This is a genomic window from Larkinella harenae, assembly GCF_054780515.1.
Genome location: NZ_BAAGWE010000010.1, coordinates 1 through 115,343 on the forward strand (window position 1 = coordinate 1; position 115,343 = coordinate 115,343).

The window sequence follows — 115,343 nt, forward strand, 5'->3', positions numbered from 1 at the left end:
ATGTGAACGGGGACGGCTTGAACGATGTGATCAGTTCATCGGCGCACAAGTACGGCATCTGGTGGCACGAGCAGGGCAAGGACGCCGAAGGCAAGCCCACCTGGACGACGCACGAGATCTACAAAGGGTTTTCGCAAAGCCACGGGCTGGCGTTGGTGGATATGAACGAGGATAAGCAGCCGGACCTGGTGACGGGCAAGCGGTATTATGCCCACAACGGGAAGGCGGACCCGGCCGAGGATGATCCGGCGGTGTTGTACTGGTTTGAGTTCAAGCCGGGCAAGAGTCCCAGTTGGCTGCCCCACCAGATTGACAACGATTCGGGGGTGGGGCTGCACGTAACGGTCGAAGACATCAACGGTGACAAGTGGCCGGACATCATCGTCGGCAACAAAAAAGGCGTCCATGTATTCCTCCAGCAAAAATCGGGTACGAAATGATGGGCTTTGCTTTTTCCTTGCACAGAACGCTGACTTTGGCCCGAAAAAGCATGACGAATAATGTGGTTTTCGCCCTTTTCGCCATCTTCTGGTTTTTTGTGGGTCATATTCCAGGAAGGAGCCAGGTGTTGAATAGCCGGGATTTCAAGCCGTATGTGGACGCCTTTAACCGGAATGATGACGAACTGTACCGGCAGGAAATTCCAAACGCACAAGCCTGGGAATTCCTTTCGGCCAACATTCCCTTGTTCGAATGCCCGGATAAGCAGTTGGAGCAAACGTATTATTTTCGCTGGTGGACCTACCGGAAACACATCAAAGCCACACCCGACGGTTTCGTGATCACGGAGTTTTTGCCCGCCGTTCCCTGGGCGGGCAAGCACAACACGATCAGTTGTCCGGCGGCCCATCATTTTTACGAGGGGCGCTGGCTGCACGACAACCGCTATCTGAAAGACTACGCCCGGTTCTGGTTTCGGGGCGGGGGCAATCCCCTGTCCTATAGTTTCTGGGCCGCCGATGCCATCAGCCGATTTTGTGACGTGCATCCGGATACATCCTTTTTGGTGGACCTGCTGCCCGATCTGATTACGTATTTCCAGGAACGCGAAAAACTTCATCGGGATTCGACGGGCCTATACTGGCAGGTTGATGATCGAGACGGCATGGAAGTGTCGGTTTCGGGCGCGCTGGGGCGCAGCGGGCAGGGCTACCGGGCGACCATCAACAGTTACCAATACGGTGATGCGAAAGCCCTGGCGGACATTGCCCGGCTGGCTGGTCAGCAGGCAGTGTCGGAACGGTTTGCGCGAATCGCTGCGAGCATCCAGAAAGGCATTACCGAACGGCTTTGGGACAGTAAAGCGCAATTTTATAAAGTTATTCCCCGCGGTCGGCCGGGGGTTGACTTGTCCGACGCCCGCGAACTGCACGGGTTCACGCCCTGGTATTTTAACATCCCGCCCGCCCGGCACTCGGTAGCCTGGGCACAATTGATGGATCCGCAGGGTTTTGGGGCACCTTATGGCCCCACTTCCGTTGAGCAGCGCCATCCGGGATTTCAACTGTTCTACACCGGCCACGAATGCCAGTGGAACGGCCCAACCTGGCCTTTTGCGACTGCGGTGACCCTGACCGCCTTGGCCAATTATTTAAATAATTACCCCGTGGGTTTTTTGACCAAACGCGATTACTGGAATCTGGTCCTGACCTACAGCCGGTCGCACCAGCGTACCCGCGAAGACGGCGTTCGGGTGCCGTGGATGGATGAGAATCTGAATCCGTATACCGGCGACTGGATTTCCCGGACCCGCCTGAGCCGGTGGGATAACGGGTCGTGGTCGGCGGGAAAAGGAGGTGTAGAGCGGGGCAAGGATTACAACCATTCCACCTTTTGCGATCTGATCATTTCTGGTTTGATCGGGATACGAGCCCAGGAGGGGAAAAGGCTGACCATTAACCCCCTGGTGCCGGAAAGTGTCTGGGATTATTTCTGCCTTGACCATGTGCTGTATCATGGCCAAACGCTGACGGTACTCTACGACAAAACCGGCGAGAAGTATGGCAGGGGCAAAGGATTCCGGGTGTTGGTCAACCAGCGGGAGGTCTTCGCTTCGGACCGGATTCAGAAAACCGTTATCCCTATTCCGTAAACATGAAAATGCTAAAAATGAAGACTATACGAAAGGGGTGGATTCTCCTCTGGCTGGTCCTGCATGCATGGACCGTGATGGCCTGGGGGCAGCAGGATAACCGGCGCTACCTGGCCCTGGTGCTGGTGAATGAAAATGAAGAAGAAAACCTGAACTGGATTCAGGCTGCACATGACAACGGCTGCAATGCCGTTTCGATGGCGGTTCAGTGGGGAGCCATTCACGGTCTGCAAAGTCGGCAGGTGCCCGAGTCGCGCTGGGCGCAGTACGATCACCAGATTGCGAAAGCCCGGTCGCTGGGCATGAAAATCGGGCTGCGCATTGCCATCAACACCTCCTGCCAGAAACCGATGGACCCCGGACCGTCGCAATACACCTGCGATGGCTGGTTGCCAAATGAACGGATGTTTGGGGCGCAGCGCGATCCGAAAAAGCCCTTGCTGGTGTATCAGCTGCACGGTGGCCCTACCCGAACCAACCCAGACCTGATTGTGGACGCTCTCATGACCTCGCTGGCGGCTCAGTCCACGCTCGACCGGCTGGTTTCGTTTACCAAAGAAGTCATCCATCGGTACAAGTACCTGGCCGATAGCGGTGACTTGCTGTATGTCAATTTGATTTACAACCGGAGTGGCGAAGCTGGATACGATTTTCAGACGAGCAAAATCGGCATGGTGGAGGCTCTGTACGATTACTCGGATCCGATGGTCGACGGCTATCGGACCTGGTTGAAAGGGCAGTACCGGAATAAGATCAACCGACTGAACAAAAGCTGGAGTACCACCTACCGGTCTTTCCATGAAATTACACCCAAAAGGCCATTGGGGGCCTGGAAAACCGCGTTTCAGGGTCCGGATGGCCGCGATTGGTTCCGGTACCGGGCCGAGGTGTTCCGCACGGTTTCCACCACTTTTGCCCGCACGGTTCGTCAGCTGGATGCCCGCATCAAGGTTATTTCGGATTACGGATCGGTGTTCGACCGCCAGTCGATTACGCGGGGGTCGATGGATTTTCCGACCATTGACGCGGGCATGGACGGACTGAAAGTGAACGACGACCATTATTACGACCACCGGTTTGCGATGGACTTGCTCCGCAGTAACATGCCCGGTAAGCTGATCATGAACGAAGCGGGTTTTAATCCGGCGCATCCCGAGCTGGTTTTTCAGCAATTGCGGGAGTGTTACGATCACGGGGCCAACCTGGTAGCTATTTTTCAACTGGACAAAATGATTGAAGCCGGACACGGTCGGCAGCTCAGGCAGTTTTCTGATCAGTACATCAACGCGCCAGAGAGCACTGTGCCGGTGATCCGGCCAACCCATACGGCCAGCTTCACCCTCTCAAGCCTGATCGATCAGGGCGGTTGCGATACCACCAACCGGACGGATTATGCGGGCGATTGCGACGCGTATAAAAAATGGCGGACTGCTTACGAGAAGGCAGCAGGGCCGATTCGCTTAATCCTGTGCAACGATCTGACGGGACAACCTTGTGCTGCCCCTTAAGGCAAAGGGATGATAACCGCACAATCGGTGCCAAAATGAACGAATACAACCTGTAAACCGATACCGTCATGAAAGCTCAAGTCCTGAAACTGGACCGTTTTTCTGCCTTGTTTAGCGCGCCCGTCATTGTGGCCGCCCTGGGGTACTTTGTCGATATTTACGACCTGCTCTTGTTTGGCATCGTGCGCATCCCCAGTCTGGTGGCCCTGGGGCTTTCGGAAACTGCTATTTCGCGGGTAGGAGCCAGCATCCTGAACTGCCAGATGGCGGGGTTGTTGCTGGGGGGCATCCTGTGGGGTGTGCTGGCCGACAAACGGGGGCGGCTCTCGGTGCTGTTTGGTTCCATCCTGACGTATTCGCTGGCGAATATTGCCTGCGGCCTAGTGCAGGATACGGTGACGTATAAAGTATTGCGGTTTGTGGCCGGGGTGGGGCTGGCGGGCGAACTGGGCGCGGGAGTTACGCTGGTTTCCGAAATCGTGCCCGCCCGGCTGCGGACTTACGGAACCTCGCTGGTGGCCGGTATCGGCGTGTTGGGCGGGATTGTCGCGTATTTTACCGTTGAGTGGTTCGACTGGCGAACGGCTTATTTTATTGGTGGAGGGCTGGGTATTTCGCTGCTATTGCTGCGGGTCAGCGTGGTGGAGTCCGGTGTTTTTGAAAGCCAGAAAAATGACCAGGACCCGGTTCGGGGCAACTTTTTCGCCTTGTTTACGAACGCCGACCGGCTGCAACGCTACCTCAAATGCATCGGACTGGGCGTTCCGACCTGGTTTGTGATTGGGGTACTGGCCACCTTCAGCAACGAGTTCGGGCGGGCCCTGGGCATCGCCGAACCCATCAGTCCGGGTTTGTCGATCACCTGGGCGTACGTGGGCCTGTTTACGGGTGATCTGCTGAGCGGTTTTTTGAGTCAGTGGCTGCAATCGCGGAAGAAAGTGGTATTAACCTTCCTGGTTTTCGCCCTGATGGCCTGTTCCTACTATTTCTACGGGGGTATTCAAACCGCCACCCAGCTCTACGTGGTCACGACTTTGCTGGGGCTGGGCATCGGTTATTGGGCGTTGTTTGTCACCATTGGGGCCGAGCAGTTCGGCACCAATCTACGGGCCACGGCCGCTACCACCGTGCCCAACATGGTGCGTGGAACCGTTATTCTGATGATCACCTTGTTTACGGTTTTTAAAAATTCCTTTTCCGTCCTGAATGCGGGGGCGCTGGTGGCGGGGTTGTGTTTTCTGGTGGGCTTTTACTGCATCCTGACCATTCCAGAAACCCATAACCGGGACCTGGATTTCCTGGAAAAGTAGCCCATGAGGCAGCGGCTTTTTGCCAACTAATCAATTAAGTTATTTCATTAAAACGGTACGTATGAAAAAGATTAATCACCCGGACCGCGATCCGGCCTGGGTCAGCGCGGCCTATTCGGATGGTGTTGTGGTCGACGGCTTTCTGTTTGTCAGCGGACATGCTTCCTTTGATTTCAAAACCGCAACGGTGGTGCCGGGCACCATTGAGGAAGAAACCATCCGGACCCTTGACAACATCAAAGCCATTGTAGAAGCGGCTGGTGCCACCATGAGTAACATCGTGAAATGCACCGTCCACCTGGCCGACATCCTGGATTTTGACCGGTACAATGCGGTTTATGCCACCTACTTTCCGGGTGTCAAGCCTGCCCGAACCACGGTGCAGTCGGTTTTGGCGGGTTCGATTCGGGTCGAAATAGACTGCATTGTAAAACTTCCTTCCACTGTTTAATGGTATTCGGATGAGGATGAACGTTTTTATTACCCGCGTTATTCCCGCCCGGGGGGTACAGGTATTGGAGGAAGCCGGTATTTCGGTTTCCCAGTGGACGGAAAAACGCGACCTTTCGTCGGACGAACTCATTCAGTTTGCCCGCGAACACGATGCGCTGCTGTGCGCCGGTTTTGAAAAGCTGGATGCTGCATTACTCCAGGCGTGCCGCCATCTAAAAGTCATTTCCCTGTTTTCGGTCGGCTTCGATAACGTGGATCTGAAAACGGTGAACCAGCTTAAAATTCCCGTTGGCCATACTCCCGGTGTGTTGAGTGGGGCTACGGCGGATACGGCATTTCTGCTGATGCTGGCGGCTTCACGGAAAGCCTTTTACCTGCACCGGAAAATCGGCAACGGACAGTGGGGTTTTTACGATCCGGCAGTCGATCTGGGCATCGAGCTAACGGGAAAGACCCTGGGTATTCTTGGCTTGGGAAAAATTGGCCTGGAGATGGCCCGGCGGTGCGTCGGGGCTTACGCTATGAACGTGATCTACCACAACCGAAGCACCCATCCGGAAGCCGAAAAAGAGTTGAATGCCAGAAAGGTATCTTTCGACGAATTACTGGCCCAGAGTGATGTGCTATCGGTGCACACCTCCCTGACTCCGGAAACCAGAGGGTTGTTCAACAAGTCGGTTTTTCAAAAAATGAAGCAAACCGCTCTTTTTATCAATACCGCCCGTGGAGCGATTCATAACGAGAAAGACCTGACCGAAGCCCTGCAAAACGGCTTGATCTGGGGTGCCGGCCTGGATGTTACCAATCCCGAACCGATGGCCCCGGACAACCCGCTGCTGACCATGCCCAGCGTGGCCATTCTGCCGCATATAGGCTCCACCACGGTAGAAACCCGCGATGCTATGGCCATCATTGCCGCCCGGAATGTCATTGCCGGTCTGCAGGGAATCCGACTGCCGCACGTGGTCAATCCTGAAATCTACGTGTAAGAGGGCCGCGCACATAGCGCAAGCGACTTCTTACCGGTTCAGGGTGCTTGCTGCGCCCTGAACCGGTAGGCGGAATAAGTCCGTCGCTGTGATTTTACCACCTTGTTTTCATTGTTTACGATCGCCAACCTATCTTTATCAGCGCAAGCGTCACCAGATAATCGATCGAAAACAATAAGAATGTCTTACCTGTCTGCCTTACACGGAGAAAAGGAGGTTTTAGACCGCGTTGCGCAGGGAGACGAAAAAGCGTTTGCCGTCCTTTTTCACCATTACCACCAGCGGTTAGGGGTGCATATTTACCGGATTACCAAATCAGTTGAGCTAGCCGAAGAGATCGTCCACGATGTATTTTTGAAAATATGGCAGAATCGGGAGTTGCTCACCCAGATTGATAACTTTCCGGCCTATCTGTTCGTACTATCCAAAAACGCGGCTCTGAACGGCCTTAAAAAATTGGCGAATGAACAGGCCCGCACAACTGAACTGGACGACGATCAGTTGCAGATTGCCGAAACACCCGAGGAAGATTACCGGTATTTGCTCATTGATGAGGCCATTGATCGGCTTCCGTTTCAGCAGCGACAGGTTTATTTGTTGAGCCGTCATGAGCGGTTGTCGTACGCGGAAATTGCCGAACGCATGAACCTTTCCCGGGAAACCGTCAAAAAATACCTGCAACTTTCATCGGAGTTTATCGCTTCCTATATTCGTAAAAGGTTGATTAACAGTTTGCTACTTCTTCTTTGCTATTTTTTCTTAAAATAGCCGAAGTTCTATACCCCCTTTTCGTACCCCTGTGTTGTCATCTTATTGAAGGGCCTTTATTCCGGTTCCGGCAGGTATATGGACGAAACAGAGCGCAAGGTAGAAGACTGGTTTAACCGGTATTACAACGGTACCGCAACGCCGGAAGAACGGGATGCGCTGATGGCCTACATCCGGACGGCGAAAAATAACGAATTGATCGAGCAGTTTCTGAAAGAAAGTTGGACCAATGCGGCTATAGAAGATGCTGTATTTTCGGCGGAGAAAAGCCACGAGATGCTGCATTCCATCCTGGCTACGGCCCGCCAGAAGGAAGAACGTCGGCCAAATGTATTCCGAATGAACTGGCTGTACTACGCAGCCGCAGCGGCTTTGGTTGTGCTTGGCCTTGGCTTCTGGTGGCAGTTTCGGACCAACCCGCAAACCAGTGATCAACTGACGGCACAACAATCCCAGAAACCGAATGACGTCAGCCCCGGCGGTAACCGCGCCCGGCTGATGCTGGCCGACGGCTCGGCCATCGACCTCGACCGTGTAGGGAGCGGAATTCTGGCGCGGCAGGGGGCCGCTGAAATCCGTAAAACGGGCGATGGCATCATCGTTTACCATACCAAGCAGCAAACGGCCAGTACGGAGGGAGCCACCAATACCCTGACGACGCCCAAAGGCGGTCAATACGAGATATTCCTGCCGGATGGGAGCAAGGTTTGGCTGAATGCCTCTTCCTCCATTCGCTTTCCGTCCGTTTTCCCGGCATCCGAACGAAAGGTGGAAATAACGGGTGAAGCTTATTTCGAAGTGGCTAAAGATAAAACCAAACCGTTTCGCGTAAAATTCAACACCTCCGAAGTCCAGGTATTAGGAACTCAGTTTAATGTGATGGCCTACCCTGAAGAAGGCGCTTCCAAAACAACCCTCGTCGAAGGCTCCGTGCAGATCAGGTACCGGCAACAGCATGCGGAACTCCGGCCGGGCCAACAGGCGGTTGTTGCCGCCAACGGACAGATTAATACGAAATATGCTTCTGTTGATCAGGTAATTGCGTGGCGAAAGGGCTTGTTTTACTTCAAAGATGCCGGGATTGAAGAAGTGATGCGGCAACTAGCCCGGTGGTATGATGTTGATATTCAGTTTGAAGGGAAAGTTCCGGTCCGGCAGTTTACTGGAAAAATCGCGCGGAATGTCAATCTGTCCGAAGTAACCCAAATGCTACGCTACGCCGGAGTCAACTGTCGAATTGAAGGCAAAAAGATAGTTGTAGATTCCTGACGTATACGTTAAATCGTTCCCCTGTTTCACCTAAACCCTATCGTATGACACCAAACTACCCACTCAGACCTTGACTCTCTGTCCCCATTTAGTTGGAAGAAGGGGAAAATGTTGGCGCATTTTCCCCCGAATCGTCAAGGGGGCCAGTCCAACTCGCTCAAAAGTCAATCTGTAATCCTCAACTTTTACAAAGGTATGAAATTTAACTTCTTGCCCGGGCAACCCCGGGCGAAACAGACACGCTTATGTGCCAAATTAGGAGTTGCCATGACACGGATCCTATTTTTGCTGATTGCTACGTTTACGCAGGTTGCGGCCGACGGTTTCAGCCAGAAAATTAATCTGAACGCGAAGAATGCTCCGCTCGAAACGGTACTGACCAGCATCGAAAAACAATCCGCTTACCTCTTTCTGTACGATAAGCTGGATTTACCGGAAGCACAGAAAGTATCGGTTCGGGTCAAAAATGCGACGATTGACCAGGCGCTGACGGCGGTTTTTCAAAATCTTCCGTTATCGTACCGGATTTTTAACCAGACCATTGTGCTCAAAAAGGTGAGCCGGGCCTTTGCACCGGAGCGCCTGCTGCCGCTAAAGCTGCCTGAAATCAATATTATCAATTCCGTTTCGAAAACCGTCGAGGAGATTCCCCAGCGGGTCAATCGGCCCATCCGGGGGAAGGTGACTGACGAAAACGGCAATGCATTTCCGGGGGTCAGTATTGTGGTGAAGAATTCGCAGATGGGAACCACAACGGACAATGCCGGTGAATACCGACTGAACATACCGGATGCCGTGACGCAATCCGGCGAACTGACGCTGGTGGCCAGTTTCGTTGGATATAAAAGCCAGGAAATCCGGGTCGGAAACCGACAGGAAGTTAATTTCGGGATGGTGGTGGATACCAAAACCCTGAACGATGTGGTGGTGGTCGGCTACGGCACCCAGGCCAAAAGCAGCATCACGGGTTCCGTAGCCTCCGTGCCTATGAAAAGCATTGCCAATCAGCCGTTGAGCAGTCTCGATCAGGCTATGGCTGGGCAGATCGCTGGCGTGAATGTGGCCCAGACCAAGGGCGCTCCGGGGGGCGGGGTGTCGGTTCGGGTTCGCGGAACGGGTTCCATCGGTGCCGGTAACGAGCCATTGTATGTGATCGACGGTTTTCCGGTCGGCAGTGATTACAACAGCACCCTCAATCCACTTGCCACCATCAACCCCAACGACATCGAATCCATTGAAATTCTAAAGGATGCATCGGCTGCGGCCATTTACGGGTCGCGCGGTAGCAATGGGGTCGTGTTGGTGACCACGAAACACGGTAAGTCGGGAAAATCAACCGTCCAGTTCGATACCTACTACGGCTTGCAGCAGGTAGCTAACAAAATTGAGATGCTCAACGCCCGGGAATATGCCGAGTACAATACCGAGGCTCGCAACAACGCCTGGGTCGATCGGGGCGGCAAGGTCACGGACCCCAACAGCGCACGTCCGGCCAATTTGCAGATTCCGGAGATGTTCATGAATCCCGAATCGCTCGGCAAGGGAACCGACTGGCAGGATGAAGTTTTCCGGACGGCACCCATCCAGAACCACCAGTTGTCCGTATCCGGCGGAACCGACAAAACTCAGTTTTTCGTTTCCGGTGCGTATTTCAAACAGGATGGTATTGTGATGAACACGGGTTTTGATCGCTATTCGGCCCGGATTAACCTAGACCATCAGGTGTCGGACCGGGTAAAAATTGGGTTGAACCTGGCGCCGTCTTTTTCGTCCAACAAACTGCTGCCCGTCGAAGATCAGGTGTTTACCGGCGGGATTCTGGGCTCGGCTCTTTCCCTGCCGCCCACGGTGCCGGTGTATAATCCGGATGGATCGTTCACGACACTGCTGGGGCCTTCGCCGTATAACATCGGGGTGATCGACAATCCGGTGGCCATTGCCAGCAAGATTCAGGACCGTAAGACCTTTTTCCGTACGCTGGGCAACGCCTACGCCGAAATCCGTATCCTCGAAGGATTGAAGTTCCGCACTTCGTTTGGATTGGATTACGCCGATTCCCGCCAGAGCGCTTATTATCCGTCCGACCTCGGGAGAGATGGCGTGCCGCCCCCGGTTCAGGCGCGGGCATCCGCCAACACCGCCCGGGATTTGAGCTGGCTGAACGAAAATATCCTCAGCTACAAAAAAACCTTCGACGGCAAGCACGAACTGGACGTGTTGGCCGGTTTTACGGCCCAGAAAGCCCGTTCGGAATACGCATCGCTGGCGGCCACCAACTTCCCGACCGATCTGGTTACGACGCTGAATGCTGGTCAGGTAACTGCGGGCGGCACGGGCATTTCGGAATGGTCGCTGCTGTCGTACCTGGGTCGGGTGAACTATACCTACGCCAGCAAATACCTGTTTTCGGCCACTATGCGCCGGGACGGTTCGTCGCGGTTTGGTGCCAGCAACAAATGGGGGACGTTTCCGTCGGCATCCGTGGGCTGGTCTATTTCCGAAGAAGAATTTTTCAAGAATCAGCCGGTGGTGACTGACCTGAAAATTCGGGCCAGCTACGGATTGGCCGGAAACAACACCATTGGCAATTACAGCCAGATTGGCCTGTTGGGCAACCGCCGGTACAGCCTGGGTGCCGGTACCGGAACCGTCGTCTACGGTCTTTATCCGTCGTCCATCACCAACGACCAGCTTGGCTGGGAGATGATGCGACAAATGGACATCGGGCTGGATTTCGGGGTACTGCGCAACCGGGTTATGTTCACGGTGGATTATTACAACAAAAACACGACCGACCTGCTGCTGAACGTTCCGGTGCCCGGATCGACCGGCTACGAAACCGCCCTGCAAAACATCGGGAAAGTAAACAACCGGGGTTGGGAGTTTAGCGTCAATTCGAAGAATTTCACGGGCGGTTTTTTTAAGTGGTCGACCAACTTTAACATTTCCTTTAACCGGAACAACGTACGGGCGCTGGGTCCGGAAGGCAACCCGATCATCTCCAAAAGCCCTTCCTTTAGCCCGAATACGCACATCACCCGCATCGGTTCGCCCATCGGCAGCTTCTGGGGGTACGAGGTGATTGGCATTTACCAAACGCAGGAAGAGATAAATAATAGTCCGGCGGTCAAAGGAAGCACCGGATCGCGGCCGGGGGATTTGAAATTTCGGGATATCGACGGCGACGGTACCATCACGCCCAACGACGTAACGATTATTGGTGACAATTATCCGGATTTCTTTTACGGCATTACCAACAACTTCAGCATTGGCCGCTTCGATCTCAGCATCCTGGGCGACGGGGTGCAGGGCTTGCAACTGCTGAACGGTTCGCGCCGGAACATCGGGTTGGTCAATGGCAGCTACAGCCGCAAGGATGTGCTGGGCCGGTGGCAATCGCCCGAAAAACCGGGGGATGGCCGGACGCCACGAGCCAATGTGGCACCAACGGGCGGCAACGTGAGCTACGTATCGAGCCTGCTGGTCGAAGATGCATCGTTCTTCCGGATTCGGAATGTCAACCTGCGGTATGCGCTGCCCGAAACCGCCTGCAAAGCCCTGTTCATCCGGAATGCCAGCGTGAATCTGTCGGTGCAAAACGCCTTGACGATCACCAAGTACCGGGGCTATAACCCCGAGCAGAGCCTGAACGGAAGCAGTTCGCTGACACCCGGTGTGGATTTCAACGGATATCCGCTGGCCCGAACCTATACCCTTGGTTTAAACGTGACTTTCTAAACCCCTGACCTTAAATTGTTTGATTATGAAACGTCTAGTAGTCATCGGTGCGCTCTGCCTGGGGCTGGCTGGTTGTTCGGATTTTCTGGAACTAGCCCCCAAAGACGCGATGAACGTCAAGAATTTTTACCGGAATGCCGCTGATATGCAGGCTGCCGTCAATGCAGCCTACGGAATGCTGACCAGTGCGGGCGAATACGGCTATGCGTATTACAATGTGGGCGAAGTTCGGTCCGACAATACGATGAACTGGGAGGGAGGAGGCAATCTGCCCGATGCCGAACTCGATCAGTTCAAGATGGCCTCTACCAACGAAATCATCCGGCTCATGTGGCTGGATACGTACCGGGGCATTCTGGCCTGCAACGCGGTTCTGGATCACATTGGTGGGGCTGCGATGGACCAGGCGCTGCGGGATCGGTTCATTGGAGAAGCTAAATTTCTGCGGGCTCTGAAGTATTTTAACCTGGTCCGAACATTCGGGGATGTGCCGCTGGTCGTTTCCGAAACCAAGTCGGTTGCCGAGGGATATGCCCAGTCGAGACGCCCCGCGTCGGAAGTGTACAGCCAGATCATCGCCGACCTGACCGACGCCGAGCGAAAATTACCGGTTTCGTACACGGGCAGCGACATTGGACGAGCCACAAAGGGGGCAGCCCGGTCCCTGCTTGGTAAGGTCTATCTGACCACCGGCGATTTTGCCAAAGCGAAGGATAAGCTAAAAGAAGTCATCGATCAGGGCACGTACAAACTGCTGGACGATTACAAGGCTTTGTGGCCGGCAGCGAATGCCAACCATCAGGAGTCCATTTTTGAAGTACAGTTTAAGAAGGGCGGCACGGGCACCGGAAGCAATTTTTACAACAACTTTGCTCCCCGGAATTCGGGAACGTCGGTCATTAAAGTGGGCTTCCCGAGCGGCCGCAATATTCCGACGGCGGATCTGCTGGCGGCTTACGAAACTGGTGATGTTCGTAAGGACGCTTCCCTGGCCGTCGGATATACGGATGTGGTCACGGGCAAGTTTGTGGCGGATCCATACACCTTGAAATTCCAGGATACCCCGTTTGCGGAAGGTGATGCCGACAACAACTGGCCGGTGCTCCGGTATGCGGATGTGCTGCTGATGTATGCCGAAGCCCTCAATCAAGCCAATGGCAGTCCAACGTCGGAAGCACTGGACGCGGTCAATGCGGTTCGGCAACGGGCCAAGTTGGCTCCATTGCTTACTGGAATGGGCAAGGCGGCTTTTGCACTGGCCATCGAACACGAGCGGCAGGTTGAGCTGGCATGCGAAGGCCACCGCTGGTTTGATCTGGTGCGAACGGGGCGGGCGGTTCCGGTGATGAATGGGCATTTCAAAGGGCCAGTGGTGGAAGAGTTCAATACGGTTTTCCCAATTCCGCAGACCCAGATTGACGTTAACCCGCAGGGCATTACGCAAAATCCCGGTTATACCTTCTAGCATAGCCATCTATTTTTCACAAAGAGTGACCCGCCCCGGCTGTCTGAATTTCTTTCTGCTTTTTCGGTCCGGGTCGCTCTTTTTTCTTAACATGCACTTGAAGATGAACTACAGAAACTATCTGCGGCCGTTGGCATTGTCCGTGTATGGGTTGGCCACCGCTTTGGGGATGGCGCGGGCTGATGCGTCCGGGCTTACCTTCCACCAACCTTCAATGTCCATTGACACGGTATCCGCTTCGACGGTTTTTGTCCATACCGGTTTTGAGAACGCGTCTCCGATGAACTGGGAGGTGGATGCCGAGGGACGGGTGGTCGCCAGGCTGGTGTATGACCACGAACGGTTTTCGATCAACCGGGCGGTCAATCATTTCCATTTCCGGGTCGAAGCGCCGGTTGGTAAAGAGGTAACGATTATCCTGCAAAACTTCGACAACATCTGGAACCGTACCCCGGCTAGCTCTATTTCCAAACGGACTCCCATCGTTGTTTCCTTTGACAACAAAACCTGGGAGAGCCGCCCCACTGAGTTGATTTCGGGCAATCGGTTGCAGTTCACGCTGAAAATGACCGGCTCCAGTGCCTACATCGCCAGCCTGGAGCCCTACCGAATCAGTGATCTGGACCGGTTTCTGGCCAAAATCCGAACACATAAACTGATTACCATCACACCCATCGGGCATACCGCCGAGGGGAAGTCGCTGGAAATCATTAAAGTGGGCAACGAAAAAGCGCCAAAGCGGCTGTTTATCCGGGCGCGGGCGCATTCCTTCGAAACGGGCGGCAACTGGACGGTCGAAGGGCTGGTCAATCGGTTGCTGAAGGACGATGCTGAGTCGAAGCGGTACCTGAACACCTACTGTGTGTACATTCTTCCCATGGCCAACAAGGACGGGGTAGCCCGGGGCCGTACCCGGTTCAACGCCAATGGCTACGACCTGAACCGCAAGTGGGATAGGGCTGCGGATTCGCTGGTGGCCCCTGAGAACTACTTTCTGGAAAAATGGCTGCAAAAGATGATTCGGGAAAACAGGAAACCAGACCTGGCCATCGACCTGCACAACGACCCCGGCGGCTACCTGCACATCAGCCGACCCGCCGGAGACATCACGGCGTATCTGGCCAACATGAAAAGACTCGAAACGCTTTTGCGGAAATATACCTGGTTTACGGAGGGTTCTACCAACCCCCAGTTCCGCAACCCCGGCTCGCTGGGCGAGGGCTTCATGGAACGCTTTGGCATCCAGGCGCTGGTGTATGAGCTGAATTACGAGTGGATTGAAGGCCTGAAAAAAGCCCCGCTGGCTCAGGATTGGGTCCTATTGGGCAGCAAGCTGCCAGAAGTGTTTTACCATTACTTCCAAAACCCGTAACTGGATGCCGAAGCGCGTGCCTTTGCCGACCGTCTGGGTCGGCCCCATTCTGTTTTTGATTGCTTCTGTCAGCTTTCGCGTGCCGGAAATGCTGAATGTGAGGGTGGAACCCGCCGAAAGCTACGCCCTGGATTCGACCCGGCTGGATGTTAAAACCGTAGCGTCCAACCTGAACGTTCCCTGGGATATGGTCTGGGGGCCCGACAACTGGATCTGGTTTACCGAACAGGATGGAAAAGTTCGGCGGCTCAACCCGGAGACGGGGCAAATCGTCGACCTGCTGCAAATTGGCGACTATTACCGGAAGCGGCTGGGGCTGGCGAGCATGGTTTTGCACCCGGACTGGAAAAACCATCCGCAGGTGTTTATCAATTACACCCATCGGCAAGCAGATTCCTCCATTGTTTCCAAGCTAATCCGGTATACTTACAACGGAAAAACCTTAGCCAATCCCGTGCTGCTGTACCAGATTCCGGGGTATGTGGGGCATAACGGTTCGCGGCTGGTCATCAGTAAAGACCGAAAACTTCTGTGGGCTACCGGCGATCTCAAGCAGCACGAAACCATTTTAGATCCGAACTATACCAACGGCAAGGTGCTGCGCCTGAACCTCGATGGCACTATTCCCGCCGACAATCCCTTTCCGGGTAGCCCGGTGTGGGCGCTGGGATTTCGGGTGCCGCAGGGGCTGGTGTATACGGACACGGGTAATCTGTTTATCGCCGAACACGGGGATGCCACCGACGACGAAGTGAACCGGGTGGTGAGGGGAGCTAGTTACGGGTGGCCCCGCATCGCCGGTTTAAGTGATCATCCCGACGAAGAACGGTATGCCGCTGAGCATCCCAGCGTATTTCCGGTCAAAGCTTGGACACCCACCATTGCCCCGGCCGGAATGGACTATTACAACGGCAATATTCCGGAATGGAAAAATGCGCTGCTGCTCAGTACGTTGAAAGATCAAAGCTTGCGGGTTTTCCGGCTGGATGCCAAAAGGGAGAAGATTATCGACGAGCAGATTCACTTCTCAAAGCAGTTTGGCCGTCTGCGCGATGTGTGTGTATCGCCCTCGGGCGCGGTCTATGTTTCTACCAGCAACCGCGACTGGAACCCACCTGCCAATTTTCCGCTTCTCACCGACGACCGCATTATCCGCATCAGCCGTGCGGGCGTTATTCCGAAAGCCAAACGGGTTGCGAACATTCAAAAGAATACGCAAACCGAACCGGCGGCTTTGTTGTACGCGAGTTACTGCGCATCCTGCCACAAACCGGATGGGCGCGGGGTACCGGGCTCGTTTCCGTCCCTGCTCACATCGGCCCGGCTGAAAGGCGACAAAAAGGCGCTGATTCAATTCATTCTGAACGGTTCCCAGGCTGCATCTGGCGAAGGAATGCCATCGTTTCGGTTTATGACCGACACCCAATTGGCGGACGTTCTTTCGTACGCCCGGTTGAAATTGGCGATGGGACCATCTGCGGTTTCTGCGGACGATGTAAGGCAGGAACGGGCGGTTGTTAAATGAGTATTTTGTGACGGACGTTGTACTACGTCGTTCATTCAGAGGTTGGTGTGGCCCTGGAGTTGTGTCTGAGCGATTCGGTTTCGTTTCCCCTTTTTTCGGCGGTTCCAGAAGATCAAAAAACCCGTAACGGGCAGGCTCGTACAAATTAAACTAGCCACAAAAGCGAGCACTTTACCAGGCAAGTTGAGGACAGAGCCGGTGTGTACATCAAAATTGATGGCCCGCAGCTTTTCGCCCCGATTCAACAGGTCGGTCTGCTCTTGCCGGAGTAGCGTTCCGTCGTGCTGGTTGTAATAGGCCCGCCGGAACAGGAACGTGCGCGAGGGCTTTAGCCGGGCGGTAATATCGAGCACTCCATCGGATTTCTCCGGAAAACGAACCGAAAATAAATCCGCATCCCGGTTGGCGTTCCAGGCTTGTTGAAAGGCCCGGTCCAGGGGCTGGGCAACGGGTCTTTCAACCGCCACAGAGCGTAGCTTTTCCTTTTTGACCGGTTGCTGACCGCCCATAACGAGCCGGTAAAAGGACTGATCGACCCAGTCGAATGAAAAAACTAAGCCAGTGAGTGCCAGAGCTAAAGCGGGCAATAGTGTGTAAAAGCCCAGCACATTGTGCAGGTCGTAGTTGAGCCGTTTAAACGACGCCTTAAACTTGATCCGAAAATTTCCCTGCCGGGCCGCCCGCGTCCACTGGCGGGGCCACCAGATAAACAGGCCACTCAGGAGCAATACTACGAAGATCAGGACAGAATAGGCCACGAGCGGGTGGCCGTATTTCTGTCCGAGTAATAACCGCATGTGCATTCCCAAAACCAGTTGAAAAAACTCGTTGCGGCTGTCCTCAACATGCAGCACCTGCCCGGTATAGGGATTCAGGTAAACGCGGTAATAGTACGGATAGTAATCCCAGTGGGTCAAACCTTCCGGATTCAGATCAATAGCCCGAAACACCCAGCTACGGTCCGGGGCGGAATAAATATCGGCCCTGCTGATGGGAAAGCCGTTGCCCAGTGCTTGTTCGGCATTCTGCTTTAAAATCGAGAGGGGCTGTAGTGGCCGGTCGGCCGGTAGCACGTACGTCCGCTCGCGGTACATCCAATTTTTGAGCTCATCGGTAAATACATAGATACAGCCCGACAGACTGACAAGGAAAACGACCAGGCCTGTCAGCAGGCCCAGCCATTTATGAAACCACAGGATGATGTTTCGTCCCATTACGAATTAAAAGTTGTACTGCAGACTGAGGGTTAGGCGGGCCCCGTTGCCCCGAACATATTCGGCGTCAAACGCCCGGTACTGACTGACGGGCGGATAGTACGCGGTGTTTAGCAGATTTTCGACACCCAGCCCAGCCTGAAATGCGGATGAAATTTTATAGGATCCATTCAGGTTCAGTAGCGTCACCGGCTGAATAGGGCCTTCGCTATTGGCGTATTTGCCGTTGGGCCGGGGCTCAAACCGCTGGCGTTTGCCGGTGTGTACCATAAACAGTTGCAGATTCAGTTTCGGAAAAGGGGTGTAGTACACGTAAGCCGTTGCCTTGGGTGGGGCAATCCGCAATCCCGTAAGGTAGGTCCAGGTTCCATCCTCCTGCTCGGCTTTGCCTTCCACATAGGCGTAGGAACCGCCCAGGCTGAGGCTGGGGGTCAGGCGCGCATCGGCGGTTAATTCATACCCGTACACTTTTTCGGGATCACGCTCCGGAATCATGGCACCGTTGACATCAACGAGGTTGGCCCCGAGTTTCGACGTGCTGATGAAATAGGCCGCCGTCACATTCAAAACGCCAATTCGGCTGCTGAAGCCGGCTTCGTAATTGTTGGTAATAATCGGGTCGGTTTGCAACTGACCCAGCGTATTTTCGGTTGCTGTCCGCAAAATTCGGCCTAATTCATTAATGGCAAACCCTTGCGAAAAGCTGACAAAAGGGTTGAATAGATCAAATTTGGTGTACCGCAAACCGGCGTTGAACATAAGAGCGTGGTACGGAATGCTGCCACCCGACACGCGAATGCTGCCTTCCGTACCCGGTCCGGTGGGTAGCGTATTGTAATCCTTCACCTTCACGGTTGCGTTTTCGTACCGCGCTCCACCTTTCAGGATGAGATGCTTCCATAAATCGACCTTCACCTGAGCGTAAGGGGCCAGGTTAACCATGTTCATGTCGGGAATGTACACCCGGCCATCCGTCAGCACCTGATTCGTGACATCGTTGAGCAGATCCAGGCCATAGGTTACTTCGCCGGCGGTATTTTTTACTTTCCAGGGGGTGTTCAGATTGAGCCGCAAGCCTTTTTTAGCCGATTGAATCTGGGTTTGTCCGGCCCCGTAAAAGCCGCTACTGCTGGCTACCCAACGGTTCATGGATTCAAACCGATGATGATAGAGCGAAGCCTCCAGCGACGTATTGGCCGGCAGGTTCGTCAGTCGATACGTCAGATAAGCATTGTGATTGTGGGGTGTTCCGGCCGGTTCGCCCAGGCTTTCGCCCCGCACACCAATGGCGGGTGATTGGCCGTACACGCCCGCTTTATTGACGTAATCACTGTATTGCTGGCTGCTGAACAGGCTGTAGGACAGTGTTAATTCACTGTGCTCCGTTGGTTTGTAACCCACTTTGGCGTAAAGGTTGTAGGCTTTGGTTTGCCCCAGGCCATCATCTTGTCCAATGACCTCACCCTTCGCGTCTTTGAGCACGCCAATCTGATTGTAGGTTCCATTAACCACGTAAGTGAATTTTTTGTAGGTACCATGCAGCGTTTGCGACACCCGCAGACCGGGCGTGTTGGCGGTGTGAAACAGATTGCCTGTTCCGGCCACCACGGTCTGGCCATTGATCGGTTTGTAACTGCCCGGCGATTTGGTAATGAAGTTGATAATACCACCTCCCGAGCCGTTGCCGTAAATGGAGGTAGCCCCTTTGATAACCTCCACGCGTTCGATGATGGCCGGGTCCAGCGTTCGCATATCCCGGGCGCCGTTCATCAGCGGAGTTGATTGGGGAATGCCGTCGATCAGAATCAGCACGTTCCGGCCCCGCAACGTTTGCCCGGAGTTGGTGGCTTTGTTTGTGGCCGTTCCCAGACCGGGGATGGTATTCCCCAGGATGGCGGAAATGGAACTGTTGACCGCCGTTTGCTCGGTAATTTGGCGGGCATTCAGGATAAATACCGAAGAGGGTACTTCGTTGATACTCTCCGCTTTCCGACTCGCGGTAACGATCACTTCATCCAGTTGGGTTTCACTTTTGGTCAACTGAACGGTTTCGATAGCAACGGTTTCACCGGCCTGGATGCGCACGGTTTTTTCCGTTTTACCGAAGCCGACCCCCTGAAATACCACCGTTTGGAGTCCTTCCGGCAGGTCGTTGATCAGATAAGCTCCCCTTTCGTCAGTGACCGTTCCTTTGCCGGTGCCTTTGACCGTGACCGTCACAAAGGATGCGGCCTGGCCTTCGGGAGTTTGCACCGAGCCTTTCAGCGAACCCCGTCCCACACTTTGCACCGCCACATCCGTACCGTTCAGGGTGATTTTCAGGCTGGTTTGAGCTGAAATCTGGGAAAAAAGGTTGCGGATGCTGGTGGCAGCCGGATTGAGTGTAATGGTTTTGGAAATGTCTTTGTCGGAAGAACTGTAGATAAAGTTGAGACCGGCTTTTTGTTCCAGCTGCTGAAATAATTGCTGAACCGTCAGGGTTACGGGATTGATGGTGACGGTTTTATCGCTGATTGGCTGGGCTGATGCTGCGCACTTCAACAGAAGATAAAGACCTATTAGGAACGGAACGGTGAGCTTGTTAAAACTTAATTTCATACTTTTAAGAGCTTGTAAATGATCATTGATGGTAACGGATCGATGATAGACAAGTGCTACCGGCGTGTTCGCAGCACGACCGGTAGTTTTGTGTCCACCGGATAGGTTATGGACTTCGGTTCATGGCGGTATGGTTAATGCGATGATTCGATATGGATGGTCGACCCCTGCTGGCGGAACGCGTATCCCGTGCTGTTTGCCAGCAGCCGCAGCACATGCGCAAGCGGTTTTCGTTCAAACTTTCCGGTCAACAGACGCGACAGATCAACACCCGGACCGGCTTGGAATGGAACGCCGTAATAATTCTCCAGGTCAACCACGACATCGCGCAGGGGCGTTTCGCGAAACCACAACAGTCGGCGGGTCCAGGCAGTGGCGTAATTGGGGTCAACCGTTTGCAGTCGGCTGATGACCGAGTTTGCTTTATCGTACTGTAATTGCTGGCCTGGTGTCAGCACCTGAACGACTTTTTTACCCGTCAGGAATTGAACACTTCCCTCCGTCAGCGTCACTCTTAAATCCCGGCTTCGGTTTGTGACGACAAACTTGGTGCCCAGCACCCGCAATTGACTGTCGGCCGAATGGACAATGAACGGGCGGTTGGTGTGGTGTACAACCTCAAAAAAAGCCTGCCCTTCTACGAGCGTTACCGAACGAATTGAAGCTGGAAATTTCTTTGGATAGCGAATCGTAGTTCCGCCCTGCAGCCAGACAACGCTCTGGTCGGGCAAACGCACCACCAGCAGTTCGCCCGCCGGGGCCTGAACGGTTTGCTGGGGCTGTTCGGTGAGAATTGGCTGAGTTTTCGGAACCGTTCGTTGCCGATTATACCACAAACCGCCCAGGATAATCAGGCCGAGCACACAAGCGGCTACCAGTTGGAAAGGCCCGGTGGTCAGCCTGGAGGGTGGTTCGTCCGGAATACCGGCCCAAATTTCTGCCCGCAGGGATTCATCTTCAGCCGGGAGCGGATACTCGATTTCTTCAAACGGGTCTTCCTGCTGCTCCAGCCACCGCTCAACGGTCCGGCGTTCTTCGGACGAGCAATGACCCTGGGCGTAGCGTTGCAGGAGTTCGGGGGTAATCTTGGGGTTCATACACTCTTATATAGGAGAAGCGACCCCGTACCCTAACGAAAAAGTAAAATTTTTTCAAAAAGTCAGTTTTCGAGCAATTTTCGAAACACTTTCAGGGCCCGGCTGATGTGAAACTCAACGGTTTTGATGGAGATATTCTGTAAATGGGCGATTTGCTGGTAGGTTAGCGCCTGCTCCCGGTTGAGGTGAAAAATGGTGCGGGAAGGCTCCGGCAGCGAGTGAAGAATTAAGGCGGTGCGATCGGCCAGTTCGCGGTCGAGAAATAACTGTTCCGGGGTGCAGGTAAAAGCCTCCACGGGGGGAACTTTACGATCGTTTTGTTGCGACCGCCAGTACTGAATACATTGATATTTAGCGGCCTTGGCTAAATACCGCTCTGCCGATGCCGAATCCGGAAAGTGCACTTTCCGCTGCCAGATGGAGGTGAAAATATTCTGCGTCAGGTCCTTGGCTACATCCTCGTTCTGGCAATAACGAAGGCAAAGCTGATACACCTTATTCCAGAACTTCCGGAATAGCTGATTAAAATCTTCGTTTTCGCTTTTGGTCCCTCTCATTATTTAGACTTCTTCTAAACAATGCAAAAGTGAAAAAAATATAATTGAATGCCAAAAAATCGCTTCGTAAATCATTCAAATTTCCCCCAAAAGAGTGAAGGATCAATTGGTATTTCCCTCAGAATCTAGTCGGTACGAGTGGCGGCTTTTTTGATTTAAAAGAGGTAGTAAACGAAGGTGAAGAAAAGCGAATGGGATCAAGGAGACAGGCTCATTGTTTACAAGGCGGCATGTTCAGGGCAATCCAGACGGAGCAGGTCTGCTTCCAGGGGTATTTGCAGCAGGCCGCAGTAATGAATCTGTCCATCATACTGGTAATGCATACAGGTCTTGCACATCCGCTGCACCGCGATCAGCCCACGTTGGTGCAATCCGTGGATGAGCGCAAACAAACTTTCATAAAGTGCGGTTTTTTGCCCACCCTCCAACTGCCCGACCAATTGGCTCAGCACATGGGCAAAACCACCGGTTTGATCGACGATACGTTGTCCCGCTGGAGTTAATCGCAAACTATGACTGCGGCTGTCAACGGGATCTGTCATCCGTTCGAGGAGGTCTTTCTGGACCAGGATTTTAACGGCATCGCTAATGGTCGGTTTGGTCAGGTTGAACTCGCTGGCCAGATAACCTACCTTCCCCTTGGTGGCGTCATGAGAGGCCAGAAAAAGAAGCAATTGAATCTGAATCGGGCTAAGCCCGGTCTCCCGACTTTGCTGCCAGAGCAGTACCCGGAATACCTCGCCAACCCGTTCCAGACCGGCTACAATCTTGGCATCGACCGAGTTGTTTTGGTGACCGAGATCAAATACAGAATCATTCATTCAACTATCGCAGGTTTCACAGTACGGCGCGTACGCTTCATACTGGGGGGCAAACCGCTCGCCAACGCTAACCAGTTTGGAGAGGGGGATTTGCTCACCCGATGAAAGAACCACCACCGAGTCATGGCCCCTGGAATCAAGGCCAGCAAGGAGCGCATTGACGGTAATGAGTTCGTGAAGTTCGCTAAAATATTGGACTTTTACGTAGTAGCGATGCTGGACGAGATCGGTCAGAAAGGTGGTGTATTCAGATTTCATCAGGACGTGTTCGTTTCTTTGTTCCATTAGCCGGTTCAAACATAAGCTGAATCAGGCCATTAAATCATGGCCTGATTCGGTCGGAAACGGTTTATTTTTTGGTGATTGTATAAGGCAATGACAACGAGCCGGACAAAACGCCGTACACGGCGTACACCCCAAGCATCGGTTTATCGGTTGCTTCATGATGGGATTCCGTATTCCCGTGGGAGGAATGATGCATCTCCAGGTAGCAGGTTACGGCATCAAAACGAAAATCGGTGCGGTGATTGATCCGGTAGGCCGGAATCATTACCCGAATAGACTGACCGGAGGTAACGACTCCGTAACCCGGGGAATCAAAATAAATGGGTACACCCGGCGCCGTCTTGGGAAGAACCACGGTCTTGTCGTCCCGGCGGAAAGCTTTCACGCTGAGCCCACCCGGTACGCGTTTATCCTCCTGAAGCACGACCCAGTGGGGGTGCCAGACCACCCCGTCGTTGTCAAAGTTACCATCGTTGTTTTCATCCCAAAGTGGCGTGTCGTCCATATCGGGGTGAGAGGTCAGGCCCAGCGCTACGATACCCTCGGTAGCCGAAAAACCGACATCCTGCGGTTTGAGCGTGGTTGGAAACACATAGGCCAGTACCGGTGCTCCGTTGGTGCTTCCTACCGGTTTTGGGGTGGTCCGTCCCGCCTGGCCACTAACCTGCATGGATAGCACAATCATATCCAGATCAGATTGATAGGTGGCCTGCGTTGAGGTCACTTTGAAGTCAGCGTTGTTGTAGGACGCCCCCGGCTTTCCGGGTTGAGCCAGCGCCAGGCCAGCCGATACCACGAGCGTGGTAAGAGTTAAACTAAATGCACGGTTCATAATGGTGTACTGATTAGGTAGTGAATTGTTGATCGACTTATAGCGTTACTGGCACCCCTGCATTTCCAGGATGTGAAAGCCCTGACTGGCAATACTTTCCAGGATAGGTTCGGAGGCTTGTTCAATGTGGCAGAAACGGCATTCTTTAGCGCTCAGGGGTTGCCCGGCCTGGCCTTTCGTTGCCAGATAGGTCTGGCCGTATTGATGAATCGTTGCTTCGTTAGTCACGGTGGTCGGGACCAGAATATCGAAGTGCATCACCGACCCATCGGTGCGGGTTACGTAGGTGTCATAAACGGAGACTTGCATGAGTTTGAACGTGTTAGTAAGGTTAAAATTCAGTTGAATGTACGTAAGGGTGACTCCACAAAGCCGCCGTCAGCGTGACGGCTTTGAACCAAGCCGCCTGCATTCCGGCCACCGTATCGGCGTCGTGTCCTCTGGCTGCCAGAAAGTCTTTCATGGTGAGCGTCAGGGGGACAATAAAAGACAGGATGTACCGCAGGTGAATAATCGGTTCAGCCTTGGCATGATCAATCCGGTTTTTTCTGGCCGAGTGGTGCCGCAGGGCTATTTCGTGCTGATAAGCGAGCCAATCGGTGTCGTAAGGGCGGGTGCAGGTGTCCAGAATCCACTGACCAAATCGCTTCCGAACGGCTGCCAGATAATGGGCGTCGGGCTGTCCGTGTTGGCTGAAATAACGGAGCAGGTGCGGGTGGCTGCCCACAAAACTGTACCAGACATCCAGAACTGCTTCAGTCTGGTCGGCCAGTACTTCGCCGGCCAGCTTAAGCAGCCGCTCGTCTTCTTTACCAAACAAAACCGTTTGTTTCAAGAGTGTTAAATCTTCCACCGTAAGGGGTGATGGAAATGTCTGCTGCCTGTAGGTGTAGCCCGGTAAGGCTTGTTGTTCATTCATCATGTATCAGTTTATAGCCACCACAAATATAGTTAGGATTCCTAACCAAAAATGAAATGCGCTTATATTCTTTATCAATGAGGTATTGATAAAATCGATCAATACATTAGAAACGGTCGACGGTTTTGCGTAGGGCCTTGATTCCCTCGTCCATTTCCTCGGCGGTTAGCGAAGCAAACCCAAGTCGTAAAGCGTGGAGCGGTTGGCTATCGAACGAAAAACGGGAGGTGTCGATGATGCTGACACCCTGGAAGGCTAGTTGCTGTTGAACAGTCGCTACAGGAACGGGTTTTCGAAAAGGCACCCAGTAAGCCAAGCCTCCCTCGGGCGGTCGAACAATGACATGCTCCGCTAAGTGCTGGCGCAGCAGTTCGGCCATGACCTGGTGGCGCTGCCGGTAGATGGACAAGGCCCGCCGGGCGTGTTTCTGGATTTCGCCCGTTTCCATCAATCCCGCCACCGCCTGTTCCAACACCACATCCCCCTGACGATCGATAAAAGAACGCAACCGGGCTACGGAGCGAATCAACGCGGGTGGCCCGGTCATGAAGCCAATGCGTACGGCGGGCGCAATCAGTTTACTCAGCGAACCGATGTAGACCGCAGCCTCGGTCGCCGGATAACTGGCCAGCGGCAGGGGGCTTTTGGTACCGTAATGAAAATCGTGATCGTAGTCATCTTCAATGAGTGTAAACCCATGCCGCTCCCGAAGCTCCAGCAAAGCCAGCCGACGGTCCGCTTTTAACGTAACCGTGGTAGGAAACTGATGCTGTGGAGTAACGAGTAAAGCCTTAACCCGCTCCTGCGCACAGATCGCTTCCACGCGCTCAACCACAATGCCGGCCTCATCGACGGGCACCGGAATGAGCCGTGCCCCCGCCTGCTGAAATGCGTCCCAGGCCGGTGCGTAGCCAGGATTTTCCACCAGGACTACATCGCCGGGTTTGAGCAACGTCATCGCCGTTAGATAAAGCGCCATCTGGCTGCCCCGGGTTATGAGCAACTCATCCGGAGCGATGCGGATGCCCCGGTGTAGAGCCAGCATCGTAGCAATGCTCTGCCGGAGTCGTTCGTCTCCCTGCTCACTGCCGTAGCCCATAAGCCGCCAGCGGGCTTTCTGGTTGAAGATTCGGCGGTACGCCTGAGCCAGTTGGTCGAGTGGGGCCAGCCGCACGTCGGGGATGCCATCCGTAAAAATAATCCGGGGTGCTAATCCCGACGACGGTGTGGGCGTGGGGAGGTCCGCTGGACCCGGAAAGGAAGGTATAGCATGCGGGGCGGCCTTATCGGGTAAGACGAGTGGCTGGGGCAGCTGCTCGGAGACGAACGTGCCGCTCTTGTCGCGGCTGACAATCCAGCCTTCCGCCAGAAGCTGTTCATACGCCATGACAACGGTTTTCCGATTAACCTTCAGTTGTCCGGCCAGACCACGACTCCCCGGTAAGGCATGTCCCGGTAAAAGCCTGCCTTTTCGAATTTCGTCACGCAGGGAATTCGCAATCTGCAGATAAATCGGTTGAGAACCCTGCCCATCTAAGGAGAGATTCAACGTCCAAGGTCGTAACTGGCCCATGTGTATTTGATAAAACTGGATGCTAATGCTGGTCCAAAGATACGCCAATTTTGTCCGGTCATTCAACGAAACGAATGAACCACTGACAAAACAAGCCATGCATATGGACCAACAACATGCTCCCGTAAAGGACGAAAAATTCTCGTCCGGCGATTTTCACAAAACGTACGCCCGGCCCCAGTATCGGAGGCCCGAAAAGCTGGTGCACCGCAATGTTGAACAGGCCGGCGAACATAGCCAGTTTTCAAATGAGCGGAAACACCCGGTTTTCTTTGTGGACCTGCCCACCCAAAATGTCAGCATGACCATCGGCGGACTGCTGCCCGACCAACTCACCAACCGGCACCGGCATACGTACGAAACGGTGCTGTATGTGCTGGAAGGCCGGGGCTGGACCGAAATTGAAGGAGAACGAATTGAGTGGCAGGCGGGCGATGCCGTCTACATTCCGTCCTGGGCCTGGCACCGGCATCAGAACACCAGTTCTTCCGAGCCCGCCAGGTACCTGGCCTGCGAAAACGCACCCCAGCTGCAAAACTTAGGGGTCGCCTTGCGCGAAGAAGAAGGCCGTGATTTGTAAACCCACCCGACCGGGGTGCGCAAGCCCCGGTTTTACTGAACTTACTCATGACTAATGTACCGTTTCATGGCGTTATCGCCTACCCGATTACCCCGTTTGACCAGGCGGGTAACGTAGATCTTGGTCTGTTTAAGTCGCTGGTAGAGCGATTAATGGGTTCTGGCTGCCACGCTATTGCCCCACTGGGCAGCACGGGCGTGTTGCCTTACCTGACGGATACCGAAAAAGAAGCCCTGACGGAAGCAACACTTCAGCAGGTGGGAGGCCGGGTACCGGTGCTGGTGGGTGTATCCAACCTGACGACCGAGCGGACGGTTTACCACGCCCGGTTCGCCGAGCGGGCCGGTGCGAACGCTGTCATGATTATTCCCATGAGTTACTGGCGGCTGACGGATGATGAAATTGTGACCCATTACGATACGGTTGCCAAAGCCATATCGATTCCTATCATGGCCTACAACAACCCGGCTACCAGTGGCGTAGATATGTCGCCCGCGCTGCTAAAGCGGCTCCTGCGCATTCCGAACGTCACGATGGTCAAGGAAAGTACCGGGGATATACAGCGGATGCATTCCCTGCGTCGGCAATTGGGGGACGAGGTTGCCTTTTTCAACGGCTCTAACCCGCTCGCGCTGGCTGCTTTTGCGGCTGGGGCTCAGGGGTGGTGTACAGCCGCGCCCAACCTGGTACCTGAGCTGAACCTCCAGCTTTACGAGGCCTTTCGGGATGGACAGTGGGGCGAAGCCCAAGTGGCTTTCTATCAGCAGTTCGACTTGCTTCAGTTCATTGTGCAGAAAGGGCTACCCCGGGCTATCCAGGCGGGTTTGGAACTTCAGGGCGTCAACGGAGGTGAATTAAGAGCGCCGTTGGCGAAACTGACCATCGAGGAGAAGGCCCAGTTGAATGCGATTCTGACAGCTTGTGCCTAGCTTCTATTCAGCGTCAGGTATGAAAAGCCTGGCGCTGCTTTAAAACCGTTTATTCGCATCCGCTTTAAAAGATCTACTACCAAATGGTTCCGGATACGCAGAAGCTATTTTGCGGCTGGCGGCAGCAACGTTATTCGTCCTGTTCACCCACTCCGCATAGAGAGTGATTCTGGCACCAGTTCCGTTTTATGGTTTAGCTACGAACCTGGCAGGTTTCGGCTCACAGACAGCCGAAACCGTCAAGCTTTTTACCGGAAAAAACGCTCAGTATCTGTCCTCGATTCCTCATCTGGGAAGCACCATTCATACGAATAGCAACTTTTCAGAGGAAGGGACCCATTGCCTCATTTCCTCAATAGATACCGGTATTAAGTTGTTACCATCTATGAGCAGCTCCCTACCGCTGCCGCACCAACCAAACGGTTCATTTTTGAGTTTATAATTATAGCAATACTAATTTGATTATTTCCAATACGTTGTTCGCCTGATAATCAACGACTTCTCCCGGTTGAATTATCTGATGGAAGGAACGACCACTACTTCATGTTTTATGAAAAAACGCTATTTACCCTTGTCCATTCTGATTCTGGGGTTAAGCCTGCCATCGATGGGACAACGGCTCGCGCGAGTCGCTGCGCCCGCATTTTCTACATCATTACGATCGGAAGGATTGCTCCGGAATGAAGCGCTTCAAAAAACGTCGAAAAAAGGCATTACGGCCAAACAGGTTGTGGTAAAACGCATAACCGGCCAGGTCGTTGATGAAACCAATGCCCCTTTGCCGGGGGCATCGATTGTTGAGAAGGGAACCCAAAACGGGACGACCACGGATGCGGACGGGAATTTTGTTTTAAACGTGGCCGACGATGCCTCTACTCTTACGGTATCCAGTGTGGGTTATGTGACGCAGGATGTGGCCATTGCCAATCAGGCAACCGTTACAGTTAAACTGGTGCCGGATAACCTCACGCTGAACGAAGTGGTGGTGATTGGTTATCAGGCCGTTCGGAAACGGGATGTGACCGGAGCCAACGATGTCATTAGTGCGGATCAGGCCAACCGGGTGACCGCAAATTCCCTGGCCGAATCCATTCAGGGGCTATCGCCGGGGGTGACTGTTCGGAATACGGGAGTTCCCGGCCAGCAGGCCTCCATCCAGATTCGGGGGGTAGCCAGCTTTCTTAACACCGATCCGTTGTACGTCATCGATGGGATGATTGCCGACGCGAACGTTACCATCAACAACGACGATATCGAGTCTATTCAGGTACTCAAGGATGCTTCGGCGGCTGCTATCTATGGTTCCCGGGCGGCCAACGGCGTCATCATCATCACCACCAAGCAAGGCAAAGAAGGCCCAACCCGGGTGTCGTTCTCGGCCAAGTATGGAGTACAAAATGTCTACAGACGCTGGGATGTCATGGATGCGTCGGGGTTTGCGGCCTTGCAGCGGCAGCAGTACGAAAACTCCGGTCAAACGCCCCCGGCCAGTGTCGCAACCGGTACATTTAATCCCAACATCAATACCAATTGGCAGGACGAAGTATTGCGCACGGGTAGTTTGCAGGATTATAACCTGACGCTGTCGGGAGGAACTAAAACCGGATCATACCTGGTTTCGGGGAGCTACTTTAAAAATGCCGGTTATGTCACGGGCAGTGATTTTGATCGGGCCAGTCTGCGCATCAACACCCGCAGTGAATTGGGGCGCTTTACGGTTGGGGAAAACCTCGTGCTGACCAACTCGAACATTCAGAACTTCCCGGCGGGCAATCCCATTTACGACATGGCCCAGATGCTGCCGGTTATTCCGGTGCAGGACCCGCGCTACAGCAACGCCAGCAATCCGATGGGGTACGGCATCGGGACTTTTCCGGACGCCGTGACCTATGCCTTTAACCCGGTGGCCGCCCGTAATCTGGCGAGCAACCGCAGCAATTTTGCCAAAGCCGTAGGGAATGCGTACCTGGATTTCAAATTTGCCGACTGGCTGAGTTACCGTTTCAATGCCGGGCTCGAAGTAAGTTTCGACTACAACCAGAACCTGCGCCGAATCGGGGTGTATCAGTTTAATGCTGCCGTTGTGCCTAGTTCCATTGTGGAGGACCGCTCGCGGTATTATAGCCTGCTGTTTGAGCACACGCTGAACTTCAACAAAACTTTCGGCAAGCACAGCGTTAACGGGGTGGTGGGCATCAGTCAGCAAACTGCCCGGCGTGATAACACGGGCGGTTCGCGGACCAACCTGGCTACCTCAGGGGGGCAGTATTTTTCGACCATTGATGCCGCTACGGGCATTTCGAACTCGGCGGGCGGCACCCCTACGTATTATAAAATTCTGGGCTACCTCGGGCGGGTCAATTACGCGTACAATGACACCTATCTGTTGACACTGACTGGCCGCGTTGATCAGGATTCACGGTTTGGGTCTAATTACCGCACCGGTTTTTTCCCCTCGGTGGCCGGAGCCTGGCGCATCAGTCAGGAGAAATTTTTCAATGTGCCCTGGGTTTCGGACCTGAAAGTGAGCGCGTCCTACGGGAAGCTGGGTATTGTAGTGCCGACCCTGGGTTCGTTTCCCTACACGGCGTTCATCAACAACAACCCTCGCGCTATTTTCGGGCCCGATCAAACGCCCAGTGTGGGCGCTTATCAGGCCCAGCTTGCCAACCCCGATCTGCGATGGGAAGAGCGGTTATCGCAGAATTATGGCGCAACGGCCAGCTTCCTCAACAACCGCATTACGGCAGAGGTCAACTACTACAATGCGCTTTCGTCGGATGCTCTGCTGAACCTGCCGGTGCCGGGCTACCTGGGCAACCTCCAGGGTAATCCGTTTGTGAATACCGCTTCCATCCGCAACCAGGGCGTTGAGCTGGCCATAACATACCGTAACAATGAACATCCTCTGAAGTGGGATGTGTCGGGAAACCTGACAACCATCAAAAACCGGGTTGAAAATGTTGGGAATCAGGGCCAGAATATCAACTACATCCAGAGTGGCAATACCCGTTCGCAGGTAGGACGGCCGGTCGGCCAGTGGTATGTTCTTAAAACAGATGGAATCTTCCAGACCCAGGAGGAGGTAAACAACCACCGCGGGCCAAATGGGAACCTGATTCAGCCGGATGCCAAGCCCGGCGATATCCGGTATGTCGATACCAACGGCGACGGACAGATCACTCAGAACGATGACCGGCAGTTTGTGAGCTCGCCCTGGCCGAAACTTCAGGCCGGTGCTCAGTTGAACGCCAGTTATAACCAATTTAGCCTGAACATGCAGTTTGTGGGTGTGTTTGGCTATACGGTTTATAACGACGTTCGCCGGGCGCTCGACAGCTACCAGAATACCAACTTCCGGGCGGATGTAAACCCGTGGTCGCCGACAAACACGAACACCGATGATCCGCGCATTGCCCTGGAGGCTACGCCGAATCCAAACATTTATAATCCGCAGGGGATCATCTCCAACAACTTTGGCTACACCGACCGCTGGCTGGAGAATGCGTCGTACATGCGCCTGCGGAATGTGGAAGTGGGTTACACCTTGCCCCAAACACTGCTTTCCCGCGTCAAGGTACGGAACGCCCGCGTATACGTTAGCGGCCAGAATATTTTTACCGTCACGGGTTATTCGGGCATGGACCCGGACATTACGGGAGCCAACATTCAGGAGCGGGGCGTCGACAATGGGCACTGGCCCTCACCCCGCGTGATTTCTGTGGGCCTCACGGGTGATTTTTAACCAAAACGCATTCTTCATTATGAAAAATATACTCATCTGTTTAGGGCTGGCGGCTGCTTCACTGCTGACGGCCTGCGACCGGGAATTGGATATTGTTAACCCCAATCAGTTAACCACCGAATCATTCTGGAAAACCGAAGCCGATGCGCTGGCGGGTGTTAACGCCGTTTACAGTACCCTGCACCGGGGCGGTATTTCGCGCTGGATGCCGTTTTATTACATTATTCGCTCCGACGAAGGACGCAGCCAGAGTCCGGCCACCGACATCGTCAACAACATGGACCAGTTTCTGATCACGGATTACAATTACGGCAATGCGGTGGGGGTCTGGCAGGACAATTACATTGGTGTCAACCGGGCCAACCAGGTCATCAACAATGTGCCGGCTATTCCGATGGACGAAGCGCTGAAGCAGCGCTATGTTGGCGAAGCGAAGTTTTTTCGAGGTTTGTTCTATTACCACCTCGTTACCCTGTTTGGCAATGTACCCCTGGTTCTGGAAACGGCGGTGGTGGGGGAAAGGCCCGCTTCAGCCACAATACCACAGGTTTGGGCCCAGATTGAGAAAGATCTGTCGGAAGCGGCTGTCGCGTTACCCACTACCTATACCGGGGCACAACTGGGGCGCATTACCAAAGGGGCGGCTTATGCCTTACTGGCCAAATCCCAGATGCAGCAGCAAAAATACACCGAAGCCCTGACACCGTTACAGTGGCTGGTGGAAGGCGAGGGAAGAACCGTTTATTCACTCATGCCCAACTACCGCGACAACTTTTTGACGACGACCGAAAACAACCGGGAATCGGTGTTTGAGTGGCAGTTTGCCATCAATGAGGCTGAATATACGGATGACGACAGTGAGACGCCGAATCAGAACTACGGTACTTCCCTGGCCCAGTTTTTCGGTCCTCCCGGCATTGGCTGGTCGGACGGCGAAGCACAGCGCTGGCCAATCTATGAATTTAATGAACGAACAACCACGGGCGCACGGGACCCCCGGCTGGAGGCTTCATTCCTGTTTGACTCGACCGATGTGCGTGGCCCGGCGTTCACCCAGATCTACGGCCAGACATTCCTGCAACGGTACGGCGCTGACAACAAACGGGTGTGGTTCCGTAAATTTCAGAACGATCACTGGAGAAACAACGAAGACTACCGGTCACCCAACAACTGGCGGTATATCCGGTATGCGGACGTGCTGCTGCTGTACGCTGAAGCCCTGAATGCGACCGGCAAAACCGCCCAGGCGTATCCTTTTGTGGACCGGGTTCGGCAGCGGGCCGGTTTGCCCACGCTGACGGCCACAAAACCCGGTTTGACGCAGGTCCAGTTCCTCGGGCAGCTCAAGCACGAGCGTGTTACGGAGTTGTCGGGCGAGGGGCACCGTTGGAACGATCTGGCCCGTTGGGGTGATCTTGGCCCGCAACTGGCCACGCGTGATCCGGCGTTTTCTACCTTTGTGAAGGGAAAAAGCGAGTTGCTGCCTATTCCACAGCTTGACCGCGATCTCAACCCCAACCTGACGCAGAACCCGAACTATTAAAACGTATTTTCGATGACGCCAACGGAAGCGACCGCTTCCGTTGGCGTTTCCATTCTTATGAAAAATGGCTTGATTATTCTCTCACTAGTAGCCTTGATTGGCTGTAACTCCACGGAGAATCCGTCCACGCCCCCCCCGACAGGTACACCAGTCGATACGGTGGGTAAATTCAAAAATCCCATTTTGTCGCCCGCCCCCGATCCGTGGGTAGCCCAGAAGGACGGTTTTTATTACGTGATGCACACGACCGGCAACAGCCTGCGGATTTACAAAACCCGCAGCATCAGCCGACTGAGTGCCGCCACGCCGGTTACGGTTTGGTCGTCACCCGCTACCGGTCCAAACAACCGGGACATCTGGGCTCCGGAACTTCACCACATCGATGAGAAGTGGTACATCTATTACGCAGCCAGTAACAACGGGGTTGATGCGACTCGCCGTATGTTTGTGCTCGAAAATGAGTCCCCTGATCCTACTGTCGGCACCTGGATCGACCGGGGACAATTAAACTTGCCCGACAACAAATGGGCCATTGATGGAACGGTGGTGCGGCTCAATGGCCAGTTGGTTTATGCCTGGTCGGGCTGGGAAAACGATTTGGGGGGATCGCAAAATATATACATTTGCAAACTAACCAATCCGTATACGGCGGAAGGGCCGCGGATCCGGGTGTCCACGCCCGAGTTGGCTTGGGAAAAACAGGGATTTGGCGTCAATGAAGGTCCCCAATTTCTGGTTCATGGCGCCAAGGTTTTTATCATCTATTCGGCGAGTTTCTGCGGCACCGATCAATACGCGCTCGGACAGCTTTCAGCGGATACCAGCGCCAACCTGGTTGCCCAGCCCACCTGGACCAAATCGCCGAGTCCGGTTTTTGGACCCTACGCCAGCGGAACCGCCTACGGCGTAGGACACAACAGTTTTTTTACCACGCCGGCGAGCGCCGGAGCAGTAGAATACTGGCTGGTTTACCATGCCAATCCGGCTCCGGGGCAGGGGTGTGGCGATATGCGCTCCGCCCGGATGCAGCCCTTTGGCTGGAAACCCGACGGTGGCCCCGACTTCGGTACGCCGGTTAGTTTGAATGATTACCTTAAACGGCCTTCGGGCGACTAGATTACGTGCCTGCTTATGAAACAAGTTCGCGTTGCTTTTCGTGTACTGCTTACCTACTTATCCATTCTCTCCGCCTGGGCGCAACCCGCCGTGATGCCGGGTGACTACGCCGATCCATCCGTTACCAAAGTGGGAGATACGTATTGGGCATCGGCCACTACCTCCAACTGGTTCCCAGCTTACCCGCTGTTAAAATCCAGCGATCTGGTGAACTGGCAAACCGTCGGCAACATCTTTACGAAGGTACCCGACTGGGCCGACTATTACTTCTGGGCACCCGAAATCAGCGAGGAGAAAGGTCGGGTGTATGTCTATTATACCGCCCACAAAAAGGGGGGTAACCTGTGCGTTGCCGTTGCCAGTGCCGACCGACCCGAGGGTCCCTACCGCGATCACGGCCCGCTGGTGGGGCAGCCCGACGGATCGATTGATGGTTTCCCGATGCGTGATGAAAACGGCCAGCTCTACCTGATTTGGAAGGAAGACGGTAATAGCGTGAAACAGCCTACACCCATCTGGGCGCAGCCGATGAACGAAGAGCGCACGGCCCTGACCGGTGAAAAGAAAGAGCTTTTTCGGAACGACACCCCTTGGGAAAACAACCTGGTGGAGGGAGTGGCGATGGTGAAACACGGCGGCTATTTCTACGCGATTTATGCCGGAGCGGGCTGCTGCGGTACAGGCTGCACGTACGCGACAGGTATTGCGCGGGCCAAAAGTTTGCTTGGCCCCTGGGAAAAATATGCTCAGAACCCGGTATTGACCGACGAGGGTTCCTGGCGCTGCCCCGGTCACGGAACGGCCATCGAAAAAGACGGCAAGTATTACTTTCTTTACCACGCCTACGATAAACAGACGAACGTGTATACGGGTCGGCAGGCTGTTTTGAAAGAATTCACCTTTACGGAGGATGGCTGGATTAAATTTATGCCCGAAACGGCCCTGTTAGCGAAAGCAAAACCCGCTCCGGCCACCATCACGGATTCGTTTGCGGGCAAAATCTTGTCCAATCAATGGCAGTGGTCTATTTTTAAGCAACCCACCTTTCGGGTCAACAAAGGAGCTTTAACGCTGAATGCCCAACCAACTAAGTTGGGGAGTGCGGTGGCCCGCCGGACCCTGGCGGGCGACTATACCGTCACAACCACGGTGGATCGGAAACGCTCGACGGGCCAAGCCGGGTTAGCCGCCATCGGGGACGATGATAATGCGCTGGGTGTTTCGGCCAATGAACGGGAGCTGACGGTTTGGAAAATCCAGCGGGGCCAAAAAACCGTACTTTCCACCCACCCGTTTACGGCGAAAAAATATGTTTACCTGCGCCTGCAGGCGCAACAGGGTCATCGGTTTTTACTGGGGTATTCAACGGACGGCAAAAACTACCAAACCCTGACAAGCCAGCCCATTGATGGAGCTTACCTTCCTCCCTGGGACCGTGCGGTGCGGGTGGGAATGACGGCCGATGGTGCCTCGGATCAGCAAGCCGTTTTTACTGATTTCGTGCTGCAAACGACGCCTTAAGCCAGCCCAGTTAGCCGCTGTCGGAAGCTGAACATGCCTTGTAGTGGGGTTATCGACCACCATGCTGTTGTAATACAAAATCCCGCACCTATGGCGGGATTTTGTGTTACGGTTTTGGCTGTGTTACCGAAAAGGGGATAAACTCGAAGCGGTTTTTCGGACAACCTGGTGGGTCAATTGTACCGGGAGCGCCAGAAGAATTCTTGAATCTTCGAGGGACCTTTGGTGCACAGTCCGTGGTTTTCAGTTATTTGGCCGGCTTTTTAAAGATAGCCTCATCAACGGGTGCGTTGAGGGTGATTTTTTTGGTAATAAATACCATATTTCCGGCCTGCTCATTGGCCATTTCGGCTGTGTTGGCGAACGGGATGCCCTCCACAGGTTTGTAGTCGGATAGATTCATCTCGCCCTGCTGACCATTCAGAGTCATTTTAATCTTATTAACTAAATACGTCGAAGCGTCCAGGTACTCTTCCACCGACTGCCCATCTTTTGTGAGCACCTTCAAATGGTATGAATCTTTGCCGTTGACTTTTTCTTTGCCTATTAATTCAACTTTGTGGCCGTTTTCTTTGTACCCTACCAGTGGCCCGAAGGGCTGGAGTTGGCCTATCTGCTGTTTGACCACCTCAGCCGGTAGGTCTTCCGGTTGCCCGGAGCCTCCCATCGACGCGGGACGAATCATCCAGCCCGAGGTACCATCAATGACTTGAACAAAGGCATTTCCCATAATCGCCGATTCGGTCCGCAGGGCTTTTCCAACCAACACCGTTGATTTGCTAGGAATATCCATGCCCTGAATCGAAAGCGACCGTTCGGTATAGATGCTTTTCACCCCTTTCAATTTGTCCATTCCGCCCAGCGCCTGAACGTGTTTATCAACGATCTCGTCCACGGTTTGAGCACCAACCGTAAAGGAAAGAAAAACCGCGGCTGCCGCGGCCAGAAGGGTGTTTGGTTTCATGGGTATTTGGTTTAACGCGCGATTAAATTAATAGACCGTATCAGGCCAGTTTTATAAGTAAACGTCAGACAGACACTCTGGTTATATACTATAGACCTCATTAAGTTACCGGAACGGGTCAGAGTTCAACTAGGCGTGGACGTTTCGCCTATCGAAAAAGAAAAAATCTTCAAAAATAAATTAGGGCGACTTTAAGCCGATTTAGGTAAAATTTTATGCGCCGAAATATCCAATAGGATGACGTTATGTTATCCGTTACCCGTAACCGTGGTAAGCGCTTTCAATGGGCAAACCGTTACCCCCGCCCGGTGAGGAGTGAACATTTCAATTCCGGGCGTGTTCATGACAGGCAGTTAGGTCTAAGTGATGTTACCACATTGTCTTAGGCACTAAACTGTATAGTTATCATTTATCACTTTTCTACCATCTCTAATTATGGAATTTACTTCACCTTATCAGGACCGGCAATCCGTTGCCCGAACAAATTTTGTCAAACGAATTTCCTGGAGCGCGGTATTAGCCGGAGTTTTAGTCGCCATCGTCACCCAATTGTTATTATCCCTACTCGGATTGGGCGTTGGCTTAGGAAGCATCGACGCCCTTGAAGAACAGAATCCAACCGCGGGGCTGGGCATTGGCACGGCCGTTTGGTATATGCTTAGCAGCCTGTTGGCCCTTTTTCTGGGGGGCTGGGTTGCTGGCCGGCTGGCCAGCGCTCCTCGTATGTTGGATGGCATTCTTCACGGCGTATTAACCTGGTGTATCGTCACGCTACTGACCATCTATTTTCTGACAACATCCATTGGACGCCTGCTGGGGGGCGCTAGTCGCTTGGTCGGCGGGGTGGTTCGCACGGCCGGTTCTGCGGTGTCTTCGGCCGCGCCTGGTTTGGGCAACGCTCTCCAGGAACAGCTACAGCAAAATGGCATCGATATCAACGACCTGGATCTCACGGATCTGCGCCGGGAGGTCAATACCCTGCTGCGGCAGACCGGCGACCCGAGCCTGAAACCTGAAGTGCTGGAAAACAAGGTGGAAGGAGCAAAAGAACAGTCGGAGCGGGCCGCCAACCGGGCCGGTTCGAATCCGCAAGCCGCCGACGATATTGCGACCAATTTAGTAAATCGGCTTTTTCGACAAGGAAAGGAAACCATCAGTCAGGTCGATCGGGAAGATGCCGTGAATGTAGTGATGAAGCGCACGGGGAAAAGCCGAGTGGATGCCGAGCAGACGGTTGACAACTGGATTAAGGCCTACCAACAAGCCCGGGTAAAGTTTGAGCAAACCAAACAGCAGGCCGAGTTGAAAGCGCGGCAAGTGGCGGATGACGCGGCTGGGGCGGCTTCAAAAGCAGCGATTTACGGTTTTTTTGGGTTACTTATTGGCGTTGCAGCGGCCGGTTATGGTGCCAAAACGGGAACGGATTCAAAAGAGCCACTGAATCCCGTAGACCGTCCGGTGGGAGCTAGCCGCTAACCCAGGGTGGGGCGACCGAATGAGAAAGGGGCGGTTTATTTGAAAACCGCCCCTTTATTTTTACCCCACAACCACGGAGGTTCGCTAAATTGCCATCCTTCTTCCCCTGCCAATATTAAATATCCTTTAAATTACAGGAAAAGTTAAAATTATTTGGTTTAATAAAAACTTCTTTATAAGATTGCGTCAGTTCAACACAAATATTGTGTCAACTGGACGCAATACCGAAATTTCTGAATGAAAGCGTACCAAAAAAGCAGTAAAATACTGGTTGCTCTTGATTGTATCATTTTTGGCTTCGATGGCGAAACGCTAAAGTTATTACTAATCAAGCGAAACTTTGAACCTGAGTTCGGGAATTGGTCGTTGATGGGCGGTTTTGTGGAGGAAAATGAAGATCTTCAGGATGCTGCCACGCGTGTGTTGTACACATTAACGGGCTTACAAAACAATTACCTTGAGCAGCTTCACACGTTTGGTACAGTCAATCGGGACCCCGTTGAACGAACGATTTCGGTAGTTTATTACGCATTGGTTAATATTGCTGATCAGGACCCCAGCACATTACGGGAGCACAATGCTTCCTGGATCGAACTGAAACGAGTGCCGAAGCTTATTTTCGATCACGACGAAATGGTGGATCTGGCGCTCAAGCGATTGCGCTACAAGGCAGCGTTATATCCAATTGGTTTTGAGCTGTTACCCGAAAAGTTTACCATCCCGCAGCTGCAGAAACTCTATGAAGCTATCTATGACGTGCAGCTTGATCGGCGAAACTTCCGGCGCAAGATACTGGCTACTGACCTGCTGGTGGAAACCGGTGAAAAGGATTTAACGTCAGTTACTAAAAAAGGACAGCTTTATTCATTGAACGTAGCGAAATATCCAGATTATCAGAAGTACCTGAACGGATTTTACGCCTTTCTTCCTGAGCTTACGGCTTTCGTACCAGCTTGAGGGAGTTTGGAAAAGCATACGACCGAATAAGAGATAAAGAGACGAGTTCATGGGACAAACGCATTATCGGATGGCATTTGTTTACCCGCTTATCGTTGAAGGTTACCTTTAGAAGTTACATGGGGAACATTGTAACCTCCTAATACTAAATGCATCATTTCATATAGAATGGCGTTGGTTCGAACCCCTTCGGTTGGAATCGTTGCCTGATTGCGCTTTCATTTATTAAATGTCAAAATGACACCTTATTCTCATTCACTCCTTTCCAATACCCTTAGTGTATGCTAAACGATCAATACGTTATTGGCGTTGATTTTGGCACGGATTCGGTGCGTGCCCTGCTCGTCAATGCGGCAACGGGTCAGGCCGTCAGTACGCAAGTGCACGAGTACACCCGCTGGAAGCAGAGTTTGTTCTGCGACCCGGCCCGTTCACAGTTCCGCCAGCACCCGCAGGATTACCTGGAAGGACTGCAAGCAACCATCACCGGTGCTCTTGATCAGGTTTCCGACGAAGTTCGCCGAAAAGTAGTTGGCATCTCCGTTGATACCACGGGCTCGACACCCTGTGCGGTGGATGAGCAGGGACAACCGCTGGCCCTGCGGCCTGATTTTGCCGAAAATCCCAACGGCATGTTCATTCTCTGGAAAGACCATACCGCCAATGCCGAAGCCGAAGAAATCAACGCCCTGGCCCATCATTGGGACACGGATTATACCAAATATGTCGGTGGTATTTACTCATCCGAGTGGTTCTGGGCCAAGATCCTTCGAACGCTGCGGGTCGATGAAGGCGTGCGGAAACACGCTTTTTCCTGGATTGAACACTGCGACTGGATTTCGGCCGTTCTCACCGGTGAAACAAACCCACTTACGCTGCGACGGTCACGTTGCGCAGCCGGCCACAAAGCCTTATGGCACAGTGAGTTTGATGGGTTGCCATCTGAGGAGTTTTTAAGCCGTCTTGACCCGTTACTGGGTGGCCTGCGCGATCGGCTTTTCACCGATACTTACACCGCTGATCAGGCTATGGGCACGCTTTCGGCCGAATGGGCTCAAAAACTGGGCCTTTCAACGGATGTAGTGGTTGGTGTCGGAGCTTTCGACGCCCATATGGGAGCCATTGGAGCCCAAATCGAGCCCTATGCATTCGTGCGGATCATCGGTACCTCCACCTGCGACATTCTGATGGCACCCAATGAGGAGATTGGGCACCGCCTGATTCGGGGCATTTGTGGGCAGGTGGATGGGTCCGTAGCCCCGGGCATGCTCGGCCTGGAAGCCGGGCAATCGGCCTTTGGTGATGTCTATGCCTGGTTCTCCCAACTTATCATCAAACCCGTTCGTGACCTGTTGGGAGCCGAAGCGGGTTCCTTATTGCAGCAGCAACTCATCCCATACCTGGCCGAGCAGGCAACCCACCTTCCGGTGACACCTGATGATGTGGTGGCGCTGGACTGGGTAAATGGCCGCCGAACTCCCGATGCGAATCATACGTTGAAAGCCGCCCTGACCGGATTAAACCTGGGCACGGATGCACCGCGCATCTTCAAGGCGCTGGTGGAAGCTACGGCTTTTGGGTCCCGCAGCATCGTAGACCGATTTATCGAGGAAGGTGTTCCGATCAAAAAAGTCATTGCCATCGGCGGGGTGGCCAAAAAGTCGCCATTCGTGATGCAAACACTGGCCGATGTGTTGAACAAACCCATTCAGGTGGCAGCTGCCGATCAGGCCTGTGCGCTGGGTGCGGCCATGTGTGCAGCTGTTGCGGCTGGTGTTCACCCCACCATGGAAGCCGCTCAATTGGCAATGGGGTCGGGTTTTGACGCCGAATACCAACCCCGGCCGGATCGGGTCAGGATCTACGAAACGCTTTACCAGCGCTACAGACAACTGGGCGCTTTTATCGAAACCAACCAAAAAAGCATTTTATAATAACACCCTATGCCTGATCAAAAACAGCTGGAAGTCTGGTTTATTACCGGAAGCCAGCATCTCTATGGCGAAGAAACGCTTCAGCAGGTCGATTCGCATTCTACCCTCATCGCAGATTTCTTCGACCAGGCACCGCAACTTCCCGTCAGGGTCGTGTTTAAACCCGTGGTGAAAACGCCGGATGAAATCTATGCCCTTTGTCAGGACGCTAACGTTTCCAAAACCTGCGTGGGTATGATCACCTGGATGCACACCTTTTCGCCCGCTAAAATGTGGATTCGGGGCCTTTCGATCCTGAAAAAACCGCTGCTGCACCTGCATACCCAATTTAACCGGGACATTCCCTGGGGCGACATCGACATGGATTTTATGAATCTGAACCAGTCGGCGCACGGAGACCGTGAGTTTGGATTTATGCTCTCCCGGATGCGGCTGAACCGGAAAATCGTAGTCGGTTTCTGGCAGGATCAGGCCGTGGTTCAGAAGATTGCCGACTGGGCACGGGTAGCCCTGGGCGCTCACGAGCTGAAAACGCTGAAGGTGTGCCGGTTTGGCGACAACATGCGCCAGGTCGCTGTCACAGACGGCGACAAAGTAGCCGCCGAAATGACTTTCGGAATGTCGGTCAACACCTGGGGTATTGGCGATCTGGTTGCGGTGATTAACCAGATGACGGATGCCGATGTGGATCGACTGGTGCAGGAATACGCCGACAGCTATACCCTGATGGACACGCTGCAAAAAGGCGGAGCCAGGCACGGGGCATTGCGCGATGCCGCCCGAATAGAACTCGGGATGCGGGCGTTTTTGCAGGACGGTGGATTCGGTGCGTTCAGTGATACATTTGAAGATTTGCACGGGATGGCCCAGTTGCCCGGAATTGCGTCGCAGCGCCTGATGGCCGACGGCTACGGTTTTGCGGGGGAAGGTGATTGGAAAACGGCGGCTATGGTCCGGGTCATGAAGGTAATGGCGAAGGGATTACCCGGCGGCAATTCGTTTATGGAAGATTACACCTACCATTTTGACCCGCTCAATCCGTTGGTGTTAGGCTCTCACATGCTTGAGATTTGCCCGTCAATTGCGGCCGGACAACCCTCCTGTGAGGTCCATCCATTGGGGATTGGCGGGAAAGCTGACCCGGTGCGGCTGGTCTTCAACGCGCCGGCGGGTCCGGCTCTCAATGTTTCCCTGATCGATCTGGGGAATCGGTTTCGGCTGCTGGTCAATGAGGTGGAAGCCGTCGAAGTGACCGAAGCGCTACCCAAATTACCCGTGGCCCGGGCGCTCTGGAAGCCCATGCCCGATATGGCTACCGGGTGTGCGGCCTGGATACTGGCCGGAGGGGCGCACCATACGGTTTACAGCCAAAACCTGACGGTGGAACAGATCGACGATTTTGCCGACATCTTCGGGATTGAACTGGTCGTAATTGACCGGTCTACCAACTTGCGTCAATTGAAAAATGAGCTTCGTTGGAGCGAGGCTGCTTACCGCTAGACAACCATGAAAAAATTCTATATGATGCTGCTCTGTTTGGGCAGTGTATGGTCGGCAATCGCCCAAAACCGCGTGGTGATCAAGGAAGACGATGCCAAAATTGTCATTAATCGGCATATCTACGGCCATTTTGCCGAACACCTCGGTCGCTGCATTTACGACGGTTTTTACGTGGGCGAGGGCAATACGAAGATTCCGAATAAAAACGGCGTGCGTCTCGACATAGTCGAAGCCCTGAAAAAAATGAAGATTCCCAACCTGCGCTGGCCGGGCGGTTGTTTTGCCGACACCTACCACTGGAAGGACGGGATTGGCCCCAAAGCGCAACGCCCTAAGATTGTAAACACCTGGTGGGGGGGCGTCACGGAGGACAACAGCTTTGGAACCCACGATTTTCTGAACATGTGCGAACTGCTGGGCACCGAGCCGTACCTGGCCGGTAACGTTGGGAGCGGTACGGTGCAGGAGTTAAGCGATTGGGTGCAGTACGTAAACTTTCCCAAGAATAGTCCCATGTCGAGCCTGCGGCAGAAAAACGGTCGCCCGGAAGCCTGGAACGTACGGTTTTGGGGAGTGGGCAACGAAGCCTGGGGTTGCGGGGGAAACATGACCCCTGATTATTACGCCAACATTTACCGCCAGTATGCGACGTTCATGAATCAGTCGGTGGGTAAAGAACGCATTTTTCGGATTGCTTCCGGGGCCAATTCCACGGACCTGAACTGGACGGAAACCCTCATGAAAAACATTCCGCTGACCATGATGGAAGGCGTGGCCCTGCACCATTACTCGGTGCACAGCTGGGATGAGGGCAAAAAAGGCTCAGCCGCCGATTTTACGGAGGCTGATTACGTCAAGACCATGAAGCAGGCCCTGAAAATGGATGAAGTGATCGAGCAGCACGCGGCCATTATGGACAAGTACGATCCGCAGAAGAAGGTAGCTTTGGTAGTTGACGAGTGGGGCGGCTGGTACAATGTCGAACCCGGTACCAATCCGGGCTTTCTGTACCAGCAGAACACCATGCGGGATGCCGTTCTCGCCGGTGCGACGCTGAACATTTTTCATAAATACGCAGAACGGGTACGGATGGCTAATCTAGCGCAGGCCGTGAATGTGCTCCAGGCGGTTATTTTAACCGAAGGTACCAAAATGCTGCTAACGCCGACTTACCACGTACTGGAAATGTACAACGTTCACCAGGATGCCACGCTATTGCCCATTGACATTACCACCGGCGACTACAGCTTCGAGAAAGAAAAATTACCGGCGGTGTCAGTTTCTGCCTCCCGGGACAAAGCGGGCAAGACGCATCTTTCGCTGGTCAATATCCACGCGAGTCAGCCCCAGACTATTACGGTTAGTCTGAAAAAAATGAAGGCTACCGGCGTGAGTGGCCGTATTCTGACGACACCCAAGGTACAGGACCACAATACGTTCGATCAGCCAACCAAGGTAAAACCGGTTGCTTTCTCCGGGGCCAAGCTTGCCGGGGATGAGCTGACGGTGACTTTACCGCCCGTTTCGGTGGTGGTGCTGGAACTTCAGTAAGCCGTAGCCGCGTGAATTTTTAACCCCTCTTTCTCAATCGATTTCTTATGTACACCTCGTTACGCCAGGAATGTTACGAAGCCAACATGCAGCTACCGAAGCTGGGGCTGGTGTTGTTTACCTTTGGCAACGTCAGCGCGGTAGACCGAGACAGGGCCGTATTTGCCATTAAACCAAGCGGAGTTCCGTACGAGCTGCTGAAACCGGAAGACATCGTCATCATGGATTACGATGCCCGGGTGGTGGATGGGGGAATGCGTCCATCTTCCGACACCAAAACGCACGCCTTGCTCTATAAAACCTGGGACGACATTGGCGGTATCACGCACACCCACAGCACGTACGCCGTTGCCTGGGCGCAGGCCGGAATGGATATTCCTATTTTTGGGACGACCCACGCCGACCACACTCACCAGGATATTCCCTGCGCTCCGGCCTTGACCGACGCCATGATTGAAGGGGATTACGAACACGAAACCGGGAATCAGATTTTTGACGTGTTCCGGCAGAAAGGGTTGTCGCACCAGGAAGTTGAAATGGTGTTGCTGCAAAATCATGGCCCTTTTACCTGGGGGAAAACCGCCGAAAAATCGGTGTATAATGCGGCTGTGCTGGAAGAAGTGGCCCGCATGGCTTACCTGACATTACAGATTAATCCCGACACCCCACGCATCAAAGACACCCTGCGCCGGAAACACTATGAGCGCAAACACGGCCAGAATGCCTATTACGGACAAGGGTGTTGACCTTGCGCTGGCCACTTGTTCCACTTAAATTTTCAATTAACCGGGTTTTTAACCCACCTAACGCGATGAAATTTTTTATCGACACGGCAAACCTTGCCGAAATTCAGGAGGCCAAAGACTTGGGTATCCTTGATGGTGTCACCACAAATCCTTCCCTGATGGCGAAGGAAGGCATTACCGGCCACGAAAATGTCATCAATCATTACAAAGCCATCTGTGACATTGTGGACGGTCCCATTTCGGCCGAGGTCATTGCCACCGACTTTGCGGGAATTATCGCCGAAGGCGAAACCCTGGCGGCCCTGCACCCGAATATCGTTGTTAAAGTGCCGATGATCCGGGATGGTATAAAAGCCATCAAGTATTTCACCGGAAAAGGCATTAAAACCAATTGTACGCTGATTTTTTCAGCAGGACAGGCGCTGCTGGCCGCCAAAGCGGGGGCAACTTACGTCTCGCCGTTTGTGGGTCGATTGGACGATATTTCGACCGATGGTCTGGAGCTGATTGCCCAAATCCGGCTGATTTTCGATAATTACAGCTACGAAACCGAAATCCTGGCGGCCTCCGTCCGCCATCCGATGCACATCCTGAAGTGCGCCGAAATTGGCTCCGATGTAATGACCGGCCCCCTGAGCGCGATCACGGCCCTGCTGAACCATCCGCTAACCGACAGCGGACTTGCTAAATTCCTCGCTGACCACCAAAAAGCCGCTAAAACCGTATGATTCAGGTAACGACTCCTCCCAAAGACCGGGTGACGGTGGCTTCGCAGGTTCGCCGGGATATCCTGCGGATGGTTCATGCCGTGGCATCCGGGCACCCCGGCGGTTCGCTGGGCTGCGCCGATCTGCTCGTGACTCTATTTTTTGAAGAAATGCACTTGAAAACGGACGCCGATGGACAGGTAGTGTTCGACATGAGCGGCATTGATGAAGACTTATTTTTTCTGTCCAACGGGCATATTTCTCCCCTCTTGTACTCCGTTCTGGCGCGTCGTGGCTACTTTCCGGTTGAGGAATTGGCTACCTTCCGGAAGTTGGACTCCCGGTTGCAGGGGCACCCCGCAACGGCTGAACACCTGCCGGGAATTCGGATTGCGTCAGGCTCTCTGGGCCAGGGGCTCTCGGTAGCCGCTGGGGCCGCATTTGGCAAGAAGATCCGCAAAGATCCGACGCTGGTATACGTTCTGATGGGTGATGGCGAGCAACAGGAAGGCCAGATTTGGGAAGCTGCGATGTTTGCTCCCCACAACAAGCTGGATAACCTGATTGCCATTATTGACTTCAACGGCCAGCAAATCGATGGCCCAACTACTCAGGTTCTGGATAACCTGGATCTGGGCGCGAAATACCGGGCTTTTGGCTGGCATGTGCTGCACATGAATGGGAATGACCAGGACGACCTCAAGCGTGGATTGACTGAAGCGCGGCAGGCCAGCGGTAACGGAAAACCCGTTTGCATCGTCATGAAAACCGAAATGGGGCAGGGGGTTGATTTCATGATGCACACGCACAAATGGCATGGAGCGGCTCCCAACAACGAGCAGCTCGCCAATGCCCTGAGTCAATTGCCGGAAACACTGGGCGATTATTAACGGAAGTGGGTGCGAATGGCGCTACTTCTTCCTATTTTCTCTGTTCTCTTTTTCACTATCCAATTAGTTCTCTGTCCTTTTTTTGCTCTTTTCTCACATTTCTTCTTTTACGACCTTGAAAAAATTCACGTATACTGAAAAGAAAGATACCCGCTCTGGCTTTGGCGCGGGCATGGCCGAACTAGGCCGGACAAATCCCGCTGTGGTAGCCCTGTGTGCTGATCTGGTGGCTTCCCTCAAACTCGACACATTCATCAAAGAAAACCCGGAGCGGTTTATCCAGTGCGGTATTGCCGAGGCCAATATGATTGGCGTATCGGCGGGCTTAACGCTGAATGGGTTGGTGCCTTTTGCCAGCACGTTTGCCAACTTTGGCTCGGGCCGGGTGTACGATCAAATCCGGCAGTCGGTGGCTTACTCGAATAAAAATGTTAAAATCTGTGTTTCGCACGCCGGATTAACCTTGGGCGAAGATGGCGCCACCCACCAGATTCTGGAGGATTTGGGTATGATGAAAACCCTACCGAACATGACCGTCATCAACCCCTGCGATTACAACCAGACCAAAGCCGCCACAATTGCCATTGCCGACCACGAAGGCCCCGTCTACTTACGCTTTGGTCGACCGGTGATTCCGGTTTTTACCGATGCCGACCAGCCCTTTGAAATTGGCAAAGCCTGGCTGATCAGCGAAGGCACGGATGTAAGCATTTTTGCCACCGGGCACCTCGTTTGGGAAGCCATTCAGGCGGCTGAAACCCTGGAAGCCGAAGGAATTTCGGCTGAGGTAATCAACATTCATACCATCAAACCACTCGACGAAGAGGCCATTTTGCGGTCGGTTCGGAAAACCGGCTGTGTTGTTACGGCCGAAGAACACATGGAAAACAGTGGGCTGGGGGATTCGGTTGCGCAGGTGCTGGCCAAGCAGTTTCCGGCACCGATTGAATACGTGGCCGTGAAAGACACGTTCGGCGAATCGGGAACGCCTGCCCAGTTGATGGAGAAGTATGGTCTGAACGCAACCCACATTGTGGCGGCTGCCAAGCGAGCCATGCAACGTAAACCCCGCCAAGCCTAAACCAGCGTCTCATGAAACTCGGCCTTGAACCCCTTGACTATTTAATTTTCTTTGTCTACTTCATGATCGTTGCTTCCTACGGTTTCTGGGTGTACCGGAACAAAGGCAAGCAAACGTCTGATAGCAAAGATTTCTTTCTGGCCGAAGGGTCGCTGACCTGGTGGGCCATTGGTTCGTCCATTATTGCCTCCAACATCTCCGCCGAACAGTTTATCGGCATGAGCGGGCAGGCGTTTCAGTTGGGGCTGGCCATCTCCGTTTATGAATTGGTCGGCGGGCTGTCGCTGATTATCATTGCGATCTACTTCCTGCCTATTTACATCCGGAATAAGATTTATACCATGCCGCAGTTTCTGGAGCTGCGCTATGACAAGCGTCTGGCCACGATCATGGCGGTGTTTTGGCTGTTTCTGTATATTCTGGTCAACCTCACCTCCATCATTTACCTGGGCGCTCTGAGTCTGGAGAAAATGACCGGTTTTGATTTTATGGCCTGCGCGGTGTTCCTGACGGTCTTTGCTATTTTCATCACCCTCGGCGGCATGAAAGTAATCGGGTATACCGATGTTATCCAGGTGGTGTGTCTGGTTGTTGGCGGGTTGGCAACAACTTACCTCGCACTCCAGTTGCTTTCCACGAAAGTGGGTACCGGTGCGGGTATTCTGGAAGGCCTGTCGCTTATTAAGCAAAAAGCGGACAGCCACATGCACCTGATGTTCAGTCCGGGCGAATTCCAGGTCCACGACGGGCGGGGCGGTTATATCGACGCCTACCAGCAACTTCCGGGCCTGATGATGTTTGTCATTGGGGGCCAGTGGATTGTGAATTTCAATTATTTCGGTTGCAATCAATACATGACCCAACGTGCCCTCGGAGCCAGCCTGCCGACCGCCCGCAACGGGGTGTTGTTTGCCGCATTTCTGAAAATCCTGATGCCGTTTATTGTCGTTTTACCGGGTCTGGCCGCGTACGTCCTTTTTCAGGAAAACGCCGATCAGGCGATTGTGAACGGTATTTCCGACAACGGAATCGTAAAACCGGACAATGCGTATCCCGTCCTGCTGAATATCCTGCCTGTTGGCCTGAAAGGGCTGGCTTTTGCCGCCCTGACTGCCGCTATTGTTGCTTCTTTGGCTGGTAAAGCCAACTCCATTTCCACCATTTACATGCTGGACATTCACAAGAAGTTTTTCAATCCGAACCTGAACGAGAAACAAACCGTCCGGCTGGGGCGGGTCGCCATCGTTGTATCCTTTGTGATTGCACTGGCTATCAGTCCGTTCCTGAAAAACTTCGGACAGGGGTTTGAATACATTCAGGAGTACACCGGATTTATCTCACCGGGCATTCTCTCCATTTTTCTGCTCGGGTTTTTCTGGAAAAAAGCGACAACGCAGGGAGCCCTGGTGGCCGCTGTTCTGAGTATTCCGCTCTCAACGTTGTTTAAGTTTCAGGTTCCCGACATGCCTTTCCTGAACCGGATGGGGGTGGTTTTCTGGTTGTGTACCCTTGCGCACATTCTGATCAGCCTAGCAGTATCTCGGGGCAAAACGAATCCCAAAGCCCTGTTTATTGACCGCAATTGGTTTCGTACCAACGCGTCATTCCGGGTGGGGGCGGTGGCCTTGTGTAGTATTCTTGCGGTTATTTATGTTCTTTTCTGGTAAGGAAAACCGCTACCCCATTGGGCCGTCCGAAAACGAGTTTTCCCGTTCCGGACGGCCTTTGTTTGCAATACTCCACGGATTTTGGGTTCTTTCTCAGGGGATTCCGTCTATCTTTCGGCTTTATTAGTACATTCGCTGCGCCAAATGGGCATTTGAGACCTTGCAGAATCAATTATGTTAGATCAATACAAACAACAGCAACCTTACCTGGTGGCGCTGGATTCCATTATTTTCGGTTTCGATGGGGAAAGTCTGAAAGTGCTCCTGGTAAAACGGGGCGTGGAAGAAAAGACCTGGTCATTGATGGGAGGGTGGTTACAACCCGATGAAAGTCTGGAGCAGGCGGCCAACCGGATTTTGTTTGATCTGACCGGATTGACGAATGTGTATCTGGAGCAATTGCATGCGTTTGGTAACCCGGACCGAGACCCCATTGTCCGGACAGTTTCTGTCGCCTATTTTTCGTTGGTCAAGATTGCGGATTATGAATCCAAAATCTCGGGCGCTTTTCAGGCCCGCTGGTTTTCAATTTATGACCTGCCCCCCCTGCTGTTCGACCACGGCGATATGGTGGACCTGGCCATCAAGCGGCTTCGGTACAAAGCGGCTCAGCATCCGATCGGTTTTGAACTCCTGAACGAGAAATTTACGCTGCCCCAGCTTAAGAAACTATACGATGCCATCTACAATACCGAGTTTGATAAGCGCAACTTCAGCCGTAAAATTTTGTCCACCAATTTACTCATCAAACTGGCCGAAAAACAGAAAGGATTTTCGAAGCGGGGTGCTTTCTACTACCAAATCGACTCCGAAAAGTACAAACAGGTAGCAGATGCATTTTTAAATTTTATCCCCAATTAATTAAACTATACCAAGATTAGTTCGCGGTTTAATCCTATTAATTTTTAGGAAAAGAAAAAAATTTGAATATTTTTTTAAATGTCTTGTTGACAATTAAAAAATAAATGTCAATTTTACAATTATAAATCGTGTCTTTTCAACGCAATTGATTTTTTCGGTGCGTTCATCTCGGTTCGAGTCTGGTTACAGTCTATTTTGAATGGTAACCGATTAATCTCCAGCTGAATGGTTGCACTCCTAAGAAACGGCCTACGCAGGCAGCACACGATCACAATCATCCTAATTTGGTATGGGCGCTTTTTTAATAGGTTATGACATTGGGAGTTCATCCGTGAAAGCCTCCCTGGTGGATGCTCAGTCCGGTCGGTTGCTCGCGTCGTCCAGCAGTCCGGATCATGAAATGGGCATCCAGGCCCCCCAACCGGGTTGGGGAGAACAGCATCCCGAAACCTGGTGGCAGGAGGTGATTCGGGCTACGCATCAATTAAAACAAGTTTATCCGTTTGAGCCAGCTGATGTCGTAGCCATCGGCATTGCGTATCAGATGCACGGATTAATTCTGGTGAATAAGGCGGGGGAAGTGCTGCGGCCTGCCATCATCTGGTGCGACAGCCGGGCCGTTGCCATTGGCCAGCAGGCTTTGCGGGACTTGGGCGAGAGCTATTGCTTAGGAAATTTGCTGAATTCGCCGGGCAACTTTACAGCCTCCAAACTTCGGTGGGTTCAGGAAAATGAACCGGCCACTTACGAAAAGATTCACAAAATCATGCTGCCGGGCGATTACATTGCCTTTCGGTTGACCGGTGAAATCCAGACGACGGCTTCTGGGCTTTCTGAGGGAATTTTGTGGGATTACAAAACCCACCAGGCTGCCAGCACTTTGTTGGATTATTACGGAATCGATGAATCGTTGCTAGCCCAGCAGGTTCCTACGTTTGGGGTTCAGGCAGAGCTCAGTCAGCAAGCGGCTGGACAGCTGGGCCTGAAAGCGGGAACCCCCGTCACGTACCGGGCCGGTGATCAGCCCAACAATGCATTTTCCCTGAATGTCATGCGTACCGGTGAGGTTGCGGCCACAGCCGGAACCTCGGGCGTCATATACGGGATTACGCAGGAAACGGCCTACGATCCGCAGGGACGTATAAACACCTTCGTTCACGTAAATAACCAGCCAGACGATCCGCATTTAGGGGTGCTGGCCTGTATCAATGGAACCGGTATTTTAAACAGCTGGTTGCGCCGGCTCGTCGGTACTATGCCGTACGAGGAGTTGAATCGGCTGGCGGCCCAGGCTCCCATTGGGGCAGAGAACCTCCGGTTTTTTCCGTTTGGTAATGGTGCTGAACGGATATTGAATAATGAGAACCCCGGCGCTACGCTGAAAAATCTGCGGTTCAACACCCACCAGCTGGAGCACATGCTGCGGGCTGCCCAGGAAGGTATTGTTTTCGCCCTGTCGATGGGATTGGAAATCATGCAGTCCGTGGGCGTATCGGCTCAGATTGTACGCGCCGGCCAGGCCAATATGTTTCTTAGTCCGGTCTTTAGGGAAGCCTTTGTAAACACCACGGGAGCAACCCTTGAACTTTACAACACCGATGGCGCTCAGGGTGCCGCCCGGGGGGCGGGGCTGGGTGCCGGGATATACGCCACTCCCGAGGACGCATTTGCGGACTTAAAGGTGGTAGGAACAACCGAGCCAACCGCGGCCCTCCAGGATGCCTACCGCGAAGTGTTTGACGACTGGAAATCCGCCATGAAAGAACAAGAATTCATAACTGCATAACCACGTATACGTATGACAACCATTTCTTTAGGAGAAAAAAAATATTTTAAAGGGATTGACGCCATTTCCTACGAAGGCCCCAAATCCAGAAATCCACTGGCATTCAAATGGTACAATCCCGAACAGGTGGTGGCTGGCAAAACGCTCCAGGAACAACTGCGGTTTGCTGTTAGTTACTGGCACACCTTCACCGGTGCGGGAGGGGATCCTTTTGGTCCCGGTACGCGCCTTTTTGCCTGGGATCAGCACGAGGATGCCAATGTTCGGGCGCAAATGCGCATGGATGCTGCTTTTGAGTTTATTACCAAACTGGGCGTTCCTTACTATTGCTTTCACGACATTGATCTGGTCGACGAAGGATCGAGTGTGCAGGAATATGAGAAGCGTTTGCAAACCATTGTGGAGTACGCGCAGCAGAAACAAAAAGAAAGCGGTGTAAAGCTTTTGTGGGGCACGGCCAACGTTTTTTCTAATCCGCGTTATATGAATGGGGCGGCTACGAATCCTGATTTTGCCGTGCTGGCCTACGCCGGTACCCAGGTTAAGAACGCCATTGATGCTACTATTGCACTGGACGGTGAAAATTACGTTTTCTGGGGTGGTCGGGAAGGCTATATGTCGCTGTTGAATACCAACATGAAGCGGGAAATAGAGAACTTGGCTCAGTTTCTGACCGTTGCCCGGGATTATGCCCGCAAGCAAGGTTTTAAAGGGACGTTCTTCATCGAGCCCAAACCCATGGAGCCGACCAAACACCAATACGATTACGATGCGGCTACGGTCATAGGCTTTCTTCGGCAGTATGGGCTGGATAAAGATTTTAAATTGAATATCGAAGTGAATCACGCGACGCTGGCGGGCCACACCTTCGATCATGAATTACAGGTGGCGGTTGATGCCGGAATGCTGGGTAGCATTGACGCCAACCGGGGAGACTACCAGAATGGCTGGGATACCGATCAGTTTCCCATCAACCTTTATGAGCTAACCGAGGCCGCTCTGGTCATTCTGCAGGCTGGCGGGATCACACCGGGTGGAATTAACTTCGACGCCAAAGTCCGTAGGACGTCAACTGATGTAGACGATCTGTTCATTGCGCACATCAGTGGGATGGATGCCTTTGCGCGGGCGTTTATTGTAGCTGACACGGTTCTGCGGGATTCGGATTACCTTAAATTCAGGGCGAATCGGTACGCATCGTTCGACGAAGGACCGGGGAAAGCCTTCCGGGATGGCCAGCTGACGCTGGAAGACCTGCGGAATTACACCCACGAAAAGGGAGAACCGCAGGTTCGGAGCGGCAAACAGGAATGGTTAGAAAGTCTGATCAATCAGTATATCTAGCGTAGGAATGGACCTGGTTCTGCGGCTGACCCAACACTGGGTCAGCCGCAGAACCAGGTCCCCTGCTTGGATTGCCACGCACCGCTGTGGTTTTATGATTCGTTAGTGACACGGAAGGCAGGCGTGAAAAAAACGACATGAAAACCGTCTCGCATTCAGCTTCCTGTTTCCGGGAGTAAGTACCTTGAGTCCGGCGCTTCAACTACCTTTTTGGGTGCCGGAATTTTCCGTCTGGAACCCAACGGTTTGATTTGAAGAATACACCATTTCATCGCTTTTACCCGTCACTATTCCTGCGAGCTTTATGACTTCCCAAACCCAAGATCAAGCGTTATGGCTATCCTTTCGTGAAGGAGATAAAAAGGCATTAGGTCAATTGGTTGAACGCTATTACCGCGTGCTGAAGCATTACGGACTAAAATTTATGGTGGATGAAACGGTGGTTGAGGACTGTATCCAGGAGTTATTCCTCCAACTTTGGCAGAACCGCTTGCAGATCAATGAAACGGATTCGGTCAAGCATTATTTGCTGAAAGCATTACGGCACCACATCCTTCAGTACGTCCGGTCACAAAAACGGTTGGCCTTTGATGAACTCGATTGGGATACATCCCTCGCGAAAGAAGTAGATTCCGAGACGTTACTAATTCATCAGGAATCCCTGGCCAGTATGACGAAAGCCATACAAAGTCAGTTGGCGTTGCTGCCAGCACGCGAACGGGAAGCCTTGTACCTGCGCTATTACGAAAATTTGTCGATCGTGGAGATTGCGGAAGTGATGCATGTCAATCGACAGTCAGTTTCCAATTTTTTGCAGAAAGCTCTCAGTAAGCTCCGTAGTCGCTGGCTCGTTCCCCTGTCCGCTCTAATTTGTATTATTTTTTAAAAAAATTTCCTTCCGGAAGGGTATGCCAGGGTCAAATCTTCATACTATCAATGAAAATAGATAAAAAGTACCAATGGGCCTTCCAAGAGAAGAACTTTCAACGGTTGAGGATTTCTTAGGAAATAACGCGTTCCGGACTTGGGTTACGGACCGGCGACCGGAGGATCAGGTCTACTGGCAGGCTTGGTTGGTGCTCAATCCCGATAAAAAAGAAATTTATGAGGAAGCGGTTGCTACCTTTTTGGTGCTTCAGGGGAGGGCATTGACCATTTCTGACGCACAGCTAAAAGCGAAAACCGAAGAAGTGCTGGATCAGCTGCCTCGTTCGTCTTCTCCCATTACATTCTCATTTCGGGGGCGTTGGGGCCGGTGGTTATCCGCGGCAGCAGTGGTGAGTTTGTTGGTCTGGTGGCAGCTCGGCAATCCTGTTTCGCAACGGGTAGATCGTGCTAAAAAGATCAGCGATCAGCAGGTGACTGATAAAAACTGGAAGTTGGTAAAAAATGAAACCGGTCAGGATCAGGTCGTGATTCTACCCGACAATTCTTCGGTTCTGCTGTCGACAGGGAGTCAGTTGCGATTTCAAAAACGGATGAACACGGCCGTTCGGGAGGTATTCCTGGAAGGAGAAGGTTTTTTTGAAGTGACCAAAAATCCCGCCCGACCCTTTATTGTTAACACCGCAAACCTGACCACCAAAGTACTGGGTACCAGTTTTCAGGTTCGTTCTTTTGAAGGCGACCCCACGGCATATGTGAAAGTGAAAACGGGTAAAGTGGCTGTTTCGACGGCTAAATCACCCGAAAAAACCGTCCTGCTGACCGTCAATGAGGAACTTAACTTATCGGATTCCAAAGCATTCGTTAAGCGGGCCAATTTTTCAACGGAAGCGACCGCGTCGGCACCCATAGCCCAGCAATTTGCCTTTCATTATACGCCCGTTTCTGAAGTTTTTGAAAACCTGCAGGTGAGCTATCACATGCCTATCCATTACAACCAGGAATTGCTAAAACATTGCACGTTTACGGGGCAACTCAATGATGTCCCTTTTTTGGAAAAAGTCCGATTAATTTGTTTAACCATTGAATCAACTTACGAAGTGGTTGATAATCAGGTGGTCATTCACAGCCGGAGCTGTAATTAATTGTTTATTCAATCCTAAACTATCCTGTCCCTATGATCAAGAAACTACCTCTCTATTAATACAAAAGCGGTAGTGTGCCTACACTACCGCTTTTATCGCCCCCTAAATGTGTATTTATGACACATTCTCCCTTCTGCCACGAAGGGCCGGGATTTATGTTGCAATTTTTTTCTAAAAAGAACAAAAAACGCATATTATCGATGCACTATTCTTCGACCAACCGCAATGTTTGGATCAGGATGATGAAAATGTCAAGCCTGCAAATCTTACTTGCGCTCTCCATTATCAACGTAAGCTTTGCCATCAGCAGCAAGGCGCAGGAATTGCTCAACCGGCGGGTTAGCCTCTCCATTCAGAATCAGGATGTGGAGGTGGTGATTAAGCAACTAGAGGCACAAGCCAACGTTCAATTTTTATTTAGCCGGGAGATGATCCAATCCAAGCGTAAAATTTCCTTCCAGGCAAAAAACGAGCAGTTGCATCAGGTGCTTACCCAGATTTTAACGCCACTTAACCTGGGTTATGAAGTCGTCAATCAGCAAATCGTCATTAAAAGGAATACCCCTCCATCAACACTTCCCCTGAATAAACTATCCGGTGAGGTGATGACCGAAACTGCGCAGGACGTACAAATTACGGGGCGCGTTACTGCGGAGAATGGAGAAGGACTACCCGGTGTAACGATTCAGATCAAGTCGGTCACCCGGGGCACCACGACCGACGGGAATGGTGATTACCGGCTATCTGTACCCGCTGGTGGTGGGACCGTTCTCGTTTTTTCCTTTATCGGTTATGCAACCAAAGAAGTACCGGTCGGCAACCAAACCGTCGTTAATGTCTCGATGGATGCAGACAACAAAACACTGGATGAAGTAGTGGTGGTAGGATACGGTGTGCAACGGAAACGTGACGTCACCGGATCGGTGGTTTCCGTTAATGAAACAACGTTGAAAGAAGTACCGGCCCCCAACCTGGTGAATCAATTGAAAGGCCGGGCAGCGGGGGTAACCATCGTCAGCAACGGTTCTACGCCGGGTGCGCAGGGCCAAATCCGGATTCGGGGAAATCGTACCCTGACGACCAGTTCGGGAGGCAGTGATGGGCTGGATGGTCCGTTGGTTGTTGTCGATGGAATACCCTACGGAGGGCTTAACGACATTAACCCGGACGACATCGTCAACCTGGAAATTCTGAAAGATGCTTCGGCCACGGCTATTTATGGTTCACGCGGATCTGGCGGGGTAATCCTGGTTACCACCAAACGCGGTAAAGTAGGAAAGCCCGTTTTGAGCTACGATGGCTATCATGGTGTTACGAACAGCATGGGGAAATTCAATGTCATGAATGGCACGGAGTACGCGCAGTTTAAAGCCGATGCGGCCAAATACAACCGTACCAGCCCCGGTACAACTGCTTATCCGCTCACCCAGAAGGAGCAGGAAGCATTGGCAGCCGGTATCTCGACCGACTGGCAGGATCTGATTTATAAGCCCGGCTTCAACTCCAATCATCAGTTGGGGTTAACCGGCGGAGTCGAGAATACGCAGTACTCGCTGGGTCTGGGTTATTTCAACGAAACGGGAATTATTCCCAGCCAGAAATTCGAACGGTATACGCTTCGGGCTACGATTGATCAGCGCCTGGGCAAGCATGTCAAAATTGGTCTGAATACGCTGAACACCCTGACGTATACCAATACACCGGGCGGTGGTGGTGTTCCGGGGGGCCTTGTTCGCTTGACACCATTGGCCTCGCCGTACAATGCCGATGGGTCGGTCAACCTGTTCCCGGCGGAAGGCTCCATTGATGCCGCCATTGTCAGTCCTCTGACGATTATTACCAAAAAGAACTCCTATTTGGGTCGCACCCGGGCAATCCGGACCTTCAACAGCTTATACGCGGAAGTAAACATCCTGCCCGGGCTGCGTTACCGGATGAATGCCGGGTTGAACTTCAGCCAGTCGAACTACAACGGCTACGGAGGGCCACTTACCTATTTTAACAACGCCACGGTTCAGTCTTCGTCCAACGCTGAAATTAGCAACACCGAATACTGGGACATCAACCTGCAGCACCTGCTGTATTACGACAAGACGATCGGAAAACATAAATTCGGCGTTACCGGGCTGTACGAAATTACCAAAAACCACTCACTGGGCAGCCGGTTTACAATCACGGGGGTGCCGGCCGATTACATCAAGACGTCCAATTTCTCGCTGGCTTCCGGAACACCGGTTGCGAATGCAGACTTTGGAAACTCGTTTTCCGAACTCGGGCTGCTTTCGTACATGGGTCGTGTGAACTATAGTTACAATGATCGCTACCTGCTGACCCTGACAATGCGTCGGGATGGCTCCTCGACACTGTCGCCGGGTAACCAGTACTTCAACTACCCGGCCATTGGGGTAGGCTGGAACGCCATTGAAGAGGGATTCATGAAAGGCGTGCCTTTCATTTCCAATCTGAAACTACGGGGTAGCTGGGGGATTTCTGGTAACCGGAATGTGGGTGCTTATGCCACCCTTGGTGCGTTATCTGCCGGTTACTACAACTTCGGTACGGGTACGGCTGGTCAGCAGTTGGCTTACACCGTTACCAGCCTCCCGGCGACGGATCTAAGCTGGCAATCCACTTCGCAGGTGGATCTGGGGATCGATTTTGGCTTCCTCAACAACCGCATCACGGGTTCGGTGGACTGGTATCACCAAAAAACAAAAGACATCCTACTGTCAGTACCGCTTCCGCCGAGCAACGGTGCCGGGTCGACGCTTAAAAACCTGGGCCGGACGGAAGGAAAAGGGCTCGAAACGGCGGTGACGTTCGATATTTTCCGGAATCCGAAAGGATTTAACTGGAGTGCCGATGTGACGTATTTCTTTAACCGGGAGAAAATCACGCAGCTAACAACTCCCACAGAGTTAGCCAACCTTGGGGCCGGTTGGTTTGTCGGGCAACCCCTGTCGGTTATTTACGACTACCGGAAAATTGGTCTCTGGCAAACTGCCGACAAAGAAAACGGCACCTTGGCCAAACAGACCTCCCCCGTTCAGGCTCCCGGCCAAATCCGGGTGGAAGACCTGAACAACGACGGAAAGATCGATGCAAACGATCGCCAGATTCTGGGCAATTTCCAGCCAAAATGGGAAGGGGGCTTTACGAACCGTTTCAGCTACAAGAACTTTGATCTGTCGATTGTTACCTTCGCGCGGATGGGTATGAAAGTGATTGTACCTTATTTGACGGGTAACTCAACGGGGTCGGGCGGTTTTGCCTTCTTCAACCAGGGCCGGGTCAACCAAGTGAAAACGGATTACTGGACCGAAACGAACCCAACCAATGCCTTCCCGGCTCCGGATGCGGCCAGCGCAGTTGCCTATTTTGGCTCTACCCTGGGCTATTACGACGGATCATTCATCAAATGCCGGAGTATCAACCTGGGTTATACGTTTAGCAGCCAGATGATTCGGAAAATCGGGATGAATTCGGCGCGGGTGTATTTCAACGCCACCAATCCTTTTATCATCTACTCGCCCCTGGTGAGCCAGAATCTGGCCATCGATCCGGAAGGAAACAGCTACGCCAGTGGGCAATCGACGCTGAACCCGCAGGGGGCCAGCGACCGCGGAACGCCGGAGCGCCAGATCGCCGTCAACCTGAACAACCCACCTTTGCGGCAATTCACCCTGGGTGTCAATCTTAAATTTTAATCGCCGATACGATCATGAAACATATAAAAGTCTGGGCCATCCTGAGTCTGACCGCGCTGTTCAGCACCGGATGCGAAAAAATCCTGGAAGAGCAACCGCAATCTCAAATTGTTCCTTCCTACTTCAATAGTCCTTCCGGTGTGCTGGGTGGTATTGCGGGGGTCTACAACGACATCCGGGGCCAGTGGGGCACCGAAGGCTTTACCGTCGAGATGCAGGCTGGTACCGATGAGTTTTTGCAAGGAGCTAGCGCCGGTACGCCGATCCCCTATACCTATAATGGCCTAAACAGCAGTAACTTCGGGGCGGCCTGGGGCGCTGCTTTTCAGGATATCAACACGATCAACGGGGTGCTGCAATACGGTCAGACCATTGATCTGCCGGAGGCTACCCGGAAGCAATATCTGGCGCAGGCCAAATTCCTGCGGGGCTTCTGGTATTTTTATCTGGTGCAGACCTGGGGTGATGTACCTTTGCATACCGAATTCATCACAGTCCCCTCGCAGGCCGCTTCCCGTCAGCCGGCTGCCCAGGTCTATGAGCTGATCATCAAGGACCTGACCGAAGCCGCTGCGGATCTGCCCAATACGCCAACAGCGCCATTCCTGGGGAAAGCGGCCACCAAGCCCGTCGCGCAGTTGCTGCTGGCGAAGGCCTACCTGACCCGCGGCTGGCTCAATAATACCGCTGCCGATTTTACGCAGGCGGCTACCCTTTGTGCGGACATCATTGCGAACAAATCAGCCTACGGGCTGGATCTGTGGCAGGACTACGGCGATGCATTCGTGCCCGCCAACGACTACGGCAAAGAAACGATGTTCGTCAGTGATCACGTTCTTGATCCCAAATACGGCTATTACCAGGTGGGAGCAGCCGCTGGTGGTGGATTTGCCCAAAATCTGAGTCCCTGGTTTACCAACTGGAACTACCCAAACAACAGTGGGATCAATTCCTACAAAAGTGCCGCGGGTGCTTATGTGAACAACGGGACTTCCCTGATGATCCGGGACTCGCAATACGGGCGGCCTTATGTTCGGATGCGTCCGAACAGCTACAAGTGGCCTTCGGGTACCAACGCGGGCAAAAATTACTTTCTGGATCAGGCTTTTACGAAGCGGGATGTTGACTCCCGGTTTATGAATTCTTTTTACACGGTTTATATTGCCAATACGGCCGTTACCAACAGTGCTACGGCGGCCAACAACACCCGTGGAATCAGCTATACAACCGTAGTAGGGCAGGATACGGCCGTTTGGTTACCTGACTATGAAGTAGCCGGTGCACCGCAATTTGTGGGTTCAAGACCTTTCAAGGGGCTGGTTGTTCCGCCCAGTTTGTGGGACAACGGCATTTTCCCGGCGCTGAAGAAATACATGGATCCCAGCCGGGGTGCCAACTTCAATGACCCGTCGACCCGCCCCTGTGTGTTGTACCGCTTCTCGGATGTGTATATGACCGGCGCGGAAGCCTCCTTCAAGGCGGGCGATGCCACCAAAGCGGCTGCACTGCTCAATGTTGTACGGCAACGGGCGGCTTACCGCAAGACCAATACACCCGCCCAGAATGCTGCCGGTGTAACCGCCATGACCATTACACCGGCGGACGTGACACTGGACTTTATTCTGGACGAGCGGAGCCGCGAATTTTTTGGCGAATGGCAGCGGTGGCATGATCTGGTCCGCACCCGTTCGCTGGTCCGCCGGGTTAAGGCCTGGAATCCGGAAGCGGCCCCGTATATCCAGGATTACCATATGCTACGACCCATTCCGCAATCCCAGATTGACCGGGTAGTGGAAGGTCCTAAGTTTCCGCAAAATCCGGGGTATTGAGTAGAATAGGTTAGATTGGTAGAATGCCATAGACGTAGGAGGCTTGTGTCCTCTTACGTCTATTTATTCTCATTTCACACATTGCTGTAGGGTTGTCAATGAAACCGTTCTGTTACCTCTTCTTGTTCATGCTGTCAACGGGTTGTTTCGCACAGTCACAACCGGTGCTAAAGCTTTGGTACCGTCAACCCGCCGGAAAGACCTGGGAAAATGCCCTGCCCATTGGCAATGGTCGATTGGGGGCTATGGTGTACGGAAATGTGCCAAAGGAAACCGTCCAATTGAATGAGCACACCGTCTGGTCGGGCAGTCCCAACCGGAACGACAATCCCGCTACGTTGGCCTCGCTGCCCGAAATTCGGCAGCTTATTTTTGATGGAAAACAAAAAGAGGCCGAGCGACTAGCCAACCAAACCATTATCACCAAAAAGTCGCACGGGCAGATGTTTCAACCCGTGGGAAACCTTCAGCTTACGTTCGAAGGGCACGAAAACTATTCCAACTATTACCGGGAGCTGGACCTTGAAAAGGCTGTTGCCCGAACCACGTATCAGGTAGATGGCGTGACGTATACCCGTGAAATCCTGGCCTCGTTTCCGGACCGGGTTATTGTCATGCAATTGACCGCGAGTAAGCCGGGGCGGCTCTCGTTTACTGCCTCTTTTGCCACGCTCCAGACACAAGCGATTATCAAAACCACCCCTTCCCGGGAACTGACCCTGGCTGGCACCACCTCCGATCATGAAGGCGTGCAGGGTATGGTGAGGTTCAAAGGTATTGCGAAAATCAAAACGCAGGGCGGCAGCCTTACCGCTACCGATTCAACCCTAACCGTAAAAGGAGCCAATACCGCCACTATTTACGTTTCCATCGCCACCAATTTCAACAGTTATAAAGACCTGAACGGGGACGAAAATGCCCGCGCTTCGGTGTACCTCAACAAAGCCTTTCCAAAACCGTATGCGGCTATAGTTGCCCCTCACAAGGCCGCCTATCAGAACTATTTCAACCGGGTGAAGCTCAATCTAGGAACGATAGAAGCCGCCACGCTTCCAACCGATGAACGGCTTAAAAACTTTCGCACAGCCAACGATCCGCAGTTTGTGGCGCTTTACTACCAATACGGACGGTACCTGCTGATTTCTTCCTCACAACCCGGCCGCGACGGCGAGCAGGGGCAGCCGGCTAACCTCCAGGGCATCTGGAACCACCGAATGCGTCCGCCCTGGGACAGTAAATATACCATCAACATCAACGCCCAGATGAACTACTGGCCCGCTGAGAAAACAGCTCTGGCCGAATTGCACGAACCGTTCCTGAAAATGGTGCAGGAATTGGCGGAAACCGGTCAGGAAACAGCGCGGACCATGTACGGCGCCCGGGGCTGGATGGCCCACCACAACACCGATATCTGGCGGGCGACTGGTGCCATCGACGGGGCATTCTGGGGCATGTGGACCGGCGGGGGCGGCTGGCTGAGCCAGCACCTCTGGGAACACTACCTGTACAATGGCGACAAAGTTTACCTGGCCTCTATTTATCCCGTTCTGAAAGGCGCTGCGCAGTTTTATGCGGACTTCCTGATCGAGCACCCCAAATACCACTGGCTGGTGGTCAATCCGGGAAGCTCACCCGAAAACGCCCCCAAGGCCCACGACGGTTCTTCGCTGGATGCGGGGACTACGATGGACAACCAGATTGTATTCGACGCGTTCAGTACAGCGATCCGGGCGGCTGAAATTCTGGGAAAAGATGCGGCTTTTGTGGATACCCTGAAACAAAAACGCAACCGGCTGGCCCCCATGCACGTCGGGAAATTTGGCCAGTTGCAGGAATGGCTTGATGATGTTGATGCCCCCAACGATCACCACCGGCATGTATCCCACCTGTACGGCCTGTTTCCGTCCACCCAAATTTCGGCGTACCGCACACCGGAGCTATTCAATGCTTCCCGCACGACCCTGATCCATCGTGGTGATGTTTCAACCGGCTGGAGCATGGGCTGGAAAGTCAACTGGTGGGCCCGGTTGCAGGACGGTAACCACGCCTTCACCCTGATTCAGAATCAACTTTCGCCGTTGGGAGCCAACCCGGAAGGCGGGGGGACCTACAATAACCTGTTCGATGCGCACCCGCCGTTCCAGATTGACGGGAATTTTGGCTGTACATCCGGTATTACAGAAATGCTCATGCAAAGTGCTGATGGAGCTATTCATTTGCTGCCCGCCCTGCCTGATGTCTGGCCGGAGGGCAGTATCAGTGGGTTGCGCGCCATTGGCGGTTTTGAGGTGGTGAATGTGCAGTGGAAAGCGGGCAAACTGACGAGCGTGCAAATCCGGTCAAATCTGGGGGGCAATCTTCGCCTGCGGGTGCCCAACGCGCTGCGGGGAAACAAGGGATTGGTCGTGAAAACCGCTTCCGGTCAGAATCCTAATCCGTTTTATCAGACCGAAGAAACGCCAGCACCCCAGATTGCATCTGGCACGAGTTCAGCTGCTCCAGCGCTGAAGGAAACAATACTGTATGATATTCCTACGCAGGCAGGAAAAGTGTATACGCTGGTGGGCCAGTAGCCTGCGAATTGATTATAACCGTTTGATGAAGATGATAAAACGTTTTTGCTCGGCTGTTTTAACAGCTTGTTATTTAATCCTGAGCCAACCCGTCTCTGCTCAGACTACGTTGGTTAACCCAATTCTGACCGGATTTTACCCTGATCCGAGCATCGTTCAGGTGGGTACCGACTACTACCTGGTAAACTCTACCTTTTCTTATTTTCCGGGAATTCCGGTTTTTCACAGCAAGGATCTGAAAAACTGGAAACAGATTGGGAATGTGATTGACCGCCCTTCCCAAATGGATTTTATGGGCGAACCGCTAACGCGCGGTTTATTTGCTCCAGCAATCAGCTATTACAAAGGCACTTATTACCTTACTTGCACCGACATCGACCATGATGGCAACTTTGTGGTAACAGCCAAAAATCCTGCCGGTCCGTGGAGCGATCCGGTGAAAGTCCCGCAGGTAAAAGGAATTGACCCATCCATCTATTTTGACGAAGAAGCCGACAAAGCGTATATACTCTACAACAGCGACGCGCCCGACCGGAAGCCGCTGTATTCGGGCCACCGGACCATTCGGATGTACGAATTTGATTATAAAACCCTGAAAGTAACCGGGGAGGAAAAGCAATTAGTAAATGGTGGGGTAGACCTCAGCAAAAAGCCCGTCTGGATCGAAGCACCGCATATCATGAAACGCAATGGCTGGTATTACCTCTACGCGGCTGAAGGAGGAACCTCGGTGAATCATTCAGAGGTCATCCTGCGGAGCAAAGATGTCTGGGGACCTTACGTTCCTTTTGAGGGCAACCCGATTCTGACGCAGCGCGACTTACCCGCCGACCGCAAAGACGCCATTACATCGGCAGGTCACGGTCAGTTCGTCATGGGACCCGATGGCAAGATGTATTGCATCTTCCTGGCGGTAAGACCCTATGAAGGCGATTATTACAATACTGGTCGTGAAACGTTTATTGCCCCCGTTACCTGGAAAGACGATTGGCCGATGATCGAACACGGCGAAAAGGCTATCTCGTATACCTATCCAGTGGACTACAAAGAAGTTAAGCCAAAAAATGCCCTGCCGCAAACGGGAAATTTTGACTACACGCTGACCTTTGATAAAGAGATAGACCCGGCGCTGCTATTCATGCGCACGCTGGATAAAAGCTGGTTTTCACTTTCGAAAAAGCAGGGCCTAACGATGAAGCTAAAGCCCGAAACGGTTATGGATTTTAGCAATCCGGCTTTCATTGGAAAACGCCAGCAGCACCTGTTCAGCACGGCTGAGACGGAACTGGATTTTACGCCAAAATCAGAGAAAGAAAAAGCGGGCTTAATCATTTTTCAGAACGAAGGACATTTCTACTGGCTGTGCAAATCAAAATCGCAGGACAAGGATGTGCTTCAACTCTATAAAAGTGTTCCCCGACAGAAAACGATGGAATTGGTTACCGAAGTGCCCTTGACCGGAAAAGCTGGCAAGGTGGGATTGCGCATCAGCTCAGAAGGCGACACGTATAACTTTCTTTATTCTACGGATGCTAAGAACTGGAACCTCCTGAAAGACAAAGTGGACGCCAAGTTTCTAAGCACCAAAGTAGCGGGTGGATTCATTGGTTGCCTGTATGGGATGTATGCCACCTCATCCGGAGAGGCATCGTCAAATTCAGCCTCTTTTCAATACCTGAAATACAAGGGTAACGACCCGGTGTTTAAAAAATAACAGAATGTCGCTGAAAACGAACGTACTTACCAGTGCCTTTTTGCTCTTCTTTAGTGGCTCTGCCTGGGCACAGATGCAATCATTTCCGTTGCAGGACGTGAGGCTAACGGGCGGCATGTTCAAGAATGCGCAGGATGTGGATCTCAAGTACATCCTGGCGCTTGATGCGGACAAACTATTAGCCCCGTACCGGATTGACGCGGGCATACCCCTAAAAACCCAGCGGTACGGAAACTGGGAAAGCTCCGGTTTGGACGGTCACATTGGAGGGCACTATCTGTCCGCGCTGGCCATGATGTACGCATCTACGGGCAATCCTGAGTTAAAAAAACGCCTGGACTACATGGTTACCGAACTGGCCCTTTGCCAGACTAAAAATGGCAACGGCTACGTAGGCGGCATTCCGCAGGGAAAGGTGTTCTGGGAGCGCATTCGCAAAAGCGATATTGACGGCAGTAGCTTCGGCTTGAACAACACGTGGGTGCCGCTTTACAACATCCACAAGCTATTTGCTGGGTTGCGAGACGCCTACGAATACGCGGGGAATCAGCAGGCAAAGCAAGTGTTGATCGGTCTGGGCGATTGGTTTATTGAACTCATCAAGCCGCTTTCTGACGAACAGATTCAGCAGGTTTTACGGACGGAGCACGGCGGTATCAATGAAACGTTTGCTGACCTCTATATACTAACCAAAGACAGAAAATACCTTGAAACCGCGCAGCGGGTTTCGCATCGGTCCATCCTGAATCCGCTGCTGGAAAAACAGGATAAGCTCACGGGACTTCATGCCAACACGCAGATCCCCAAAGTGATTGGCTTCGAGAAAATAGCCACCCTAATGGACAATAAGGACTGGTCGGATGCGGCACAGTTTTTCTGGCAAACCGTTACCCAGACGCGCAGCGTTGCGTTCGGCGGGAACAGCGTGCGGGAGCATTTCAACCCGACAAACGATTTCAGTTCGGTGCTCAAGTCGAACCAGGGCCCCGAAACCTGCAATTCGTACAACATGCTGCGGCTGAGTAAAGCCTTGTTTCTGGACAAGGCCGATCCGGCTTATCTGGATTTTTACGAACGGACGCTTTTCAATCACATTCTGTCGAGCCAGCACCCCGATAAAGGCGGATTTGTTTATTTCACGCCCATTCGGCCCAACCATTATCGGGTGTATTCGCAGCCCGAAACGAGCATGTGGTGCTGTGTTGGTTCGGGATTGGAAAACCATACAAAATACGGCGAACTTATCTACAGCCATTCCGCGAACGACCTGTTTGTCAACCTATTTGTTCCTTCCACCTTAAACTGGAAAGATAAAAAGATCCAGCTGACCCAGACGACGGATTTTCCGTATAAAAACGAAACGGAGCTGACCCTAAAGCTGGCTAAACCGCAGGCCTTTTCGCTGCAAATTCGCGCGCCGAAATGGGCTGACAATTTTGAGATTCTGGTCAACAACAAGCCTCAAAATTTGGATACTAAGTCGTCCAGCTACGCAGCGATTAATCGCACCTGGAAAACGGGGGATAAAATAACGGTGCGTTTTGCTACGTCGACCCGGCTGGAATATTTGCCCGACAATTCGAATTGGGGGGCTTTTGTCCATGGCCCCGTTGTGTTGGCTGCCAAAACGTCAACGAACGATTTAACGGGACTTTTTGCCGACGACAGCCGTATGGGCCACGAAGCCAAAGGCAAGCTCTATCCGATCGACAAAGCGTACATGCTGGTCGGTGAGGCTGGGACTTACAACGCTAAGGTTAAACCGGTTAGTAAGCTGAAATTCAGTCTGGATTCGTTGACCTTGCTGCCTTTCTACGAAATCCACGATGCGCGCTATCAGATGTATTTTCAGACTGTTACGCCAGCGGCTCTTGAAGAACAGAAAGCTAAATTGAAACAACAGGAAGCGGAAGCCTTAGCGCTGGAAGCTAAAACGCTGGATAAGGTTAGCTTCGGAGAACAGCAACCTGAAGTGGATCATCAGTATAAAGGGGAGAAGAGCGAATCCGGATCGGATGACGATGGCCGTTTCTGGCGCAATACGCGTTCCTACATTTCCTATCAATTACAGAACAAAAATCGGGAAGGTAATCGGATAGAAATTAGTCTATTGGATAATTATAAGCCGGATAACGTGAGTATTCTTATCAATGAGAAGCCCGCGGAATTTATGGCGTCGGAGGGAAAATCCATTGTCCTGAAAGTAGGGGATAGCGAGTCTGTCGCCATACGTATTCAGGCCAATAATGGCAGGCCAACGCCCCGGTTTCACCAGATACGAATTTTGAAAAATTAAGCAGGATTGGTTTCAATTGGTCAAAAGACGATTGCCCTAAATTGTGTCAAAAAAACACAAACGAATGGGGCGGCTTGCGGATAAGTGGAACTTGGATCAATGATTTTGCAACTCTTAGAAAAATATAGTCTTTATTATCAGTCTCATCAGGTATGAATAAATCAATTCAAAAAATAGGGCTTTTGGCCATTGCTATTCTGCTGCATTTTACCGCTTCGGCGCAGTCAAACTTTAGCAGCAAGGTCATCGGGGTGGGGGTTGTGGTTACTGACCTCCAGCGTTCACTGGATTTTTACGTAAATGGAATTGGCATGGTCAAGACGGGCAGCTTCACGATAAACGAAGATTTCGGGAAACGATCCGGTCTAACCAACGGCATTGCGGTGAATGTCACCATCCTGAAACTGGAAAATAGCCCCGAAGCCACCGACTGGAAGTTGATGAGTTTCGACAAAAAAGCTACGCAGCCCAAAGCAAAATCCACTTACATTCAGGACGACACAGGGATGCAGTACATCACGCTTCAGGTAAAAGCCCTGAAACCCATCATCGACCGGCTGACGCAAATGAAAGTGCCCTTTCTGGGGAGTACGCCCACGCCACTGAATGGGAAATCGCACTTTGTCTTTGTGCAGGACCCCGACGGCACTTTCATCGAGCTAATTGGACCCCTGGAATAACCTTGAAAAGACCTTTATGATAAAACTTTTTACGCAGTCGGTTTTGCTGGCTGTAATACTCCTGGCTAACGTAGGTGCGCTGAAAGCACAAACCGCCCAGAACCCCATTATTTTTGCCGACGTGCCGGATGTGGCCATAATCCGCGTGGGGAAGACGTATTACATGAGCAGCACCACCATGCACATGAGTCCGGGGCTGCCAATTATGAAATCAACGGATCTGGTTAATTGGCAACTAGTTAGCTATGCTTATGACACCCTGGCTACCATGCCAGAACTTGATTTAACCAATGGGAAAAGCACCTACGGACGGGGTTCGTGGGCCAGTAGTTTGCGCTACCATAACGGCACTTACTACGTCACTACCTTCGCCCAGACAACGGGTAAAACGCACATCTATACGACAAAAGACATCGAAAAAGGACCTTGGAAAGCGGTGTCGTTCAAACCGTCCTACCACGATCATACGCTGTTTTTCGACGATGATGGTCGGGTATATATGATTTATGGCGCAGGGAAACTTCGCCTGGTTGAACTCACCGCCGACGCTTCTGCCGTAAAACCCGGCACTACCGAACAGGTCATCATCGAAAATGCCAGTACGCCGTCGGGTACGGGAGGGGGCCTGCCCGCCGAAGGTTCGCAACTGCTCAAAGTGAACGGAAAATATTACCTGTTCAACATCACCTGGCCCCGGGGGGGAATGCGGACGGTGGTCATTCACCGGGCCGACAAGATTACGGGGCCGTGGGAAGGCCGCATTGGTTTGCAGGATCTGGGAGTCGCGCAGGGTGGCCTGATTGATACGCCCGACGGGAAATGGTATTCCTACCTGTTCCGCGACTTCGGGGGCGTTGGTCGCATTCCGTATCTGGTTCCGGTAAAATGGGAAGACGGTTGGCCCGTACTGGGTGTGAACGGCAAAGTACCCGAAACACTGGACCTGCCCGCCAGCAAAGGACTGATTCCGGGAATTGTCAACTCCGACGAGTTCACCCGCAAGAAAGGAGATCGGGCGTTGCCGTTAGTCTGGCAGTGGAATCACAATCCAGATAATAGTCTCTGGTCCATCAACGACCGGAAAGGCTATCTGCGCTTGAAAACGGGCCGGACCGACACGTCTTTTGTACAGGCCAGAAACATCCTGACGCAGCGCACCATTGGTCCAGAAAGCACCGGTTCCACTTCGCTCGATGTATCGAACCTGAAAGATGGCGATTTTGCCGGCTTAAGCCTGTTACAGAAAAACTACGGGCTGGTGGGTATAAAGCGGGAAAATGGGCAAAATTTCGTGGTTATGGTGAGTGCTTCTTCCGGCAAGCCTGTTGAAGTCCAGCGCGTGTCGTTGACGCAGAAAACCGTCTTCTTAAAAGCGGAATGCAACTTTAAAAACCGGGCCGACCTCGCTCATTTCTTTTATAGCCTGGACGGAAAATCGTGGCAGTCCATCGGTGAACCGCTGAAGATGCCTTATACGATTCCGCATTTCATGGGCTATCGGTTTGGGCTGTTCAACTACGCAACCGCCAACACGGGCGGCTATGCCGACTTTGATTACTTCCGCATCACGGATTCGATTGTGAAAGAATAAACGTATCGCTAGCTTCTTTACCCTTACTCATGACCATTTTTAGTAACTTAATAAATAGCAATTTACTACCCATCATTCTAGGATCGATGTTGGTTTTTCGGGCTAATGCGCAACGTGAACCTGGCACCGTAACCAGCCCCGACAAAAACATCGTGGTCACTTGCGATATACAAAAGGCTGAATACCAGATTGCTTTCAAAGGGGAGACCGTGCTGCGAAACTCTAAATTGGGGGTAAAAAGAGAAGATGAGGACTTTACCCAGAATTTAAGTCTGGTCAAGCTGTCGGCACCGACGACCGTGAAGGATCAGTACAAAACTACAAATGCGAAGAAAAGCGCCATTTCGTACACGGCAATTGAGCGTATTTGGGAGGCCAAAACAGCTTCGGGCAAGCGGATGAATATTGTGTTTCGGGTATCCAACGATGGGGTTGCTTTTCGGTATATTTTCCCGGAAACCTCAACCGATATCAAAAAGATTGCCTCCGAAGCGACCAGCTTTCACTTCCCGGCGGACTCTCGGGCGTGGCTGCAACCCAAAACGGAAGCCCAATCGGGGTTTGAGCACACCAATCCGTCCTACGAAGCGCATTACAGCATGGATATTGCCACGGGCACACCAGCACCCGGCAAAAATGGCTGGATTTACCCGGCACTTTTCAAGACGAACAATACCTGGGTAATGCTGACGGAGGCCGATTTGGGCCGAACCTACTGCGGAACGGCCTTGCAGCAAAACTCGCCGGACAGTGAGTACAAAATCAACTTTCCCCAGGCTCCCGAAGTATTTACGGACGGAAAGCCAACCCTGAATCCGGAATCCGTACTGCCCTGGAAAACGCCCTGGCGCATTCTGGTCATCGGTAGTTTGAAAACCGTACAGGAATCAACACTCGGAACCGACCTGGCATTGCCCGCCAAAAAGATGGATGCATCGTTTATCAAACCCGGCAAGTCGTCGTGGAGCTGGGTGATTGAAAAAGATGGTGCGACGATTTATCCGGTGCAGAAAAAATACGTGGACTTTGCCGCCGACATGAAATGGCAGTACTGCCTGATCGATGCAGGCTGGGATAAAAGCATTGGGTACGATTCCGTGAAAGTGCTGGCGGATTACGCCAAAACGAAAAACGTGGGCGTGCTGCTTTGGTACAATTCCGCCGGAAGTTGGAACACGGTCAAGTTCACGCCTAAAGATAAATTGCTCACGCACGAAAGCCGCGTGGAGGAGTTTTCGAAGCTACAGAAAATGGGCATCAAAGGCATCAAGGTCGATTTTTTCGGGGGCGATGGTCAATCCATGATCAATTATTACGAAGATATTCTGCAAGATGCAGCGGCTCACCAGATACTGGTCAATTTTCATGGGGCTACGTTGCCCAGGGGACTGCAACGCACGTACCCAAATTTCATGACTACTGAAGCCGTTTTTGGGTACGAAATGATTACGTTTGGGCAGGATGCTGCCAACAAAGCGCCCGCGCATTCGGTGATGTGCGCGATGGTGCGGAACGCGTTTGACCCGATGGACTTTACGCCCATGAATCTGTACAAAATTCCGCGTATCAAACGGGCCACGACCTCGGCTTTCGAGCTGGCGACTTCTGTAACTTTTCTGTCGGGAATTCAACATTTCGCGGAAACCCCGGCGGGTATGACCCACGTGCCGGACTACGTGAAAGACTTTTTGCGCCAGTTGCCCAATCACTGGGACGATGTTAAATTCATCGATGGCTATCCCGGAAAACTATATGTAGTCGCCAGAAAAACCGGCAAAAAATGGTACGTAGCAGGCATCAACGGCGAGAAAACCGACAAGTCGCTGGAATTGGATCTGGGCTTTCTGAAAGGCAAAAAAGCCGACCTGATCGCTACCGGAGCCGACGCCAGCGACGGCGAACCATCTTTTGAACAGAAAAAACTAACGCTTCCCCAAAGTGGAAAAATGACCATTTCGCTAAAAGGAAACGACGGTTTTGTCGCAGTCTTTGAGGAATAGAACTGTCAACCGGATCATGAAGACACTCGCTCTGGTCATAAGCCTTTGGTTACTAGCTGCTCAGGTGGGTATTGCGCAGGAGATCGTGAACCTGTATCCAGGCACCATTCCGAACGCAAAGGCGACGAACATACAGGAAACGTACACGTCGGGGATGTACAAAAACGTGGTAAAACCCACGCTGGAAGTGTATTTGCCCGCCAAAGAGATAGCGTCGGGCGCTGCCGTTGTGATCATTCCGGGTGGTGGCTATGGCGTTGTGGTGTATCAGGGAGAAGGGGTCAGTACGGCCAAAGAATTGGCTAAAAACGGCGTCGCGGCTTTCGTCCTGAAATACCGGTTGCCAAACGATTCGATTCTGGTAGACAAAACCATTGGCCCGTTGCAGGATGCCCAACAAGCCGTCAAACTGGTGCGCGATAATGCCGCTGAGTGGGGTGTCGACGCCGGTAAAGTAGGCATCATGGGCTTCTCGGCGGGAGGGCATCTGGCCTCTACCGAAGCGACGCATTTCGAGAAAGCATTGATCGAGAATAAGAGCAATACCAGTCTACGACCCGATTTTCAGATTCTGGTATACCCGGTTATCAGCATGCAGGACAGCCTGACGCACCGGGATTCGCGCCAGAATCTACTGGGCAAAAATCCGTCGAAGGCCCTGATCGATCTGTATTCCAACGAGCGGCAAATTACAAAAAACACCCCACCGGCCTACCTGACCCACGCGGCAGACGACAAACTAGTGGATGTCGATAACAGCATTGCCTACTTCGAACGGCTGAGGCACCAAAACATCGATGTCGAAATGCACATCTATCCCAAAGGCGGGCACGGATTCATTTTTCGACAAAAAGGGTGGATGGACCCGCTGTTCGATTGGATGAAACGAAATAACTGGATCAACTAGTCACGCACTTTACTCTACATCGATTATGCCCCTAAAAAATAGTGTCATTCTGATGTGTTTTCTGCTACTGGGAGTCGGCCCCGCTCGCGCCCAGCAGCCCACCCCCGTCAGCGTCGAAGGCGGGCGCGTTCAGGGAACGGTTGAAGAGGGTTTGGCGGTTTACCGGGGTATTCCCTTTGCGGCTCCACCCGTCGGGGATCTGCGCTGGAAAGCACCTCAGCCGGTAGTCAAATGGGAGGGTGTACGCGAAACGAAAAAATTTGCGCCTGCGCCCATGCAGGGAGGGAATCCGCCGTCGGGCAAAAGCGAAGATTGCCTCTACCTGAACGTATGGAGTCCGGCAAAATCGGCCAGGGACCGTTTGCCAGTGCTGGTCTGGATTTACGGGGGCGGGTTTAGCTTCGGCTCTACCTCGGAACCGGTTTATAATGGCGAAAAACTGGCGAAGAAAGGCGTCATACTGGTCAGCATTGCCTATCGGGTTGGACCGCTTGGCTTTCTGGCCCACCCGGAACTAAGCAACGAAAATGCGCAGCGTGTTTCGGGAAACTACGGTTTGCTCGACATGATTGCCGGTCTCAAGTGGATTCAGAATAACATTGCCGCATTCGGTGGCGATCCGGGTAAAGTGACCATTTTTGGCGAATCGGCGGGGGGGATTGCTGTCAGTATGCTGTGTGCGTCTCCGCTGGCGAAAGGGCTATTTCACGGAGCGATCTCGCAAAGTGGAGGCTCGTTCGGCCCTTCCCGACCTACGACGTATCCCGGCGAGAATATGAAGCGCCTTCGTCAGGCCGAAAAGGAGGGAGAAGCCTACGCCCAGAAAGCCGGAGCGTCGTCGCTGGCCGAGTTGCGTAAGATGGATGCCGACAAACTGCCGGGCGGCTGGGGCGTTGGCTCGGCCTGGCCGATTGTCGATGGCTACGTCGTCCCAGACGATCAGTACAAACTCTACGAAGCCGGAAAATACAATCACGTACCGGTGCTGGTTGGCTATAATTCTGACGAAGGAGCCAGCTTCAGCCCGCCGAAAACCCCGCAGGAGTATATCGAGAGTACCAAAAAACGGTACGGGAAATTTGCCGATGAGCTACTAAAAGCCTATCCGGTTGGGGCCAACAACGTGCCGAAAACCGCGCGGGATTTGATGCGGGACGCGGCTTTTGGCTGGCATACCTGGAGTTGGGCAAGGCTTCAGGCCAAGACCAGCAAATCGAAAGTGTTCTATTATTATTTTGACCAGCACCCCGACTATCCCGCCGATTCACCCAAAGCGGGGTCAGGTTCGGGACATGGGCAGGAGGTAGCCTACGTGTTCGAGAACCTCAATCCGTCGAACCCGCAAACGACCAAAACCGATCTGGCCATTTCGGATGCGATGGGCACCTATTGGACTAATTTCGCTAAATACGGCGATCCTAACGGCAAAGGCGTTCCCCAATGGCCGGTCTTCAACGAGACCAAGCCCACAGTGATGTATTTTAGTCAGACACCGAAACCCGGCCCGGTTCCCGATGCCGCGGCACTAGAGTCTCTAAACAAGTATTTTGAGTGGCGTCGCACCCCCGAAGGCGAAGCCTGGGCCCAGTAATCACGAAGCAATCCTAAACTCATGTTGAACCAACTCTTTTCCTCAAACCGCTTTCGGCTTCTCTGGTGGGGCCTGATTTGCCTGTCCAGTGTCGTTTTGGCCCAGCCACCGCGTGGGCCGCTGGTGGTGTCGCCCCAGGTGAATGCCGACAAAACCGTTACGTTTCGCTATCTGGCACCGGCTGCCAAGGAGGTGAAGCTGAGCGGGCAGTTTGGGAAAGGACCCGTACCCATGACCAAAGGCGAGCAGGGAATCTGGAGCGTAACGGTCGGTCCGATCAAGCCCGATGTCTACCCGTACAGTTTCCAGGTTGATGGCGTAACAGTTATGGACCCTGCCAATGTGGCGTTTTTCCCCAACGAGCGGTTCAAGGCCAGTCTGGTCGATGTACCGGGTGATACGCCCTTGGTACACGCCATGAAGCCCGTGCCGCACGGGTCGGTCAACTACGAATATTACCCCGCACTGGAAGGGACAACCGGCTCGCTGGTGGTGTACACGCCACCGGGCTACGACCAGAATCCGACCAAAAAATACCCGGTTTACTACCTCATCAGCGGCACGACGGACACGGAAGAAACTTTCTTCAAAGTGGGCCGAACCAACCTGATCCTGGATAATCTGATTGCGGAAGGCAAAGCCAAACCCATGATCATCGTCATGCCGAACGGTAACGTGGCGGCCCGGGTTGCCGAGCAAAAAGGAGGGACCAAACCCGCCGATCCGACCGTGCGGGACGGGGCCGACGCGGTGAAACGGGCCAACGATTTCACCACGGATCTGGTGAGCCACGTTATTCCATACATCGAGAAAAGCTACCGCACGCTGAACAACCGGGAAAATCGGGCCATTGGCGGCTTCTCGCGCGGGGGCGGTCAGACGCTTCGCACGGCGTTTGGCAACATGGACAAGTTTGCCTGGGTGTGCGCTTACAGTTCGTACCTCTCCCCAGAAGAAATGGAACGCAGCTATAAGTCCATTGCCGCGAACCCCAACAACACGAACAAGCAACTGAAACTGCTGTGGGTGAGCGTCGGTAGCGACGATTTTCTGTACAAAGGGACCGTCGAATTTATGGATTACCTGAAGGCAAAGAACGTAAACTACAAGAGCCGGATCACCGACGGTGGTCATACCTGGATGAATGTCAAGACGTACGTTGCCGAAACCACCCCTTTACTCTTTCAATAAGCCATGAAACGTATTTTTTATCTATTAACGCTCTGTCTGGCAGGCGGTATGGCAGAGGCCCAGCGTCCACCCGCCATCAGCTCGCCCGACGTGCATCCCGATCACAGCGTTACGTTCCGGTATTTTTCGCGCAACGCCCAGAAGGTGACCCTAAACGGCGAATTTCTAAAAACCCCGGTCGCCCTGACGAAAGATACATCCGGCATCTGGAGCGTTACGGTGCCGCCCGTCAAACCCGATATTTATCCGTACAGCTTTCGGGTGGATGACGTGGAAGTGGCCGATCCGAGCAACACATATATCTTCGCCAACGAACGCTTCAAACGGAGCATTGTCGATGTGCCCGGCGACCAGCCGCTGATTCATTCGCTCCAGAACGTACCGCACGGCAAAATCAGCTACCGGACGTACCAATCCTCGACGCTGGGCCGACCCCGTAACGTACTGATCTATACGCCACCCGGTTTCAACCCGAACGACAAAACCAAATACCCCGTGCTTTACCTGATTCACGGCGGTTCGGACACGGAAGAAACCTGGACCAAAGTGGGGCGCGCCAACCTGATTGCCGATAATCTGATTGCGCAGGGGAAAGCCAAACCCATGCTGATTGTGATGCCCTATGGCAACGTGCGTCCAAGCCCGATGGCTGATTTTACCCAAGATATGGTGAAGGATATTGTGCCGTTCGTGGAGGCCAACTATCCCGTATTGAACGACAGCAAAAACCGGGCGGTGGCGGGTTTCTCGGTGGGTGGTGGCCAGACGCTGAACATCGGCCTGACCAACCCCGACAAGTTCGCCTACGTGTGTTCTTACGCGCCTTACACAGCCACCGACGAGTTTAAAAAGAACTTCGCCGACTGGTCGCCCAATGCTGACCAGATGAACAAGCAATTGAAGCTCTTTACGATCAGCGTCGGAACTGAGGATTTTCTGTACGAGCCGGTGAAGCAAAACATCGCCATGTTCAAGGAAAAAGGCCTGAAACCCGACGCGCAGATCGTACCGGGCGGCCATACCTGGATGAACTGCAAACTTTATCTGGCCACGACCTTACCGCAGCTTTTTAAATAAATGTAAATTCAGAAAGTGTTGATCTTAAAGATCTTAACTCCTTAATGGTTAAACCCCAAACCCTTACTAAAATGACCAATAAAACTATAGCTGCATTTGTTGTAGCCGCTTTAACCAGCGTAACCGGTTTTGCCCAGACAAATCAAACTGTGGCGGAGGATTTCAAACCCTCCGTGCTCAACCAGCCAGGACAGGAGTACCCGCAGGTAAACTCGCAGGGCTACGCCCGCTTCCGCATCAAGGCCCCCAAAGCCGATAGCGTGCGCGTGAGCTTGGGGCTGGGCGGACGCGGGGGCACGATCCTGACCAAGGGCGACGACGGTTTCTGGACGGGTACGACGGCTGGTCCGATGGATGAAGGGTTTCATTATTATAACGTAACCATCGATGGTGGGAAGTTTAACGACCCCGGTGCTATGAATTACTACGGCTCCGTTCGGTGGGAAAGCGGCATCGAGATTCCGGCGCACGACCAGGATTTTTACGCGCTGAAGGACGTACCGCACGGCCATGTTCAGCAGGTGCTCTTCCCGTCGAAAAGCACGAATACGTCCCGCCGGGCTTTTGTATACACGCCACCGGGTTACGAGAAAGATAAGTCCAAAAAATATCCGGTGTTGTACCTGCAACACGGCTGGGGTGAAGACGAAACCGCTTGGAGCAATCAGGGCCACGCCAATTTGATTATGGATAACCTGATTGCGGAAGGGAAAATAAAGCCTTTCATCATTGTGATGACCTACGGCATGACCAACGAAGTGAAATTCGGCGGTATCCGGAGTTTTAAGATCGAACCTTTTCAGACGGTGCTGGTCGATGAGTTGGTTCCGTACGTAGATGCTAATTTCCGCACGCTTAACAACCGCGATAACCGAGCGATGGCGGGACTGTCGATGGGCGGTATGGAAACCCGCCAGATTACGCTCAACAAACCGGAAACCTTTGGGTATTACGGCCTGCTGAGCGGTGGTGTTTACACCCCAGAAGATATTAAAGACAAGCCCAAAGCCAAACTCATTTTCTTGAGTTGCGGCAGTAAAGAAAACCCGGACCGGGTTAACAAAGCGGCTGCGGACCTGAAAGCAGCTGGCTACAACGCGGTTTCGTACGTTTCTGACAAGACCGCCCACGAGTTCCTGACCTGGCGTCGGAGCTTGCACGAGATGGCTCCGTTGCTGTTTAAATAGTCAAAAATGGCTTAAAAACTCCCCTCGATTATGAAACGTAACCTCTTGATAAAAAAGGTTTGTCTGGCCGCCACCCTGGCGATTACTGGCTTGATTGGTCCCGCTACCTACGCGCAAACGATTGACAAAGAAATGCCGAAAGGCTTCGATCAGGTGCGGACGGGCATTCCAACCGGAAAACTTGACTCGGTTCAGTACGAGTCGAAAACGGTGGGTGCCAAACGCAAAGCGCTGATTTATACGCCACCGGGTTATTCGAAAAAGAAGAAATATCCGGTGCTGTACCTGCTGCACGGCATAGGGGGCGACGAAAAAGAATGGCTCCGGGGCGGCAATCCCCAGATCATTCTGGATAATCTGTACGCGGACAAGAAACTGGAACCGATGATCGTGGTCATGCCCAACGGTCGGGCCATGAAAGACGATCGCGCCACCGGAAATATCATGGCTCCTGACAAGGTGCAAGCCTTCGCGACGTTTGAAAAAGACCTGTTAAATGACCTGATTCCGTACGTTGAGAAAACCTACTCGACGCTGAAAGATCGCGAACACCGGGCCATCGCCGGGTTGTCGATGGGCGGGGGGCAATCCCTAAATTTTGGGCTGGGTAATCTGGATAAGTTTGCCTGGGTGGGAGGCTTTTCGTCGGCCCCGAATACCAAACGACCGGAAGAACTGGTTCCCAACCCGGAAGAAGCCAAAAAGAAGCTGAAACTGCTTTGGATTTCGTGTGGCGACAACGACGGATTGATTACCTTCAGCAAACGGACGCACGATTACCTGTACCAGCAGAATGTGCCCCACGTGTATTACATCGAACCGGGAGTCCACGACTTCAAAGTCTGGAAAAACGGTCTGTACATGTATTCTCAATTTCTCTTCAAACCTGTTGATACGGGCTCGCTGACCAAATATACGATTCTGGGGACACCGGCTTCCACGAATGTGCGGAATGCCAAATACCCCCAGATTCTGCCCGATAACCGGGTTGTGTTTCGAACGAAAGCGCCTAACGCCCAGAAAGTGCAGGTCGATCTGGGTAAAAAATACGACATGGTCAAAGACACCGCCGGATTCTGGACCGTCACAACCGATTCGATCAGCCGGGGAATTCATTACTACTCCCTTGTAATCGACGACGTAGCGGTAGCCGATCCGGCCAGCGAGACCTTTTACGGAATGAGCCGCATGGCCAGCGGTATCGAAATCCCAGACAAAGAAGGGGGCTATTACGCCATGAAAGACGTACCTCACGGCGATATTCGAATCAAACGCTACCAGTCGAAGGGGCCGAACGGCTGGCGCGAAATGTACGTATACACGCCACCGGGTTACGATCAATCCAGCGAGAAATATCCGGTTCTGTACCTCTTGCACGGGGGCGGAGAAGACCAGCGGGGTTGGGCCACGCAGGGTAAAACCGATCTGATTCTGGACAACCTGATTGCCGAAAAGAAAGCAAAACCGATGCTGGTGGTGATGTTGGATGGCAACATGGGTAATACGGGTGGACCGGCTGGCTTCAACGAAAACGCCCTGCGCGCGTTTGAAAACGAGCTGAAACAGGGCGCGATTCCTTTTGTGGAAAGCAATTTCCGGGTTGAGACCGATGCGAAAAACCGAGCATTGGCGGGGCTCTCGATGGGTGGCTTACAGACCTTGTACGCCGGGATCAAAAACACCAATCTGTTTTCGTCGCTGGGGGTGTTTAGTTCGGGCTGGTGGGCCAACAACCCCAAGCTGTCTGACCCGCAGTATGCTTTCATGAAAGACAACGCCAGCACGATCAACAGCAACCTGAAAACCTTCTGGATTTCGCAGGGTGGCAAAGAAGACATTGCCCATCAGAACTGCCAGATTATGATGAAAAAGTTTGACGACCTGGGCGTTAAATACCAATACAGCGAATACGCTGGCGGACATACCTGGCCAGTTTGGCGGCATGATCTGTTGGGCTTTTCGCAATTACTTTTTAAATAAATGTTAAACCAAAACCCAATTTTTTACTATGAAAACGTTGTTTTTTTCTTTGCTCTTATCAATTGTTAGCCTGGTTGCATTGGCTCAAAACCCAATCGATGGCAACTGGAAAGGTAGCCGTGACACACCAAACGGCACGTTTGAAGTAAACTATACCTTTAAGGTAGAAGACACCAAATTGACCGGAACATGGAAAACTCAATTTGGCGAGTCACCGATCGAAGAAGGCAAGGTCGATGGCAAAAAAATTTCGTTCAGTATCTCTTTCAACGACCGTAAAATGAGTTATACGGGCGAGTTAGTTTCTGAGAAAGAGATCGTTATAAAAAGTGAGCGTGGTGAGATGAAACTTGCCAAGCAATAAGGAAAAAGGACCATTTGATTGGCCGTTTTTGGCGGATCAAATGGCTCTTTACACTTTTTAGAAGGTTTGCAGCAGGAAAATAATTCATTCTTTGGGAAAGTGTCAATTGTCAAATCATGATAAAAAGGTTTGTCATAATGAGTCCCTAGTACCAACTCAGTGCCTACGTGGGCGGGCACAATTAGCGCGTTTGGGGGCACGATTTGTTTGATTTTTTGCAGTTGTTTTTTGATAAGCTGGTCAAGGTCAATATTTTATCATAATGGTTTCAAGAAGGAACTTTAGGGCTGCAAGCACGGCCATTTTGATGACGGGAACTGTATTTGGATTCGCCCAACCCATTCCGTCATTAAAAGACGCATTCAAAAAAGACTTTGGCATCGGAACCGCGCTCAATAATGCGCAGATCGAGGAGCGGGACGCCAAAACGACGGAATTTATTGTTCGTCAGTTCAATATGGTGACCCCCGAGAATATCATGAAGTCGGCGCTGCTTCAGCCGCGATGGGGCACCTACAACTTCGATATGGCGGACAAGCTGGTTGAATTTGGGAAAAAACACAACATCAAAATCAACGGGCATACCCTGGTCTGGCACAGCCAATTGCCGTCTTTCATTCGGGGCATTCGCAGTCAGGATTCCATCCGAACGTTCTTTACCGATCACATCAAAACGATTGCTGGACGCTATAAAGGGAAGGTTTTTTCCTGGGATGTCGTTAACGAGGCACTCAACGAAGATGGCACGTTACGAAACTCGGTTTTTCTGCGCCACCTCGGTGAAGATTACATTACCGAAGCGTTTCGACTGGCTCAGGAGGCTGCCCCCAACACGGAATTGTATTACAACGATTACAACAACGAAAAACCGGCCAAGCGGGCGGGCTGTATTGCGATCCTGAAAAAGATTCAGGCAGCCGGTGTTCGGGTGGATGGAGTGGGCATTCAGGGGCACTGGCATGTAGGAAAAGTCCCCCTGCAAGACATTGAAGAAAGCATCCTTCAGTACGCGGCATTAGGGTTGAAAGTCATGTTCACAGAACTGGATATCGAAGTGTTACCCCGCAACTTTCAGGGTGCCGAAGTGAGTCAGCGCATGGTGAGCGATGCGAATTCAAACCCCTATGCGGCCGGATTATCCGATAGTGTGCAGCAACAGTTAGCCGCTGATTATGAAGCCCTTTTTAAATTATTTCTCAAGCATAAAGACAAGGTGACTCGAGTTACGTTTTGGGGAGTCAACGATGGGCAAAGCTGGCTAAATAACTGGCCCATCCGGGGAAGAACGAGTTATCCATTGTTGTTTGATCGCCAAAATCAGCCGAAACCCGCTTTTTACAAAGTGGTGGCACTTAGACAATAAAGATCAGAAAACAGTTCAATAGAGCTGATGTTTGCAGTATTTCAGACGTTTATTATTTCATAATCAAAATGACGAATCTACCTCTCTTACAACGCGTTTGTACAGCGGTTCTGTTGGCCACTCTGGTCAGTGGATCGCTAACCACTTTTGCCCAAACCAACGGCGGCAAAAATCCGATTTCTCAGCCACTCGTTTCGCACATTTACACGGCGGACCCGTCGGCCCACGTTTTCAACGGGAAAATATACATCTATCCATCGCACGACATCGATGCGAAGAACGTCAAGGAGGACGATGAAGGGGGGCACTTTGCCATGCGCGATTACCACGTTCTGTCGATGGATAAGATCGGCGGTCCGGTTAAAGACAACGGCGTCGCACTCGACCTCAAGGGTGTTCCCTGGGCGGGTCGTCAGCTGTGGGCACCCGACGCAGCCTACAAAAACGGCACGTATTACCTGTATTTCCCGGCTAAGGATAAACAGGATATTTTCCGAATTGGCGTAGCAACCAGCAAAAGCCCAACCGGACCGTTCAAAGCCGAGCCGGAACCGATTAAAGGAACGTACAGCATCGATCCGACGGTGTATCAGGATACCGACGGCAAATTCTATCTTTATTTTGGCGGTATCTGGGGCGGCCAGTTACAGCGGTGGGACAACAATCAGTACAACGCAAAAGGCGCTTTGAAAAAGAAAGACGAGGTGGCCTACCTGCCCCGCGTGGCCCGGCTGAGCGACGACATGAAAAGCCTGGCCGAACCCGTTCGGGAAATACAGCTTCTGGACGAAAATGGCAAACCATTTCTGGAGAAAGACAACGACAAGCGCTTTTTCGAAGCGGCCTGGATTCATAAATACAACGGCAAGTACTATTTCTCGTATTCGACCGGCGACACGCACAACCTCTGCTACGCCATCGGCGACAATCCGTACGGACCGTTTACCTACAAAGGCATCGTGCTAAAACCCGTCCTGGGCTGGACCAACCACCATTCCATTGTTCAGGTAGAAAACAGATGGTATCTCTTCTACCACGACGTGCAGCTATCGGGTAAAACGCACCTGCGCAACGTAAAAGTAACGGAACTGACGCATAACCCGGACGGGACGATTAAGACGATTGACGCTTACAAATAATTGGCCGTTAATTTCATCTACATCATGCATAAACTGATCTCCTATTCGCTTATTGCGCTGGCTGTTGCGTTCGTCGCGCCCGAAAAAGGACTGAAAGATTATTACAAGAACTACTTTCCGATTGGCGTGGCCGTCAACCCGCGCATGGTGCAGCCGGGGCCAGATGCGGAATTGATAAAAACCCATTTCAATAGCATGACGCCCGAAAACGCCATGAAAATGGGACCCATTCACCCGGAGGAGGACCGTTATAACTGGAAAGATGCCGATGCTATTGCGGAGTTTGCCCAGCAAAATAATATCAAATTGCGGGGCCATACGCTTTGCTGGCACAACCAGACGCCCCGCTGGTTTTTCACGGATGCCGAGGGGAAAACCGTGAGTCGGGATGTGTTGCTGGCGCGGCTGAAAAAGCACATCACCGACGTTATGGGGCATTATAAGGGAAAAATTTACGCCTGGGATGTGGTCAACGAAGCGGTGCCCGACACGGGGACGAGCATCTACCGAAAATCGAAATTCTACGAAATCATTGGTGAAGATTACATCGAAAAGGCGTTTCAGTATGCCCACGAAGCAGACCCGTCGGCGCAGTTGTTTTACAACGACTACAATACCGAAGATGCCGCCAAGCGGGAGAAGATTTACCAGTTACTGAAAAAGCTGAAGGCCAAAGGGGTGCCGGTCAACGGCGTAGGTTTACAGGCCCACTGGTCCATTTACGAACCGACGAAGCAGGAGTTGGAAGAATCCATCACCAAGTTTGCGAGCCTGGGCCTGAAAATTCAGTTTACCGAGGTGGACGTTTCAGTCTATCCCAAAGAGCACGTGCGCCGGGAGCGCCGGGATACGGACAAGAGTGAATATACGCCGGAAATGGTTGAAAAACAGGCGGCCCATTACAAAATGCTGTTCGAGGTATTTCGCAAGCACCGCGACAAAATCACCGGCATTACGTTCTGGAACCTGACGGACAAATATTCCTGGCTGGATAATTTCCCGGTGCCGGGCCGCAAGGATTATCCGTTGCTGTTCGATGAGAATGGCAAGCCGAAGAAAGCGTACGAAGGCGTCGTGAAATTTTAACGGCTGAAGCCCGTGACCGGCAGAGCCGATAAAAAGGAGTAAACATGAAATTGAAGCTGAATTTGATTATCGCCCTGTTGGTCTCAGCCTCTAGCTGGGCCCAGGGCATCCTTACCGAAAAATCCCCGTTTGCGGTCACGGAAGCGGTTATCTACGTGGATAAGGGTGAACCGGAACTGGTAAAAACGGCGGCCAACCTGCTCCAGCAGGATATCGAGCGGGTAACGGACAAAAAAATCCCCATCGTTGCGGGCATCGATCAAATCCGCAAAAACGTGATCGTGATAGGTACGCTGCCGCAGTCTTCGTTGCTGAAACAGCTGGTTGCGCAAAAGAAAATTAACTCGGCGGCCATTCGCGGGCAGTGGGAAGGATCGCTGACGCAAACGATTCAGAACCCGGTTCGGGGCGTTAGCCATGCGCTGGTCGTAGCCGGAAACGACCGTCGGGGCGCGGCTTATGGCGTGTTCGAACTATCGAAGCAGTTTGGCGTATCGCCCTGGTACTGGTGGGCCGACGTGCCCATGGTGAAGCGGAAGGAGCTTTACGTGAAAAGCGGTGTTACGCTGACTGATTCGCCAAAAGTGAAGTACCGGGGCATTTTTCTGAACGACGAGGCTCCGGCGCTGTCCGGCTGGACCAAGGAAAAGTTCGGCGGCTTCAATCATCAATTTTACGAGAAAGTTTTCGAACTGATCCTCCGTCTGAAAGGTAATTACATCTGGCCTGCCATGTGGGGCAACGCCTTTTATGCGGATGATTCCTTGAATATCAAAGCCGCCGATAAATTTGGCGTGGTTGTCGGTACGTCGCACCACGAGCCGCTGATGCGCGCCCACGACGAATGGCGACGTTTCGGCAGCGGCCCGTGGAACTACGAAAGCAACAAGGAAAAACTGCAACAATTCTGGCGCGACGGCATCAAACGAGCCACGAACGAGAAGATTGTCAGTATTGGGATGCGGGGCGATGGCGACGAGCCGATGTCGCGGGAAACAGCCACGGCGTTGCTGGAACGGATTGTGGCCGACCAGCGGACCATCATCAGCGACGTAACGGGCAAACCGGCCTCTGAAACACCACAGCTTTGGGCCTTATACAAAGAGGTTCAGGAGTATTACGACAAAGGAATGCGGGTGCCGGATGACGTAACGCTGCTGTTGTCCGACGACAACTGGGGCAACCTCCGAAAGCTCCCCCGATTAGCCGAAAAACCCCGGCAGGGCGGCTACGGAATTTACTACCACTTCGATTATGTGGGAGGTCCGCGTAACTACAAATGGCTGAACACAAATCCGCTACCGCGCATCTGGGAGCAAATGCACCTGGCCTGGGAACACAAAGTTCGGAACATCTGGATTGTCAATGTGGGCGACCTCAAGCCGATGGAGTTTCCGATTTCCTTTTTTCTGGATTATGCCTGGAATCCCGAAAAAATTGACGCTGACCAACTGACGGCTTACACGGAAAACTGGGCGGCTAGTCAATTCGGGAAACAACATGCCAAAGACATTGCCCAGTTGCTGGCGACATACGGAAAGTATAATTCCCGGCGAAAACCGGAATTGCTCGATGCCAATACGTACAGCCTGAAAACGGGTGAATGGAAGAAGGTTGTTGCCGATTACGATGCCCTGCTTCAGAAAGCGGAAGCCATCGACCGCGAACTACCCGCTACGGCCAAAGATGCGTATTTTCAGTTGGTGCTGCACCCCATCAAAGCCTGTGCAAACCTGAACCGGATGTATTATAATGTCGCCTTGAACAAGGATGCGTATCAACGTAAACAAAAGGAAACCAATGCGTTTGCCGATCAGGTAAAACAATTATACGCCAATGACTCCCTGATTACACGGCAGTATCATCAACTGAATAATGGCAAATGGAACCACCTGATGAGCCAGACGCACATTGGCTATACCTACTGGCAGCAGCCGAATCAGCAAAAAATGCCCGCCGTGCACTACCTTACCGCGGGTTCGGTGGTGGCCTCGACGAATCAGAATGAGGTGGCATCGACCGAAAAACGGGCCAGCGTTCCAGATAACGTATCGGGCAATGTTTTTTACCAGGACGAAAAACGAGGGGTGTCCATTGAAGCGGATCATTATACGCGGGCGGTCAATACCAACAATATAACCTGGAAAATTCTGCCGGATCACGGTAGAACCGGCTCGGCCATCACACCGTTTCCGGTGACGGCCAGTGAGCAAAAACCGGGCGGCAATGCTCCCCATTTAGAGTACGATTTCGTTACATACAGTGACGGAGAGTTTACCGCAAACGCTTATTTTTCGCCGACCTTGAATTTCTTCCGGGATGAAAACGGCTTGCAGTACGCCATCTCCATCGATGACGAAACACCGCAAATCATTAGCCTGAACAAGGAAGACAAAACCAGCGACAAAGGCATCTGGAACAAGTGGGCCGCCGAGAACATCATCATCAAGTCCAGCAAACACACCTTGGCTAAACCCGGAAAACATACCGTCAAATTCTGGATGGTGAATCCGGGGGTTGTTTTGCAGAAGCTGGTTCTTGATTTTGGCGGCCTGGAGCCGAGTTATTTAGGCCCGGAAGAAACCCTGGAACGAACTCCTCAAAACTAAGAAAATGCACGTTAGATTTTTTTACTCGCTCAGGTTATGGCTTCTTAGCCTGCTGCTGGCCTCCACGCTGGTAGCCCAGGCCCAACTTCGGTTGCCTAAATTGATCAGCAACGGCATGGTGCTGCAACGGGACGTCCCGCTCAAGATTTGGGGCTGGGCCAGTCCGGGCGAGCGCATTACGGTGCAGTTCCAGAAGAAGACCTACAAAACCGTAACTGGGGCCAACGGACAGTGGCAACTAAAGCTGCCGCCCATGCCAGCAGGAGGGCCGTTTACGATGGACATTAAAGGTAATTCCCAGATCGAGCTAAAGGATATTCTGGTTGGCGATGTCTGGTTTTGCAGCGGCCAGAGCAACATGGTTCACCAGCTGAATATTCACGATGTAACGTACGCTAAAGAGATTGCCGAAGCGAATTTTCCGCAAATCCGGCAGTTTTGGATACCAACGCTGACCAACCTGCAAGGCCCGCAAAGCGATCTGCCCGCCGGAGAATGGAAAGCCGCTGTGGGTGAAGCCGTTCGCCCGTTTTCGGCGGTTGCGTATTTCTTCGCCAAGACGATTCATCAGAAATACAAAATCCCCGTCGGGATCATCAATGCCAGCGTGGGCGGTACACCCATTGAAGCCTGGACGAGTGAAGCAGGGCTGGCCGCTTTCCCGGACCTGACCGCGACCCTCGAAAAAAACAAAGATACGGCATACGTCAACAGCCTCACCCGACGCCCACCCGCGACGGCCAGCCGCTCCGCTCCGCCGGTTGATCTCGGGCTCGGCGCGACCAAGTGGTTCGATGCGGCCTACGTACCGAAAGGCTGGCGTCCGATCAACGTGCCGGGTTATTGGGAAGATCAGGGCATCAAGGACCTGAACGGCGTGGTCTGGTACCGCAAGGAAGTTGAAATTCCGGCGTCGATGGTAGGCAAACCGGCCAAGGTTTTTCTGGGACGTATCGTCGATGCGGATGAGCTGTACATTAACGGCAAGCAAATTGGTCGAACGACGTATATGTACCCGCAACGGCGGTATCCGGTCCCGGCTGACGTTTTGAAAGCCGGAAAGAACGTGTTTGTCGTGCGCGTGACCAACTACGGGGGTAAAGGTGGCTTTGTCCCCGATAAGCCGTATTGTGTGTTCGCCGGAGCCGACACGGTGGATTTGAAAGGAACCTGGCAGTACAAGGTGGGTACGGTCTACAAGCCATTCGCAGGTGGAGGATTTGGCGGTGGAATTAACGCGCAGAATCAGCCGACGGCGCTGTACAACGCGATGGTAGCCCCGGAAATTAATTATGCAATCAAAGGGTTTTGCTGGTATCAGGGCGAAAGTAACGCCGGTAAACCACAGGAATACACCGCGTTGCAACTGGCTCTAATCAAAGACTGGCGGCAGAAATGGCAACAGGGCGACCTCCCTTTTCTGTACGTGCAACTTCCCGGCTTTATGGACTACAACTACCTGCCCTCGGAAAGCGGCTGGGCCGTGCTGCGGGAAGCGCAACTGAAAGCGTTGTCGGTGCCCAACACGGCTATGGCCGTCGCCATTGACCTGGGCGAGTGGAATGATATTCACCCCGATAACAAAAAAGACGTGGGCGAACGGCTGGCGCTGGCAGCGCTGAAAACCGCCTATAAAGAAAACGTGGTAGCCTCCGGGCCAATGCTCCAATCGACCAAAATCGACGGAAACAAAATCGTCCTTAGCTTTGCCCATGTTGGTAGCGGGTTGGTTGCCCGCGATGGTGAAGAGTTAAGTGAGTTCGCCATTGCGGGGGCGGATAAAAAATTCGTCTGGGCAAAGGCCCGGATCGACGGAAGCAATGTGGTGGTGTGGAGCGATGAAGTGGCTTCACCGCAGTATGTCCGCTACGCCTGGGCCGACAATCCGGTTAATCCAAATTTAGCCAACAAGGAAGGATTACCCGCTTCGCCGTTTAGAACGGATAAACCTTAATCTAAGTAAAACGGAACTGCACCTATGCATTGGGTGCCAACACAGTTCAACGGCATTTGTGCATAAATCATCCGGGTGCCCGGCTGTTCGTGTAAAAGTGATTGAGGTTTCCAGGCTCGATTTAACGGAGTTTAGGGTAGGAGCGAGGAGGCAAGGGCGATAGAGTGATGAGAATTCAACTAGGCTGATCGTAAGCTTTGGCGCGGTCGTTTTGCTCCTGCAGTCAGCAAAAGATAAAACTCTTCTTTCAAAAAAAGGTTGAAAATTCAAACAGGTTATTCAATACGCACGCGCGCCCTGTTCCACAACGCTTTTCAACGCAATGGATATCTTAACCACCATAACTGTACTGGTCATCATTAGTGCCACTTTTTCGTATCTCAACGAACGGGTTTTCAAACTACCGGTTACCATCGGTGTTATGGTCATTTCGGTGCTTGTTTCACTGGGTATATTGGTCATTGGCAAGTTCAGTGACCAAAAATCCGGCCTAATCATAAACCTGGCGGAAAGTATTGACTTTTCCAGTATTCTCCTGGATGTGATGCTGGGCTTTTTGCTTTTTGCGATGGCGCTGCATTTCGATTACCGGAAATTGAAAGCCTTGCGTCGTCCCGTTATTGTATTCAGTACGGTGGGAGTACTTATTTCGACGGGGGTGTTTGGGGGCTTGTTATACGCCACCACCTTGCTTTTAAAGATTGATATTCCATTGATCTATTGTTTTATATTCGGTGCCCTAATTTCGCCTACTGATCCCATTGCGGTAGCCTCCATCCTGAAAAAGTCGAAAATTCCTCCGCGAATTGAAACGATTATTTCCGGGGAATCGATGTTCAACGATGCCGTAGGTCTTATTCTGTTCGTCACCTTGCTGGGGATTTCCGAACAATCAGAGGAAGGGTTCTCCTGGGTAAAAACGTTGGAGTTGTTTGCGCAGGAAGTGGGAGGGGGGCTTTTGATTGGCATCGTCATGGGGTACATTGGGTACCGGTTGATTCGATCAATTCGTGATTTTCAAACCATTTTTTTACTCTCCGTATCGACCGTACTGGGCATTTCGCTGGTCGCCGGTATCTTTCATGCTTCTGTCCCCCTGGCGGTGGTTGCGGCTGGGTTACTGATTGGCAACAATAGTTTTGGCCTGGACCATCCCGCCGAGGAGTTTCTCAGCCGTATTTGGGAACTGCTGGATGAGGTCCTCAATACGATGTTATTCGTCATGATGGGGCTCCAGCTTGTTTTAATGCCGTTTTTAACCGATTACCTGCTCATCGAAATATTCTGCATTGTTATTATTCTGATAGCGCGCCTGGCGAGCATTTCCTTTCCCGCCTTACTGATCCTGCATAAACTCAATCCAGGTACGCTGACCGTACTAACCTGGGCTGGTTTACGGGGCGGTATTTCTATTGCCATGGCTCTTTCTTTACCTGAATCGCCCTATCGGCAAATCATTCTTTCGAGTTGCTACATGATCGTCATCTTTTCGGTAGTTGTCCAAGGATTAACACTCAATAAGGTTGTGAATCGGGTAGCTGATCAGGTGCAAGACTCTTGAAATTCCGTATGGCATCCCACGGTCTGAGCAGATTAGATACTGTTCAAATGATTGTCTAGAATTCCTTCAGCAGGCGATATTGGCTCTACAATCAATTTCTGGTCAATCATCCAATCATTTGTTCTTGCTTGGAGGTTACTAAGATGGGCTTCTTAAGGTGTCAGCACTTGCAGAAGCAATGATTTTACTTACCTATCCTGCTGAATACATCATGGAAATTTTCGTTTATGCAGACCTGGCCGAAGAGGATCAACAACATTTGAAGAACGGATTGCCGCCAGATGCCAAGGTCATTTTTGCCTCATCCGACTCCGGTTCTGACGTGCCGAAAGCCTTTCAATCCTGTGAGTTTCTGTTTGGTAATCCGCCCGTAGGCTGGTTGAAGGAAGTGCCTTCCTCCCTGAAATTATGGCAACTGGAATCCGTTGGTTTTGAAAAGTATCAGAACGTTGATTTTGAGGGAACGGTGGTCAATGTGGGAGATATCTCCGCCCAACCCTGTGCTGAAACCATCGTTAGCGGGGTGCTGGCCTTTTACCGTGGCGTTCATCAACTGATCCGTTATCAGTTGAATAAGGAATGGGTTGCCGATAAAATAAGCAACGAACTGCACCTGCTAGGTAAGAAAAAAGTCATCATTTTGGGGTCAGGGGCCATTGGAATGCACGTCAAAAAGCTTCTAAGTGCCTTTGGTTGCTCCATTCAGATGACCGCCAAACAGGATCCGGAAGCGGATATCCATTCCTTTGAGGAACTGTTGGAAAACCTGCCTCAAACGGACTTAATTATCAATACCTTACCTGGGAATCTGGATAACTACGTTTCGGAGCAATTCTTCGACACCATGAAAAAGGGCAGTCTGTATGCCAGTGTGGGCCGAGGTACGACCACGGATGAAGAAGCAATGATCAGGGCACTGGAGGCCGGTCAGTTGCTCGGAGCGGTATTGGATGTTACGCAGCAGGAACCCCTCGAGGCCGGTAGCCCCTTGTGGACAATGGATAATGTAATTTTGACGCAGCATACCGGTGCGGCCCATCAGGATGAAAATAAGGACAAGGTAGATAAGTTTCTTTCGAATCTTTCGGCCTTTTTGGATGGAGAATCCTTGGCGGATGAAGTGACGCTGAAGGATGGCTACTAACCTTGGTCTAAAATTGTACCTTATTCAGAGTGATCCCGAAAAAGAATAGTCTATACGCCGGATTCGTTGCCCAGTGCAGGACTGTTGATACTAGGGTCAAAGAGTGCAAAAAACCTAGCCAAGTTGGATACTGGAATGGAATGACACGGGCAAGCCCAGCAAGCGTGTCCGTGTTACTCCATCTTCTTTCGTCTTAGATTTCTTCCGTTAGTTTCGTGATTTCTCGGAGGGCCATTTCCATCAGATTTTGACCGTGCTGTTCAATTAATTGCTGTTGTTCGGCTAGAATGGCAGAATAATCTCCATTGGTTAGCAAGGAAAGCAGGCGTACCTGATTGGATAAAATCACTTGTTGGGAAGCGGCCGTTTGGCAAACCAAAGGCAAAATCGTTTTTAACAGCGCATTCGTCAAATGAGATTGCATAGTAGGTTCAGTTAAAATGAATAATAGTTGATTGCTAACCCATGCCATATTTGGGGAGTACTTCAGAAACGAAAGCACTACGGCCGATAGTACTGTTGATAGCGACGGACTCCATCCGATAATCCAACACTTTAGGCTTACCAACCAAGGTGTTTTTTCAATCGTATATCCTAATATGTAAAGAACCGGACGGTACCGCTGATAAACCGATTAACTAAGTAGAGGTACGTCCAAATCAGAGCTTACAGCTTGTTTCAAAATCACATTCCGCAAACGGGCTTCGTGTTCATCACTCCATTGACCTAAGGCAGCAATCACGGGGATTAACGTCTTACCAAATTCAGTGAGGCTATATTCTACTTTTGGCGGTACAACGGGATAAATTTTTCTCGTAACCAGTTCGTGTTCTTCCAATTCTTTCAACTGAATATTCAATACCCTGCGGGAAGCATCCGGTATCTTACGCTGCAACTCGCTGGGTCTTTTATAGCCCTCATTAATAAACCACAGTAAACGGATTTTCCACTTGCCGTAAAGTACTTCACCGATCAGGTCAAGTCCGCAATTCAGGTTTGGTAATGTTTTTCGCTCATACATATTGTAAAATTAAGCGTATGCCCCAATACGCGCAATAGGGGATAAATTTATCCCTATCTGAATCGTAATTCCGTACTTGTCTGAACTTCTTTTACACGCCAATTTTGCCCTATAATTAATTCGTAAAAGCAAGGCAATAAAATGGAACAGTTTGATTTTAACAATGAGTTATCCGGCAAGATTGCCCTGGTAACCGGCGGTACAAAAGGAGCCGGAAGAGCCATTGCAGAAAGGCTTTTGCAAGCGGGTGCAACCGTTATTATTACCGCCCGAAACGCGCCGGAAGAGAAAAACGAGAAGTTGCATTTCATTTCCGCTGATTTAAGTAAGGAAGAAGGATCACAAAAGGTAATCAGCGAGGTGCTATCCACTTATGGAAGGTTGGATATTCTCGTAAATAACCTTGGTGCTTCATCAACACCGGCGGGTGGTTTCGCCGTGTTATCTGATCAAGATTGGGAAGCAACCCTACAAGCTAATTTGCTGGCTCCGGTTCGGCTGGACAGAGGTTTTTTACCACAGATGGTTGATCGAAAAACTGGCGTTATTATTCACATCGCTTCGATCCAGGGCAAGCTGCCACTCTATGAATCCACTTTGCCTTACGCAGCGGCAAAAGCCGGATTGAGAAACTACAGCAAAAGTCTATCCAATGAAGTGACACCAAAAGGTGTTCGGGTGCTGACTGTTTCGCCCGGCTGGATTAATACGACAGCATCGGTAGCCTGGCTGGGCGAAATTGCCAGAAACGCGAATAGTACCGTAGAAGAAGCGCAACAAAGTGTCATGGATGCCTTGGGTGGAATACCCTTCGGAAGACCAGCACAACCTGAAGAAGTTGCAGAATTGATTGGCTTTTTGGTTTCGCCAAGAGCAAGCTATCTCACAGGGACGGAATTTGTAATCGATGGTGGTACAGTGCCAACCATTTAAGGATATTAAAAATTTAGAAAAATGAATTTACCGAAAGTAATAGCCGATTTAATAGTAGCCCAAAACAACTTTGATAGCGTTGCTTATTCAACTTGTTTTTCCGAAACAGCCGTCGTTTTTGATGAGGGTAAAACCCACCATGGACGAAAAGAAATAGAGCATTGGATTGCCGATTCAAACGAGCGATACAAGGCTACCATGCAGCCGATCAGCTTTGAAGAAAAAGGAACAGAAAGCATTTTAAAAGTAGAAACGTCTGGAAATTTTCCCGGCAGCCCTATTGTATTGAGTTATCATTTAGCAGTAGCTGATGACTTGATACAGTTATTGAAAATTACAGGATAAGTGGGAGTCGGACTTGCAATAGGATACGGGAGATTGGTGTGCTCTCCGTCAAGTCACATTGGTTAACAGGTGGTGATTACGCAAACATAGTCTTACACTAATCCTTTAAGGCTATGTTTGCGTAATTCATACATCCATTGACGGTATATTCTGTTTTTTGCTCAATCGATAAAGTCTGATATCGCTTTGTTAATTTCCTGCTTCTGAGTTGTAGTTGCGCCGTCCCACATGTCATTGTGAATAGTGTCAGGCAGTTGAACAATCCGTATACCAAATTGCCGCTGTTCTTCGATTGTAGGTAGTACCCCTTTGTCTGCTATCTGATCACTTGAGCGTATAGATAGGATGCGAGGAGTTCGGACTCTGGGTAGGGGCATACGTCTATTATCTAAAGAAATCACCTGACTGACCAATGTTGGATATTGCTGGGCAAACAACATCGACATATCACCGCCGTTCGAGTGTCCTATCAACAATACGTGATCAGCATCCAGATCAGGTTTCTGCTTTTGGAGTTCTTTAATAACGAAGTGGATATTCTCCGAACCGCGTTTCCAGTTAGGCATTCTAACTTCATAAGGGTTGCCTGTCGTTGGTATGGGCTCGTCAGTTGGCAGTTCATGCTGAATACTGGCTACTAAGTAGCCGTGGGCGACTAGATTGTGAGCGATAAAAGAATACGCTTTATTGGTGCCACCGTAACCATGACTGAGTACGGCAAGCTTTAAGGGGGCTGTCGATCGTTGAGGCATATACAAAGCCACGGGAATAAGCCGATTTCGCACTTTATCAAATAGATTTAGCGAATCGGTTTTGATTTGAACGCTTGTAGAATCAAATAGACTGTTTGTGTTACTAGCCCAAGTCGACGAGGCTACGAACGTAATGAAGAGAACAATTGTAAAAAAACGATTCATTCTTGGTGAATAGATAAATGTTGTGTTGCCAAATTACCAATAAATGGCATTAGTATTCACCTGAGTGTATAAAAGTGGGTTTTTATTCCAATGGGACCGCTTGTGCAATACCGGCAAAAAACCAATGGATGAGATTACCTTGTATTCATGAAAAAAGGAACGTTTGATCTGTACGAAGACGATGCTGCCAGCTTTAACTATGCAAAAGGAAATTTGGCTTCAACGCACATTTCGACAAAAAAAGCGGATAGATCTAAACTGTAGAAATAGGCAAAAGTCTGGGTATCTTTACGGCTGCTGTTAAGCAAAAAATTAGGAATGGCACCATGCACCTGGCGACCAAACCGGTGACAGTGAGCCTAAACGGGAATCAATTAAGGAAACGGAATAGACATACGATAACCAGAGGAAAGACTCACCGTTACCAAACTAACCGAAGTCGGCGTGTTAACCGTGCAATAGCACACCGTGAATGGCATATTTATGTTACTCAGAATGGACCTTTCACGGATAATTTTAAAAATACAATGCGAATTTTAATATCATTCCTGTTTTTCATTTTTAGCTTTTTGGACGTTCGGGCTCAGCAAATTCTCACTAAGGACGGTGCCTGGTGCTGGTTCAGCGATCCCCGGGCCATTTATGTCGGCTCCCCAAAAGGGGGGATTGCTACCGGTTGGATTGATAAAAGTGGGAATGTATACGCTGCTATGCTGGAGCCTGGTTCCGGAAAAACTGCAATAAAAAAACTCTACCCGTCATTGGAGGTGGACGATCACGATAATCCGGCTTTCGTAGAACTGGAAGATGGGACTATTCTAAGCCAATATACCTGGCATAACGGCACTGTAAATGGTATGGGCGTTATCCAGAATACTACCGACCGTTCTTACGATGTGGAGAGTTTCGGACCACCTGAAGTATTTAAGCCCTACGACGAGGAACTGGTAACAAAATACCGGAAGCAGACCTATAGCTATGCCAATCCTTTCAGGCTGGAAGCCGAGCAAAATAAGCTCTACAGTTTTGGCCGCTGGATTGGTTTTAAGCCTAATTTTATCACCTCGACAGACCATGGAAAAACCTGGTCAGCCCCCAAGGTCGTGGTTACGTCCAAAGGGTTGAATGTGAACAATCGCCCCTACGTTAAATATCATTCAGACGGGAAATCAAAAATACACCTGTTGTTTACCGATGGTCATCCCAACAATGAGCCGACAAACTCGGTGTATTATTGTTATTATGAAAACAATGCTTTCTGGCGGGTTGACGGCACAAAAATTTGTACAACCGATGAACTTCCCTTTCATCCGGAAGATGCCTCTGTTGTTTATAAGGCCACCCCAGAAACGGGGAAAGCCTGGATATTTGATATCGCGATAGATAAGAAAGGCCGGCCAGTGGTGGCTTATACACGTTATCCTACCAACCGGGAACATCTTTACTACTATGCCGTATATCGTAACGGCAAGTGGAAAGACCAGTTGCTCATCAATTCAGGAACTTGGTTTCCTGAAGATGTAGTAGGTGAGAAACAGCGCGAGGAAAACTATTCCGGCGGCATGACGTTGGATCCGCAGACTCCGTCAGTCCTGTATTTTTCCCACCAGGTCAACGGGATTTTTGAGTTGTCAAAAGCAAGGACCAGGAACTTCGGTAAAAGCTGGAAAATAACTCCGATCACACAAAACTCGAGTTTGAACAATGTGCGGCCTGTTATACCACGGTATAAGAAAAAGTCCGATCCAACGGTATTGTTGTGGATGCAATTCAGAAAGTATTTGCATTACACGGATTATGATGCGGATATCCTATACAAGGTTTTGAAGTAGCGCCGTTAAATTCTCTTTTACCATTGCTGCTGCCACTCTTGGCAGACTTTACCCTAAAATTGTACTTTTCCTTAATCGGTCAATGGCCTTCGCCCAAATCTTGAACAGTAAATAGGTAGAGAATTCGGGCGTTTTATGGCGTTGAACGCAGGCTTAACCATTGTGGTTGGCGGGTCGTCGTTTTAATGCTCTGCACTAGCCACTTTTTCACTAGAACGGTTGAACCTGCTGCCTCTGATCATCCATTTTGAGAACTTCATGCCGCTCAAAGAAAGCGAAAAACAGCTCTTGGCTGATCGAGGTACCCAGCGCTCTTTCCGCCGGCGACAATTTATTCTTCAGGAGTGATTTTCTTGTTAGCACTATTCTTCGTCGAAGGCTGCTTCCGCATGTTTGGGGCAGATCCTAAGGGGAACGAGTATACTATAGGGCTAAGGCATTGGGCTAGCTCCCCGCCAAACGCCTTTTCTGCCCTTGCTAAAACTTCCGCTTTCAGGCTGACAACTGGGTTGACCGTCCCAGATTTTGGGTGGACCTCAACTGGCTCATCTTGCCGGCCACAAAAAGTTCATGATTCATTTATCAACATCAAGAATGATTCTCACCTTGGATTGCTCCGAGTAGAGTTTAGTAGTAACATGCGCTTCTTAGACAATAACTCATCAGCCCGATTCCAAAGCCAAACAAAGTAGTGTTTAGTAAATATTCCGTCGTATTGGTATCTTGAGTTGCTTTACTAGTACATCGTTTTGAATCGCTGAATATCAACTTGTAATTTCGGATACTTGGTAATGAAATAATATATGAACAACTCTAATTTTTTGACTTTCCAGATGCTGTGCTTCGTTATTTAATCTTAGAATCTACTTGACTTATTGCTCAGTCCAGAAAGCATAATAAAAATCGACCAAATCATGATTTGTATTATTTTTATTTAAATTTGCATCAGGCCTAATAGCCGGACCTAAACCGTAATGTGTCGTATGCCTGCCGCTGATTTGTTTAAAAACTACGATGAGAAAGCGCTTTGGGATGCACTAGCCCAGGGAAATCAGCAGGCATTTGAGATCTTGTACCGCCACTATTTTAAAATACTGGTAAACTACGGCTCCCGATTGACGCCCGATCCTTTGTTGTTGGAAGATGCCATTCAGGATTTATTTACTTACCTCTGGCGTCGAAAAGTTCAATTGTCCGCTATCACTGAACCTAAATATTATTTACTAACCGCACTACGCAATCAACTGAAGCGAAATACCCGAAACAGCATTTTTGATGATGCCGAAGATATTGATGATTTTCTGGACTACTTAGTTCATCTTTCTGACGAACAGACCGTGGTCGAGCAGGAAACGGTTCTTGATCGATCCCGACAAATACAGGGAGCGATTGCTCAACTGAGTCCGCGTCAGCAGGAGGCCGTGAATCTTCGCTTTTATCATGGTATGAACCTCGACCAGTCCGCCGAACTGATGGGAGTCTCCAAACAGGTCGTGAGCAATCTCCTCTTTAAAGCCTATTCGATGTTACGGGTCATCCTGAAGGGTGTATTTTCTCTCTTCGCTCTATTGTTTCTACGTTGAACGAGCAAAATGTGCCATTCCTTTATTTCGGGCCATATTTGGTAGGTATCTAAAATGTATTTTTATAAAAAAAAAGTAAATACTTCAATTCCGCTGATTAATTTCTAAAAAAGTGTGACTCTGTATAGTAGGGAGGGACCTAATGGGTGAGCCATGCTGTACAACGAGTTTACATTGCAGGATTTCTTAAATGATGATGCGTTTGTTAGGTGGGTTTTGTATGATGAGCAGGACGCCTACTGGCAGAAGGTGCGGGCGGATTTTCCAGCAAAAGGGGAAATCATTAAGGAAGCTGTTCAAGTAATTCAGCAACTTCAACAGGCCGAGGCCAACCGAACCTTACCCGTTGATGAAGAGAAGACCTGGAAACGAATCCGTTCAACCACCATCGATTCGGATCCGCTGATGGGATGGCCCCGAAAACGCCGGTGGACCGGCGTAGCGGTTTTATGCACAATAGCCTTATTCTTAATTGTCTGGAAATGGGTGGATCACGCTACCTCAAAAACCGTTTACGCGAAGCTCGTTACAAAAGCTTCTGAGAAAAATTCGCTGATCGAAAAGATTAATCATAGTGATACGCCCTTGGAAATCAAGCTGGAAGATGGTAGTGTCGTTTACTTGAAAAAGAATAGCCGATTCAGTTATCCTGCTCATTTTGCGGCTCAATCGCGGGAGACCTTTTTAAGTGGAGAAGCCTTTTTTCAAATTGCTCCCAATCCTAAAAAACCGTTTTATGTTTACGCCAACGAACTGGTGACCCAGGTTCTGGGGACGAGTTTTGACATTAAAGCCTTTGATGACGACCAGCAGGTAGAGGTAAAGGTACGGACCGGGCGCGTGTCGGTTTATAATCAAAAACCGATTCGATTAGTCAGTGATGAACGACACAATCTCGTTTTGCTACCTAATCAGCAAATCATTTTTAATCGACAAACCGAAAGCCTTTCAAAACAACTGGTTGCAGAGCCCATGCCCGTTCAGCCCATAGCGGCCGGTGAAAAGCACTATTTTGAGGAAGTTCCAGCCGCGACGGTTTTGAAGACATTGGAACAGCGGTATGGCGTTCATATTCTATTCGATGAAGAATTGCTCTCCCATTGCATTATTACGACCACGCTGAGTAACCAGTCCCTGAAAGACCAGTTGGAAGTAATCTGTCAAACGATCGGGGCAACCTATAAAGAAATGGACGCTCAGCTGGTCGTCGAGGCTACGGGCTGCCAGTAATTCTTCGATTATTCACTTGCATCCTAAACCCTGAAATCCCATGTACTAAACATTCAGATCTACAGTATAAAAAAAGAGAAGATGCGACAACATCTTCTCTTGAATTTAACCAGCACTTACCCAGTGGCTGATTGAAATCGTCTTGTCCTGATCAGAACAAAAACAGTCAAAAGTATGTCAAAATCTTTTACCAAAAAAGAGGTTTTCACGCTCATGAAAATCACTTTAACCCAATTAATTTTTGTGGTAGTGATTGCCGGCAATGCCCTATCCTATCCCGTTGTGGCCCAGGAGCTACTGAAGGAACGGGTTACGGTAAGCCTGAAAAACAGCAATCTCCGTTTATTTCTGCGAAGCCTCGAACAGCAGGTCGATGTCGTTTTTTCATACCAGAAAGGAGTCATCGAACTAGACGAGAAACTGAACCTGACGATTCAGGGAGAAACGGTCGATAATGTCCTGAAACAGGTCTTGACTCCCCGACGTATACACTATAAGGTTATCAATAATAACCAGATTATTTTAACCCGTGTCGGTGAGTTGAAGAATGAGCAGGGTAAGGTAGAAGCGAAGAATCCGATTGAATTTCTGGATTCTGAAAAAGTGGATCGGGTCGTTACAGGCCGGGTGACGGACGAGAAAAGCGAAGCATTACCCGGCGTCAGCATTCTCGTCAAAGGAAGCCAACAGGGTACCACGACCGATTCCGATGGTAAATTTCGGCAATCGGTTGTGGATGGCAACGCCACTCTGGTTTTTTCCTATGTCGGTTATATAAGTCAGGAGATTACCGTCGGCAATCAAACCACGATTAACCTTACATTGAAAGAAGATGCGAAATCGCTGGACGAGGTTGTGGTGACGTCATTTGGGATAGAACGGGAAAAGAAAGCGTTGTTTTATGCCACCCAGGAGGTCAAAGGAGCCCAGCTCACGTCGGTGGGGAACCCTAACGTGCTGAATAGCCTTCAGGGCAAAGTAGCTGGTGTATCGGTCCGTCTCAATAGCGGCATGCCTGGTAAAGCGCCCCAGATCACCATTCGGGGGAATCGCTCCATTACGGGCAATAATCAGCCATTATATGTCATCGACGGGCTTCCCGTCGCGGGCGGGGTAAGAGTCAATGACCTAAATCCCAATGATATTGAGTCCATGAATATTCTGAAGGGACCGGCGGCTTCGGCGCTCTACGGGTTACGGGCTTCGAACGGCGTAGTGGTGATCAAGACAAAAAGTGGTGGTCGGTCGGGCAAGCCAACCCTCAGTTTCGACAGCCATTTCAATGTTGATGAGGTGGCTCGCTTACCCAAAATGCAGGATGTGTACTCACAGGGCTTAAACGGGAAATTCGATTTGAATCAGATATGGACCTGGGGCGCCAAAATCAGCGAAATCGGAACCTATACCAATGAATTCGGGGAACAGGAAGTAGCCCGTGCCTATGACAACGACCGGGATTTTTATCAGCGCGGCCATACGGTTTCCAACAATCTGTCACTAGCCGACGGCGGGGAGTATGGCCATTTTCTAATCGGTGCTGGGCAGACCAGCCAAACCGGCATCGTTCAGGGCTCGGGTCTTAAACGCTACAACATCAAATTCAACGGTGAGATGACCAAGATCAAAAAGGTGACGGTGGGCCTTTCGCTGAATTATTCGGATTTGACAGTGGATGATTACCCTGAGTTGGGAGGCAATGACAATTATTTTCGGGGACTTACTGATGTGCCACCCTCCTATAATCTGAAAGGAAAACGCTATGCGACTCCTTCCAATCCGTATCAGCAGGTATATTACCGGGGTGGGCAAAACAACCCCTACTGGGCGGTGAACCACAACTGGCGCCAAAACAAAACCAACCGGACCTTTGGTAACCTGCTTTTTCGGTACGACATCTTGCCGGAATTGTCGGTCACTTATCGGGTCGGGATGGATTACTTCAGCACTAAAGAGGTGGATTTCCAGGAGTTGGGGACGGCGACGCGGGGACGTACCATTCCACCCAGTGGGGGGAGCCTGACCATCAACACCGGCAGCCAGAACCAGATCAATTCAAACCTGTTTGTGACCTACGACAAGAATTTAAGCGAAAAGCTGAACCTGAACGTCATCATGGGGAATGAACTGTACGACATCAACAGCAGCAATGACCGGACGGCAGGATCGGATTTCGTAACGGGTGGTTGGGCTAATCTCAACAACGCCACCAATGTGGTTGGCAGCAACTCAATTTCAAGACAGCGGGTAGTTGGGGTCTATGGAAACGTGAATCTAGGGTGGAACAAAATCCTTTTCCTAAATGCCTCGGGCCGAAACGACGTCGCGTCAAACATGCCTACCGGCAACCGGTCGTTTTTTTATCCTTCTGTCGGCGGTAGCTTCATTTTGTCTGAGGCATTGTCTTTTCATAAACGCACGGTTTCGTTGATCAAATTACGCGCTTCCTACGCTGAAGTAGGGCAGGTGGGGCCGGTTTATGTTAACAATGCCGGCTTTGTAAAGGGCAGTCCGGGCGGTTTTGTTTTTCCCTTTAACGGTTTGACGGGCCTGACGCAAAGTTCGACGCGGATTGACCCCAACCTAAGACCAGAAAACACGAAAACCATCGAGCTGGGTGCGGATCTGAAGTTTTTCAATGACCGGATTTCGCTGGAATACACCTATTTCAATTCCCAATCCGACGGACAAATTTACAGCGTTCCGGTGCCGCTTTCTACCGGTGCCTCAGCCGAAATCCGCAATGCCGGATCGATGCTGTCCAAAGGCCACGAAGTGGTGCTGGGCATCACCCCGGTCACAACCGCGGCCTTTACCTGGGATCTTGGAGTCAACTTTACGTCGTTTGACAATACCGTGCAGAGCCTGGCCGAAGGCGTCAATCGGATCGTTTTGTCCGACCCAATCGTGGCCGAAGCCGGTTATGCATATCCATCTATCTACGGCCGGTCGTACCTGAGAGATCCGGCCAGTGGCCAGCTTGTTATTAACAACGACACCAAGTCGTCGACCTACGGTTTTCCATTGACGGATAACAACCTCAAGGTGATCGGTAGTACGGTGCCTGATTTTGAACTGAATATCTCCAACACCCTACGGTACAAAAGTTTGTCCTTGAGCGCACAGCTCGACTGGCGGCAGGGTGGGGTCTTCTGGAACCACGGTTTGGCGGAGGCCAACTGGCGGGGGCTTTCGGCCGGGACGCTGGATCGCGAGCAGGATGTGGTGTTGGAGGGCGTGCAGGGACGCTGGAACGGCACCCAATTGGTGGTGGAAGGGCCCAACACCATCAAGATCAAGAAGGAATATCCTTACTACAGCCAGTTGTGGACTAACTACGAATCACAGTTGTCGGACGCTTCCTTTGTGCGGTTACGCGAGTTGACGCTGAATTATGCCTTGCCGGCCTCGAAATTAGGCCTGAAATGGGTGAAATCGCTGTCACTCTACCTGTCGGCCCGAAATGTCTTCCTGATTTCTGACGCCTTCTCAGACCCTGAAGTGAATTTCAGTGAGGGAGGAAACAACGTCGCCGGATATGGTCGTAGCGGTATTACGCCACAGACCAAGAGCTTCGGTGGCGGTCTTAAAATATCCCTTTAATTTAAAACCGGACACCATGAAATTATATAGACTAGTTATCACAATCGCCATGCTGCTGGCTACGATGGGTTCCTGTTCGGAGAGCATCATGAATGAAATCGACAGCAACCCAAACCAGGTAAACGATGCTCCGCTCAATACACGTTTGCCACAGGCCACAATGGGATATGTCAAGGCCGTGGCAGGGAGTTCGTCCAATCGATTGACTTCTTATTACATCGAACACCATACCAACGTTTTGGGCATGGGAGGAATTTATAATACGATGACCTCCTACAACTCGGGGGGGTGGTCGGGGGCTTACACAGCCCTGAACGATATGAAGCTGCTGAAGGAGAAGGCGTTGGTGTCGGAAGCCTGGGGTTATGCGGGTATCGCGGACGTTCTGATGGCCTATACATATGCCAATCTGGTGGATTTGTACGGTGATATTCCGATGAGCGAAGCACTGCAGGCCGGGGTTATTCGCCAGCCGAAGTTTGACAACGCACAGGAGGTCTATAAAAACCTGCAAAGTATCCTGGATGAAGCGGTCGCCAATCTGGACAAAGGAGCTACTGCCCTGGTTAAACCGGGCAGCGACGACCTGGTTTTTGCCGGTAACATGGCCTCCTGGAAAAAAACTGCCTATGCCTTAAAAATCAGATTACTCAACCGATTGAGCAATACTGACCCGGCCGGATCAGCCAACAACGTGTTGAGTCTTCTCGATAAGTCATTTGCCAATGACACGGAAGGGTTTGTCTTTAAGCAGTATGCCGAAAACCGCAACTACGAAAATCCCTATTCGGGCGCTCAGCAGGCACAACCCGAATTTGCGATGGGCAACGGTATTTACAACGCGCTGGCGTGGTTCAGTTCGGGTTCGAATGTGGAGGATGATCCACGCGCTGCGATCTGGTTTTCACGAATCAGCGGAGCCATAAAACCAGCGCCGAACGGCCTGGCAAATGGCGATTTCGGGGAGCCCCGGCTGGATGGCCGGTTTTATTCAAAGCCTGCTGTTCTGAAGTTCCTGAATTCTCCGCAGCCGCTGGCTACCTACGCGGAACTGAAATTTATTGAAGCGGAAGCCCAGTTACGGTTGAACAACCGGACGGCAGCTTATGCCGCTTATCAAACCGCGGTACAGACTGCGTTGAAACAGGCATCGCTCTTCAATCCGGCAACTGCTCTTTCAACCGAGAAGATCAATGCGTACCTGGCTTTACCGAAGGTCTCGCCGACGGCCTCGCAACTGACGCTCCGACATATTCTGTTGCAGAAGTACATTTATCTGTTCTACGACCAGCCTCTGGAGGCCTATAGCGATGTTCGCCGGGAGTTATTCATCACCATTACGGATCCCAGCGGCTTAGCCAACCGGGTGCCGTATCCGGATTCGGAAATTACCAGAAACCCGCAAGTGCCCAAGAACGTCAACCTCACGACCCTTTTTGATCCATCCACCAAATTGTTCTGGGCTAAATGAGAAGAGGTACTGAAATACGGTTTTGATCGAAGCCAAAGAGTCAATCGGGTTTGGAAAACCGGTCATTGAAACGGCCGGTCACTAGTTGTCGAATGGATGAAACAGCATCACAATGGAACTGAACAGGCGATCATTTATCAAAAAAATGGGACTGGGAGCCGGGTTGGTAGCACAACTGTGGCCGACTACTCCCCCGGTCGTCGTTCCGAACGCGGATGATCGGATTCGGGTGGGCCTCATCGGAGCCGGTGCCCGGGGGAAGTGGCTGGCCAAAATTGCTTCGACGCTGCCCGCATTCGATGTCGTCGCCTGTTGTGATCTCCTGGAAGCCAATAGCGAAGCTTGTCAGAAGGAAATCGAGAAAAGAGTCGCCGTTTATGGCGACTACCGCCGAATGTTGGAGGATAAGCAGGTTCAGGCGGTAATCATCGCTACACCCCTCTTTCTCCATTTTGAAATGGCCAAAACCGCCTTGCACGCCGGGAAACACGTGTACTGTGAGAAAACCATGACGCATAACCGAACTGATTCGCTGGCTTTGCGACAGCTGGTGTCTAGCTCACGGTCCGTCTTCCAGGTGGGTTATCAGCATCGGTTCAACCCGGTCTATGCCGAGATCAAATTCTTGCTGGATAAAGCGTATTGTGGCCGAATCGAGCGGGTGGAATGCACCTGGAACCGGCATGGTGATTGGCGAAGACCTTTGCCGAATAGTGTAGCATTTCGGGGCAATGCCGATTATCCTGACCTCGAACATTTAGTCAATTGGCGCATGTATCAGAAATACTCGGGAGGGCTGGTGGCGGAGCTTTGCTCGCACCAGATGGACATCCTCAACTGGCTGCTCGACGACAAACCGGATCAGATTACTGGCTTGGGGGGCATCGATTATTGGAAGGACGGACGCGACACCTACGACAATGTTCATTTACTGGTGCAATATGCCAAAGGGGTAAAAGCGAGTTTTACGTCACTGACGACGAATGCGTGGCAGGGCTATTCCATCCGAATTATGGGTGATAAAGGATCAGTGGAGGTGATGGGTGAAAATGGGCATCGGGCGAAAATCTATGCGGAGAACACGGAGACGGAAAAAGCGGTCGACGGGGTATCTAGTGCTACCAAACTGGCCTGGGATAACAACGAAGGCGTGCCTATCCGGGTGAAAAACCCAGCCAAAGACGATGTGCTACCTACCGAAGGAGCATTGGCGCATTTTGCGTTGTGTATCCGCGAAGGGAAAAAACCGTTCGCCAACGCAGAAACCGGACACGTGTCGGCGGTTTCGGTCGACTTGGCCAATGAAGCCATTCAAAAAAAATCAATGATAAAATGTTCTGATTCGTATAACTAAACAGTTGAATAGCATGAAAAGAAGAGAATTGTTGGGCCTTGGCATAGTGAGTTCAATTCTGCCAGTAGCTTCCTCCAGCGGGCTAACCTGGGGCCACGAAGCGAATAGAAAAGGTATATCCGTTTTTCAGGAACCAGCCAAAAAACTGACCGTAGTGGAAGACGTAGATGTAATTGTCTGCGGTGGAGGACCGGCCGGCGTGGCTGCGGCCATTGCCTCGGCCCGAAACGGAGCGAAAACGAGGCTTATTGAGTTTCACGGTTGCCTGGGGGGCATCTGGACGGCGGGTTTGCTGAGCAACCTGATCGAGCATGAGAATAAGGGCGGTATAATGCAGGAAATCCTCGACGCCCTGAACCGCACCGGTGCGCAGGTATCGGCCACCAACTATGACGCCGAAGTGATGAAGGTGATATTGGATCAGCTTTGCAAGGATGCGGGGGTGGACGTCCGATTGCACACGCGCGTCGTGGCGGCTTACACCAACAGTAAGAAAAGACTGGAAACGATTGTCACCGAAAGTCAGTCGGGACGGGAAGCCTGGCGGGCCAAAACGTTCATCGACACCACCGGAAATGGCGATCTGGCAGCCCAGGCCGGTTGTAGCTTTGTGAAGGGGCATCCCAGCACCGGGCTGGCACAACCCGCTTCCATGATGGCCATTCTGACCGGAATCACCAAATATGACATGGTGCGCAACAGGTTAATTAGCCAGGCAGGGGTGAAAGGCTCTCAGCATAAAATCAATCTTCGCGAGGAGATCCGGAGTATTGGCATGGATCCTTCGTATGGTATGCCGACCCTGTTTTTGATTCGCGATGATCTGTTTGCCATGATGGCCAATCATCAGTACAACATGAATTCGTTGGATGCCCAGGATATCACCCAGGCAACGATGGAATCGCGGTGGGAGGTTTACAACATGGTGGACAAGCTCCGGAAAAAAGGCGGAATCTGGAGTGATTTACGAATTGTGGCTACTTCGGAGCAAATTGGCTTGCGAGAAGGTCGGCGAATTAAGGGATTGTATACGGTCAATCGGGATGACCTCATCAAAGGATCGCGTTTTGACGATGCGGTTTGCCGGGTAAAGTTTGCCGTGGATATTCACTCGGTAGATGGAAAGGGTGATAAAGGCTATGGCAGCGAAGGCATTCAGGTAAAACCCTATGATATCCCATTGCGCTCGCTGATCGCCAGTGAAGTAGGCGGCTTGATCATGGCCGGACGATGCATCAGCGGTGATTTTTTTGCGCATGCTAGCTACCGGGTAACGGGTAACGCCGTCGCCATGGGGGAGGCCGCCGGAAAAGTAGCGGCAAAAGCATCGCTCACCAATCGCTTAGCGCATGAAGTGCAATGGAAGGAAGTGAATAAGGCCTAAAACAGAGATTTGAAACGATTCAACAAACCGTTTCAAAATAAAATAGTATTGATCCGTGAGTGGGCTTGTAAAGATTTGCGGAGGCTTTGGCCTTACTGAATGTTAGGGGAGTAAGTCGAACGTTAAAAAATATCGTCAGGATGGTAAGCCGCTCTAGCTTGCCATAAGCTTTCTGGACCCGCTTGCCGCTTAATCGACTACCAGATAAGGCAATTGATCGAAGAACTGAACAAAAGTACTCAACATCACGGCGTTCCGGGCCAGATATGGACAAGATATTGTGTCAGTGAGGGTATTAAACGACTCTTTGGGGTTAGTGACGATCCCTCTCAGGTGGTACGTTTACTCAAAAAGGCCAAATGGACCGGGACGCCGTAGCGATGGGTATCGGATCGGACTTACATTCGAAGTGGAGACGGCTGGCTTGATCCAACTCCTGTTGGCTACCAAGAATAGCCAAACGTTGGCGGCCTTGCTCGAAGAAAATTGGACAGAATTAGCGTGCCATTCGGAACGAGAACCGTTTTGGCGAGTAGCCGGTTGCATACGCAATTTCAGTCAGCGATTTATGGGACGAATTCATCAGTTGCAGGGCCCGCTCCACTTTAAGCCTCCTTCGGTATTTACCTGCATCTGCTTTGAGGTTGACATTTAGTTTAATACGACGCTCACATAAACAATTTCTTACCAACCCATCTTTTTAAAGGTTGGTGCGCTCAACAAATTAGATGAGAAATTGAAATAATAGTAGAACGGGAAGCCGTTTCGTCTCATTTAACAACTTTTAACTTGGACTCTGTTTGGAATCCATTCACCTTTGCTGATAAAACCAGCCTTCCTTCCGGTGAAACGATTCCTGTTTTTCTGCTTGATCGCCCTCCCTTTTTCATGTTCTAAAAAAGAGCTGCTGCCGGAATCCGACAAAGATGTTTTGTTTGCCACTCCTTCCCAATCAGAAATCACGCGTATTTATACTGATTGGCAAAAAAGAGACTTAAAGCCTATGGAACATCAGCTTGTGCAGGAAAGCCAACTGCTCAACGGAAAATTCAGGCTCAAAATTGTTGCCTATACGGTTGCCGGGATAAAGCAATACGGGGCTTTACTGATCCCGAAAACCAATAGTCCACTACCCGTCCGGATGTTGATCGGCGGCTTCGGGTTAGGCATTACGGAGAATTCTGTCACCCTGACAGTCGATAGCTCCCTAATCAATTCCCCTTTTATTCTGGCTATTCCTGCCTTACGCGGTCAATCGCTGGCTATCACCGTTAACGGTACCAGGTATACTTCCCCCGTATCGGAAGGGGATCATTGTGACGCATTTGATGGTGCTACGGATGATACCCTCGCCTTTCTAAATCTGATTCAACAAATCGAAAGCCAGGCCGACGTCAGTCGAACCTCCGTCAGAGGAGGCAGTCGAGGGGGTACAGTGGCCCTCTTAGCGGGTATCCGCGACAAACGGATCAAACGAGTGGTTGGGGTGGTCAGTCCCACTGATTTCGTGGGACTAACGGCTCAACATGAAAACGACCCGACCTATCAGTGTCAATTTTTGAAGGCTATACCACATACGCCCGCTTCCCTGCAAGAGGCCAGGACTAAATTAATAGCTTCGTCCCCGCTGTATTTCGCCGATCAACTGCCTTTAACGCAACTCCATATGGGGCTGAATGATTGGAATGTACCGATCGCTCAAGGCACTGAACTGGAGCAGAAAATGATCGCCTTAGGCAAGTCGTCAACTTTTTCCCTGTATACCTATCCCAAAACCCATTCCGATATCGCCATCAACAACCCTGAACTGATAAGCCGGATTGAACAATTTTTAGCCCAGCTGTAAGAGAGCCAGCTCACTACTCATATAGGACATCGTTGTTTTGGGTGAGCCAAAGGGACCGGCATGGATTTGAATTTCAAAGGACCAGAAATCACAACGATTCCGGCGAAAAGGGAGTGCTACCCATAATAAACTCATGATGCAAGTTGCGGTTAACGAAATGAAAATGCTGCCGCTTCGGTAGTCCGATTGAGGACCTCAACAATTTGGGATTCGGTGAATCGCGATGGTTGGCCGCTGCCGTATTTTTTATGAGAAGTAGTTTAAAACTAGTATTTTCTTTAATTCTAAACTGTCCGAATTTTAGGAATACTTACAATTGCTCAATTGTTTCACCTAAGCCGAGCGACTAGTTTACCGATACTTAGCTTGGCAAGAGGTAAAATAACAGAGCTTCTTAACAGGGCGATTGAAGAGAAAGCGTTCCCGTTATTTCTGAGTTTAGAGTTTTTCAACAACCTTTATTAGGGATGACATAGATCACGTTGCCCGAAACTGATAAATTGAAGCCATACTTTTTTGCAGGGGGAAGTGGTAGTTGTTGCCATGTCTTGCCCATGTCAGATGACCGGAATAGACCATCTGAGCGGCTACATAGTAAATATTTACCCATTTGTTTGATAGATGAAATATCCGATGGAGATTGAAATAAGCCTATTTTTTTCATCACTAAACTACTCCAGGAAGGCTGAAGATCTTCATCTATGGCCTGCCAGGTTTTTCCACTATCCATTGAAATGTGTAGGCTGTTTGTTTGGGTTATTGTGTTGTTTACGATTGCTGCAAATCCGCCATCAATACGCTCCACAGCGACGCCAATACCCTCTTCACTGAGCACACGATCCCAGTTTTGACCATCATCGGTGGATCTTAGTATTCCCTCTCTGTCAGTAGCCAAAAGTACACCGTTTGACTCTACCAATCTCATTGCCCCACCCCCAACATACACTTGTTTCCAGGTTTTTCCATGGTTCGTTGATCTAAATAGGCTGTTGCTGGAAACGATGAAAACGGTGCCTGAAGCCGTTTCAAAAACGGTGCGCACAAATTTTACTTTGTAATTCGCGTAATAATAATCTATCGTTCTGTTTAGGCGTAAGGCTTGCTCTTGAAAATTCTTATAAACGGGTGCCCAATCACCCGTTTCGTTTATCTTCTGTAGAAAATGACCCTTGAAATCATAGGCAAATATCCCATTCTTGCCAGGAGCAATGTTACGTTGATTACCGGGAATGATCTCTTTTGTCCAAAAAGAAGTTGTGGAATTGGGTTCACTGTGATAAACCCCATTTCCAGCACGTAAATAGATCCCACGGTCATTTGCGAAGAAACCATCACTCCTTATACCTTCTCTCTGCAATTTTTCAGGCAACCCTTTGCTAATGTCCTGCCAGGTTTGTCCGCCATCAGTAGATTTGAAAATGATGTTGACAACCCCCGCTGACTTACCCTCATTTGTTGGTTTCTTTTTTGCTTCCTTTTCTTTTAGCACAAAAGAATTGAGTAAAACTAATACCGAGAGGATGGCCGGAATAAACACAAATAATCTTTTCATTTTCTTTAATTTAAAGTAAAACCATATCTATTCGTAAAAGCGGAAAGTAGCCGGTGAGACAATACACTTATTTTTCTACTTCTCTTTACTTTAAAAGAGTGTAATGGTCTTTCCACCAGAACGATATACGTCGTGCATAGATCCAAACCACATCCTTCCATCGTCGTTCAACAAACCTACCAGTCTTTGTGCTGGGATGTGTCAGAGGATAGTAAAAGAATGTTAACGAAAGGTAAAAGTTGCCGCTTCGGGCTTTAGATTTAAGCTGCTGTGGATTTTTTGCCCTTAAGCAGGCTGGCATATTGTACAAATATGTTGCCTATACAACGGTCTTATAAAAGCGCTCCTTTATGCGATTTCAATACTGACTAAAAAACGATGAGCTTTTAAATGGAGCGTTTTTATTGTGGACAGATGCGGTATGTCGCTGCTAACATTTTACGCTGTTTCGAGTTTTATCGATACGTGTATGGCGTGTACAATTCGGGATTTACAAATGTATTCCCGATCCTAAAGAGGGGATGGCTGAGTAGATAGCGCTGTTTTCTTGGTCCATCTTCGAATTCACGTTTCTACCATACACCCCCGGGAATTTTCACCGGGGGCTGTTTTGGGTGCAAGAAAAGACACTTACCAAATGGTGGTTGCTTTCTTGAAAATTTGTACTGGCTGACCAAACTATACGATGATAAATAGGGCGTTGATTTTTCTCAATGTTGATCAATGGATGTTTAGTTTACATCAATCATCGCTATCGTAACCGCTTGATTTTTTGCATTTATGGTAATTATCCGGTAGCTTTCTCCAAGCTCTGTTCGTATTATGGATTTCTCTCGATTCATTTTTCTCGCTCTCTTCCTTGCTGAACTCTGGTTTCTTTACAAAAAGAGCCATCGGGGTGATCGCGGATAATCGTCGTAATGCAAGATTTTCCTGGCTTACGGGATTGACGTAAGTCAGGTAGCATCAGGCAATTGTCTTATTTCGATTAAGGGTGTGATGGCAATACTTAGAAAGAGTGGATTTGTGTACAACTAGGAAAATAGTTAGCTTTGGATAAAGTAAAGCTAAACTATTCTCGGCTATGGTACGATCCACCCTTATTTCAATTCTTTGCATTCTTGGCCTGATCGTCAACGCGTTTGCTCAATCCAAGGCATTTACTTTTCAGCAAGCAGAGGAGAAGGGTAAATCCTATCAGCAACTGGATAAGCTTTACAAAAGTGCTATCCATGCCGATACGGCTTTTGCTGTTTTCAAAACTAGTACTGATCAGCAAAAATTGTATGGTGCCTATACGAAATTGCTCCAGGATCTAGGTCGTTTTTTAAAGCAAAACAATTTTCAATGGGAACGTTCTACCCGTTGCTTTAATCGTATTTATTTGAGTGCTGACGGAAAAATTGATTACTTTCTTTACCATTTTTTACCCAATAAAGAAGATCCGAATTATCAGGTTTCTGAACGAAAGCGCCAGGAGTTTGCAACGTTGCTGGATCGCTTTGCTCAAGAGTATCAATTTTCGTTAACGGCAAACGAGCCATTTGCGCAATGCAGCCCAGTAGTCTATTCCGATAAATAAAGATGATGAGTATGGTTTGGATCTTATCTTACGGTTTAGAAAACAAGGCATTGAACGTCTATGAAACGTAGGTCTTTCTAACGAAAAAACGACGAAATGAAAAAGTATGCATACTTGTTAGTCTCACTCCTTTGCTCATACGTCGTGTTGGCAAACCCTCTTCCAAAACATGATCCGGAACGAAACTTCGAGGCATTTTGGCGATTATTTAATCAGTATTACGCCCATTTCGAAACCAGAGGAATCAACTGGAAAAAACAGTACGAACAGTTCAGGCCCCAAGTCAATGCCCATACCACAAATGAACAATTGCTCGCCATCTTCAACCAAATGGTGGCTCCCCTGAAAGATGGCCATGTGGTTATTTCACCAACTGGCGACCTACCCGCGAGTGCCAAATACTCCCGCTTTTATCAAGAATTTCCCACCAAAGAATTACAGAACCAATTCCACCAAGTCTCCCTTACCACATTACAGGCACTAGGGTTTGGGCCCTTTGTGAAGTTTAGGAGTGAGCTCTACCAGATTGGCGGCTACTGTCGGTCAAAAGAATTTGGCTATCTGCAACTAAACGGCTTCGGAGGAATGCCTTTGGCGGATTTTGCCAAACAGTTGGATGAGATGGTTGTTGAATTCGCTGATGTAAAGGGACTTATCATTGATATTCGTATCAATGGGGGTGGTTCACCCGACTTTTTAGGTGCTTTAGTCGGACGGCTAACCCAAGTGAAACGACTCGTTGGCTATGGCCGTGCCCGCGTGAGTAAACCAAAATTTGAGTATACGCCCTGGGAAGCCTATCAGGTATCCCCCCAAGGACCCAGACAACTCATCAAACCAACCGTTCTGTTGACCAGTGGCGCTACAATTAGTGCCGCCGACCATTGTGCAATGTACCTGAAAGAGTTTCCCTATATACGACTGATGGGGGAGCCAACAAACGGCATTTTCTCACCTATGTTAGGCAAGATATTACCGAATGGTTGGGAGGTTTCCTTGTCGGATGGGCAAATCGTTAGCAGTAAGCGGGTCAGTTATGAGGGCAAAGGTGTTCCGGTTGATGTAGTAGGCTTACATTATCGAGACACTATGTTGCAGGGGCATGACCCCGTTTTAGATCAGGCCGTCGATTTTCTGAATGGGCATCAGGTAGAGCTGGCTCAACAAACTATCTGCTACGAACAAATTGCCTTGGACTTCTACGCCGACAGCTTACTGACTACTAAGACCTACGGCGATATAACCGCTTATTCGACCGGTTTAGTGGAAGAGGACGCCACGTTGCTAGCGCCATTCGCAGTTAAGTGCTATTCGTTAAAATCGGCTTATTGGACGAATGGTGTAGAAAAACGAATGCAAGCCGAGCAGCAGGCGGATTCTGGGTTCTATCAGCAAAACGTAGCGAATCGATTCTACGTAAAGGTACCGGGACCAATACGGTCTAGAATGCAGTGGCCTTTTGCCAAGCGTAATGCGCGCCGATTGACCGTAGCTCATCACATTACGATTGACAATAAGCAGTACGTTCAGCTTCATTTAAGCCAGGGAGCTTGGCGAGGAGAAACCATTTTAGTGGTAGTAGATACTACTGGCCAGGTAGTTGAACATTGCTCCCTGAGCTACAACTATTTGAGTGGACAACCGCATCGGTAAGTATAGTCTGGCCGGCGTAGAGTGGCTTAGTGTCGGCAGGAATTCTTTCCCACAGGAGCGTACATCGCCTAACCAAACAGGGGTGGGCCGCCGAATTCATCTCACAAATTCCTTCTCAACGTGAGACGAGTTAGCTTTTCAATTGACTGAGATCCGTCGCTGCGGTACAAAACCAGATTTAAAGTTATGTACGGTGGCTCATCGTATTGTTAATACATTCTGACTGCATTCAAATCATGGATCGCCCAAGTTTTTTGAACGCATAGAAAATTGTTCATAGAGATGCATTTTACTGTTTAGGAACCATTTGAAAGTTGTATTCAGTAATTTGACCGATAGCAGCCGGACAGCAGTTATGCCCATCACCACCCGAGAGTCGGTAATTACTGTATTTGGGATAAAATCTTGGATCATTAGTGTTAGTTTGAGCTTAGCCCCCAAAAAAAGAGGTGCCCATTGCGGAGCACCTCTTTTGTTTAACTTCAAAAATTGATTAATTCTGCACAGCCAATGGGTTGTACAAAATTTCATCTTCGGGAATCTGAAGGGTCATATTGGCTACCGGTAAGCTAGACTTGGTAACATGGTTAGCAGAGCTGGCTCTGTCCACAGGAATATTCCAGCGCTTGTTGTTGTAGAACTCGCGGCCGCCTTCACCCCATAGTTCGATGCGGGTTTGTAGCTGCACCATTTGTAACGTGGTGAGCCCCTGCATCGCAGGATAAGTAGCCGTAGTTAGCGGGGTCATTCCTGCTTTGGTACGGGCCGCCAACAACTTGTCGAGCGTTGCTTTGGCAGCTGCTTCTGTAGCTGGCGACATCGCTTCCGCTTCCGCTTTCATAAGCAGTACTTCCGAAGAACGCATGTAATACGTCGTTGAAGCGCCCACATCAATTTTGTTGTTGCTGTTCAATCCGTGGGTAGCTGCGAACTTTAGGTTCGTGTAAGAAGGGATAAAGGCAACCGTGTTGTTTGGCGGATAAGTGTAGTTGCCAATTGGTTCCAGCGAAAATGCATCTTTACGGAAATCACTGGGGGCTATTTTTTCATACAGCCGGTTATCAATCCGCTTGTAGGCTCTTTCCAGCCCTCCGTTTCCTCGACCGAAGGGATTCATGTAGGCGAGAAAGTAAGGGTTTGCAGCACCAAGCGGGAAACCTAAAATGACCTCCGGATTTTGCGCATTATTGAGAAAGCCATTGGTTTCCGGCCTAATTTCGGGAGCTGCTGCGGTACCTATGTTCTTACCTCCGTACTGGGCCTGGCTCAGAAGCGTTGGATACTTTGCCAGAATCTCATTGCACGCACTGATCGCAGTGGCCCAGTCCCCAGTCCATATCGATACACGGGCCAGCAGGAAATTGGCCACAGCCAGATCGATGTCCGTGATATCAGCCGTATAGCCAATCCCAGCCTCTTTGAACAAGGCAATGGAACGGTTCAGGTCGTTTTTGATAAAGGCATACGTTTCAACAGCCGATGAACGAGGCTTGTTTTGCTGAGTGGGTTGAAACCGGTCATACAACGGAAGGCCAAGTTTGTCCTTTCCGCCCTGCAGGAAGGCGTTCTGATAATTTTCCATTAGGTAGCTGTACCCATAGGCTCTGGCAAACAATCCTCGGGCTTTGCACTCCTTCAGAAAGTTGTTGTTGGCTATGGTTTCATCCGGAAGGTAATTGAGCATCTGGTTAGCCGTCGTAACACAAAACCAGCCAAACTTCCAGTAAGCAAAATTCTTTGCGTTGGCCGCTCCAATGAAGTCACCGAGCTGGTATTCGATTGAACCGGAGAGTACGTTCAGCCCTTCCTGATCGCCCAGAACGATATCATTTCCTTCAATGGAGCGATTGACATCCAGTCCCTGATTGGAATAATACATGTCCGCAACACCCGCACCTGTGGCACCCACGTTGTTGAAAAGCAGGGGCATGGCGTTGGCCATTCCACCCATGACGATCCGGATCTTGGCCTCGTCACCCGAGGCCAGAAGTTCGGCTATTTGCTTGTCGGTAATGCTGTGTGGTGGCTCCACTTCCAGCTTGTTGGCACATCCAGAAAATAGCAGCATACCCGAAACTGCCAAACCCGTTATATAGTTATTTAAAATACGCATCTTTCGACTAATTAAAAGTTAAAATTAATACCTACCGAAAAGGTACTCATCGGCAGATACACGGCTGCCCC

Annotated in this window: 85 protein-coding genes (1 of these 85 running past the window's edge); 68 read left to right on the forward strand and 17 right to left on the reverse strand. The window is 51.2% G+C overall.

What is annotated here, in order from left to right; all coding sequences use genetic code 11:
- The 12 genes from ACYVH9_RS27555 to ACYVH9_RS27610 all read left to right on the forward strand — a co-directional run.
- Nucleotides 1–440, forward strand: a 440-nt coding sequence (locus ACYVH9_RS27555; protein ID WP_460639659.1) for an FG-GAP repeat domain-containing protein, incomplete at its 5' end; no start/stop codon positions are given.
- Nucleotides 441–490: 50 nt separating this feature from the next.
- Nucleotides 491–2,092 (forward strand): MGH1-like glycoside hydrolase domain-containing protein, encoded by a 1,602-nt coding sequence (locus ACYVH9_RS27560; RefSeq protein ID WP_460639660.1) that lies wholly within the window; start codon nucleotides 491–493, stop codon nucleotides 2,090–2,092.
- 17 nt (nucleotides 2,093–2,109) lie between these two features.
- Nucleotides 2,110–3,600, forward strand: a complete 1,491-nt coding sequence (locus ACYVH9_RS27565) for a beta-galactosidase (RefSeq protein ID WP_460639661.1) — start codon at nucleotides 2,110–2,112, stop codon at nucleotides 3,598–3,600.
- A 68-nt stretch (nucleotides 3,601–3,668) separates the two neighbouring features.
- Nucleotides 3,669–4,910 (forward strand): MFS transporter, encoded by a 1,242-nt coding sequence (locus tag ACYVH9_RS27570; protein ID WP_460639662.1) that lies wholly within the window; start codon nucleotides 3,669–3,671, stop codon nucleotides 4,908–4,910.
- A gap of 61 nt (nucleotides 4,911–4,971) precedes the next feature.
- A complete protein-coding gene (locus ACYVH9_RS27575; protein ID WP_460639663.1) occupies nucleotides 4,972–5,361 on the forward strand; it encodes a RidA family protein in 390 nt (129 codons plus the stop codon).
- A gap of 16 nt (nucleotides 5,362–5,377) precedes the next feature.
- Nucleotides 5,378–6,352 carry a 2-hydroxyacid dehydrogenase gene (locus tag ACYVH9_RS27580; RefSeq protein WP_460639664.1) on the forward strand — a complete coding sequence of 325 codons (975 nt, stop codon included), beginning with the start codon at nucleotides 5,378–5,380 and terminating at the stop codon, nucleotides 6,350–6,352.
- Between the two features lie 180 nt (nucleotides 6,353–6,532).
- Nucleotides 6,533–7,120 (forward strand): RNA polymerase sigma factor, encoded by a 588-nt coding sequence (locus ACYVH9_RS27585; RefSeq protein WP_460639665.1) that lies wholly within the window; start codon nucleotides 6,533–6,535, stop codon nucleotides 7,118–7,120.
- Between the two features lie 78 nt (nucleotides 7,121–7,198).
- Complete coding sequence (locus ACYVH9_RS27590; protein WP_460639666.1) at nucleotides 7,199–8,389, forward strand: FecR family protein; 1,191 nt, start codon at nucleotides 7,199–7,201, stop codon at nucleotides 8,387–8,389.
- 267 nt (nucleotides 8,390–8,656) lie between these two features.
- The gene (locus ACYVH9_RS27595; protein WP_460639667.1) at nucleotides 8,657–12,127 is read left to right on the forward strand and encodes a TonB-dependent receptor; all 3,471 of its coding nucleotides are present in this window, start codon (nucleotides 8,657–8,659) and stop codon (nucleotides 12,125–12,127) included.
- A 25-nt stretch (nucleotides 12,128–12,152) separates the two neighbouring features.
- Nucleotides 12,153–13,592, forward strand: coding sequence for a RagB/SusD family nutrient uptake outer membrane protein (locus ACYVH9_RS27600; RefSeq protein WP_460639668.1), 1,440 nt, complete (start codon nucleotides 12,153–12,155; stop codon nucleotides 13,590–13,592).
- A 103-nt stretch (nucleotides 13,593–13,695) separates the two neighbouring features.
- A complete protein-coding gene (locus ACYVH9_RS27605) occupies nucleotides 13,696–14,964 on the forward strand; it encodes a M14 family zinc carboxypeptidase (protein WP_460639669.1) in 1,269 nt (422 codons plus the stop codon).
- 4 nt (nucleotides 14,965–14,968) lie between these two features.
- The gene (locus tag ACYVH9_RS27610) at nucleotides 14,969–16,489 is read left to right on the forward strand and encodes a PQQ-dependent sugar dehydrogenase (RefSeq protein WP_460639670.1); all 1,521 of its coding nucleotides are present in this window, start codon (nucleotides 14,969–14,971) and stop codon (nucleotides 16,487–16,489) included.
- Between the two features lie 35 nt (nucleotides 16,490–16,524).
- Here ACYVH9_RS27610 and ACYVH9_RS27615 read toward each other — a convergent pair whose 3' ends face one another.
- From ACYVH9_RS27615 to pdxR, 10 genes are all read right to left on the reverse strand, one after another.
- The gene (locus ACYVH9_RS27615) at nucleotides 16,525–17,703 is read right to left on the reverse strand and encodes a PepSY-associated TM helix domain-containing protein (RefSeq protein ID WP_460639671.1); all 1,179 of its coding nucleotides are present in this window, start codon (nucleotides 17,701–17,703) and stop codon (nucleotides 16,525–16,527) included.
- 6 nt (nucleotides 17,704–17,709) lie between these two features.
- Nucleotides 17,710–20,301: a TonB-dependent receptor gene (locus ACYVH9_RS27620; protein WP_460639672.1), complete on the reverse strand. Its 2,592-nt coding sequence runs from the start codon at nucleotides 20,299–20,301 to the stop codon at nucleotides 17,710–17,712.
- Nucleotides 20,302–20,435: 134 nt separating this feature from the next.
- Nucleotides 20,436–21,398, reverse strand: coding sequence for a FecR family protein (locus ACYVH9_RS27625; RefSeq protein WP_460639673.1), 963 nt, complete (start codon nucleotides 21,396–21,398; stop codon nucleotides 20,436–20,438).
- 62 nt (nucleotides 21,399–21,460) lie between these two features.
- On the reverse strand, nucleotides 21,461–21,955 hold the full coding sequence (locus ACYVH9_RS27630; RefSeq protein WP_460639674.1) for a sigma-70 family RNA polymerase sigma factor: 495 nt from the start codon (nucleotides 21,953–21,955) through the stop codon (nucleotides 21,461–21,463).
- Between the two features lie 218 nt (nucleotides 21,956–22,173).
- Nucleotides 22,174–22,776: a MarR family winged helix-turn-helix transcriptional regulator gene (locus ACYVH9_RS27635; RefSeq protein WP_460639675.1), complete on the reverse strand. Its 603-nt coding sequence runs from the start codon at nucleotides 22,774–22,776 to the stop codon at nucleotides 22,174–22,176.
- Complete coding sequence (locus ACYVH9_RS27640; RefSeq protein ID WP_460639676.1) at nucleotides 22,777–23,061, reverse strand: hypothetical protein; 285 nt, start codon at nucleotides 23,059–23,061, stop codon at nucleotides 22,777–22,779.
- 64 nt (nucleotides 23,062–23,125) lie between these two features.
- Nucleotides 23,126–23,893, reverse strand: coding sequence for a hypothetical protein (locus ACYVH9_RS27645; RefSeq protein WP_460639677.1), 768 nt, complete (start codon nucleotides 23,891–23,893; stop codon nucleotides 23,126–23,128).
- A gap of 45 nt (nucleotides 23,894–23,938) precedes the next feature.
- Complete coding sequence (locus tag ACYVH9_RS27650; protein ID WP_460639678.1) at nucleotides 23,939–24,202, reverse strand: DUF2024 family protein; 264 nt, start codon at nucleotides 24,200–24,202, stop codon at nucleotides 23,939–23,941.
- Between the two features lie 22 nt (nucleotides 24,203–24,224).
- The gene (locus tag ACYVH9_RS27655) at nucleotides 24,225–24,812 is read right to left on the reverse strand and encodes a protoglobin domain-containing protein (RefSeq protein ID WP_460639679.1); all 588 of its coding nucleotides are present in this window, start codon (nucleotides 24,810–24,812) and stop codon (nucleotides 24,225–24,227) included.
- 106 nt (nucleotides 24,813–24,918) lie between these two features.
- A complete protein-coding gene (pdxR, locus tag ACYVH9_RS27660; protein ID WP_460639680.1) occupies nucleotides 24,919–26,361 on the reverse strand; it encodes a MocR-like pyridoxine biosynthesis transcription factor PdxR in 1,443 nt (480 codons plus the stop codon).
- Nucleotides 26,362–26,410: 49 nt separating this feature from the next.
- On the opposite strand from pdxR, the gene ACYVH9_RS27665 reads away from it, so the two are divergent.
- The 6 genes from ACYVH9_RS27665 (at nucleotide 26,411) to ACYVH9_RS27690 (ending at nucleotide 35,819) form a co-directional block, all read left to right on the forward strand.
- Nucleotides 26,411–26,965, forward strand: a complete 555-nt coding sequence (locus ACYVH9_RS27665) for a cupin domain-containing protein (protein WP_460639681.1) — start codon at nucleotides 26,411–26,413, stop codon at nucleotides 26,963–26,965.
- Between the two features lie 47 nt (nucleotides 26,966–27,012).
- On the forward strand, nucleotides 27,013–27,894 hold the full coding sequence (locus tag ACYVH9_RS27670; RefSeq protein WP_460639682.1) for a dihydrodipicolinate synthase family protein: 882 nt from the start codon (nucleotides 27,013–27,015) through the stop codon (nucleotides 27,892–27,894).
- 550 nt (nucleotides 27,895–28,444) lie between these two features.
- The gene (locus ACYVH9_RS27675) at nucleotides 28,445–31,639 is read left to right on the forward strand and encodes a SusC/RagA family TonB-linked outer membrane protein (protein ID WP_460639683.1); all 3,195 of its coding nucleotides are present in this window, start codon (nucleotides 28,445–28,447) and stop codon (nucleotides 31,637–31,639) included.
- Between the two features lie 19 nt (nucleotides 31,640–31,658).
- Nucleotides 31,659–33,182, forward strand: a complete 1,524-nt coding sequence (locus ACYVH9_RS27680; RefSeq protein WP_460639684.1) for a RagB/SusD family nutrient uptake outer membrane protein — start codon at nucleotides 31,659–31,661, stop codon at nucleotides 33,180–33,182.
- Between the two features lie 12 nt (nucleotides 33,183–33,194).
- Nucleotides 33,195–34,298 (forward strand): glycoside hydrolase family 43 protein, encoded by a 1,104-nt coding sequence (locus ACYVH9_RS27685; RefSeq protein ID WP_460639685.1) that lies wholly within the window; start codon nucleotides 33,195–33,197, stop codon nucleotides 34,296–34,298.
- A 15-nt stretch (nucleotides 34,299–34,313) separates the two neighbouring features.
- Complete coding sequence (locus ACYVH9_RS27690) at nucleotides 34,314–35,819, forward strand: family 43 glycosylhydrolase (protein ID WP_460639686.1); 1,506 nt, start codon at nucleotides 34,314–34,316, stop codon at nucleotides 35,817–35,819.
- Nucleotides 35,820–36,066: 247 nt separating this feature from the next.
- Here the strand turns inward: ACYVH9_RS27690 and ACYVH9_RS27695 are convergent, their stop codons facing one another.
- A complete protein-coding gene (locus tag ACYVH9_RS27695) occupies nucleotides 36,067–36,783 on the reverse strand; it encodes an outer membrane lipoprotein-sorting protein (protein ID WP_460639687.1) in 717 nt (238 codons plus the stop codon).
- 435 nt (nucleotides 36,784–37,218) lie between these two features.
- Here ACYVH9_RS27695 and ACYVH9_RS27700 point away from each other — a divergent pair, with 435 nt between their 5' ends.
- The 37 genes from ACYVH9_RS27700 to ACYVH9_RS27880 all read left to right on the forward strand — a co-directional run bounded on the left by ACYVH9_RS27700 (nucleotide 37,219) and on the right by ACYVH9_RS27880 (nucleotide 90,856).
- Nucleotides 37,219–38,259 carry a YrzE family protein gene (locus ACYVH9_RS27700; protein ID WP_460639688.1) on the forward strand — a complete coding sequence of 347 codons (1,041 nt, stop codon included), beginning with the start codon at nucleotides 37,219–37,221 and terminating at the stop codon, nucleotides 38,257–38,259.
- Nucleotides 38,260–38,496: 237 nt separating this feature from the next.
- Entirely contained in the window at nucleotides 38,497–39,216 is a 720-nt protein-coding gene (locus tag ACYVH9_RS27705) for an NUDIX hydrolase (RefSeq protein WP_460639689.1), read from the forward strand.
- 281 nt (nucleotides 39,217–39,497) lie between these two features.
- Nucleotides 39,498–41,150 (forward strand): ribulokinase, encoded by a 1,653-nt coding sequence (locus tag ACYVH9_RS27710; protein ID WP_460639690.1) that lies wholly within the window; start codon nucleotides 39,498–39,500, stop codon nucleotides 41,148–41,150.
- A 9-nt stretch (nucleotides 41,151–41,159) separates the two neighbouring features.
- The gene (gene araA / locus ACYVH9_RS27715) at nucleotides 41,160–42,650 is read left to right on the forward strand and encodes an L-arabinose isomerase (RefSeq protein WP_460639691.1); all 1,491 of its coding nucleotides are present in this window, start codon (nucleotides 41,160–41,162) and stop codon (nucleotides 42,648–42,650) included.
- Nucleotides 42,651–42,656: 6 nt separating this feature from the next.
- On the forward strand, nucleotides 42,657–44,201 hold the full coding sequence (locus tag ACYVH9_RS27720; RefSeq protein WP_460639692.1) for an alpha-N-arabinofuranosidase: 1,545 nt from the start codon (nucleotides 42,657–42,659) through the stop codon (nucleotides 44,199–44,201).
- A 47-nt stretch (nucleotides 44,202–44,248) separates the two neighbouring features.
- Nucleotides 44,249–44,947 carry an L-ribulose-5-phosphate 4-epimerase gene (locus tag ACYVH9_RS27725; RefSeq protein WP_460639693.1) on the forward strand — a complete coding sequence of 233 codons (699 nt, stop codon included), beginning with the start codon at nucleotides 44,249–44,251 and terminating at the stop codon, nucleotides 44,945–44,947.
- 65 nt (nucleotides 44,948–45,012) lie between these two features.
- The gene (gene fsa / locus ACYVH9_RS27730; protein WP_460639694.1) at nucleotides 45,013–45,675 is read left to right on the forward strand and encodes a fructose-6-phosphate aldolase; all 663 of its coding nucleotides are present in this window, start codon (nucleotides 45,013–45,015) and stop codon (nucleotides 45,673–45,675) included.
- A complete protein-coding gene (locus ACYVH9_RS27735; protein ID WP_460639695.1) occupies nucleotides 45,672–46,544 on the forward strand; it encodes a transketolase in 873 nt (290 codons plus the stop codon). Before fsa ends, ACYVH9_RS27735 begins: the two co-directional genes overlap by 4 nt.
- 115 nt (nucleotides 46,545–46,659) lie before the next feature.
- Nucleotides 46,660–47,625: a transketolase family protein gene (locus ACYVH9_RS27740; protein WP_460639696.1), complete on the forward strand. Its 966-nt coding sequence runs from the start codon at nucleotides 46,660–46,662 to the stop codon at nucleotides 47,623–47,625.
- Between the two features lie 11 nt (nucleotides 47,626–47,636).
- Nucleotides 47,637–49,292 (forward strand): sodium/sugar symporter, encoded by a 1,656-nt coding sequence (locus tag ACYVH9_RS27745; RefSeq protein WP_460639697.1) that lies wholly within the window; start codon nucleotides 47,637–47,639, stop codon nucleotides 49,290–49,292.
- Between the two features lie 174 nt (nucleotides 49,293–49,466).
- Nucleotides 49,467–50,153: an NUDIX hydrolase gene (locus ACYVH9_RS27750; RefSeq protein WP_460639698.1), complete on the forward strand. Its 687-nt coding sequence runs from the start codon at nucleotides 49,467–49,469 to the stop codon at nucleotides 50,151–50,153.
- A gap of 289 nt (nucleotides 50,154–50,442) precedes the next feature.
- Nucleotides 50,443–51,939: a xylulokinase gene (locus ACYVH9_RS27755; RefSeq protein WP_460639699.1), complete on the forward strand. Its 1,497-nt coding sequence runs from the start codon at nucleotides 50,443–50,445 to the stop codon at nucleotides 51,937–51,939.
- A 12-nt stretch (nucleotides 51,940–51,951) separates the two neighbouring features.
- On the forward strand, nucleotides 51,952–53,283 hold the full coding sequence (xylA, locus tag ACYVH9_RS27760) for a xylose isomerase (RefSeq protein WP_460639700.1): 1,332 nt from the start codon (nucleotides 51,952–51,954) through the stop codon (nucleotides 53,281–53,283).
- A gap of 304 nt (nucleotides 53,284–53,587) precedes the next feature.
- Entirely contained in the window at nucleotides 53,588–54,169 is a 582-nt protein-coding gene (locus ACYVH9_RS27765; RefSeq protein ID WP_460639701.1) for an RNA polymerase sigma factor, read from the forward strand.
- A gap of 73 nt (nucleotides 54,170–54,242) precedes the next feature.
- Nucleotides 54,243–55,313, forward strand: coding sequence for a FecR family protein (locus ACYVH9_RS27770; RefSeq protein ID WP_460639702.1), 1,071 nt, complete (start codon nucleotides 54,243–54,245; stop codon nucleotides 55,311–55,313).
- 242 nt (nucleotides 55,314–55,555) lie between these two features.
- Nucleotides 55,556–59,020 (forward strand): TonB-dependent receptor, encoded by a 3,465-nt coding sequence (locus tag ACYVH9_RS27775; RefSeq protein WP_460639760.1) that lies wholly within the window; start codon nucleotides 55,556–55,558, stop codon nucleotides 59,018–59,020.
- A gap of 14 nt (nucleotides 59,021–59,034) precedes the next feature.
- Nucleotides 59,035–60,849, forward strand: a complete 1,815-nt coding sequence (locus ACYVH9_RS27780; RefSeq protein WP_460639703.1) for a RagB/SusD family nutrient uptake outer membrane protein — start codon at nucleotides 59,035–59,037, stop codon at nucleotides 60,847–60,849.
- Nucleotides 60,850–60,947: 98 nt separating this feature from the next.
- A complete protein-coding gene (locus tag ACYVH9_RS27785; protein WP_460639704.1) occupies nucleotides 60,948–63,422 on the forward strand; it encodes a glycoside hydrolase family 95 protein in 2,475 nt (824 codons plus the stop codon).
- 31 nt (nucleotides 63,423–63,453) lie between these two features.
- Nucleotides 63,454–65,136, forward strand: a complete 1,683-nt coding sequence (locus ACYVH9_RS27790) for a glycoside hydrolase family 43 protein (RefSeq protein WP_460639705.1) — start codon at nucleotides 63,454–63,456, stop codon at nucleotides 65,134–65,136.
- 4 nt (nucleotides 65,137–65,140) lie between these two features.
- A complete protein-coding gene (locus tag ACYVH9_RS27795; RefSeq protein WP_460639706.1) occupies nucleotides 65,141–67,432 on the forward strand; it encodes a glycoside hydrolase family 127 protein in 2,292 nt (763 codons plus the stop codon).
- A gap of 152 nt (nucleotides 67,433–67,584) precedes the next feature.
- Complete coding sequence (locus tag ACYVH9_RS27800) at nucleotides 67,585–68,112, forward strand: VOC family protein (RefSeq protein ID WP_460639707.1); 528 nt, start codon at nucleotides 67,585–67,587, stop codon at nucleotides 68,110–68,112.
- 16 nt (nucleotides 68,113–68,128) lie between these two features.
- Nucleotides 68,129–69,703 carry a glycoside hydrolase family 43 protein gene (locus ACYVH9_RS27805; RefSeq protein ID WP_460639708.1) on the forward strand — a complete coding sequence of 525 codons (1,575 nt, stop codon included), beginning with the start codon at nucleotides 68,129–68,131 and terminating at the stop codon, nucleotides 69,701–69,703.
- 86 nt (nucleotides 69,704–69,789) lie between these two features.
- On the forward strand, nucleotides 69,790–71,703 hold the full coding sequence (locus ACYVH9_RS27810; protein ID WP_460639709.1) for a glycoside hydrolase family 97 protein: 1,914 nt from the start codon (nucleotides 69,790–69,792) through the stop codon (nucleotides 71,701–71,703).
- Between the two features lie 16 nt (nucleotides 71,704–71,719).
- Nucleotides 71,720–72,610, forward strand: a complete 891-nt coding sequence (locus ACYVH9_RS27815; protein WP_460639710.1) for an alpha/beta hydrolase — start codon at nucleotides 71,720–71,722, stop codon at nucleotides 72,608–72,610.
- Nucleotides 72,611–72,635: 25 nt separating this feature from the next.
- On the forward strand, nucleotides 72,636–74,201 hold the full coding sequence (locus ACYVH9_RS27820) for a carboxylesterase/lipase family protein (RefSeq protein ID WP_460639711.1): 1,566 nt from the start codon (nucleotides 72,636–72,638) through the stop codon (nucleotides 74,199–74,201).
- 21 nt (nucleotides 74,202–74,222) lie between these two features.
- Nucleotides 74,223–75,392, forward strand: a complete 1,170-nt coding sequence (locus ACYVH9_RS27825) for an alpha/beta hydrolase-fold protein (RefSeq protein WP_460639712.1) — start codon at nucleotides 74,223–74,225, stop codon at nucleotides 75,390–75,392.
- Nucleotides 75,393–75,395: 3 nt separating this feature from the next.
- Nucleotides 75,396–76,469 carry an alpha/beta hydrolase gene (locus tag ACYVH9_RS27830; RefSeq protein ID WP_460639713.1) on the forward strand — a complete coding sequence of 358 codons (1,074 nt, stop codon included), beginning with the start codon at nucleotides 75,396–75,398 and terminating at the stop codon, nucleotides 76,467–76,469.
- A 71-nt stretch (nucleotides 76,470–76,540) separates the two neighbouring features.
- Nucleotides 76,541–77,656, forward strand: a complete 1,116-nt coding sequence (locus ACYVH9_RS27835) for an alpha/beta hydrolase-fold protein (protein WP_460639714.1) — start codon at nucleotides 76,541–76,543, stop codon at nucleotides 77,654–77,656.
- A gap of 30 nt (nucleotides 77,657–77,686) precedes the next feature.
- The gene (locus tag ACYVH9_RS27840; RefSeq protein WP_460639715.1) at nucleotides 77,687–79,636 is read left to right on the forward strand and encodes an alpha/beta hydrolase-fold protein; all 1,950 of its coding nucleotides are present in this window, start codon (nucleotides 77,687–77,689) and stop codon (nucleotides 79,634–79,636) included.
- 28 nt (nucleotides 79,637–79,664) lie between these two features.
- A complete protein-coding gene (locus tag ACYVH9_RS27845) occupies nucleotides 79,665–80,000 on the forward strand; it encodes a hypothetical protein (RefSeq protein ID WP_460639716.1) in 336 nt (111 codons plus the stop codon).
- Nucleotides 80,001–80,307: 307 nt separating this feature from the next.
- Complete coding sequence (locus ACYVH9_RS27850) at nucleotides 80,308–81,363, forward strand: endo-1,4-beta-xylanase (RefSeq protein WP_460639717.1); 1,056 nt, start codon at nucleotides 80,308–80,310, stop codon at nucleotides 81,361–81,363.
- Nucleotides 81,364–81,431: 68 nt separating this feature from the next.
- The gene (locus ACYVH9_RS27855; protein WP_460639718.1) at nucleotides 81,432–82,502 is read left to right on the forward strand and encodes a glycoside hydrolase family 43 protein; all 1,071 of its coding nucleotides are present in this window, start codon (nucleotides 81,432–81,434) and stop codon (nucleotides 82,500–82,502) included.
- A gap of 24 nt (nucleotides 82,503–82,526) precedes the next feature.
- Nucleotides 82,527–83,588, forward strand: coding sequence for an endo-1,4-beta-xylanase (locus ACYVH9_RS27860; RefSeq protein ID WP_460639719.1), 1,062 nt, complete (start codon nucleotides 82,527–82,529; stop codon nucleotides 83,586–83,588).
- 44 nt (nucleotides 83,589–83,632) lie between these two features.
- Nucleotides 83,633–86,197, forward strand: coding sequence for a glycosyl hydrolase 115 family protein (locus tag ACYVH9_RS27865; protein WP_460639720.1), 2,565 nt, complete (start codon nucleotides 83,633–83,635; stop codon nucleotides 86,195–86,197).
- Between the two features lie 4 nt (nucleotides 86,198–86,201).
- Nucleotides 86,202–88,151 carry a sialate O-acetylesterase gene (locus tag ACYVH9_RS27870; protein ID WP_460639721.1) on the forward strand — a complete coding sequence of 650 codons (1,950 nt, stop codon included), beginning with the start codon at nucleotides 86,202–86,204 and terminating at the stop codon, nucleotides 88,149–88,151.
- A gap of 322 nt (nucleotides 88,152–88,473) precedes the next feature.
- Entirely contained in the window at nucleotides 88,474–89,712 is a 1,239-nt protein-coding gene (locus ACYVH9_RS27875; RefSeq protein WP_460639722.1) for a cation:proton antiporter, read from the forward strand.
- 178 nt (nucleotides 89,713–89,890) lie between these two features.
- Nucleotides 89,891–90,856, forward strand: coding sequence for an NAD(P)-dependent oxidoreductase (locus ACYVH9_RS27880; RefSeq protein ID WP_460639723.1), 966 nt, complete (start codon nucleotides 89,891–89,893; stop codon nucleotides 90,854–90,856).
- Nucleotides 90,857–91,049: 193 nt separating this feature from the next.
- Here ACYVH9_RS27880 and ACYVH9_RS27885 read toward each other — a convergent pair whose 3' ends face one another.
- Nucleotides 91,050–91,280 carry a hypothetical protein gene (locus ACYVH9_RS27885; RefSeq protein WP_460639724.1) on the reverse strand — a complete coding sequence of 77 codons (231 nt, stop codon included), beginning with the start codon at nucleotides 91,278–91,280 and terminating at the stop codon, nucleotides 91,050–91,052.
- 210 nt (nucleotides 91,281–91,490) lie between these two features.
- On the reverse strand, nucleotides 91,491–91,877 hold the full coding sequence (locus ACYVH9_RS27890) for a winged helix-turn-helix transcriptional regulator (RefSeq protein ID WP_460639725.1): 387 nt from the start codon (nucleotides 91,875–91,877) through the stop codon (nucleotides 91,491–91,493).
- A gap of 141 nt (nucleotides 91,878–92,018) precedes the next feature.
- On the opposite strand from ACYVH9_RS27890, the gene ACYVH9_RS27895 reads away from it, so the two are divergent.
- Complete coding sequence (locus ACYVH9_RS27895) at nucleotides 92,019–92,810, forward strand: SDR family oxidoreductase (RefSeq protein ID WP_460639726.1); 792 nt, start codon at nucleotides 92,019–92,021, stop codon at nucleotides 92,808–92,810.
- Between the two features lie 21 nt (nucleotides 92,811–92,831).
- Nucleotides 92,832–93,155, forward strand: coding sequence for a cupin domain-containing protein (locus ACYVH9_RS27900; RefSeq protein ID WP_460639727.1), 324 nt, complete (start codon nucleotides 92,832–92,834; stop codon nucleotides 93,153–93,155).
- A 161-nt stretch (nucleotides 93,156–93,316) separates the two neighbouring features.
- Here the strand turns inward: ACYVH9_RS27900 and ACYVH9_RS27905 are convergent, their stop codons facing one another.
- On the reverse strand, nucleotides 93,317–94,072 hold the full coding sequence (locus ACYVH9_RS27905; protein WP_460639728.1) for a serine aminopeptidase domain-containing protein: 756 nt from the start codon (nucleotides 94,070–94,072) through the stop codon (nucleotides 93,317–93,319).
- 147 nt (nucleotides 94,073–94,219) lie between these two features.
- On the opposite strand from ACYVH9_RS27905, the gene ACYVH9_RS27910 reads away from it, so the two are divergent.
- The 9 genes from ACYVH9_RS27910 to ACYVH9_RS27950 all read left to right on the forward strand — a co-directional run bounded on the left by ACYVH9_RS27910 (nucleotide 94,220) and on the right by ACYVH9_RS27950 (nucleotide 108,372).
- Entirely contained in the window at nucleotides 94,220–94,336 is a 117-nt protein-coding gene (locus ACYVH9_RS27910; protein WP_460639729.1) for a DUF5110 domain-containing protein, read from the forward strand.
- A gap of 263 nt (nucleotides 94,337–94,599) precedes the next feature.
- Entirely contained in the window at nucleotides 94,600–95,904 is a 1,305-nt protein-coding gene (locus ACYVH9_RS27915) for a BNR-4 repeat-containing protein (RefSeq protein WP_460639730.1), read from the forward strand.
- 983 nt (nucleotides 95,905–96,887) lie between these two features.
- A complete protein-coding gene (locus ACYVH9_RS27920; protein ID WP_460639731.1) occupies nucleotides 96,888–97,487 on the forward strand; it encodes an RNA polymerase sigma factor in 600 nt (199 codons plus the stop codon).
- Nucleotides 97,488–97,640: 153 nt separating this feature from the next.
- Nucleotides 97,641–98,717: a FecR family protein gene (locus tag ACYVH9_RS27925; protein WP_460639732.1), complete on the forward strand. Its 1,077-nt coding sequence runs from the start codon at nucleotides 97,641–97,643 to the stop codon at nucleotides 98,715–98,717.
- 174 nt (nucleotides 98,718–98,891) lie between these two features.
- A complete protein-coding gene (locus tag ACYVH9_RS27930) occupies nucleotides 98,892–102,317 on the forward strand; it encodes a SusC/RagA family TonB-linked outer membrane protein (protein WP_460639733.1) in 3,426 nt (1,141 codons plus the stop codon).
- A gap of 16 nt (nucleotides 102,318–102,333) precedes the next feature.
- Nucleotides 102,334–103,788, forward strand: a complete 1,455-nt coding sequence (locus tag ACYVH9_RS27935; protein WP_460639734.1) for a SusD/RagB family nutrient-binding outer membrane lipoprotein — start codon at nucleotides 102,334–102,336, stop codon at nucleotides 103,786–103,788.
- A gap of 112 nt (nucleotides 103,789–103,900) precedes the next feature.
- The gene (locus ACYVH9_RS27940) at nucleotides 103,901–105,142 is read left to right on the forward strand and encodes a Gfo/Idh/MocA family oxidoreductase (RefSeq protein ID WP_460639735.1); all 1,242 of its coding nucleotides are present in this window, start codon (nucleotides 103,901–103,903) and stop codon (nucleotides 105,140–105,142) included.
- Nucleotides 105,143–105,155: 13 nt separating this feature from the next.
- Nucleotides 105,156–106,526, forward strand: coding sequence for an FAD-dependent oxidoreductase (locus ACYVH9_RS27945; protein WP_460639736.1), 1,371 nt, complete (start codon nucleotides 105,156–105,158; stop codon nucleotides 106,524–106,526).
- Nucleotides 106,527–107,370: 844 nt separating this feature from the next.
- On the forward strand, nucleotides 107,371–108,372 hold the full coding sequence (locus ACYVH9_RS27950; protein ID WP_460639737.1) for an alpha/beta hydrolase family protein: 1,002 nt from the start codon (nucleotides 107,371–107,373) through the stop codon (nucleotides 108,370–108,372).
- A 448-nt stretch (nucleotides 108,373–108,820) separates the two neighbouring features.
- Here the strand turns inward: ACYVH9_RS27950 and ACYVH9_RS27955 are convergent, their stop codons facing one another.
- Entirely contained in the window at nucleotides 108,821–109,924 is a 1,104-nt protein-coding gene (locus ACYVH9_RS27955; RefSeq protein WP_460639738.1) for a WD40/YVTN/BNR-like repeat-containing protein, read from the reverse strand.
- Nucleotides 109,925–111,008: 1,084 nt separating this feature from the next.
- On the opposite strand from ACYVH9_RS27955, the gene ACYVH9_RS27960 reads away from it, so the two are divergent.
- Both ACYVH9_RS27960 and ACYVH9_RS27965 read left to right on the forward strand, forming a co-directional pair.
- The gene (locus ACYVH9_RS27960; RefSeq protein WP_460639739.1) at nucleotides 111,009–111,506 is read left to right on the forward strand and encodes a hypothetical protein; all 498 of its coding nucleotides are present in this window, start codon (nucleotides 111,009–111,011) and stop codon (nucleotides 111,504–111,506) included.
- A 96-nt stretch (nucleotides 111,507–111,602) separates the two neighbouring features.
- Nucleotides 111,603–113,159: a S41 family peptidase gene (locus ACYVH9_RS27965; RefSeq protein WP_460639740.1), complete on the forward strand. Its 1,557-nt coding sequence runs from the start codon at nucleotides 111,603–111,605 to the stop codon at nucleotides 113,157–113,159.
- A 493-nt stretch (nucleotides 113,160–113,652) separates the two neighbouring features.
- Here ACYVH9_RS27965 and ACYVH9_RS27970 read toward each other — a convergent pair whose 3' ends face one another.
- Together ACYVH9_RS27970 and ACYVH9_RS27975 are read right to left on the reverse strand one after the other, a co-directional pair.
- On the reverse strand, nucleotides 113,653–115,272 hold the full coding sequence (locus ACYVH9_RS27970; RefSeq protein WP_460639741.1) for a RagB/SusD family nutrient uptake outer membrane protein: 1,620 nt from the start codon (nucleotides 115,270–115,272) through the stop codon (nucleotides 113,653–113,655).
- Between the two features lie 11 nt (nucleotides 115,273–115,283).
- Nucleotides 115,284–115,343: the end of a SusC/RagA family TonB-linked outer membrane protein gene (locus ACYVH9_RS27975; protein WP_460639742.1), read on the reverse strand. 3,471 nt of this gene lie beyond the right edge of the window; 60 of the gene's 3,531 nt are visible here — the last part of the coding sequence; its start codon lies off the right edge, out of view; its stop codon occupies nucleotides 115,284–115,286.

Coding starts and splice junctions, on each gene's coding strand:
- ACYVH9_RS27700 (WP_460639688.1), top strand. CDS start 37,219: ATGGAATTTACTTCACCTTATCAGGACCGGCAATCCGTTGCCCGAACA.
- ACYVH9_RS27935 (WP_460639734.1), top strand. CDS start 102,334: ATGAAATTATATAGACTAGTTATCACAATCGCCATGCTGCTGGCTACG.
- ACYVH9_RS27560 (WP_460639660.1), top strand. CDS start 491: ATGACGAATAATGTGGTTTTCGCCCTTTTCGCCATCTTCTGGTTTTTT.
- ACYVH9_RS27650 (WP_460639678.1), bottom strand. CDS start 24,202: ATGCAAGTCTCCGTTTATGACACCTACGTAACCCGCACCGATGGGTCG.
- ACYVH9_RS27880 (WP_460639723.1), top strand. CDS start 89,891: ATGATTTTACTTACCTATCCTGCTGAATACATCATGGAAATTTTCGTT.
- ACYVH9_RS27850 (WP_460639717.1), top strand. CDS start 80,308: ATGACGGGAACTGTATTTGGATTCGCCCAACCCATTCCGTCATTAAAA.
- ACYVH9_RS27615 (WP_460639671.1), bottom strand. CDS start 17,703: ATGGGACGAAACATCATCCTGTGGTTTCATAAATGGCTGGGCCTGCTG.
- ACYVH9_RS27585 (WP_460639665.1), top strand. CDS start 6,533: ATGTCTTACCTGTCTGCCTTACACGGAGAAAAGGAGGTTTTAGACCGC.
- ACYVH9_RS27580 (WP_460639664.1), top strand. CDS start 5,378: ATGAACGTTTTTATTACCCGCGTTATTCCCGCCCGGGGGGTACAGGTA.
- ACYVH9_RS27915 (WP_460639730.1), top strand. CDS start 94,600: ATGCGAATTTTAATATCATTCCTGTTTTTCATTTTTAGCTTTTTGGAC.
- ACYVH9_RS27600 (WP_460639668.1), top strand. CDS start 12,153: ATGAAACGTCTAGTAGTCATCGGTGCGCTCTGCCTGGGGCTGGCTGGT.
- ACYVH9_RS27830 (WP_460639713.1), top strand. CDS start 75,396: ATGAAACGTATTTTTTATCTATTAACGCTCTGTCTGGCAGGCGGTATG.
- ACYVH9_RS27905 (WP_460639728.1), bottom strand. CDS start 94,072: ATGAATCGTTTTTTTACAATTGTTCTCTTCATTACGTTCGTAGCCTCG.
- ACYVH9_RS27630 (WP_460639674.1), bottom strand. CDS start 21,955: ATGAGAGGGACCAAAAGCGAAAACGAAGATTTTAATCAGCTATTCCGG.
- ACYVH9_RS27685 (WP_460639685.1), top strand. CDS start 33,195: ATGACGCCAACGGAAGCGACCGCTTCCGTTGGCGTTTCCATTCTTATG.
- ACYVH9_RS27940 (WP_460639735.1), top strand. CDS start 103,901: ATGGAACTGAACAGGCGATCATTTATCAAAAAAATGGGACTGGGAGCC.
- ACYVH9_RS27765 (WP_460639701.1), top strand. CDS start 53,588: ATGACTTCCCAAACCCAAGATCAAGCGTTATGGCTATCCTTTCGTGAA.
- ACYVH9_RS27790 (WP_460639705.1), top strand. CDS start 63,454: ATGATAAAACGTTTTTGCTCGGCTGTTTTAACAGCTTGTTATTTAATC.
- ACYVH9_RS27845 (WP_460639716.1), top strand. CDS start 79,665: ATGAAAACGTTGTTTTTTTCTTTGCTCTTATCAATTGTTAGCCTGGTT.
- ACYVH9_RS27575 (WP_460639663.1), top strand. CDS start 4,972: ATGAAAAAGATTAATCACCCGGACCGCGATCCGGCCTGGGTCAGCGCG.
- ACYVH9_RS27925 (WP_460639732.1), top strand. CDS start 97,641: ATGCTGTACAACGAGTTTACATTGCAGGATTTCTTAAATGATGATGCG.
- ACYVH9_RS27960 (WP_460639739.1), top strand. CDS start 111,009: ATGGTACGATCCACCCTTATTTCAATTCTTTGCATTCTTGGCCTGATC.
- ACYVH9_RS27675 (WP_460639683.1), top strand. CDS start 28,445: ATGAAAAAACGCTATTTACCCTTGTCCATTCTGATTCTGGGGTTAAGC.
- ACYVH9_RS27745 (WP_460639697.1), top strand. CDS start 47,637: ATGAAACTCGGCCTTGAACCCCTTGACTATTTAATTTTCTTTGTCTAC.
- ACYVH9_RS27820 (WP_460639711.1), top strand. CDS start 72,636: ATGCCCCTAAAAAATAGTGTCATTCTGATGTGTTTTCTGCTACTGGGA.
- ACYVH9_RS27695 (WP_460639687.1), bottom strand. CDS start 36,783: ATGAAACCAAACACCCTTCTGGCCGCGGCAGCCGCGGTTTTTCTTTCC.
- ACYVH9_RS27835 (WP_460639714.1), top strand. CDS start 76,541: ATGACCAATAAAACTATAGCTGCATTTGTTGTAGCCGCTTTAACCAGC.
- ACYVH9_RS27670 (WP_460639682.1), top strand. CDS start 27,013: ATGACTAATGTACCGTTTCATGGCGTTATCGCCTACCCGATTACCCCG.
- ACYVH9_RS27735 (WP_460639695.1), top strand. CDS start 45,672: ATGATTCAGGTAACGACTCCTCCCAAAGACCGGGTGACGGTGGCTTCG.
- ACYVH9_RS27860 (WP_460639719.1), top strand. CDS start 82,527: ATGCATAAACTGATCTCCTATTCGCTTATTGCGCTGGCTGTTGCGTTC.
- ACYVH9_RS27890 (WP_460639725.1), bottom strand. CDS start 91,877: ATGTATGAGCGAAAAACATTACCAAACCTGAATTGCGGACTTGACCTG.
- ACYVH9_RS27565 (WP_460639661.1), top strand. CDS start 2,110: ATGAAGACTATACGAAAGGGGTGGATTCTCCTCTGGCTGGTCCTGCAT.
- ACYVH9_RS27895 (WP_460639726.1), top strand. CDS start 92,019: ATGGAACAGTTTGATTTTAACAATGAGTTATCCGGCAAGATTGCCCTG.
- ACYVH9_RS27825 (WP_460639712.1), top strand. CDS start 74,223: ATGTTGAACCAACTCTTTTCCTCAAACCGCTTTCGGCTTCTCTGGTGG.
- ACYVH9_RS27800 (WP_460639707.1), top strand. CDS start 67,585: ATGAATAAATCAATTCAAAAAATAGGGCTTTTGGCCATTGCTATTCTG.
- ACYVH9_RS27795 (WP_460639706.1), top strand. CDS start 65,141: ATGTCGCTGAAAACGAACGTACTTACCAGTGCCTTTTTGCTCTTCTTT.
- ACYVH9_RS27665 (WP_460639681.1), top strand. CDS start 26,411: ATGCTGGTCCAAAGATACGCCAATTTTGTCCGGTCATTCAACGAAACG.
- ACYVH9_RS27595 (WP_460639667.1), top strand. CDS start 8,657: ATGACACGGATCCTATTTTTGCTGATTGCTACGTTTACGCAGGTTGCG.
- ACYVH9_RS27900 (WP_460639727.1), top strand. CDS start 92,832: ATGAATTTACCGAAAGTAATAGCCGATTTAATAGTAGCCCAAAACAAC.
- ACYVH9_RS27605 (WP_460639669.1), top strand. CDS start 13,696: ATGAACTACAGAAACTATCTGCGGCCGTTGGCATTGTCCGTGTATGGG.
- ACYVH9_RS27970 (WP_460639741.1), bottom strand. CDS start 115,272: ATGCGTATTTTAAATAACTATATAACGGGTTTGGCAGTTTCGGGTATG.
- ACYVH9_RS27710 (WP_460639690.1), top strand. CDS start 39,498: ATGCTAAACGATCAATACGTTATTGGCGTTGATTTTGGCACGGATTCG.
- ACYVH9_RS27955 (WP_460639738.1), bottom strand. CDS start 109,924: ATGAAAAGATTATTTGTGTTTATTCCGGCCATCCTCTCGGTATTAGTT.
- ACYVH9_RS27875 (WP_460639722.1), top strand. CDS start 88,474: ATGGATATCTTAACCACCATAACTGTACTGGTCATCATTAGTGCCACT.
- ACYVH9_RS27780 (WP_460639703.1), top strand. CDS start 59,035: ATGAAACATATAAAAGTCTGGGCCATCCTGAGTCTGACCGCGCTGTTC.
- ACYVH9_RS27620 (WP_460639672.1), bottom strand. CDS start 20,301: ATGAAATTAAGTTTTAACAAGCTCACCGTTCCGTTCCTAATAGGTCTT.
- ACYVH9_RS27590 (WP_460639666.1), top strand. CDS start 7,199: ATGGACGAAACAGAGCGCAAGGTAGAAGACTGGTTTAACCGGTATTAC.
- fsa (WP_460639694.1), top strand. CDS start 45,013: ATGAAATTTTTTATCGACACGGCAAACCTTGCCGAAATTCAGGAGGCC.
- ACYVH9_RS27680 (WP_460639684.1), top strand. CDS start 31,659: ATGAAAAATATACTCATCTGTTTAGGGCTGGCGGCTGCTTCACTGCTG.
- ACYVH9_RS27610 (WP_460639670.1), top strand. CDS start 14,969: ATGCCGAAGCGCGTGCCTTTGCCGACCGTCTGGGTCGGCCCCATTCTG.
- ACYVH9_RS27815 (WP_460639710.1), top strand. CDS start 71,720: ATGAAGACACTCGCTCTGGTCATAAGCCTTTGGTTACTAGCTGCTCAG.
- ACYVH9_RS27810 (WP_460639709.1), top strand. CDS start 69,790: ATGTTGGTTTTTCGGGCTAATGCGCAACGTGAACCTGGCACCGTAACC.
- ACYVH9_RS27705 (WP_460639689.1), top strand. CDS start 38,497: ATGAAAGCGTACCAAAAAAGCAGTAAAATACTGGTTGCTCTTGATTGT.
- ACYVH9_RS27625 (WP_460639673.1), bottom strand. CDS start 21,398: ATGAACCCCAAGATTACCCCCGAACTCCTGCAACGCTACGCCCAGGGT.
- ACYVH9_RS27655 (WP_460639679.1), bottom strand. CDS start 24,812: ATGAATGAACAACAAGCCTTACCGGGCTACACCTACAGGCAGCAGACA.
- ACYVH9_RS27885 (WP_460639724.1), bottom strand. CDS start 91,280: ATGCAATCTCATTTGACGAATGCGCTGTTAAAAACGATTTTGCCTTTG.
- ACYVH9_RS27770 (WP_460639702.1), top strand. CDS start 54,243: ATGGGCCTTCCAAGAGAAGAACTTTCAACGGTTGAGGATTTCTTAGGA.
- ACYVH9_RS27910 (WP_460639729.1), top strand. CDS start 94,220: ATGAAAAAAGGAACGTTTGATCTGTACGAAGACGATGCTGCCAGCTTT.
- ACYVH9_RS27635 (WP_460639675.1), bottom strand. CDS start 22,776: ATGAATGATTCTGTATTTGATCTCGGTCACCAAAACAACTCGGTCGAT.
- ACYVH9_RS27785 (WP_460639704.1), top strand. CDS start 60,948: ATGAAACCGTTCTGTTACCTCTTCTTGTTCATGCTGTCAACGGGTTGT.
- ACYVH9_RS27945 (WP_460639736.1), top strand. CDS start 105,156: ATGAAAAGAAGAGAATTGTTGGGCCTTGGCATAGTGAGTTCAATTCTG.
- ACYVH9_RS27755 (WP_460639699.1), top strand. CDS start 50,443: ATGGGCGCTTTTTTAATAGGTTATGACATTGGGAGTTCATCCGTGAAA.
- ACYVH9_RS27640 (WP_460639676.1), bottom strand. CDS start 23,061: ATGGAACAAAGAAACGAACACGTCCTGATGAAATCTGAATACACCACC.
- ACYVH9_RS27690 (WP_460639686.1), top strand. CDS start 34,314: ATGAAACAAGTTCGCGTTGCTTTTCGTGTACTGCTTACCTACTTATCC.
- ACYVH9_RS27870 (WP_460639721.1), top strand. CDS start 86,202: ATGCACGTTAGATTTTTTTACTCGCTCAGGTTATGGCTTCTTAGCCTG.
- araA (WP_460639691.1), top strand. CDS start 41,160: ATGCCTGATCAAAAACAGCTGGAAGTCTGGTTTATTACCGGAAGCCAG.
- ACYVH9_RS27965 (WP_460639740.1), top strand. CDS start 111,603: ATGAAAAAGTATGCATACTTGTTAGTCTCACTCCTTTGCTCATACGTC.
- ACYVH9_RS27775 (WP_460639760.1), top strand. CDS start 55,556: ATGAAAATGTCAAGCCTGCAAATCTTACTTGCGCTCTCCATTATCAAC.
- ACYVH9_RS27855 (WP_460639718.1), top strand. CDS start 81,432: ATGACGAATCTACCTCTCTTACAACGCGTTTGTACAGCGGTTCTGTTG.
- ACYVH9_RS27725 (WP_460639693.1), top strand. CDS start 44,249: ATGTACACCTCGTTACGCCAGGAATGTTACGAAGCCAACATGCAGCTA.
- xylA (WP_460639700.1), top strand. CDS start 51,952: ATGACAACCATTTCTTTAGGAGAAAAAAAATATTTTAAAGGGATTGAC.
- ACYVH9_RS27645 (WP_460639677.1), bottom strand. CDS start 23,893: ATGAACCGTGCATTTAGTTTAACTCTTACCACGCTCGTGGTATCGGCT.
- ACYVH9_RS27805 (WP_460639708.1), top strand. CDS start 68,129: ATGATAAAACTTTTTACGCAGTCGGTTTTGCTGGCTGTAATACTCCTG.
- ACYVH9_RS27840 (WP_460639715.1), top strand. CDS start 77,687: ATGAAACGTAACCTCTTGATAAAAAAGGTTTGTCTGGCCGCCACCCTG.
- ACYVH9_RS27865 (WP_460639720.1), top strand. CDS start 83,633: ATGAAATTGAAGCTGAATTTGATTATCGCCCTGTTGGTCTCAGCCTCT.
- ACYVH9_RS27570 (WP_460639662.1), top strand. CDS start 3,669: ATGAAAGCTCAAGTCCTGAAACTGGACCGTTTTTCTGCCTTGTTTAGC.
- ACYVH9_RS27930 (WP_460639733.1), top strand. CDS start 98,892: ATGTCAAAATCTTTTACCAAAAAAGAGGTTTTCACGCTCATGAAAATC.
- ACYVH9_RS27920 (WP_460639731.1), top strand. CDS start 96,888: ATGCCTGCCGCTGATTTGTTTAAAAACTACGATGAGAAAGCGCTTTGG.
- ACYVH9_RS27720 (WP_460639692.1), top strand. CDS start 42,657: ATGAAAAAATTCTATATGATGCTGCTCTGTTTGGGCAGTGTATGGTCG.
- ACYVH9_RS27750 (WP_460639698.1), top strand. CDS start 49,467: ATGTTAGATCAATACAAACAACAGCAACCTTACCTGGTGGCGCTGGAT.